This is a genomic window from Paenibacillus sp. FSL H8-0261 (assembly GCF_045040645.1).
GTDB lineage: Bacteria > Bacillota > Bacilli > Paenibacillales > Paenibacillaceae > Paenibacillus_AQ.
In genome coordinates this window covers 5,882,483-5,995,000 of the sequence record NZ_CP150297.1, presented here as the reverse complement: position 1 = coordinate 5,995,000, position 112,518 = coordinate 5,882,483, and the positions used below count along the sequence as shown (strand labels likewise).

85 protein-coding genes and 1 riboswitch (2 of these 86 only partly in view) are annotated in these 112,518 nt (G+C 43.6%); of the genes, 65 read left to right on the top strand and 20 right to left on the bottom strand.

Annotated elements, in window-relative coordinates:
* Positions 1 to 281: the 5' end (the start) of an AraC family transcriptional regulator gene (locus MHI27_RS26585; protein WP_076300397.1), read on the bottom strand. 469 nt of this gene lie to the left of the window's left edge; only the first 281 of its 750 coding nucleotides appear in the window; its start codon is at positions 279 to 281; its stop codon lies beyond the left edge, outside the window.
* A 326-nt stretch (positions 282 to 607) separates the two neighbouring features.
* Between MHI27_RS26585 and MHI27_RS26580 the strand changes: the two genes are divergently transcribed.
* From MHI27_RS26580 to MHI27_RS26480, 21 genes are all read left to right on the top strand, one after another.
* Complete coding sequence (locus MHI27_RS26580; RefSeq protein ID WP_339267182.1) at positions 608 to 1,747, top strand: BMP family ABC transporter substrate-binding protein; 1,140 nt, start codon at positions 608 to 610, stop codon at positions 1,745 to 1,747.
* Between the two features lie 102 nt (positions 1,748 to 1,849).
* Positions 1,850 to 3,412 (top strand): ABC transporter ATP-binding protein, encoded by a 1,563-nt coding sequence (locus MHI27_RS26575; RefSeq protein ID WP_339243487.1) that lies wholly within the window; start codon positions 1,850 to 1,852, stop codon positions 3,410 to 3,412.
* Positions 3,405 to 4,451, top strand: coding sequence for an ABC transporter permease (locus MHI27_RS26570; protein ID WP_042131006.1), 1,047 nt, complete (start codon positions 3,405 to 3,407; stop codon positions 4,449 to 4,451). The genes MHI27_RS26575 and MHI27_RS26570 overlap by 8 nt, the downstream gene beginning before the upstream one ends.
* Positions 4,448 to 5,386, top strand: a complete 939-nt coding sequence (locus MHI27_RS26565; protein ID WP_042131005.1) for an ABC transporter permease — start codon at positions 4,448 to 4,450, stop codon at positions 5,384 to 5,386. Before MHI27_RS26570 ends, MHI27_RS26565 begins: the two co-directional genes overlap by 4 nt.
* A gap of 44 nt (positions 5,387 to 5,430) precedes the next feature.
* Complete coding sequence (locus MHI27_RS26560; protein WP_405175032.1) at positions 5,431 to 6,384, top strand: nucleoside hydrolase; 954 nt, start codon at positions 5,431 to 5,433, stop codon at positions 6,382 to 6,384.
* Positions 6,385 to 6,387: 3 nt separating this feature from the next.
* Positions 6,388 to 7,785 carry an ADP-ribosylglycohydrolase family protein gene (locus MHI27_RS26555; RefSeq protein ID WP_341146438.1) on the top strand — a complete coding sequence of 466 codons (1,398 nt, stop codon included), beginning with the start codon at positions 6,388 to 6,390 and terminating at the stop codon, positions 7,783 to 7,785.
* A gap of 374 nt (positions 7,786 to 8,159) precedes the next feature.
* Positions 8,160 to 8,921, top strand: coding sequence for a methionine ABC transporter ATP-binding protein (locus MHI27_RS26550; RefSeq protein WP_081951211.1), 762 nt, complete (start codon positions 8,160 to 8,162; stop codon positions 8,919 to 8,921).
* The gene (locus MHI27_RS26545; RefSeq protein ID WP_042191779.1) at positions 8,914 to 9,576 is read left to right on the top strand and encodes a methionine ABC transporter permease; all 663 of its coding nucleotides are present in this window, start codon (positions 8,914 to 8,916) and stop codon (positions 9,574 to 9,576) included. The genes MHI27_RS26550 and MHI27_RS26545 overlap by 8 nt, the downstream gene beginning before the upstream one ends.
* A 71-nt stretch (positions 9,577 to 9,647) precedes the next feature.
* The gene (locus MHI27_RS26540) at positions 9,648 to 10,475 is read left to right on the top strand and encodes a MetQ/NlpA family ABC transporter substrate-binding protein (protein ID WP_042191777.1); all 828 of its coding nucleotides are present in this window, start codon (positions 9,648 to 9,650) and stop codon (positions 10,473 to 10,475) included.
* A 184-nt stretch (positions 10,476 to 10,659) separates the two neighbouring features.
* Positions 10,660 to 11,334, top strand: coding sequence for an ABC transporter ATP-binding protein (locus MHI27_RS26535; protein ID WP_042191775.1), 675 nt, complete (start codon positions 10,660 to 10,662; stop codon positions 11,332 to 11,334).
* The gene (locus MHI27_RS26530; protein WP_405175031.1) at positions 11,334 to 13,832 is read left to right on the top strand and encodes an ABC transporter permease; all 2,499 of its coding nucleotides are present in this window, start codon (positions 11,334 to 11,336) and stop codon (positions 13,830 to 13,832) included. The genes MHI27_RS26535 and MHI27_RS26530 overlap by 1 nt, the downstream gene beginning before the upstream one ends.
* Before the next feature lie 65 nt (positions 13,833 to 13,897).
* Positions 13,898 to 14,575 carry a response regulator transcription factor gene (locus tag MHI27_RS26525; RefSeq protein WP_405175030.1) on the top strand — a complete coding sequence of 226 codons (678 nt, stop codon included), beginning with the start codon at positions 13,898 to 13,900 and terminating at the stop codon, positions 14,573 to 14,575.
* Positions 14,576 to 14,577: 2 nt separating this feature from the next.
* On the top strand, positions 14,578 to 15,603 hold the full coding sequence (locus MHI27_RS26520; protein ID WP_405175029.1) for a sensor histidine kinase: 1,026 nt from the start codon (positions 14,578 to 14,580) through the stop codon (positions 15,601 to 15,603).
* A 227-nt stretch (positions 15,604 to 15,830) separates the two neighbouring features.
* Positions 15,831 to 16,133 (top strand): LiaF transmembrane domain-containing protein, encoded by a 303-nt coding sequence (locus tag MHI27_RS26515; protein WP_042191767.1) that lies wholly within the window; start codon positions 15,831 to 15,833, stop codon positions 16,131 to 16,133.
* 44 nt (positions 16,134 to 16,177) lie between these two features.
* Entirely contained in the window at positions 16,178 to 16,855 is a 678-nt protein-coding gene (locus tag MHI27_RS26510) for a PspA/IM30 family protein (RefSeq protein ID WP_042130994.1), read from the top strand.
* A 4-nt stretch (positions 16,856 to 16,859) separates the two neighbouring features.
* On the top strand, positions 16,860 to 17,327 hold the full coding sequence (locus MHI27_RS26505) for a PspC domain-containing protein (protein WP_042194525.1): 468 nt from the start codon (positions 16,860 to 16,862) through the stop codon (positions 17,325 to 17,327).
* A 3-nt stretch (positions 17,328 to 17,330) separates the two neighbouring features.
* Positions 17,331 to 18,035 (top strand): PspA/IM30 family protein, encoded by a 705-nt coding sequence (locus tag MHI27_RS26500; protein WP_042191765.1) that lies wholly within the window; start codon positions 17,331 to 17,333, stop codon positions 18,033 to 18,035.
* A gap of 169 nt (positions 18,036 to 18,204) precedes the next feature.
* Positions 18,205 to 18,852, top strand: a complete 648-nt coding sequence (gene liaF, locus MHI27_RS26495; protein ID WP_042191763.1) for a cell wall-active antibiotics response protein LiaF — start codon at positions 18,205 to 18,207, stop codon at positions 18,850 to 18,852.
* 30 nt (positions 18,853 to 18,882) lie between these two features.
* Positions 18,883 to 19,917, top strand: a complete 1,035-nt coding sequence (locus MHI27_RS26490) for a sensor histidine kinase (RefSeq protein ID WP_042191761.1) — start codon at positions 18,883 to 18,885, stop codon at positions 19,915 to 19,917.
* 18 nt (positions 19,918 to 19,935) lie between these two features.
* A complete protein-coding gene (locus MHI27_RS26485) occupies positions 19,936 to 20,589 on the top strand; it encodes a response regulator transcription factor (protein ID WP_179085807.1) in 654 nt (217 codons plus the stop codon).
* A 162-nt stretch (positions 20,590 to 20,751) separates the two neighbouring features.
* Entirely contained in the window at positions 20,752 to 21,564 is an 813-nt protein-coding gene (locus MHI27_RS26480; protein ID WP_405175028.1) for a YwmB family TATA-box binding protein, read from the top strand.
* 18 nt (positions 21,565 to 21,582) lie between these two features.
* On the opposite strand, the gene MHI27_RS26475 is transcribed toward MHI27_RS26480, so the two are convergent.
* Genes MHI27_RS26475 through MHI27_RS26465 form a run of 3 tightly spaced genes read right to left on the bottom strand, consistent with a single transcriptional unit; the run spans position 21,583 to position 25,261 of the window.
* The gene (locus MHI27_RS26475; protein ID WP_081383017.1) at positions 21,583 to 22,710 is read right to left on the bottom strand and encodes a Ger(x)C family spore germination protein; all 1,128 of its coding nucleotides are present in this window, start codon (positions 22,708 to 22,710) and stop codon (positions 21,583 to 21,585) included.
* Positions 22,707 to 23,801, bottom strand: coding sequence for a GerAB/ArcD/ProY family transporter (locus tag MHI27_RS26470; RefSeq protein ID WP_076285316.1), 1,095 nt, complete (start codon positions 23,799 to 23,801; stop codon positions 22,707 to 22,709). The genes MHI27_RS26475 and MHI27_RS26470 overlap by 4 nt, the downstream gene beginning before the upstream one ends.
* A 32-nt stretch (positions 23,802 to 23,833) precedes the next feature.
* Positions 23,834 to 25,261: a spore germination protein gene (locus tag MHI27_RS26465; RefSeq protein WP_341051697.1), complete on the bottom strand. Its 1,428-nt coding sequence runs from the start codon at positions 25,259 to 25,261 to the stop codon at positions 23,834 to 23,836.
* Between the two features lie 351 nt (positions 25,262 to 25,612).
* On the opposite strand from MHI27_RS26465, the gene zwf reads away from it, so the two are divergent.
* Both zwf and MHI27_RS26455 read left to right on the top strand, forming a co-directional pair.
* Positions 25,613 to 27,163, top strand: coding sequence for a glucose-6-phosphate dehydrogenase (gene zwf / locus MHI27_RS26460; RefSeq protein ID WP_076285314.1), 1,551 nt, complete (start codon positions 25,613 to 25,615; stop codon positions 27,161 to 27,163).
* Between the two features lie 1,347 nt (positions 27,164 to 28,510).
* Positions 28,511 to 30,109: a peptide chain release factor 3 gene (locus MHI27_RS26455; RefSeq protein WP_042191749.1), complete on the top strand. Its 1,599-nt coding sequence runs from the start codon at positions 28,511 to 28,513 to the stop codon at positions 30,107 to 30,109.
* A 98-nt stretch (positions 30,110 to 30,207) separates the two neighbouring features.
* Here the strand turns inward: MHI27_RS26455 and MHI27_RS26450 are convergent, their stop codons facing one another.
* Positions 30,208 to 30,444, bottom strand: coding sequence for a small acid-soluble spore protein SspI (locus tag MHI27_RS26450; RefSeq protein ID WP_042130985.1), 237 nt, complete (start codon positions 30,442 to 30,444; stop codon positions 30,208 to 30,210).
* A 136-nt stretch (positions 30,445 to 30,580) separates the two neighbouring features.
* Here MHI27_RS26450 and MHI27_RS26445 point away from each other — a divergent pair, with 136 nt between their 5' ends.
* Positions 30,581 to 31,240 carry a TrkA family potassium uptake protein gene (locus MHI27_RS26445; RefSeq protein WP_076285312.1) on the top strand — a complete coding sequence of 220 codons (660 nt, stop codon included), beginning with the start codon at positions 30,581 to 30,583 and terminating at the stop codon, positions 31,238 to 31,240.
* 97 nt (positions 31,241 to 31,337) lie between these two features.
* The gene (locus tag MHI27_RS26440; RefSeq protein WP_042194519.1) at positions 31,338 to 32,126 is read left to right on the top strand and encodes an RNA methyltransferase; all 789 of its coding nucleotides are present in this window, start codon (positions 31,338 to 31,340) and stop codon (positions 32,124 to 32,126) included.
* Positions 32,127 to 32,198: 72 nt separating this feature from the next.
* Here MHI27_RS26440 and MHI27_RS26435 read toward each other — a convergent pair whose 3' ends face one another.
* The 10 genes from MHI27_RS26435 to MHI27_RS26390 form a co-directional block, all read right to left on the bottom strand.
* Entirely contained in the window at positions 32,199 to 33,959 is a 1,761-nt protein-coding gene (locus tag MHI27_RS26435) for an ABC transporter ATP-binding protein (RefSeq protein WP_405175027.1), read from the bottom strand.
* Entirely contained in the window at positions 33,959 to 35,716 is a 1,758-nt protein-coding gene (locus MHI27_RS26430) for an ABC transporter ATP-binding protein (RefSeq protein ID WP_405175026.1), read from the bottom strand. Before MHI27_RS26430 ends, MHI27_RS26435 begins: the two co-directional genes overlap by 1 nt.
* A 167-nt stretch (positions 35,717 to 35,883) precedes the next feature.
* Complete coding sequence (locus MHI27_RS26425; protein WP_339798572.1) at positions 35,884 to 36,369, bottom strand: GNAT family N-acetyltransferase; 486 nt, start codon at positions 36,367 to 36,369, stop codon at positions 35,884 to 35,886.
* Positions 36,366 to 37,445: an ATP-binding protein gene (locus tag MHI27_RS26420; RefSeq protein ID WP_405175025.1), complete on the bottom strand. Its 1,080-nt coding sequence runs from the start codon at positions 37,443 to 37,445 to the stop codon at positions 36,366 to 36,368. Before MHI27_RS26420 ends, MHI27_RS26425 begins: the two co-directional genes overlap by 4 nt.
* Positions 37,442 to 38,113 carry a response regulator transcription factor gene (locus tag MHI27_RS26415; RefSeq protein ID WP_076285307.1) on the bottom strand — a complete coding sequence of 224 codons (672 nt, stop codon included), beginning with the start codon at positions 38,111 to 38,113 and terminating at the stop codon, positions 37,442 to 37,444. The genes MHI27_RS26420 and MHI27_RS26415 overlap by 4 nt, the downstream gene beginning before the upstream one ends.
* 161 nt (positions 38,114 to 38,274) lie before the next feature.
* Positions 38,275 to 39,354 (bottom strand): sensor histidine kinase, encoded by a 1,080-nt coding sequence (locus tag MHI27_RS26410; protein ID WP_405176802.1) that lies wholly within the window; start codon positions 39,352 to 39,354, stop codon positions 38,275 to 38,277.
* A gap of 4 nt (positions 39,355 to 39,358) precedes the next feature.
* Positions 39,359 to 40,039 (bottom strand): response regulator transcription factor, encoded by a 681-nt coding sequence (locus MHI27_RS26405; RefSeq protein WP_405175024.1) that lies wholly within the window; start codon positions 40,037 to 40,039, stop codon positions 39,359 to 39,361.
* Between the two features lie 19 nt (positions 40,040 to 40,058).
* On the bottom strand, positions 40,059 to 40,634 hold the full coding sequence (locus MHI27_RS26400) for a class I SAM-dependent methyltransferase (RefSeq protein ID WP_405175023.1): 576 nt from the start codon (positions 40,632 to 40,634) through the stop codon (positions 40,059 to 40,061).
* 36 nt (positions 40,635 to 40,670) lie between these two features.
* Positions 40,671 to 41,168: a DedA family protein gene (locus MHI27_RS26395; RefSeq protein ID WP_405175022.1), complete on the bottom strand. Its 498-nt coding sequence runs from the start codon at positions 41,166 to 41,168 to the stop codon at positions 40,671 to 40,673.
* 332 nt (positions 41,169 to 41,500) lie between these two features.
* Positions 41,501 to 42,469, bottom strand: coding sequence for a LacI family DNA-binding transcriptional regulator (locus tag MHI27_RS26390; protein WP_405175021.1), 969 nt, complete (start codon positions 42,467 to 42,469; stop codon positions 41,501 to 41,503).
* A gap of 113 nt (positions 42,470 to 42,582) precedes the next feature.
* Between MHI27_RS26390 and MHI27_RS26385 the strand changes: the two genes are divergently transcribed.
* The 24 genes from MHI27_RS26385 (at position 42,583) to MHI27_RS26270 (ending at position 76,601) form a co-directional block, all read left to right on the top strand.
* Positions 42,583 to 43,995, top strand: a complete 1,413-nt coding sequence (locus MHI27_RS26385; RefSeq protein WP_076285305.1) for a glycoside hydrolase family 1 protein — start codon at positions 42,583 to 42,585, stop codon at positions 43,993 to 43,995.
* A gap of 208 nt (positions 43,996 to 44,203) precedes the next feature.
* Positions 44,204 to 46,069, top strand: coding sequence for a beta-glucoside-specific PTS transporter subunit IIABC (locus MHI27_RS26380; RefSeq protein WP_405175020.1), 1,866 nt, complete (start codon positions 44,204 to 44,206; stop codon positions 46,067 to 46,069).
* 279 nt (positions 46,070 to 46,348) lie between these two features.
* A complete protein-coding gene (gene licT, locus MHI27_RS26375; RefSeq protein ID WP_341051716.1) occupies positions 46,349 to 47,188 on the top strand; it encodes a BglG family transcription antiterminator LicT in 840 nt (279 codons plus the stop codon).
* Positions 47,189 to 47,393: 205 nt separating this feature from the next.
* Positions 47,394 to 48,416: an ABC transporter substrate-binding protein gene (locus tag MHI27_RS26370; protein ID WP_405175019.1), complete on the top strand. Its 1,023-nt coding sequence runs from the start codon at positions 47,394 to 47,396 to the stop codon at positions 48,414 to 48,416.
* Positions 48,417 to 48,424: 8 nt separating this feature from the next.
* Positions 48,425 to 50,482: an iron ABC transporter permease gene (locus MHI27_RS26365; RefSeq protein ID WP_076285335.1), complete on the top strand. Its 2,058-nt coding sequence runs from the start codon at positions 48,425 to 48,427 to the stop codon at positions 50,480 to 50,482.
* A 488-nt stretch (positions 50,483 to 50,970) separates the two neighbouring features.
* Entirely contained in the window at positions 50,971 to 53,043 is a 2,073-nt protein-coding gene (locus MHI27_RS26360; protein WP_405175018.1) for a peptidoglycan D,D-transpeptidase FtsI family protein, read from the top strand.
* 178 nt (positions 53,044 to 53,221) lie between these two features.
* The gene (locus MHI27_RS26355) at positions 53,222 to 55,879 is read left to right on the top strand and encodes a stalk domain-containing protein (protein WP_405175017.1); all 2,658 of its coding nucleotides are present in this window, start codon (positions 53,222 to 53,224) and stop codon (positions 55,877 to 55,879) included.
* Between the two features lie 243 nt (positions 55,880 to 56,122).
* Positions 56,123 to 57,049 carry a DMT family transporter gene (locus MHI27_RS26350; protein ID WP_339267131.1) on the top strand — a complete coding sequence of 309 codons (927 nt, stop codon included), beginning with the start codon at positions 56,123 to 56,125 and terminating at the stop codon, positions 57,047 to 57,049.
* Positions 57,050 to 57,209: 160 nt separating this feature from the next.
* Entirely contained in the window at positions 57,210 to 57,998 is a 789-nt protein-coding gene (locus MHI27_RS26345; protein ID WP_405175016.1) for an isocitrate lyase/phosphoenolpyruvate mutase family protein, read from the top strand.
* A 7-nt stretch (positions 57,999 to 58,005) separates the two neighbouring features.
* Positions 58,006 to 59,070, top strand: coding sequence for a trifunctional transcriptional activator/DNA repair protein Ada/methylated-DNA--[protein]-cysteine S-methyltransferase (locus MHI27_RS26340; RefSeq protein WP_341059508.1), 1,065 nt, complete (start codon positions 58,006 to 58,008; stop codon positions 59,068 to 59,070).
* A 193-nt stretch (positions 59,071 to 59,263) separates the two neighbouring features.
* Positions 59,264 to 60,793 (top strand): response regulator, encoded by a 1,530-nt coding sequence (locus MHI27_RS26335; RefSeq protein ID WP_405176801.1) that lies wholly within the window; start codon positions 59,264 to 59,266, stop codon positions 60,791 to 60,793.
* A gap of 28 nt (positions 60,794 to 60,821) precedes the next feature.
* A complete protein-coding gene (locus MHI27_RS26330; RefSeq protein ID WP_076285332.1) occupies positions 60,822 to 62,627 on the top strand; it encodes a sensor histidine kinase in 1,806 nt (601 codons plus the stop codon).
* A 15-nt stretch (positions 62,628 to 62,642) separates the two neighbouring features.
* Positions 62,643 to 64,181 (top strand): response regulator, encoded by a 1,539-nt coding sequence (locus tag MHI27_RS26325; protein ID WP_341129159.1) that lies wholly within the window; start codon positions 62,643 to 62,645, stop codon positions 64,179 to 64,181.
* A 115-nt stretch (positions 64,182 to 64,296) separates the two neighbouring features.
* Positions 64,297 to 66,000, top strand: a complete 1,704-nt coding sequence (locus tag MHI27_RS26320) for a sugar ABC transporter substrate-binding protein (protein WP_076285297.1) — start codon at positions 64,297 to 64,299, stop codon at positions 65,998 to 66,000.
* An 84-nt stretch (positions 66,001 to 66,084) separates the two neighbouring features.
* Positions 66,085 to 67,053, top strand: a complete 969-nt coding sequence (locus MHI27_RS26315) for a sugar ABC transporter permease (RefSeq protein ID WP_076285296.1) — start codon at positions 66,085 to 66,087, stop codon at positions 67,051 to 67,053.
* Positions 67,054 to 67,112: 59 nt separating this feature from the next.
* Complete coding sequence (locus tag MHI27_RS26310; RefSeq protein WP_405176800.1) at positions 67,113 to 68,015, top strand: carbohydrate ABC transporter permease; 903 nt, start codon at positions 67,113 to 67,115, stop codon at positions 68,013 to 68,015.
* A gap of 47 nt (positions 68,016 to 68,062) precedes the next feature.
* Positions 68,063 to 69,595: a glycoside hydrolase family 43 protein gene (locus MHI27_RS26305; RefSeq protein ID WP_405175015.1), complete on the top strand. Its 1,533-nt coding sequence runs from the start codon at positions 68,063 to 68,065 to the stop codon at positions 69,593 to 69,595.
* Positions 69,596 to 69,623: 28 nt separating this feature from the next.
* Positions 69,624 to 70,643 carry an endo-1,4-beta-xylanase gene (locus tag MHI27_RS26300; protein ID WP_405175014.1) on the top strand — a complete coding sequence of 340 codons (1,020 nt, stop codon included), beginning with the start codon at positions 69,624 to 69,626 and terminating at the stop codon, positions 70,641 to 70,643.
* Positions 70,644 to 70,754: 111 nt separating this feature from the next.
* Positions 70,755 to 71,549 (top strand): Nif3-like dinuclear metal center hexameric protein, encoded by a 795-nt coding sequence (locus MHI27_RS26295; RefSeq protein ID WP_076300403.1) that lies wholly within the window; start codon positions 70,755 to 70,757, stop codon positions 71,547 to 71,549.
* An 84-nt stretch (positions 71,550 to 71,633) separates the two neighbouring features.
* Positions 71,634 to 71,807, top strand: a complete 174-nt coding sequence (locus MHI27_RS26290; protein ID WP_170880375.1) for a hypothetical protein — start codon at positions 71,634 to 71,636, stop codon at positions 71,805 to 71,807.
* Between the two features lie 221 nt (positions 71,808 to 72,028).
* A riboswitch (cyclic di-AMP (ydaO/yuaA leader) is annotated at positions 72,029 to 72,213 on the top strand.
* Positions 72,214 to 72,319: 106 nt separating this feature from the next.
* The gene (locus MHI27_RS26285; protein ID WP_042191701.1) at positions 72,320 to 73,129 is read left to right on the top strand and encodes an alpha/beta fold hydrolase; all 810 of its coding nucleotides are present in this window, start codon (positions 72,320 to 72,322) and stop codon (positions 73,127 to 73,129) included.
* A gap of 156 nt (positions 73,130 to 73,285) precedes the next feature.
* Complete coding sequence (gene selD, locus MHI27_RS26280; protein ID WP_149645078.1) at positions 73,286 to 74,344, top strand: selenide, water dikinase SelD; 1,059 nt, start codon at positions 73,286 to 73,288, stop codon at positions 74,342 to 74,344.
* 57 nt (positions 74,345 to 74,401) lie between these two features.
* Positions 74,402 to 75,439: a tRNA 2-selenouridine(34) synthase MnmH gene (mnmH, locus tag MHI27_RS26275; protein ID WP_076285291.1), complete on the top strand. Its 1,038-nt coding sequence runs from the start codon at positions 74,402 to 74,404 to the stop codon at positions 75,437 to 75,439.
* A 49-nt stretch (positions 75,440 to 75,488) separates the two neighbouring features.
* Complete coding sequence (locus MHI27_RS26270; RefSeq protein ID WP_405175013.1) at positions 75,489 to 76,601, top strand: cysteine desulfurase family protein; 1,113 nt, start codon at positions 75,489 to 75,491, stop codon at positions 76,599 to 76,601.
* Positions 76,602 to 76,783: 182 nt separating this feature from the next.
* Here MHI27_RS26270 and MHI27_RS26265 read toward each other — a convergent pair whose 3' ends face one another.
* The gene (locus tag MHI27_RS26265; RefSeq protein ID WP_405175012.1) at positions 76,784 to 78,652 is read right to left on the bottom strand and encodes an exosporium glycoprotein BclB-related protein; all 1,869 of its coding nucleotides are present in this window, start codon (positions 78,650 to 78,652) and stop codon (positions 76,784 to 76,786) included.
* Positions 78,653 to 78,891: 239 nt separating this feature from the next.
* Positions 78,892 to 81,126: an AraC family transcriptional regulator gene (locus MHI27_RS26260; RefSeq protein WP_405175011.1), complete on the bottom strand. Its 2,235-nt coding sequence runs from the start codon at positions 81,124 to 81,126 to the stop codon at positions 78,892 to 78,894.
* A gap of 475 nt (positions 81,127 to 81,601) precedes the next feature.
* Here MHI27_RS26260 and MHI27_RS26255 point away from each other — a divergent pair, with 475 nt between their 5' ends.
* The 3 genes from MHI27_RS26255 to MHI27_RS26245 all read left to right on the top strand — a co-directional run bounded on the left by MHI27_RS26255 (position 81,602) and on the right by MHI27_RS26245 (position 85,060).
* Positions 81,602 to 82,477, top strand: coding sequence for a sugar ABC transporter permease (locus MHI27_RS26255; protein WP_256721700.1), 876 nt, complete (start codon positions 81,602 to 81,604; stop codon positions 82,475 to 82,477).
* 11 nt (positions 82,478 to 82,488) lie between these two features.
* Positions 82,489 to 83,382 carry a carbohydrate ABC transporter permease gene (locus MHI27_RS26250; protein WP_405175010.1) on the top strand — a complete coding sequence of 298 codons (894 nt, stop codon included), beginning with the start codon at positions 82,489 to 82,491 and terminating at the stop codon, positions 83,380 to 83,382.
* Positions 83,383 to 83,452: 70 nt separating this feature from the next.
* Positions 83,453 to 85,060, top strand: coding sequence for an extracellular solute-binding protein (locus MHI27_RS26245; RefSeq protein ID WP_405176799.1), 1,608 nt, complete (start codon positions 83,453 to 83,455; stop codon positions 85,058 to 85,060).
* A 71-nt stretch (positions 85,061 to 85,131) separates the two neighbouring features.
* Here the strand turns inward: MHI27_RS26245 and MHI27_RS26240 are convergent, their stop codons facing one another.
* A complete protein-coding gene (locus MHI27_RS26240; protein ID WP_341124068.1) occupies positions 85,132 to 86,013 on the bottom strand; it encodes an AraC family transcriptional regulator in 882 nt (293 codons plus the stop codon).
* A 160-nt stretch (positions 86,014 to 86,173) separates the two neighbouring features.
* Between MHI27_RS26240 and MHI27_RS26235 the strand changes: the two genes are divergently transcribed.
* The 4 genes from MHI27_RS26235 to MHI27_RS26220 all read left to right on the top strand — a co-directional run bounded on the left by MHI27_RS26235 (position 86,174) and on the right by MHI27_RS26220 (position 97,924).
* On the top strand, positions 86,174 to 87,571 hold the full coding sequence (locus MHI27_RS26235) for an MATE family efflux transporter (RefSeq protein WP_405175009.1): 1,398 nt from the start codon (positions 86,174 to 86,176) through the stop codon (positions 87,569 to 87,571).
* A gap of 513 nt (positions 87,572 to 88,084) precedes the next feature.
* Entirely contained in the window at positions 88,085 to 88,798 is a 714-nt protein-coding gene (locus tag MHI27_RS26230; protein ID WP_076285284.1) for a DUF3153 domain-containing protein, read from the top strand.
* 132 nt (positions 88,799 to 88,930) lie between these two features.
* A complete protein-coding gene (locus tag MHI27_RS26225) occupies positions 88,931 to 89,941 on the top strand; it encodes a ketoacyl-ACP synthase III (protein WP_405175008.1) in 1,011 nt (336 codons plus the stop codon).
* A 462-nt stretch (positions 89,942 to 90,403) separates the two neighbouring features.
* A complete protein-coding gene (locus MHI27_RS26220) occupies positions 90,404 to 97,924 on the top strand; it encodes an S-layer homology domain-containing protein (protein WP_405175007.1) in 7,521 nt (2,506 codons plus the stop codon).
* Between the two features lie 114 nt (positions 97,925 to 98,038).
* On the opposite strand, the gene MHI27_RS26215 is transcribed toward MHI27_RS26220, so the two are convergent.
* Positions 98,039 to 99,055, bottom strand: coding sequence for a LacI family DNA-binding transcriptional regulator (locus MHI27_RS26215; protein ID WP_076285281.1), 1,017 nt, complete (start codon positions 99,053 to 99,055; stop codon positions 98,039 to 98,041).
* Between the two features lie 308 nt (positions 99,056 to 99,363).
* Here MHI27_RS26215 and MHI27_RS26210 point away from each other — a divergent pair, with 308 nt between their 5' ends.
* Both MHI27_RS26210 and MHI27_RS26205 read left to right on the top strand, forming a co-directional pair.
* Entirely contained in the window at positions 99,364 to 103,410 is a 4,047-nt protein-coding gene (locus MHI27_RS26210) for an S-layer homology domain-containing protein (RefSeq protein WP_405175006.1), read from the top strand.
* Complete coding sequence (locus tag MHI27_RS26205) at positions 103,341 to 104,402, top strand: carbohydrate binding domain-containing protein (RefSeq protein ID WP_405176798.1); 1,062 nt, start codon at positions 103,341 to 103,343, stop codon at positions 104,400 to 104,402. The genes MHI27_RS26210 and MHI27_RS26205 overlap by 70 nt, the downstream gene beginning before the upstream one ends.
* 59 nt (positions 104,403 to 104,461) lie before the next feature.
* Here the strand turns inward: MHI27_RS26205 and MHI27_RS26200 are convergent, their stop codons facing one another.
* Positions 104,462 to 105,022: a GbsR/MarR family transcriptional regulator gene (locus tag MHI27_RS26200; protein ID WP_042191677.1), complete on the bottom strand. Its 561-nt coding sequence runs from the start codon at positions 105,020 to 105,022 to the stop codon at positions 104,462 to 104,464.
* Positions 105,023 to 105,281: 259 nt separating this feature from the next.
* Here MHI27_RS26200 and MHI27_RS26195 point away from each other — a divergent pair, with 259 nt between their 5' ends.
* The 7 genes from MHI27_RS26195 to MHI27_RS26165 form a co-directional block, all read left to right on the top strand.
* Positions 105,282 to 106,478 (top strand): glycine betaine/L-proline ABC transporter ATP-binding protein, encoded by a 1,197-nt coding sequence (locus MHI27_RS26195; protein ID WP_042191675.1) that lies wholly within the window; start codon positions 105,282 to 105,284, stop codon positions 106,476 to 106,478.
* Complete coding sequence (locus MHI27_RS26190; RefSeq protein WP_042191673.1) at positions 106,478 to 107,311, top strand: proline/glycine betaine ABC transporter permease; 834 nt, start codon at positions 106,478 to 106,480, stop codon at positions 107,309 to 107,311. Before MHI27_RS26195 ends, MHI27_RS26190 begins: the two co-directional genes overlap by 1 nt.
* 15 nt (positions 107,312 to 107,326) lie before the next feature.
* A complete protein-coding gene (locus MHI27_RS26185; protein ID WP_405175005.1) occupies positions 107,327 to 108,196 on the top strand; it encodes a glycine betaine ABC transporter substrate-binding protein in 870 nt (289 codons plus the stop codon).
* A gap of 264 nt (positions 108,197 to 108,460) precedes the next feature.
* A complete protein-coding gene (locus MHI27_RS26180; protein ID WP_076285278.1) occupies positions 108,461 to 109,072 on the top strand; it encodes a TVP38/TMEM64 family protein in 612 nt (203 codons plus the stop codon).
* A 145-nt stretch (positions 109,073 to 109,217) separates the two neighbouring features.
* Positions 109,218 to 110,300: a sporulation protein YunB gene (yunB, locus tag MHI27_RS26175; protein WP_371915736.1), complete on the top strand. Its 1,083-nt coding sequence runs from the start codon at positions 109,218 to 109,220 to the stop codon at positions 110,298 to 110,300.
* Positions 110,301 to 110,369: 69 nt separating this feature from the next.
* On the top strand, positions 110,370 to 111,824 hold the full coding sequence (locus MHI27_RS26170; protein WP_405175004.1) for a glycosyltransferase family 2 protein: 1,455 nt from the start codon (positions 110,370 to 110,372) through the stop codon (positions 111,822 to 111,824).
* Positions 111,821 to 112,518 carry the 5' portion of a hypothetical protein gene (locus MHI27_RS26165; RefSeq protein ID WP_405175003.1) on the top strand. 505 nt of this gene lie beyond the right edge of the window, so 698 of the gene's 1,203 nt are visible here — the first part of the coding sequence; it begins with the start codon at positions 111,821 to 111,823; its stop codon lies off the right edge, out of view. Before MHI27_RS26170 ends, MHI27_RS26165 begins: the two co-directional genes overlap by 4 nt.

Sequence of the window (112,518 nt, the reverse complement as noted above, 5' to 3'; positions counted from 1 at the left end):
TTATCATCTTCATATACGCCCTGCAAATTCTCCATATTTGGGTGATTTGAATGGAAACCTACAAATAGTATAGTAGCATCCTCGCGATGATTCTCATCATGTTTATGATTGGGTGGTATCAGCGCGAATGAAGAAGAACGAAAATGATAACTTCGGGAACCTACATTGGTAGTTCCTAATCCGTTTAAATAATAGACTAGTTCATAACATTCATGCTGGTGTGGTGGAATATAGGTATTAACCTCATGTGCTGCATTTACAATATATAGAACACGATCCATGATGAGCCTCCAATAATTATGTTTTAGCCGAATCGTACAAAATTATGACCGAAATCATATAATTATTTTCATTAATATTTGATATGATCGTATCAAGAAATCCGAAGATTAGCAACCTGACTGGCCATCTCGTTCGGAAATTAGTCGGATTATTCGTAAAAATTATAATTTTCTCTCTTTTTTTGAGTGTATTCGTTAAAATCATTAAAATTTTGACAATGTTACATGAAAAATGAGAGTTTCCATCTAAATCGTGAAATATACAACGGACTAAGAAGGAGAATCTCTCAAATTACTAACCAACTATAAATAGGGGGAATAGAAAAATGAAAAAGAAAGTTCTTTCTTTGTTGTTACTAGTAGTAATGGTAATGGTCACAGCCTGTGGAAATAATACGTCGAGTAATGGATCTTCCGCGAATGCAGGATCTAACGCAGCTGAAGGTGGAGAAACAGGTTCAGGGGATAAACTCAAAGTTGTACTTCTGATTCCAGGAACGCTTGGAGATAAATCTTTCTTTGACTCTGCGAATAGCGGTTTGCAAAAGGTTAAGGATGAGCTGGGTGCAGAAACAAAAGTTGTAGAAATGGGTGTCGATAAAACGAAATGGGAGCCTACGTTTAACGATATCGCCGCTGAGGACTGGGATGTTATTATTTCTGGCGGATCGGAAATTACAGAGATGTTTAATGCAACGGCTGAATTATATCCTGACAAAAAGTTCATTAACTATGATACCGATATAGATGAAGCACCAGAGAATATGTACAACATGTCTTATGCAACAAATGAAGTATCTTTTCTAGCAGGTGCAGTAGCGGCGCTAGCTACACAATCGGATATGGAAAATGCTAATCCTGAGAATGTGATCGGTTTTGTAGGCGGCATGGATATTCCAGGAATTAACGCTTTCTTGGTGGGCTACATTCAGGGCGCTCAATATGTTGATCCTGATGTGAAGGTCGCTGTATCATATGCTGGCGATTTCGTTAACCCGGCTAAGGGCAAGGAGCTTTCGCTGATTCAATATAACTCCGGTGTGGATGTTATTTTTAACGTGGCTGGGGGTACAGGTCTTGGGATCTTTGATGCAGCTAAGGAGAAGAAGAAATATGCTATCGGCGTAGACTCCGATCAGGCGATGTTGCTAAACGATACAGATAGCGAAAAAGCAAACTTGATCGTTACTTCTTCTATTAAAAAGATTGATAGTGCTATTCTGGGTGCCGTGAAGAGATTACAAGACGGTACACTTGAGATGGGTAAACGTGATGTGTTGAGCTTTGTAGATGATGGTGTAGGCATTGCAGAGAATGAGATCTATAAAAATATCTTCCCTGCCGATCTTCAGGCTAAAGTTGAAGAAGTGAAGCAAAAGCTGATCAATAAAGAAATTACAGTAGATAACGCGATGGGAATGGAAACCTCTGAAGTAGAAGCCATTCGTAACGCAGTTAAGCCTTAAGTATAGCTATAAAGTGATAAACCTACAGTTGGAGATTCTTCTTTTAGAAGAATTCCAGCTGTATATTTTTGCAGACCTCCAAGTCGAAAGGCGTTGAGACCTATGAACAAAGCTCTGCTGGAAATGCGGGGAATTACCAAGGTGTATCCCAATGGTGTCGTTGCAAATAAAGACGTGCATTTTTCTTTACGTGAGGGAGAAATTCATGCGATTGCGGGCGAGAACGGCGCTGGTAAATCAACTTTAATGAAGATCATGTTCGGCATGGAAGAGCCTAGTGAAGGTGAAATCTTTATCAAGGGTGAAAAAGTGAAGCTGCAATCTGCTCAGGATGCCATTGATAGAGGGATTGGTATGGTTCACCAGCATTTTATGCTGGTCCCTTCTTTTACGGTAGCAGAGAACATGGTGCTGGGCATGGAACCTCGTAAGGGCGTTGGCATCAATTATGCAGAAGCTGTACGCATGACCGAAGAGACTGCGAAGAAATACAATCTGGCAGTGGATCCAAAAGCAAAAGTGGAGGATCTCACGGTTGGTATGAAGCAAAAGGTTGAAATTCTGAAGGCGCTGCTGCGTGGTGCAAAAATCCTCGTTCTGGATGAGCCGACCGCAGTGTTGACCCCACAGGAAACAGAGGAATTGTTCCGGGAGCTTAAGCAGTTAAGAGAGCAGGGTCATACGATTGTTTTTATTTCACACAAGTTGAAAGAAGTTAAAGCGATCTGTGACAGAATTACGATCATGCGTAGTGGACGTAGTGAAGGTGTCTTCCAAACGAAGGATGTCACGGAGCAAGAAATCTCACGCCTTATGGTGGGCAGAGACGTCGTGTTGAAATATGACAAGGAGATTCTGTCTATTGGGGAGCCGGTACTCACTGTGCAGGGCTTAGGTGTAAATGATGCACACGGCAAAGCGTTGCTAACAGATATCAACTTTGCAGTACGCGGGGGACAAATTATCGGGATTGCTGGTGTAGAAGGGAATGGGCAGACACAGCTCATTGAGGCTCTTACGGGTAGCCTAAGAGGGGTCTCAAGCCAAGGCTCTGTGCTAGTGAAGGGAAAAGATATTCGTGAATCGGATATTTTAGATATTCGTAAGCTAGGCGTTTCCTATATCCCAGAGGATAGGATGCATCAAGGGATAGCCAGTGAAGCGAGCATAGCGGATAATCTGCTGTCCACTCAGTATCGTACAAAAGCTATGAATAAAGGTCCCTTTTTAAATGGATCACGAATTGCCAAGCTTGCAGTATCACTTGTAGAAGAATTTAAAGTCCGCTGTTCGGGACCTTCTCAGCCAATAGGAATGTTATCAGGTGGTAACATGCAGAAGGTTGTCGTAGCTAGAGAGTGTTCTACAGAACCGCAACTGCTTATTGCAGAGCAGCCGACAAGGGGCGTGGATATAGGCGCGGCGCAGTTCATACATCAAAAGCTGTTGGAGCTGCGCTCAGACGATTGCGCTATTTTGCTAGTGTCAGCAGACTTAAATGAGATCTTGGAGATCAGCGATAGTCTACTAGTGATGTATGAAGGAAAGATTGTTGCCTTTTTCGAGGAGCCTTCCAAGGTTAGTGAAGAAGAATTAGGGCTTTATATGCTAGGGATTCATCGACAGGACGAGGAGCAAATCAGGAGGGCCGTAAATCATGTTTAAAGTAAAATATTTTGAATACATTCGAACATCGGCAGTAATCGTAATTGCACTCGCTATTGCTTTTCTGATCATCTCATTGGTCAGCAATCAGCCGGTGAAGACGATTGGGATATTCCTATTTGAGCCGCTATCCAGTAAAGGTCATATCGGTAATGTGATTGAGATGGCCATTCCGCTCATGTTCACTGGGCTAGCAGTTTCCTTGTTGTTCCGGGCAAATATGTTCAATTTGGGAGCTGAAGGGATTTTCTATTTCTCCGGTGTTGTAACTTCCGTGTTGGCTATTCATTTAACGCTGGACGGGTGGCTTCATCCGATCGTAGCTATTGCTGCGGGTTCTATTGTTGGTGCGTTGCTCTCGGCAATACCCGGGATCCTCAAAGCCAAATGGAATGCTAATGAGCTCGTTACATCCTTGATGTTCAATAATATTTTGTTTGGAGTAGGTTTATATCTACTGAACTATCACTTACGTGATGCAAAAGCATTTGCCAATGTATCCTACAAATTCGAGAAAACGGCACTGCTGAGTAAAATGGTACCTGGGACCCGTATTCATACCGGACTTATTATCGTTATCGTGCTTATTATTGCAGCGCATTTATTCCTATACAAGACTAAATGGGGATATGAGCTGCGAATGACAGGCATCAACCGGAACTTTGCACGTTATTCAGGCATGAAGACCGCGAAGGTTATTATACTGGTTCACTTGATTGCTGGTTTTATCGCGGGAATGGGTGGTTCCGTAGAAGTGCTAGGGATGTACAATCGATTCCAATGGACATCGTTACCAGGTTATGGCTTAGATGGTGCTCTAGTAGCGATGTTAGCCAAGAATAATCCGCTATCCGTAATCGGCGCTGCATTGTTCCTTGCATATATCCGGATCGGAGCCGACATGATGGCACGTCTATCGGATGTACCTTCAGAGATGATTTCTATTATACAGGCGATTATCATTCTTCTGATTTCGGCTGAGCAATTTCTGAAGTTCTGGAAAAATCGGATGCTCTTGAAGGAGGCGAAGGAAGCGTGAACAGCTTGTTTGATGTAATTTTTACGACTGACTTTGCGTTTTCTGTTCTTCGAGTGACGACACCGATTCTATTCGCCGCATTGGGAGCGTTAATCTCTAATAGGGCTGGTATTATCAACATTGGTATGGAAGGCATCATGCTTGTTGCGGCGTTAGCCGGTGTCATTGTAAGCAGCTACACGCATAGTGCGTGGGTAGGTTTACTTGGGGCCGTGATGTCCGGAACACTGATCGCTGGAATATTAGCTTTTTTCACACTGAAATTTAAAACACATATCATTCTCGGCGGCGTAGCTATTAATATGTTCGCTTCAGGAGGAACCGTGTTTATTCTTTATCTGCTGAGTGGAGACAAGGGTTCTTCTACTTCTCTGGCGAGTAAAGTGCTACCTAGTGTAGAGATTCCTTTGCTGAAGGACATTCCGGTGCTGGGGCCTATTCTATCGGGACATCACATTTTGACGTATGTATCTATTATTGCTGTGTTTGTTGTCTACTATCTCTTAAACCGTACACCGCTTGGTCTGCGCATTCGTTCAGTGGGTGAAAATCCACATGCGGCTCAATCTGTTGGAGTAAGTGTTGTGAAAATACAGTATATGGCTTTGCTGCTTAGTGGATTTTTCGCTGGTTTGGGTGGAGCTTACATGTCGATGGGTTACCTGTCACTGTTCACTCGCGATATGATCGCTGGTCGGGGCTGGATTGCGATTGCCGCAGAGTCTATGGGGAGAAGTACGACAGTGGGCACGGCGCTGACCTCTCTATTATTTGGTACGGCAGACGCCTTGTCGAATGCGCTACAGGTCCTGAAGATTCCTGCAGAACTGATCGCGACGCTTCCTTATGTAGCAACGGTAATTGGACTAGTGATCTATGCCGTATCTGAGACACGGAAAAAGAATAAAAAACTTAAAAGCCCGCTAGTGAAATAGCGATAGGAGTAACGAGGATTTATACAACTAAGGAGTGAATGACTATGCGAACACCTATTATTATTGACTGCGATCCAGGGCATGATGACGCAATCGCTATCCTGCTTGCAATAGCAAATTCGGAGAAGCTGGATCTGCGCGGGATTACAACGGTTGGTGGAAACCAGATCCTCGATAAAATCACAGAAAACGCACTTAAAGTGATCAGCTTTGTGAATGCTGATATTCCTGTAGCCAAAGGGGCTGCGGGTCCGCTGTTCGGCAAGCTTGTTACAGGTGAGGAAGCACATGGTGAATCAGGCATGGACGGCCCACTGTTGCCACCAAGTAAATTCCGGCCTGTAGAAGAAGGCGCTGTAGAATTTATGCTGAATATTATCCGTTCTTCGGAGGAGAAGATTACGCTCGTACCGATGGCTCCTTTAACAAATATCGCCCTATTAATCACTGCTTATCCAGAGATTAAGGAAAGAATTGAAAAGATTTCACTGATGGGCGGAGGAATTTCTTATGGAAATGTAACCTCTACTGCGGAGTTTAACATCTATGTAGATCCTGAAGCTGCTCGTATCGTGTTTGAGTCGGGTATTCCGATTACGATGAGTGGTCTGGATGTGACCGATAAGGCAGCCATTTTCGAAGATGAGATCGTAGCATTGAAAGAGCGTGGGCCAGTGTCCACTATGGTCGGAGAACTGTTAGATTTCTATTCGATCTTCGGAAAGAAAATGGGCTATGTCGGTAGTGCACTGCATGATCCATGCGCCGTAGCTTGGCTCTTGCACCCAGAACTGTTTGAATCCGAGCATCTATATGTAACGGTAGAGACAGAAGGCAAGCTGACGCGGGGAATGACGGTTGCAGACAAACGAAAGAAGACGGATCGCCCAACGAATGTAGAAGTCCTGGTGGGAGTAGACCGGGAAGCATTTATGAAGTTGATTTTTGATTCACTGGAAAAGCTAGATCAAGAGCTGCTTGCGGCTGAAGGGAACTAACCTATGGCAGGATGGGAGAGACTTCAGGAGACGGTTCAGTTTGAATTGGTTCAGCGTGGAGAAGAAGGCTGCAAGATTGAAGGCTTCGCGGATAAACTAGCCGCTGCAGGTGCCGATGAGATTAAGCTGATGCAAGTATACAACGAGTTGATGGAGCTCACGGTTGCTGAGGACTTTCCTTATGAAGAGCCGTCTTCACTGGAGGAGATTCGTCGTCTTCGTCCAGAAGGTCCACGCAAGCTTGAGGCTGACTGGAGCGAAGCAGAATGGAGAGATAAGTTCTACGGAGCTTGGCTAGGTAGAAGCGTCGGTTGCGCACTTGGCAAACCATTGGAGTATTGGGACTACCTCTACGGTAAAGATGGACGTCCGGGTTGGGAGAATATTGAGCTGTGGTTCCGGGGTGCCGATGCATGGCCTATTAGTGGCTATACGCCTGGGCATTCACGGGCAGAGGCAGAATATGGTCTTGGTTTAAGTGATTGGACGTATGCGAGTACCAGCGAGACTATTAAGTTTATGGAGAGCGATGATGATATTCGTTACACGGTACTGGGCCTTATGCTGCTGGAGCAAAAGGGGCTGAGCTGGGATTCTTGGGATATCGGGAAGCTCTGGCATAAACATCTGACATACGCTCAGGTATGTACGGCAGAGACACAGTCGTATATGAATTTTGCGCAGGAAACGTCTCATCTGCATGGTGAGAAGCCTGCGGATTGGCTGGCGCGGCAGGAAAGAGTGCGGATGCACTTGAACCCCTACCGGGAGTGGATTGGTGCGGCTATACGCGCAGATGGACTGGCTTATGGTGCAGCAGGCCATCCTGAGCTTGCAGCGGAGTTAGGCTGGCGCGATGCTTCTTTTTCACATGTGAAGAACGGAATCTATGGTGAGATGTTTAATGCGGCGATGATTTCGGCTGCTTTTGCTGAAAAAGATAACGAGCGTATTCTTGAGATTGGTCTTAGTGAGATCCCTAGTACTAGTCGCCTGGCAAGTGACGTTCTACGAGGTATAGATATTGCGCAGAAGGCCAAAAGTGAGCGGGAGTTGGTAAGTAAGATTTGGGATACATTCAGCCACTATGATGCGGTGCACACCAATAATAATGCTGCTCTTGTAGCTGCTTCGCTGGTCTATGGCGGGAATGATTTTGAAAAAGCGGTCATTACATCCGTTTACGGAGGAATGGATACAGACTGTAATGGTGCTACAGTGGGTTCTATTATGGGAGCGAAGCTTGGAGCAAGTGTGTTGCCGGCTTCGTGGATTGAACCGCTCCATGATACGCTATATGCGGATCTACCTGGTTTTCATCCGATAACGATTTCGGAATGCGCGGAGCGCAGCTATCAGGTCTTCTTGAAGATTCGAGGAGAGCTTGGCGAAAAGTCTTAGATCAAGGATTACGAAAAGAATGAAAGGATGTCTTAAGCTATCGAGCTTAGACATCCTTTTTTTCGTGGCGATCTAGTTCTTGAAATAGATGTAACAGCGGGTTTAGGAGTTAGGTAACAGGAGAATCCTGATTTGAAGAGGGATTAAGCTCAGTCATTTATTGGGAGATAAGCACGTGAAAATAGTCCGATATAATGGGCTTTTATTCTTTAATCCTTTTAATCTGATATATTACTAAAATAAAAATGATGACACAGAACATAAAATGCCTTATTATTTAAAGAGATTTTTAGTAAAACAGTTTTTAAATAATTATAGTACAAACCTTGGCTTAGAAGGTTTCAGAATAAACGGAAAGGAAGGGGGAGTTTGCAATCCTATCGCTGAGTCGGGTGAGTAAAGGATTCAAGCTGAAGGACGGCACATATCAGGCGGTAGATGATGTATCGCTTGATGTGAAGAAGGGATCGATTCACGGGATTATTGGTGAAAGCGGGGCAGGGAAATCCACGCTGCTACGATTGATTAATCTGCTGGAAAAGCCGGATCAAGGGACAGTTACCGTAGAAGGGCATAATTTAACCGAAATGCCGAGTAAACAGCTACGGAAAGCTAGGGAAAAGATTGGGATGATTTTTCAGCAATTTAATCTGGTCAATAACGTCACGGTAAGCCGCAACATTTCGATCCCTCTGGAACTGGCGGGGGTGCCGAAGCGTGAACGGTTGAAGCGGGTGAAGGAATGTCTCGATTTTGTCGGATTGGCTGATAAGGCAGAGCAATATCCCGCACAGCTAAGTGGAGGACAGCGACAACGTGTGGCGATCGCCCGGGCGCTTTCGAACAGTCCAGGACTATTGCTATGTGACGAACCAACATCCTCACTAGATCCAGGAACAACTGCGGATATTCTAGATGTCCTGAAGCATATTAATGGGGGCCTTGGGGTTACGGTAGTGATTGTTACGCATGAGATGGATGTTGTCAAAAGCATATGCACTCACGTATCGGTGATGGAAAATGGTCGAATCGTAGATTCATTCTCACGCCAAGATGGTGATTTCCGGCCTGCTGCAGTCCGTACTGGCTCTTACCGGGATCAAATTCTGGGTAAAGCGGGGGAAACGCATGTTTGATAGTGTACTTCAATATCAGGCACAAATGTGGGAATCTATCGGAGAAACCTTTATAATGGTCGGTATTTCTGTTGGTGCCGCACTGCTGCTGGGGCTTCCGCTCGGGACGTTATTGTTTTTTTGCCGAAAAGGGCAGCTCTATGAGAACAAAACATTGTCACTGGTACTCAACAGCATCGTAAATATTATCCGTTCATTTCCATTCCTGCTGCTTGTGGTTGCACTCATTCCGGTCACTCGTTTCCTCGTCGGAACTGCGATTGGAACAATGGCTGCCACGGTTCCGTTATCCATTGTTGCCATTGCTTATTACTCTCGTCTGGTGGAGCAGTCTTTGCTGGAGGTTCCTAAAGGAGTCATAGAAGCGGCGTTGTCTATGGGAGCCTCGAAGCTGGGGTTGATCTTTAAGTTTCTGTATGTAGAGGCTCGTTCGGGTCTAGTGCTCGGACTTACTACCTCCACCATTAGTTTTATCTCTTACTCGACCGTAATGGGGGTTGTTGGAGGGGGCGGGGTTGGAGATTTTGCGATCCGTTACGGATATCAGCGTTTTGAGACTGAAGTGATGATCTATGCGATTGTTGTGATGATTGTATTGGTTCAGTTGGTTCAATTCACAGGAGGTACGATCTCACGGCTGTTAGATAAGCGTTAATCGTTCAACCCGTACATCAAATTTTGTAATACAAAATGGTTAAACATATAAACTGGGGGTTAGTTGTAGTAATGAAAAAATCAATGATAGTTGTGCTTATGTTAATGGTATTGGTCGTAGCGGGTTGTGGCTCTAATAAAGCAGCCGAGAACAATTCTGCAAAAGGTAGCGATGAGCTAACGAAATTAAAGATTGCTACATTGATTCCACCAATGACGGAAATTCTGGATATTGTGAAGCCACTTCTGAAGGAAGATGGCATTGATCTTGAAATCGTTGTGCTGTCTGACAATGTGCAGCCTAATGAGGCTTTGGCGAATAAAGAGGTAGACGCTAACTTTTTCCAACATGTTCCTTATATGAAGCAATTTAATGAAAGCAAAGGCTCCAATCTAGTAGAGGTACAGCCTGTCTATGACGCTATTTACGGTGGATACTCGAAACGTTACAAGAATGTTGCGGATCTGCCGGAAGGCGCAACACTAGTAATGGCTAATGACCCTTCAAATATCGGCCGTTCTTTACAAATGTTCGCTGCAGCTGATTTGATTAAGCTAAAAGAAGGTGTAGGCATCAAGGCTACACAAGCAGACATTACTGAGAATCCAAAAAACTTTAAGTTTGAGGAAGTAGATCTATTGATGTTGGCCCGTATGCTGGATGATGGAGATCTAGTGGCAATGACTCCGGCTTATGCCAGCCCGCTTGGATTGACACCAAAGAAAGATGCACTGATTACTGAAGGCGCGGATTCTGAATTCACGATCACCTTGGTTGCGCGTGAAGACAACAAGGACTCTGATGCGATTCAGAAGCTAGCTAAACGGATTAGCGGACCAGAAGTGAAGAAATTCCTTGAAGATAACTATGCGGATATCGCGTTGCCTGCTTTTAAATAAGCTTAAATAGTTAGATTAGTAATTCAACGAGACTTGTCCATTATGGGCAAGTCTTTTTTTACATATCAGAAAGTATGTATTGGGAGGCCCCGCTTTGTGGGGATATTTTGGTGTGTCACTAGAATGTAAGAACTGCTCTATATAATGGGTTGTAGAATAACAAAGCGGAATGGAGATGGGAAATATGTCTGTACTCAGTGCAATTAATCTCACAAAACATTACGGTAAGGGGACTAACCTGGTCAAGGCACTGGATGGTATTAATGTAGAGGTACACAACGGTGAATTTATAGCGATTGTCGGGACTTCAGGAAGTGGCAAATCAACGCTCTTACATATGCTAGGCGGGCTTGATCGGGCGACAGAAGGTCAGGTGATCATAGATGGTAAAAATATTTTTGGGATGAAGGATGATGAGTTGACGGTATTTAGAAGAAGAAAGATCGGATTTGTGTTTCAGAACTATAATCTAGTGCCGATTCTTAATGTATACGAGAATATTGTGTTGCCCATAGAGCTGGATGGAAACAAAATAGACAAGGATTTCGTGGATCATATTGTGAATACGTTAGGTCTTTCGCAAAAATTGGACAACCTCCCTGGTCAGCTTTCAGGCGGTCAGCAGCAAAGGGTAGCCATCGCACGGGCCTTGGCAGCTAAACCTTCCATTATCCTAGCAGATGAACCTACAGGGAACTTGGACAGCATCACTAGCCAGGAGGTCATTGGTTTACTCAAAGTAACAAGCAGACAGTTTAATCAGACGATTCTAATGATTACTCATAATGAAGAGATTGCTCAGCTTGCAGACCGGACCATCCGGATAGAGGACGGTAAAATTACTGGAGGGGCATTGTGATGATGTTTCCAAACAGTAATAAGCCCATTGTTAAAAAGCTGACGAGCAGAAGCCTGAAAGCCAATCGGACCCGAAATCGTTTTGTGATTCTGGCCATCGTGCTTACTACCTGGCTCATTACTTCTTTTTTTAGTATTGGACTGAGCAACTATAAGACCTTCGAAATGCAGCAATTGAAAATAAACGGAACCATGGCTGATGTCTACTTAACCTCCCCGTCAGAACAACAAATGAACAAGTTAAAGGAACTCTCCTATATTAAGACCATCGGACTCCAGTCCAGAGTAGGTAATGTGATCAATATGCCAGAAATAGGAGATCTTAATTTAGCTCTGCTCTGGTATGACTCTACAGAATGGACAGAGATGCGTAAGCCAGTGATCGATGGTCTAAAGGGAACTTATCCAGATAAGGAAAATGAAATCGCCGTTCCTTTATGGATATTACAGTCAATGGGGATGGATGATCCACAGATTGGTATGAGCTTGCCGTTAACTTACTCTTTTACCCGTGATGGGGTGAAATCTCAGCAAAGTAGCAATTTCGTACTAAGTGGATGGTTTACCGATTACAGTCATGTTCGTACCGGAAATTCTGGAGCTATGCTGGTATCGGGGGCTTTTGCTACAGCTCATGGCGTAGATCTTAAGAATCCCAAAAATGCCACTATTCTATTTAATGAGAAAAATACGGATGGACTTATCTCACGTTTGCAACAGGATATTCCTTTGGGAAAAAATCAAAAGCTTGAACCTGTCTCTAACCAATCGTCTACCTCTTCGGATAGAACAGCAACTTTGATTGGTTACGCTGGAATTATATTATTTGTTATGTTGAGCGGATATTTATTGATTTATAATGTGCTTTATATTTCTGTCTCACGGGATACAAGGTTCTACGGACTGCTTAGAACGCTAGGAACTACACAACGGCAGATTAAAAAAATAGTTAGGGCACAGGCTTCACGGTTAGCACTTATCGCTATCCCACTGGGACTTGCCGCAGGAGCTGTGACTTCCTTCGTAATGGTGCCGCTTGCTATGAGTACAATGGATTTGGATACGGGCGTGGTGATTTCTTTTCACCCGTTAATCTTTATTGGAGCTGCGTTGTTTGCTTGGTTGACCACCATGTTTAGCGCTATCAAACCTGCCTCTATCGCTGGCAAAGTTTCTCCAATAGAAGCGGTGAGATATACAGGGACGATGGTTAAAGCTAAGACGAAGCGGGGAACTGGCGGATCTAAGCTGCACCGACTGGCTTGGCGTAATATTTTTAGAGTGAAAAAACGGGCGATGGTTGTGTTTCTCTCTTTATTTCTGGGACTGACAACTTTTCTGGTGATCAATACACTTGTGCTTAGTATGAGTACAGATCATTTTATTGCTGAATACATGGATAACGATTTCACGCTGTCTAATCAAACGATGTCCTTTGGATTTGAGGGGGAAGAGAAAGCCAAGATTACAGGGGATATGATCAAGGAAATTCAGGATATAAAGGGAGTAAAAGAGGTCTTTAAAGCTTATACTGGGATAGGTCAGATCAAGTATGATCCTGAGGTGTTCAGTAAGTATGTGGATGAATTCGCAAAATCATATCACACAGATCGCCCTACCGATGATCAATTGGCTGAGCCTCAAAGCATGTTCTCAATGACCCATGTTATTGGGGTAGATGCAGATCAGGTTAAGAAGATGGAAGAAAAATTAGGAATCACTGTGGATATGGAACGTTTTGAAAAGGGTGAGATTGCCTTGCTGGACAATTTTAATCTCGGAGGTATTAAGATTGGAGATAACTTTCAAATTAGTCCTATAAATAGCGATGCAGCACAATCTTTCGAAATTGGAGGGCTTGCTGATTTCAGCTCTCTAGAGTCGTCACACTTTGTAGCTCCGAATGTATACATTAGCCATACTGCTATGGAGAAACTCATGAATGACCCACTTATAAGTAAAGTATATATTAATGCAGACCCAAAAGACTGGAAGCCGATTACCGATCAATTGGAAGGACTCATCGGCGGAGATGGTGAGCTGAAGCTGGAGTCGAAGCTGTATATGGAAAAGTTCATGGAATCGGCTAAGCTAACCTTTTACATTATGGGTGGCGGAATTGCGCTCATTCTAGCGCTGATTGGAATTTTGAATTACGTTAATATTATGTATACAGGGGTTGTAGCTCGGAAGCTGGAGTTCGCAGTGATGGAGAGTATCGGGATGACCTCTAAGCAGATGAGAAAGCTGTTGCTGTTTGAAGGGGCAGGTTATGCGATCATATCGACACTGCTAATCTCAACAATAGGCACATTAATCAGTTACGGTGCTTATAGCCTGTTCAGCCAAGAGGCTACTTATGCAGTATTTAGCTTCCCAACCCTTCCGCTTTCTATTGCGATTGTACTCGTTTTTGCGGTTTGCCTGAGTGTTCCGCTTATTGCTTATAAGCAAATCAAAAAGGACAGCATTGTGGAACGTCTGCGGCAAATGGAATAGAGCTAATTAATTAACAGCGTAGCCTTCCTATGCTTGTTAGAATGATAAGTATAGAGGTGAGTTTAATGACAACCATTCTAATTGTAGAGGATGACCGTCTCTTAAACGAGGGGCTGAAGTTCATGCTTGCAAAAGAAAACTATAATATTATTCAGGCCTATTCTTTTCAGGAGGCGGCTTCTAGAATTCAGGATCAGACCATCAGTCTGGTCCTTTTGGACATTAACCTCCCAGATGGGAGTGGTCTTGCACTGTGCCAGGAAATTCGGCGAACGAGTTCCATTCCGGTTATATTTCTAACTGCCAACGATACTGAGCAGGATATGGTAGCTGGATTTGGGCTAGGAGCTGATGATTATATTGCGAAGCCATTTAGCATGGTCGTACTTTTGCAGCGTGTTAAGGCTGTTCTTCGACGAACAGGCACTGATGAGGGCTTAGAGCTGTTTCAATACAAGGATATTACAATTAACTCAGCCAAAATGAAGGTTTACAAATATGGACAAGAGATAAAACTAACCACCAATGAGTATCGTCTCCTTGCTATCTTAACCGAGAATAGCGGCCAGGTTCTTACTCGGAGGTTAATGCTGGAGAAGCTATGGGATATAGAAGGTAATTTCGTGGATGAGAATACGCTAAGCGTAAATATTCGTAGGCTACGGGCCAAAATTGAGGATGATCCTAAAGATTGTCAATACATTAAAACCGTATTCGGCATTGGCTACACATGGGGAGAGTAAGGATGAAGAACCCTTTTAGAAAAATTATTTGGAGCTCGTTCACCCTTTTGGCAGTAGTCGTTGTGTTGTTTGTATCTATGCTTATCTATTATATGCCTGAGAAGCATGTAGTTATTGGATGCGTGGTGTTTATTAGCGTGATGGCTCTGCTGTTTATAAGCTTTGTGCTCGCGCTTCGTAAAGAAATGCTAAACACGCTATCTTCATTGTCGGGATTGATTCAAGATCTTATTAATGGACAAATGACTCAGATGTTCCCGGTGCAGGAGGATACACTCCTCTCTAAATTACAGCATCAGGTAATTCAATTATCTGAGCTGTTGTCTTCGCAGAAGCAGCGCTACCGTGAAGAGAGTCATGAAGTCAAAACATTGATCTCTGATATCTCTCATCAACTGAAGACCCCTTTAGCCAATTTAGGGATGTATAACAGTCTTCTTATGGATGAAGGGCTCCCCGCTGAAACACGCAGTGAATTTACCCGCCATATGGGTAGTCAGATTGAGAAGCTGTCTTGGCTTATGGAGAATCTGATCAAGTTATCACGGCTCGAATCCGGTATTATAGAGCTTCATGCTGCGGAGAAGCATAATCTTGAGAATACTGTGCTGTCAGCCATCAAACAGGCATTTCCAGCAGCCGAGCAAAAGAATATAGAGATCTTACTGGAAATGGATCAGGAGATTACGCTGCAACATGATCCCAAGTGGACGGGAGAAGCTATCTATAACATCATCGATAATGCTCTGAAATATACGCTCGGGTCCTGCAGTGTTAGAATTACGATTCGCAGATATGATCTTTTTGCAAGGATTGATATTGCTGATGGTGGAATAGGAATTCCTGTCACTGAGATTAATGACATCTTTAAACGATTTTACCGGGGAGCGGGTTGTAATGGAACAGAAGGTGTTGGTATAGGCCTTTATTTAGCCCGTAAAATTGTGACCGAGCAGGGTGGATATATAAAAGTGAGATCGGAGTTAAGTAAAGGCAGTGTTTTTTCTATATTTTTGCCGTTACGCTGATTCTGAATGTACTCGAAGCTTAGCCCCCTAAATTGGGGGTTTTTCTCATTAAAGTCGCTATTTCATTGAGGAAAAGTGCTTTGCTAGCCCTATAGTGGTCTGCAGTCGCACAGCTACCTCGACTAAGGTCCAGTACCAAAAACCGTCGTTGGTCTGTTTTGAAAGTCTGCGAATTGCTCTAGAATAAGGCTATAAGGTTAAGGACAACGAAAGGCGGTGAGAAAATAATGCAAAGAAGACAAGGAAACGGATTGGCGGTTGTGCTGATTGTGATTGGTGCGGTAATGCTACTCGGTTTAGCGCTTCCTCTGATTCACGGTATTTTCAGACTACTGTTCCCAGTATTGCTGGTTGTTCTCGGGTACTATGGGATTAAGAGTGGACGCAAGGTTATCGGTTGGGTACTAATGTTCATTGGTGTTATGACCTTGATCGCGAAGCTTTCCTGGATCATCGGACCACTGCTAGGTGTGGCGTTGATCGTATGGGGAGTGTCAGCTTTAAAGGGTAGAAGAAATGGTACTTATTAAGAAGAATTGTACTTAAACAAGAAGCAGGGAGGGAGCAGGAGATTATGAGTGTTTTTCGTCGCATGAGGGATATTACAGTAGCTAATCTAAATGAACGTCTAGAGCAAAGTCAAGATCCTGTGAAGCTAATTGATCAATTTCTACATTCAACTCGCGAGGAAATCAGTGAAGCTGAAAGACTGTATCAGCAATACGCTTCCCATACGAAGCAATTGCAGCAGCAAGTGAATCAAGCGACTGCCATGAGAAATAAACGTGAGGAACAGGCGTTACTCGCATTAAAAGCGGGCGAAGATCATCTGGCAAAGCTGGCTTTGCAAGAAAAGATCATTCACGAGGAAAAGTTGGAGCAGTACAGCGGGCTACTTGAACAAAGTAAGCAATCCTTGTTTGAACTTGAAGGACAGCTGAATGAGCTGAAAATAGAGTATCAGACAGTGTACAGCAAACGTCAGTATTACGCGGCACGGATGGAGTCGCTGAGACTACAGCAACGTATGAACCAAAGAGCAAGTGCTTATGGTAACGGCGGTGATGTTCCCAAAATGTTCGGACGTCTGGAAGATCGGATGTCAGATTGGGAATTAGAAGCGAAGAGCTTGCGCGATGTGCGTCGCATGGGACAGGAATATGCGGTGCAAGCAGGTGAGACTGTAGCAACCGTACTCGAAAGAGAAATGGCTCGCTTAAAGGAGAAACTGAACAATGGTGGAAAGGAGTAGCGCTATGAGTCGATTATATCGTTCAACTAGAGATAAAGTGATGACGGGTCTTGCAGGTGGATTATCTGAGACACTCGGTATTGATTCCACGCTATTCCGGATTCTGTTACTGGTCAGCATTCCGTTTACAGGAGGTGCCGTGATTCCAGTGTACTTCATTGCAGCGCTGGTCATTCCGAAGGAGCCTACGCATTATAATCCTTTCGGACCAGGCCCTGGTGCACCGGGTGGCCCATTCGATGGTCCTTACTCAGGTAGACCGGAACATGGACACGGACCGCATGCTAATGGCGGACATGGACCTTATGGACGCCAACCTAACTACAATCCTAATTTTGAGAAGAACAACGCATATTCAGCTCCGGATTCCGGTTTGGATGCGATGATGAAGGATATCGAGAAGAAGGCTTTGCAAAAAGAAGTAGAAGAACTCAAACAAAAACTGTCTAAATATGAGAAAGGGGAATTGTAAATCATGGGAGTATTTCAAAGAATTAAAGATATGACTAAGGCGTCGGTAAATGACTTGTTGGATAAGGTAGAGGACCCAATCGTAATGCTTAACCAATATCTGCGCGATATGGAGGCTGAAATCCACGAAGCAGAAGTTACAGTTGCCAAGCAAATGGCGAACGAACGCCGCATGAAACAACGCGTGGAAGAAGCAGCAAAAATGTCCGCACAACGTGGAGCACAAGCTGAATTGGCACTGAAAAACGGCCAAGAAGAAGTGACTCGCAAGCTGTTGGAAGAAAAAATCTACTTCGATCAAAAACAAGCGGAATACAGCGATCTTCATGCTCAAGCTGAAGTGCAAGCGAAGGAATTGGTTGGGCAGCTGCATGATATGAAGGATGAATTCTACAAGTTGCGCAACAAGCGTAACGAGCTCGTATCCCGTGCTCAAATGGCTAAAGCGAAGAAACAAATGACGCAAATCAGCAGCGTACATTCCATCGAAAGTGGCAGTGCGTCACTCGGATTCCACCGGATGGAAGAGAAGATTATGCAGCTTGAAGCAGAAGCAGATGTAATGCGTGCACCTTACAGCCCATCCGCTGCCTACACTAAACCAGTCGATGTTGAGAAGCAACTGAAAGTGGATGAGCAACTGGCTGCACTGAGAAGCAAGCTGAATGATACACCGGCTGCTCCTTCTTTAAACAAAAAAGAAGAATAAATCCTGTTCCTAAAACTTAAGTAGATATGATATGCTGGACAAGAAGAAGCCATACGGTATGGATCTCCATACCGATATGGCTTTTGTAGCGGCTGGCTATAATATATTGATGGTTGTAGTTTTGCTTACAAAGTTAGTTTTGCTACGCAAAACTTTTGGGAGGTGCGAAATGGATAAACGAAACCGTTTGATTGCCATCGGACTGATCGGTGTTGGCTGCATGATGATTTTTGGTAGATGGCTCGGCTTTTTCTCCATTGTCGCGCTTCTATTCCTGTTCCTAGGGGTCTACCGCACGACGTCAGGAAAAGTGAAGCAGGGTTATAAGCTGCTCGGGATTGGCGCTATATTACTTTTGCTGGATCATTTGGTGCTCGTGCTGGGGATTTGTTTGATTTCATTGGGGATGTTTTTTACTAAATCCAAAAGAGTTCAGCGTAAGGAAGGGTTTATGCAGAAGCAAAACTTTTCGTCTAGATTTGACTGGGATCGCTCACCCTGGGTGATGCATAGCCTCAGCTCATGGCATATCCTTGGAGAGGCCGATCTTGATCTTTCACTGGCTATGGCGGAGCAAAAGGAAACGGTTATGCTGTTTCAAGGAATCTTTGGTGATATGGACATTCAATTGTCAGATGATTATGGTGTAGAAATAGAAGCCTTTGTGCTTTTTGGATCGATTGAATTCGGTAATGGGCGCGATACTGGTATGCTAAACCGTCTGAATTGGAAGTCCCCTAACTATGAGAGCAGTGAATATAAGGTAAAGTTTAGTGTGTCTTATTTGATGGGAGATTTGGATGTGCGATTATCCTGATTAGTTTGATACAGAAGGGAGGGTCCCCGTATGGATAAAAAGAACAAAAATATGATGTCACGCAGTATGGGTGAGGGGGCTCTGTTCTCTTTTGTCATGCTGCTTGTGATATTGTACACCATGTATACATATGGCTATTTAAAGCCTTTTGAAAGCTGGATGATTGGATTACGCACGGCATTTACTCTAATTCTGCTGCCCATGGGGTTCGGGGTTGGCTTTGGTTTCTATCAGAGCTTCCGAGTAAAGCGAAAGTTGGAACGCCTGAGAGAAACTCTCGTATTGTGGGAGAAGGGAAACTTAACGCTATCTATGCCTGACTTGGGTGACGATGAGCTGGGAAGGCTCGGAGAACAATTAGGCCGAATTAGTGGAAAATGGGAAAACCAAGTGACAACACTGCAGCGATTGTCTACAAATAACGCGAAGCTCGCGGAGCAAGCACGAGTATCTGCTATTATGGAAGAGCGCCAGCGGCTTGCGCGTGAATTGCATGATGCAGTCTCACAGCAGTTGTTCGCGATCTCTATGACCGCCACGGCTGTAGGCCGGACGCTGGAGAAGGATTTTGACAAGGCGCAACGGCAAATTGCACTTATCGAAGAAATGTCTGCTGTAGCCCAATCAGAGATGAGAGCACTATTGCTTCATTTAAGACCTGTTTATTTGGAAGGTAAGGGATTAGAGCAGGGGCTGCAGGAGTTGATCAAGGAACTTAAGGTTAAGGTTCCGATTGAAATCGTGTTTGAGATGGACCCTGATGTACAATTGCTAAAAGGGGTAGAGAATCACTTATTCCGTATTGTGCAGGAGGCAATCTCCAATACGCTTCGTCATGCGAAAGCAGAAAAGATGGAAATCAGGCTGCATCGGCGAGGAGATACAGTTCGTTTGACGCTCCGTGATGATGGGATTGGTTTTGAATTGGATGATAGTAAACAAACTTCCTACGGTTTGTCGAATATGCAGGAGCGGATGAATGAAATCGGAGGTTCCATTCAGTTTATTACCGCTCCGGGTAAAGGAATGCGGATTGAAATTACCGTTCCGTTAGTCAATGAATAATAGGAGGAAAGAGTGACCATGGAGATGGAGGAAGCCATTAAGGTATTGCTTGTAGATGATCATGAAATGGTACGGATCGGACTAGCTGCTGTTCTAGGTACTGAAGACGGAATTGAAGTCGTAGGGGAAGCTGGAAGTGGTGAGGAAGGTATCCGCCTGGCACAAGAGTACAATCCGGATGTAGTCCTGATGGATCTCGTAATGGATGGGATGGATGGGATTGAAACGACCAAACACTTAATGAAGCAGTATCCCGAAATCAAAGTTATTGTGTTGACAAGTTATCTGGATGATGAAAAAATGTATCCGGTGATTGAAGCAGGTGCGTTCAGTTATCTACTAAAGACCTCACGAGCTAGTGAAGTGGCAGATGCCATACGCGCTGCGGCAAGAGGCCAGTCTGTACTGGAGTCACAGGTCGCCTCTAAAATGATGAATCGTTTTCGAAACAATGCAAAGGGTGAATCCCCTGCTTATAAAGAGCTTACGGAGCGCGAGATGGAAGTATTACGTCTGCTGGCGCAAGGTAAATCAAATCAGGATATCGCGGACCAACTAATTATTGGGATCAAGACTGTGAAATTTCATGTAACGAATATTCTCGCGAAGCTAGGTGTGGAAGACCGGACCCAAGCAGCAATTTATGCATATAAAAATGGACTAGCTGAATAATTGGATATCCCAATTGGTGTGAGTACAAGAACTGGCCAGAGTAAGAAGGGCTGGTTTTTTTGTGTGCACGAGTATATGAAAATACTTGTCTCCGTATAAAATCTTGTAAAGCGGACATCCTGTTTAGTAGATTAATAGACCGGATTGAGAGGGTGTTGGATTGTGGGGTATGTGGAAGAAAGTAAGGGGAAGAGACACGGTGCAGGCCGAAAAAGTGGTATTAAAGGAATGTTGCTGGTATTGATTCTATGCTGTACTGCGTTACTTTTGGCAGGTTTTCGGGGCGAAGGTGAAAAAGAGAGCAGTCAGATCGCCCAATTGAAAAAGTCACTTCCTCTCCTGACCTCCCTTGGTAAAAGTGTTACAGTACCCGGCTCCCCTCTTCGATTAGTTTTAAAATGGCAGGGAGAATTCAATGGTGATGGTCTAGAGGCTGGTGTCACTGCAACTAACCTATCCGATGATCTTGGGTTGGGAGAAACAAGCCGGGAAGACGGGGGGGAACATCTTACTTACCGTTCGGCTGCCGACAGAGCCGGTTTGCAAACCACTATGTTCTGGAGTGAGCTGGGAAACGGACGTAGTTATGTGATTGTAACCCTGGAGACACCTGATTTGTTAAATACTCCGGATCTGCAAGCTGAAGCAGAAGAAGCTGGCGCGAAACTTCGGAAGATCGGAATCGCAGCGGAATGGAACACCTCACTTCAGGGTGCTGCGAAGGAGCAGGAGGACCCTCAGAAGGCTCTATTGTTAACGGAGCAGAATATGTACGCACAGCTGCCCGATCTTAAAGTACAGGAAAGCTACGAAGACGAAACAACAGCCAGCCATACTTATAGTACATCAGCATTGTTGCATTCCGTAATCAGCGGAAACCACGAGGTAGTTCTACAGACAGCTATTCATCAGGATGCAAAAGAGGGCAGCAGCCGCGTTACGATTGGATTACCATTAATAACAATAGAATATTGAAAAAGACCAATCAAGGATCTATTGTAGAATGCCCGTACTTACAATTTTAACATCAACCTTGGTATGGAATTTTACTTTCCGGTAATCCTCAGACCAATTTTTGTTGCTCCAGACATTGTGATGATAAGCAATAAGTTTTCTTCCTACACCAAAGATATCACAGTTTGCCTTTTGGATTTCATTAACAACTGTCTTGGCTTCCTTTGTAAGCAAATCCGAAAGATCTTGATTGACTTTTTTAAGTTCTTTTTCGTCGAGTACATCCGTAAACTCTTCTACGACGGCTTGCAGCTCTAAGCCCAAATTCACATCAATGCTTTCATCAGCAGAAACGGATACCTTGAATTTTCGCTTTATTTTTTTTGAACCGACATTAATGGTAATGAAATTCCGAATATCATCGGAATGTCCCAAATCAAGTTTCTTAGTGAAGCGGGCATTTTTTCCCTGTTGTCCCATCAGCAGAACCATCATGATTGACTGATCGGGGTTCAACATTCCGCTGTAATTCTGGTCATGAAAGAGAGCCACCCCTTTCGTGATTATATCGCCCTCATCTCTGCCTAGATATGGAAGAGCAAAGTCATGCCCTGGATCCATCAGGGAGCGGAACACGGTATCTGCCGTCTCTTTTGGAAAAATACTCATTTCTTCCAGACTATCGATCTTTTGCTTAATGAATTCCCCGATCTTTAATTCCCCAACCTTTTTTTGCTCAAGAATTTGGGCAGCTTCTCCTTCCGTAATAATTAGCCGAACGTTGGATGTTGGATTGCTTGGATCCCTGTAATTCACATCCAGAATAGGGTACAGGCCACGCTCAGCCGTAGTCCTTCCCATAAGCTCAAAACCATATTTAATAAATCTAATGTTTCCCCTAACTTTATTTCGCAATTGATTGCTCGCATTGCGCACAGTCGGTCCGAAACTCGAATGGATTTCATTCTTGGTAGCTTTCTGCTCAATATCGGGGGGGATGATTAATTCGATGGTTTCTTTGATTTCTCCGTTCTCTGTATAATCAATTGCTGCACAATAAGCCAGATGCAGGTCTTTCAAATATTCCCGGTCCCAACATCCAGTGAGACAGATGGAAACAAGGGCAATTAAAAGTAAATGCGACTTGAATTTCATGTCAAACTTCATGCAAGACCACCTGGCTTTCTCTTCATAAATAGGGAAATCATCAGCAATACCATCGATAATCCGGCAATAAACACATAGGTCGCATAGTTAGCAGCTGTATCAAAAAGATGTACATCAGCAGGAGTTACAGGTGCAAGTGCGATCATAAAAGTAATGATTTTTACAAACGGGGCAAAATGTTTATGGCTTTTTCGACTAAATAAAACACTGAGTCCAATGGATGCTGCGTAACAGTAGCTAACAATAGAACAAACAAGCGTGATGGCCCAAATCGGCAGAAATAGGATATCTGCACGGTCCACGATATAAAAGTTAAGAGATTTTACTAAGTAGATGACGGGTTCGGGCATGATTTTGATTTGCTCGGAGTTAAATACCATTAGACAGGTAGAGACCACAAAGACATAGAGCAGGGTTACGAACCCACTGGCTAGACTAATGGTCATTAATTTTTGTTTATTTGTACCTTCGGAAAGCGGATAGACGATCATCATCATTTCGAAACCATACATAGATTTAGTTGATTCCTGTGCTCCCTTCACGACATTCCAGAATCCGTTCTCCAAAAGGGGGAGCATAAATTCAAAATGAGCTTGAGTTAAACCATAGCTGACAAATAGGATAAGCGGGACAAAAAGAACTGTTGCCAATGTATAGAATCTGGCCAACACTGTAAGCTTTTCCCTTGCCAAATAGAGAGTCATGATCGAAAAGAGGGTTAATATAGCCCATCTTGGTGTGGATTGCAGAATCCACCTCTGCAGCACCTCTACCGCACTGAACATAATATTGGAGCCAAGCAGAACAAAGTAACTGATGTAAGCGATTATAAGTATTCTACCGATAATTGGACCTCCGAGCTTTAAACATATAGTAAATAAGTTGAGTCCGGGGAAATTTTTCAGCAGAACCCATAGAAGAATGATAACAATTTGGGTAATGATGCCCGCAATCAAAACAGAGAGCGCTCCTCCACCCTTGGCCGCTTCGTTAAGCTTGAAGGGAAGAGACAGAATGCCAACCCCGATTTGAGCTTGAATCATAAAGCAGAAAAGTTGCCCCCTCGTTATCATTTTTTCTTTTTGAGTCATTCTTATAACTCCTGTCAGTTCAGATTAAATGATTATTCTTCTTCTGCCTCTGATTTGCTTGTATTCTTGCGGATGGACCATATCGGAAGGCGCAAAAAGGTGTCTTTCAAGCTTTGAATATTTACCGGGCTTAGAGGCGTAAGGTAAGGTTGTCCAAAAGATTCAAGCTTACACAAATGTACAAAAATAAGTGTCAACCCAAATGATATGCCAATATATCCAAACAAAGAGGCAGCAACCATAAGTGGAAACCGCATAAATCGGATTGCGGAGCTCATCTCGTTAGAAGGGATAAGAAAGGATGATATGGCAGTCAATGCTACTACGATGATCATTGCGTAGGAGACCAATCCAGCCTTAACAATGGCATCCCCGATGACCAAACCACCTACAATCCCAATGGTTTGACCTACACGGCTGGGCAGACGGAGCCCTGCCTCCCGCAGCAGTTCAAATATGAGTTCAAGCAGCATCGCTTCTACCAATGGGGGGAATGGGATCCGGGTCAGTGAACCTTGAATTGTGAAGAACAATTGCAAGGGAAGGACGCTGGAGTGAAAAGAAACGGTGGCAATATAGAGCGCGGGCAGTTGGAATGCTGTTACAAAACCAATCAGACGGATAAAACGGACAAAGGAAGCAATCAGCCATCGATTGCTATAATCATCCGGCGTCTGATAGAAGGTGAAGAAGCTGGCAGGTACAATCAGAGCTGTGGGATCTCCATCCAGCAGGATTGTGACGTATCCTTTCAGCAAGTAGAAGGAGGTATGGTCTGGGCGCTCAGTATTGATATGTTGTGGAAATATAGAGTACGAATTATCCTCCGTTAATTCCTGAATAAAGCCGGTGGAGAGCACCGAATCAAGAGTGATTTTTTTTATTCTAGATTCTACTTTTTTTACTAATTCAGGTTTGGCAAGGTTCTCCATATAGATTAAAGCTACCTTTTTGGGAGCGATTTTCCCAAGGGTGAAGTAGCGAACAGTAAGGTTTGGAGTGGTGATTTGTTTACGGATCAGGTATAAGTTAACCGTCATATCTTCAATAAAACCGTTATGCGGCCCCCGAATAACTGCTTCATTCAGAGGTTCGGTTATAGTTCGTTCGTGTTTGGCAGGAGTAGAGAGGATATAAAATTCAGATATTCCTTCAACAAAGTAGAGGCAGCCTCCGTTAATAAGTCCCTGAATGCCTTTATTTAGTTCTGTTTCCACACCGAAGCTGAGCGTTGTAAATAGTTTGGAAAGCTCTTTGTTTTTGCTATTGTGAAAAGGAGCAATCACATTCTGCTCAACCAGTTCCATGTCTGCCATGGACTCTAGATAAAAGAGAATTCCTTCAGTTCCGTTAAAGGATATTCTTCTTTTTTTGAGATCATTTGAATAGAACAAGGCTGCTTCGATGAAATCGGCGTTTTGATCTACAGTAGTGAATGAGATCTGTGTTTGGTCAGTCATTAAGGGCGCTCGACTTTCGAGTTATTTTCCTTTAACGTTCCCGAATGATTTGCAGAATATTCCTGAATGAAAGTAACTAATTGGTATAGGCGTTTGTCTGCACAGCTTGGGAAACAAAACGATTCACTTATATTAATGGATAAAGTACAAACACTTCGTCAATATAGATAGTTTTATAAGGTGAAGTATAATTAGTAATAAGAAATTTTAATTGAAATTTGCGAAATCCCGAGAGTATTTGTCAGTAATCTGATAGCATCCTTTTTAGGAATATGCTAAAATGACATAACGTCGTTTTCTCGACGCTGAGAATGTCAATAAACTATATTACATACAGAAAGATGAGGAGCCATGGCTGAAAATCAAACCCTTGATGCACTGCACACACCCGGTGCTGTCTTTTTTATCTTTGGGGCAACCGGAGATTTAGCCCGGCGTAAGCTTTTCCCGGCGATTTACAGCTTGTACCGTGAAGGTAAGCTGGCACATGATTTTGCGGTAATTGGCGTGGCGCGGCGCCCGCGTACTCAGGAACAATTTAGAAGTGATGTGAAGGAATCCATCCTTGAATTCTGCCGTTATAAAGCGGGAGAAGAGAATGAATGGAATGAGTTTGTACAGCATTTTGAATACAAATCTCTGGACATCAACGATATTGATGGCTTCCGTGAATTAAGAGCTCAAACAGAAGCTCTTGAAGAGAAGTTCAGAATTCCGGGCAATCGGATGTTCTATCTTGCGCTGGCACCTGAATTATTCGGCAGTGTCTCGTTCAACCTTAAGGCTGGCGGCATGCTGGATAGCACAGGTTGGAATCGCCTCGTCATCGAGAAGCCTTTTGGATATAATCTGGAATCAGCTGAGCAGCTGAACGAGCAGATCCGTGAGGTGTTCAAGGAAGAGGAGATCTACCGGATCGATCATTATCTTGGTAAAGAAATGGTTCAAAATATTGAAGTCATTCGTTTTGCAAATGCTTTTTTCGAGCCGCTTTGGAATAATAAGCATATTGCCAATATTCAAATTACACTTGGCGAAACCGTAGGTGTTGAAGAGCGTGGTGGTTATTATGACCATGCTGGAGCGTTACGGGATATGGGCCAGAATCATATATTGCAACTGCTGACTATGATTGCAATGGAACCACCAAGCCGTCTGCTTGCAGAAGATATTCGTGACGAGAAGGTGAAGGTACTTCGTTCACTTCGTCCTTATGGTACATCTGACGAGGTTCGTGAGAACGTCGTGAGAGCACAGTATATTCAAGGCTTGCATAATGGAAAGACCCTTCCTGCTTATCGTCAGGAAGATAAGGTTGATCCTGAATCGAGTACTGAGACGTATTTTGCTGCCCGTGTGTTTGTAGATAACTTCCGCTGGGCTGGAGTTCCTTTCTATATTCGTACAGGTAAACGTCTACCGGTGAAGACAACGGAAGTGGTAGTTGAGTTCAAGGGAATGCCAACCAATGTTTATTTGGGACAAAAGCATACGCTGGAGCCTAACCTGCTTGTTATCCGTGTGAACCCAATGGAAGGCATTTATGTAAAGATTAATGCCAAGAAGCCGGGTTCCGAGTCTGAAATTCAACCACTAGCTATGGACTTCTGTCAGAGCTGCTTGGTTGGAATCAATTCCCCGGAAGCTTACGAGCGTTTGCTTCATGACGCGGCACGTGGAGATTCCACTTATTTCACTCGTTGGGATGAGGTATCGTCGGCATGGTCGTTCGTGGATCGTATTGCGAAGGCTTGGAAGGAAGAGTCGAGTGATCTATCTGCTTATCCTGCTGGCACTTGGGGTCCGGTTGAAGCGGATCAATTGCTTGCTCAGGATGGCTTCCATTGGTGGCCGGTAAACGGTCAGGAAGAAGATAATGTAGTATGGCTGAAGAATAACTAAACTTTGCTTTAATGCTATCTCCCTGCAGAGGATGCAGGGAGATTTTTGTAATGCTGAGATTAGAGAACACTCAGCCTCCCCAGGCCACTCTGGCTCCAAATGCCGCTCGGGCGACAGGAGCATTTTTTAAATAACTGCACTTTGTACAATTAAAATCACATATTGGGTGGAAATTAGTCTTTTAAGTGTATTCTCTGCAACTATTTTCTCCGCATAAGGCCGAAAAGCTAGCACTTTGAATTTTTAATTGCATTAAATACAACTAAAGGCGATTGGAAATGCTAATACTTCTTTTAAGTGTAGGAAATACAACTATTTTACTATAAGAGACTGTGGAGAAATGTGAAACGAAATCAAGGGAGGGGCCTATATTCAACGGGGGGCCATGGGGAGCCCTGTTTTCAATTAACACACACCTCTTTGGGATGACCGAACGTACATTATCCTCCAAAATGCATGTTTTAGTCGAGCTTACGGACAAATGTATGCGAAAAACCTAATACAATGTGCCGCCAGTAACGTAAACGAGCCGAATGTATGCGAAAAACCTAATACAATGTGCCGCCGGTAACGTAAACGAGCCGAATATATGCGAAAAACCGAATACAATGTGCCGCCAGTAAGGTAAACGAGCCAAATGTATGCGAAAAGCCGAATATAGTGTGCCTCCGGTAACGTAAACGAGCCAAATGTATGCGAAAAACCGAATACAATGTGCTGCCGGTAACGTAAACGAGCCGATTGTATGCGAAAAACCGAATATAATGTGCCGCCAGTAACGTAAACGAGCCGAATGTATGCGAAAAACCGAATATAATGTGCCGCCGGTAACGTAAACGAGCCGATTGTATGCGAAAAACCGAATACAATGTGCCGCCAGTAACGTAAACGAGCCAAATGTATGCGGAAAACCGAGTACAATGTGCCACCAGTAACGTAAACGAGCCAAATGTATGCGAAAAACCGAATATAGTGTGCCTCCGGTAACGTAAACGAGCTAGCGCTGTTATCTGCCCTGAATCACATGGGAATGGGCTTGTTATAAGGGAATAAGTGCAATAAGGACGCAGTCAGGCGTTTTTCTTCTTGAACTATGGGAACTGGTGAACATAATATAGACTTGATTTGGGAGATATTTTACTGCAAAAGCTTTTTAGTAGATAATGTCTGCCGGATTTTGATATACTTTAGAGGATGCTTTCACTTGAAGCGGACTGGAGCTAGACCTAAGAGAGCTATTCATTCAGAAATGAAGGGGTATGAACGATGAGCAGAGCACCGATTTGAAGATAACCCCAGTGTAATTGAAGCAGAAGCAGGAATTTTATATATGAAGGGATATGTGTAATGAACAAAGCAATAGATCAGAAGCTGCAAAAGGAAGTGGACAGACGCAGAACCTTTGCGATCATTTCCCACCCAGATGCGGGTAAAACAACTTTAACGGAAAAACTACTGTTATTCGGTGGTGCTATCCGTCTGGCGGGAACGGTTAAGGCCCGTAAGGCGAACAAGCATGCAACGAGTGACTGGATGGAAATTGAAAAGCAACGGGGGATTTCTGTTACTTCCTCTGTGATGCAGTTTGATTATTTGAATCACCGCGTGAATATTTTGGATACACCAGGTCACCAAGACTTTAGTGAGGACACCTACCGTACACTAACGGCAGCGGATAGTGCGGTCATGCTTATCGACGTGGCAAAAGGTGTGGAAACCCAAACGACCAAGCTGTTTCAGGTATGTGCTAAACGTGGGATTCCGATCTTTACTTTTATCAATAAGCTGGACCGTGAAGGACGCAGTCCGTTTGATCTAATGGAAGAGCTGGAGCAGGTACTGGGTATTCGCTCTGTGCCTATGAACTGGCCGATTGGTAGTGGACGTGAGCTATGCGGCGTATATGACCGGATGAAGAATCAGGTGGAGCTGTTCCAAGGTGACGATCACTCCGTAATCAAGGTACAAAAGGTTGACGGATATCGTGATCCAATCATTCGTGAAATGGCTGGGGAATATCTGCATGATCAACTGTGTCAGGATCTGGAGCTGCTGGATGTAGCAGGCGATGCTTTTGACTATGAAAAAGTACTAAGTGGTGAACTCACACCTGTGTTCTTTGGTAGTGCGATCAACAATTTCGGCGTACAGACTTTCCTCGATAATTTCTTGGATCTGGCACCGAAGCCTGAACCACGCCGTAGTACTACAGGTTTGGTAGAACCAATGAACGAGAAGTTTACTGGCTATGTGTTCAAAATCCAAGCCAATATGAACCCGGCTCACCGTGACCGGATTGCTTTCCTGCGTATTGTGTCCGGGAAGTTCGAACGAGGTATGAGCGTGAAGCATGTACGTGCGGGTAAGGACATTAAGCTGGCCCAGCCGCAACAATTCTTAGCGCAAGACCGTGATATCGTAGAGGAAGCTTATCCGGGAGATATTATCGGGTTGTTTGATCCAGGTATTTTTAGAATTGGAGATACACTGAGTCAGGCCGGAGATTTGGAATTCGATGAGCTGCCAACATTCTCACCAGAGATTTTTGCTAAAGTGAGTATTAAAAATGCTTTGAAATCGAAGCAGTTCCAGAAGGGTGTCGACCAGCTGACTGAAGAGGGTATGATTCAAGTATTCCGTACGGTTAACTTTGACGATATTCTGCTCGGTGTAGTTGGACAACTGCAGTTTGAAGTGTTCGAGTACCGCATGAAGGGTGAATATGGTGTGGATGTTCAGTTGCAGCGTATGCCATACCAGTTCGCGCGTTGGATCGTAGATGAGGCTAAACCGGATGCGAGTAAGTTCCGTATTAACTCTACGCTCGTTACAGATAAGAAGGGCAATTTTGTCGTATTGTTCGAGAATGAATATGCTATGCGGACAGCGATGGATAAGAACCCGACAGCTACATTCCTAGAGATGGCTCCAAAAGCATTGCTATAGTAAGGAAGCTACAACTTTCTGATTGTTAATAAAAACCTCCGCCTTCAGCGTGCAACTGCACAATGGGAAAGCGGAGGTTTTTGACTAGTTGCGGCTACCTATGACGTGATATTCCCGGGAGTAATCGTCTCCAGGTGATCATGCAGCATAGAAACCAAATTGTCTTGCTTAGCGGTGTCTAAGTCCTTCCATATCATTTCAAACACGGCGCCAAGTCCCGGGAGTGCTGCTTCCGGTCCGTCTACCGAGCCTTCAATCATATGCCGCAAATCTTCTTCAGATTGACCATGCACTTTATGAATAATCGCCTGGCGTAAGTCAATAGTAACCGGCATAAAGTACCTCCTTTTTGAAATATAGTGATATTCACTTCGTTTTAATGTACCCTGTATAGGTGCTGGAAATTCAAGTTTTTGTTCGTGTATGCTATACTGTTTTAGATATAGAAATGCTACGGGAGGTACATAAGACATGGCCAAAAAACAATATGCCATCATTGGCATGGGGCGTTTCGGATCCAGTGTTGCGAGAGCACTCAGCGGTATGGGGTTTGACGTACTTGCGATTGATGCGGACGAGCAGCGGACACAGGAGATTTCAAATATAGTAACACACGCCGTATCTGCAGATTCAACGGATGAAGAAGCGCTACGCGCACTTGGTATTCGCAATTTTGATGTGGTGGTTGTGGCTATTGGTGAGGACATTCAAGCAAGTATTCTTACAACTTTAATCCTGAAGGACCTTGGTGTACCAGCAATTATCGCAAAAGCAAAAAGTGAGCTGCACGGAAAAGTATTAGGAAAAATTGGTGCAGACAAGGTGATTTATCCTGAACGGGATATGGGAATGCGGGTTGCGCATCATTTGGCTTCGCCTAATATATTAGATTATATCGAGCTGTCGCCTGATTATAGTATTTTGGACATGAAGGTATCCGGATCGATGCTCGGGAAAAATCTACAGGAACTCGATATCCGCGCAAAATATGGCTGTAACGTAATGGCTATTCGCCAAGGTGAAGAGATGAACATCTCCCCTCGCGCGGAGGATCGCTTGATCGATGGGGATATCCTTGTAATCGTTGGGCATAAAGATAACCTGACGAAGCTGGAGATCGCGTATCAGTAGGTGGTAACGTAATCATCAGGTTTATATGGGATTAGAAATGAAGAAGAATAAAGATAAGAGCAAGAATAACTGGCAAGGCATAAGAAAGGAAGACTTTATGGAAATCATGTCTCCGCAAAATACGCGGGTTAAAGAGTGGGCCGGGCTGCAGGAGAAAAAGCACCGTGACAAGGCTCGTAAATATATCGTAGAAGGCGTTCATCTGGTACAGGAAGCGCTGCTGGCTGAAGCAGATGTGGAATGCCTTGCTTATGACCTGGACAAGGGAATGCCCGCTGAACTCAAGGGGCTTCTTCAGTCCGTTCAGGGCATGGATGTGATCGGCGTAACAGCGGCGATCATCTCGAAATGCAGCAGCACTAATACACCGCAGCCGGTGTTCGCCATCGTGCGGAAGGAACAGCAGGCGGTAGAGGCTATCCTAGCGAAGAAGGATAGTCTGGTGGTTGTCCTGGACGGTGTCCAGGACCCCGGTAATGTCGGCACCATCATCCGCAGCGCGGATGCAGCGGGAGCAGACGGAGTGATCCTCGGCCAAGGCTGTGCCGACCTCTACAATCCGAAGACCATTCGTTCCACGATGGGCTCGATGTTTCATCTCCCGGTGGTGGAGGGAGATTTAAGTGAGATTTTGCCACAGGCCCGGGAACGCGGGGCATTGCTGGTAAGTACTTCGCTGCAGGGAGAAGAATCGTGCTATCAGCATGATTTTCACGGCAGTCAGTGGCTGTTGATTGGCAGTGAGGGCAAAGGCATTTCGCCGGAAACTGCGCGACTCGTGGACAAGAGTATCATCATCCCGATGGCAGGCCGCGCTGAATCACTAAATGCGGCGATGGCCGCGACGATTTTGCTGTTTGAGGGAATGAGACAGCGAGAGGCATAAGCTGCTTATAAAAAAGGAATGGACGATAAAAAACTGCAAGCTCATGATTGAGTTGCAGTTTTTTTGTCGTTTTTAAGAAGCCTGCTCAAACTGGCTATTGTAGAGCTCTGCATAGAATCCGTTCTGAGCCAGCAATTCTTCGTGGCTGCCGCTTTCCAAGATATCGCCGTCCTTCAGGACCAGAATCACATCGGCATTCTTGATCGTTGAGAGTCGGTGTGCGATAACGAAAGAGGTTCTGCCTTCCATAAGCTTATCCATCGCCTGTTGAATCAGCAGTTCTGTACGGGTATCCACCGAGCTTGTAGCTTCATCAAGAATGAGCATCGGCGCATCTTTCAGCATCGCGCGAGCGATGGTGAGCTGCTGCTTTTGTCCGGCGGACAGATTAACTTTATCGTTCAGTACGGTGTTGTATCCGTCACTTAAGGATTTAATGAAGCGGTGCAGGCCAACGGACTTGCAAGCCTCTATAAGTTTCTCGTCTGTTATGTTCTGCTGATTATAAATCAGGTTCTCTTTGATGGTACCCTCAAACAGCCAGGTATCTTGCAGGACCATACAGAACAAATCATGAATGTTCTCTCTCGTCAGGCTGCTGATCGGCGTGTCATCGATGTAGATTTCTCCGCCCGTCACTTCGTTGAACCGGATGAGCAGATTGACCAGCGTAGTTTTGCCTGCGCCGGTAGGACCAACGATCGCCACTTTTTGCCCAGGTTTTACATCTGTCGAGAAGTTATTGATAATCAGTTTTTCTGAAGTCTCATACGCAAATTGTACTTGGTCAAATTTTACTTTACCTTTAGCAGTTGGCAGTGTGTTCTCTTTATGGCTCTCGTCTTCCATTTCCTCAGCCTCCAGAAATTCGAACACGCGTCCGCCGGCTGCAGATGCAGCTTGCAGGCTCTGCGCGGCCTGGGCAATCTGGGACAACGGCTGGGTAAAGTAACGTACATACATAATGAAGGCGACGATAACCCCAAATGAAATCGTACCGTTCATGGCGAGTACACCTCCAACGATACAGACGGCAACGAATCCTAGATTACCAATAAAGCCCATCAGGGGTGGCATCAGCCCAGAGAGGAATTGCGCTTTGAAGGCGCTGTTCTTCAGTCCCTGATTTAATTCCTGGAAGGTAGTGCGCATCTGCGCTTCGCCATTATATGCTTTAACTACATTATGTCCTGTGTACACTTCTTCGACATGACCGTTGATTTTACCTAAATACTCCTGCTGGCTAGCAAAATATTTCTGCGATTTCTTCATAATGACCACCATAAGGCCAAAGCCGATGATCGTTGCCACGATAGCGGTAAGGGTCATAATTACATTGGTCTTCAGCATCATGACGATCGAACCGACGAACATAGCTAAGGCGGTTACGACATTACCAATACTCTGATTCATCGATTGCCCGATGGTATCTACATCATTCGTTACCCGGGATAAAATATCACCTGTGGCCGATTTATTATAGTAGGAGATTGGAAGTTTGTTCATTTTATGAGCAAGATCAGTTCTTAATTTCTTCGAGACCTTCTGGGTAATAATCGACATGATCAAGCCTTGCGAGAGTGACAACAACGCACCGACGCCGTAAATTACGACGAGGGTAATGCCAATGGTAGTAATGCCGTCCATATCGATGCTGCCGGCAAGACCAGCTGTAATTTTGTCGGTGATCTCGGAGAGTTTGTCCGGACCGAATAACGTGAGCACCGTTCCAGCTGCCGCGCAGATTAGCGCAATCACAATAACCGGAACATATTTACGGCAGTAGCGGAGCAGCTTGCTCCATGTATTCTGGCCTTTATTTTTGGTTTTCATTATGCAAGCTCCTCCTTTGTAAGCTGAGAATAAGCAATTTCCTGATAGACGTCGCAGGACTGAATTAGTTCGTCATGGGTTCCCATGCCTGCGATTCGTCCGGCTTCCAGCACAATGATCTTGTCGGCATCTTTAATCGTACCAATACGCTGCGCAACGATCAGCATCGTTGAATCATGCGCGTCTTTCTTAAGCTCACTGCGCAGTTTACGGTCAGTCTTATAGTCAAGCGCGGAGAAAGAATCGTCAAAGATTAATATTTCTGGACGCCGGGCAATCGCTCTGGCAATCGACAGCCGCTGTTTTTGCCCGCCAGACAGATTCGTACCGCCTTGGGCGATATGGGCATCATAGTTCCCCTCTAGCTTTTCTACAAATTCAGAGGATTGGGAAGTGTACACCGCATCTACAATATCTGAACTGAGGACCTGACCGGATCCGTTCTCACCAAATGCAATATTGGAGGACACTGTTCCGCCAAATAGAACAGCCTTCTGAGAGACATAGCCCATTTTATTCCGCAGCGCTTGCTGGTCGTATTCTCTGACATTGATACCATTTACCAGCACTTCGCCTTCTGTAGCATCATAGAAACGGGGAATGAGGTTAACAAGTGTACTTTTCCCGCAGCCTGTAGATCCGATAAAAGCAACCGTCTCCCCCTGCTTCGCCGTGAAGCTGATGTTCTCCAACACATATTCCTCTGCATCTGGATATTTGAAGCTAACCCCCTTGAATTCAATCTCATCTTCTCGCTTCACAGGGAATTGAGTTACTGATCCATTCTTCAAGCTAGGTACTGTTTCTAGCACTTCATTGATACGTTTAGCCGATACTTGAGCACGGGGCAGTAGAATAAAGATCATAATCAGCATCATAAAGGCCATAACCACTTGCATGGCATAAGATGAGAATACGATCATATCTGAGAACAAGCCCATCTTGGCAGTACCCTCGGCTGCTTGAATGAGCACTGCACCCACCCAATAGATGGAGAGACTGAGTCCACTCATAATCAAAGTAATACTCGGCATCAATAGGGTCATTACATTGTTGGCAAATAGGTTGGTACTGGTAAGCTCGTTGTTAGCTACAGCGAACTTCTGTTCTTGATATTCCTCGGCATTATACGCCCGGATGACACGAAGACCGTTAAGATTCTCTCTGGATACACGATTCAGATTATCTGTAAGCAGCTGCAGCTTTTTAAATTTAGGCAGGACGAGCACGATACAGACTGCGACAATAACTACTAGCAATGCGACCGCGGCACCTGTCGTAAGAGTCCATTCCCAGCTTTTGCCGGAAATCTTGAGTATCGCCCACACTGCGAGGATGGGTGCTTTCACAAGTAGCTGTAAGCCGATCACAATCAGCATTTGTACTTGCGTGATGTCATTCGTGGAACGGGTAATTAGACTGGCCGTTGAGAAGTTGCTGATCTCCTCCATGGAGAAGGACTGCACCTTATCGAACAATTTGGAACGCAGTCTTGCAGACAAATCGGCCGCTATTCTCGCAGCAATGCCCGCTACAACAACCGAGGTCGCCAGACTGCCAAGAGCACAGAGCAGCATCCAACCGCCTGCGACAAGGATTTCATTCATTTCGCTTCCTGGTGTCTGGATCAGCCGGGTAATATCACTCATGTAGTCAGGCAGTTCTAAATCCAGCCAGACTTGAGCGATAATGAACATGAGACTGATACCGAATAAGAACCATTCTTTGGGTTCCAGATTCTTGAGTAATTTCAACATAAGAATGACTCCTTTGCATTATCGTTGCTATGATCTTAACGGAGAATGATAAACTGAAAGTTAACTTTTGCTATGAAAAGAAAGAAGAGACCGTCCCTTAAGCCATAGAATGACTGCTTGGGGTGGTCTCTTCTGTTTGAGCAGATATACGTGAAGACATTAGCATTTTATAAAAAATACACATAATCTATGAATTCTTCAATAAAGTCTGCGCCAGTTTCACTTTTCCTTTTTTGATACATTGTGAATCCAACACTTTCGTACATCCGTTGAGCAGGGTTTAAATCGTCATTCGTGGTTACAATAATTTTTGTTACATCATTCTGGGTGATTCTATTAATTGCCTCTTGAAGCTGGATTTTACCATAGCCATTGCCTTTATGTTTTGAAGCAATGCAATTATGCCCAATTTCTGCATACTCAGGCATGTTTCTCGGGTCCCACACCACAAATCCGATGGGTTCATCATTTACAGTTGTGATAAAAGCATATTTATCTGCAATTTGTAAATGGTCAAAGAAAAAGTTGTCAAAATCCTGCCAATCAGAAATAGAGCTTTGTTCATATCTGCGATCAAATGAATACGCATCTGTCAATAATTCAAGGAGAATTCCCCGGTTAAAGCCGCTCAGTTTTTTGAATTGTACACTCATTTACTGGTAACCCCCAATTCTTTAGTTACCTTTTTAAAATCGGGGAGCAGCACGGTGAAAGTGGTTCCTTGCATTGGAACACTGTCGCAGGTGACGGTTCCGCCGTGCAGCTCAATGATTTTTCGGACAATCGTAAGCCCCAGGCCATTACCGGCAGTAGAGTGAGAGGTATCTTGCTGATAGAACTTGTCGAAGACCTTGGGAAGTGCACTTGGACTGATGCCTGCTCCATTATCACGGAACGTAATTTCAACCTGATCTTTCATCTGCCTCATAGTAACTTCGATTTCGCCGTGCTCGGGAGTGAATTTAATCGCATTGTCCAATAAATTCAGCCAGACCTGGTTCAGCATCTCTTTATTCCCAGGTACCATATAGTCCTGTACGTTGGCTTTGAAGGAAATATGCTTTTTCGTAAGTTTAGTATGAAGTAGCAGGACACATTGGCGAATTTGTTCTCCGACATTGAAGGGCTGTCGATCAGTTAATATTGCCTGTGCTTCCACTTTGGAGAGGTTCAATACATTGGAGGCCAGTGTAGCCAGACGGGTAGATTCCTCGATAACAATATCCAGATATTCATTCCGTTCATCCTTACTCAGCTCGTCATCCTTCAGGATTTCAGCGAACCCTTTAATCGACACAATCGGAGTACGGAATTCATGGGAGAAATTGTTTACAAAGTCTGTTCGCAGAATTTCAATGCCACCCAGTTCCTCGGCCATCCGGTTAATATTCTCGGAAAGAATCTTGAACTCCGGAGGGTGCTTGAGCTGCAGCCGCATGGAGAAATCACCTCCGGCCAGTTGGTCAATAGCATCAATAAATGTGCGGATTGATTTCAGCATTCTGCGACTGGTAATTACTGATGTGACGGTGCCGATAATAATGCAGGCAATCAATATAATCAAGGTGAGAATTTTTTTGTCCTGAAGAATCCGCTCATCAAGTAGGCCGAAGGCCAAGGACAAGTAGGTCAGAATTCCGGTGATTAACACTGTAATGAGGAAAATAATGAATACAGCAAGCGAGAAGTAGATTGGCAGACTGATTTTGCTGCTTAGCTTTTTGATCATTTTCTCACCGCCTTGTATCCGAGACCGCGGACGGACACAAGTTCGAATTCCGGATAGTTTTCAAACCGTTTCCGCAATCGGTTGATATGTACATTAACCGTAGTGTCCGTAGTCTCGCTGTCCATCCCCCAGATTTCGTCCATCAGCTGGATTCGAGTGAAAATGCGCTCCGGATAGGATAAAAGCTTATAAAGGAGATGGAATTCCTTCTGGGGAAGCATCTGTTTTTCATTGTCTCGAGTTACTGTTAACGTATCAAAATCAAGAATAATTTTACCGACTACAAGCTTACGGGCGCTTACAATCTGCGAGCGGCGCAGTAGGGCTTGTATTCTCAACAGCATTTCTTCTGTATCTACAGGTTTGGTCATATAATCGTCGGTTCCGAGGCGAAAGCCTTTTTTCTTATCTTCTGGAAGCTGTTTGGCCGTGGCCATGAGGATCGGGATCATGTTGTTCGCATTCCTTAGCTCCTCGGCAAATTCATAACCATCCATCCCCGGCATCATGATATCGAGGATAATCAGATCAATGTGCTGGATTTCAAGAACTTCCAGTGCCTGGATTCCATTTTCGGCTGTTAACACTTCATAACCTTCCCGTTTCAGGACAGCGTTCATCAACTTTCTGACATGCTTATCGTCTTCCACAACGAGGATCTTAATCATGGTTTCACTCCAATAGGTTTCGGATTTGACCCTTTTCCCCATAATTCTAATTGATAAAAGTGCTAAAGACAAAGTCTTTAGCGGTTCTTTAGATTCCATTGCGTTCTTCCTAAACTCCCTCGGCGTAAGTATCCGATCGGGCACTTTTTTGCTTAGTGGTATTAATCTTCTTTAAGGGGCAATCTCAGTTGAAATGTGAAGACATCATTAGTATGTTTAAGTGTTAAGGTTCCTTCGTGCAACTCAGCAATATTTCTGGCAATGGAAAGACCGAGTCCAGCTCCTGTTTGAATTCCTTCGCTATTTCTTGAATGGTCAACCTTATAAAATCGGTCAAATAGTCTTTTCTCTTGATCTCGTGTAAGAGGAGTCCCTTTATTTTCAATTTCTATGGAAATGTCACTATTGGTTGTCATCCGTATGTAAATGCTTCCTGGCTTGAAGGAATATTTTAATGCATTCATAAGAAGATTATCGATAGCCCTGGCAATTTTTTCGCTGTCAATTAAAGTAAATAGTGGTAAGTCAGAGAAATCTTTCACGAGATTCATGCTATTTTCTTGAGCGATCGGTTCGAATTCAAATAACAACTGATTCAAAAGCTGAGATAAATCGATTTTTTCTAGTTTTATCTGGGATTCAACTGAAGTAAGCCGGGTATATTCGAATAAATCATCAAGTAGCTTCTTCATATGAATCGCTTTGTTGTAGGTGTTTTGAATGAAACGCGTGTATTCTTCTTTATCTTTAAACGAACCTGTTCGTAAAAGCTCAATGTATCCAATAATGCTTGTAAGTGGTGTACGTAAGTCATGTGAAATACCTGTGATCATCTCCATCTTTGATTTTTCAGTTTCACGTTCCTTGATGATCTGTTTCTCTAGATGTTCGGCCATCCGATTGATGTTTAACGCCACCGATCCCAGTTCATCTTGTCGTTCGATAGTTACCCGGTAACTTAAATTACCTTCAGAAATAATTTGAAGTCCGTGCTCCAATGCAATTAAATCTTTGACAATCCCTCGGGTCAATGTAAAAAATGTAATAACAAAAATAACTAAAAACATGGGTGTAAGAAGATAGGCCAGAGATTTGAATAGCCATCCCCATTTTGTTACATTTCCTAAGTGAAAGAATAAGAGGCTAACTGAGATGTTTATTGTAATGGCAATTATTAAGCTCAATACCATCTTGATTAAAATATTGGTCTGAATTCGTTTGTTTTTTTCTGAATTTCGCATAATTTTAGTCAATTTTATAGCCAACTTCCCAAACTGTCTTAATGTACAGAGGCTCTCTTGGGTTTTCCTCTAATTTTTCTCTTAAGTTACGAATATGGACCATTACGGTATTTTCAGAATACCCATACGGTTCTTTCCATACATTCTCGTAAATTTTTTCCGAACTAAAAACTTGCCCAGGTCGGCTTGCAAGCAGCGTTAAAATCGAAAATTCTAGTGGAGTCAATGAAACATTAGCTCCCTTTAACTTCACGGAATGTTTATTTTTATCTATTATCAGGTCTTTAATTATAAGTATTGAATTGAATTCTTCCTTCCCAATTAAGGACTGGCGACGTAACTGGGCTTTTACACGAGCCAGTAGTTCCAGTGGATTAAATGGTTTGATCATGTAATCATCTGCCCCAGTAGTTAAACCTGTGATTTTATCAATGTCTTCTTGTTTGGCTGACAGCATAATAATAGGAATATTAGATATCTCTCTTATTTTGAGACAGGCTATGATACCATCCATTCGCGGCATCATGACATCCAGGATAACCAATTGAATGGATGTTGTTTGTATTGCAATCAGTGCCTCCTGACCATCTGCTGCTTCACGCACTTGGTAACCTTCATTCCGTAAATAAACATGAATAACATCTCGAATTTCAGAATCATCATCTACAATAAGGATTGTATTCATTAATTACAACGCCCCTTCTTCATTCATTTCTAATAGTTCCCTTTTTACGACAGACATAGACTATAGCAGGGGGGAGATTAAAAGGCACGAGCTCTATTTTTTCAATACTAAAATATTCGGATAATTGATTCTTCATCTGAAGTGAATATTGAAATGCAACAAATAATCCTCCTGGTTTTAGCGCTTGATAAATCTGTTCCACTAAGGTTTCTCTCAGTTCAAGCTCAAAATTAAAAAAGGGCAAACCACTAAAAATACAGTCTAGCTGATGAACATGTAAATCCTTCATTGTTTCTACTAATTGAGAAGCATCTGGATAACATGAGAAGTCAGGGTATTCTGTTTTTATTTTATTTCTCATTGTCTCATCCATTTCAAACAATAATACTTTTGTTGTTTTATTTACCTTAGTGCTAATTGCACGAGTGATTGCACCTGTCCCTGATCCAAGTTCAGCAACGGCCTTAACCTCGGGCCATTTCGCTTGTTTAACCATGGAATCTACGAGAAACCGTGAACTTGGTATAACACTACCAACCCGTTTTGGATGTTGAATAAAACTTCGTAAAAATAAAATATTTTCATTGAAGCTCACTTAGTTTTCCTCCATTAATTTAAGATTTAATTGAAATTAGGGATTGAATAAATTTGATAGAATGTGATCCCCGAAGTACGTACCTGCCGAGAAAAACATTAAGGTCCAACCTAAAGCACTGGTATAAGAAATAAGAGCAAATCGTCTATAACTTGTACTGCTTAGTCCGATTAATAGAGGGATGATATATCGTACAACTGGGATAAACATGCCAATGTACATAGCCATATTTCCGTATTTTTTCAAGATCTGCTCTGCTTTTTGAAAATGTCTATTCTGCTGGAATCTGTTCTTCAGTTTTTGACCGGAGAATTTACCTGCAAAATAAGCAAGTGTAAAGGCTGTTATTAGCCCTGACAAAATGCAGAAGTAAGTCATCCATGAATTAATTACCTCCATGTGACTCAGGGTTGCTCCGGTGAGGATTGTAATTTCGTTAGGGATTGGAATTCCAAAAGGTCCTAGAGTGAAAGCAAGATAAAAAATCAGATATCCATACTGATTGATTAGCTCTAAGATCGTATTACTGGCCAATATGACACCTCTTTCGCTCAGTTCAATACAGAAATCTTAACGAAAAATTCTGAGGATTTAGTGGTGAGAATTCTAAAGAAATCCTGAAGAGGTGTATGGGAATCCTATGAAGATGATGTTTTTATCCGGGATAAGCAAAGCGAAGTGTTCCTAGATCATAAAAATGTCTCGTCTGGATTATCAAGGTGAATAACTCTCAGTAGCTGGATGGTGAGAGTAGATATTCAAAATATTAGTATTTATACAAAAAAGTCCTGATGATCAAGAAACCTTTGATCAATCAGGACTTTTTTATTTTCATACACCGGGGTAATACTATATTAATGGGCAAACTAGGTTGTCTCCCGTTGGATTAGTTGAAACGACAGCGGCTGCAGCTCCATGTCCCGACCAAGCAGCGCTAGAGCCAGCAGAAGAAACGCATTCTCCGCCTGCCCCGCAATCGGATTCCGTACAGTGGTAATTCCGAGCGTCTGCGACAGCTCAGAATTGTCAAACCCAACGATGGCCAGATCGCCGGGCACATTTAACTGCTGCCTGCGTGCTTCGCTAAGGACGCCTACGGCAACCAAATCATTGGAGCACAGAATCGCATCTGGCCGGTCTGTTTCATCCATAAGGGAGCGCAGCAACTGCTCTCCGTCGCGGATACTGTAAATCGTAGAGTAATACCATTTCTCCATAACGGGAAGATTATATTTGGTCATGATTTGCTCATAGGCCAGGCGTCTACTGTGGGTATTAATGCTGCTGGGACGGCCAAAAGCATTAGCGATGCGCTTATACCCCCGCTCTATCAAATGCTCCAAAGCGAGTGTGTATCCATCATATTGGTTCATGGCAACGGACGGTATTTCAGGATGGTCCATACGCTGCCAGGATACGATGGGTCCGTATTTGCAGTAGGAAGAGATAACATTCTGTTCGTTGACGGAGGTTAGGATGAGTAGGGCGTCGACCCGTTTCATTTTGAGATCTTCAAAAGCCTGAAGCTCCTTCTGCTTATCCCCGCCGGTAGTATAAATAATCGTCTGGTATCCGTAACGACCTGAAATTTCGACGAAGCTGTTCATAAAACTCAGAATAAGCTCGTTTAGGTCCATGGTGATCATGCCGATTTGTTGTGTTTGACCTTTGGATAAAGAAATGGCATTTCGGTTAGGAACATAGTCCGTTTCTTTCATGATGGCGAGAATTTTCGCACGAGTCTCCTTGCTAACATGAGGCGATTGGTTCAGGACGCGGGACACCGTGGCTTTGGAAAAGCCCGACAGCTTAGCGATTTCGTCAAGAGTGGACATCGGTTTGTTCTCCTTCACATGATTAGTACTTGACATGTAACGCGTTCCAAGGTTTAGGATTCGAATTAGAGCAGTAATCCTATACTATCACAATAGCAAAGGCGGGAAAAAATATGGAATTGCAATTTCCAAAAGGATTCTTATGGGGCGGTGCTGTAGCAGCGAACCAGCTTGAAGGAGCATATCAGGAAGATGGTAAAGGGTGGTCCACCCAAGATGTTATGCCGAAGGGAATTAAGTCTGCGCCTACAGAGGTACCTACCGAAGATAATATGAAGTTAATAGGTATCGATTTCTATCACCGATATAAAGAAGATATTAAGCTGTTCGCGGAAATGGGCTTTAAAGTATTCCGGACGTCCATTGCCTGGTCCCGGATTTTTCCAAAAGGGGACGAGCTGGAGCCCAATGAAAAAGGTCTGCAGTTTTACGACGACCTATTCGATGAGTGTCATAAATACGGCATCGAGCCACTGGTGACTATCTCCCATTATGAAACTCCGCTACATCTGGCAAGAGAATATGATGGATGGGTTAACCGTAAGATGGTGGATTTTTACGAGCGCTACGTGAGAACGATATATAATCGTTACAAGAACAAGGTTAAATATTGGCTGACCTTTAACGAGATTAACTCCATTCTTGAGTTCCCATTTATGAGTGGCGGGATCAATACGCCGTTAGAGAAATTGAGTAAGCAGGATCTGTATCAAGCTATTCATCATGAGTTCATAGCAAGTGCTCTGGCTGTGAAAATCGGCCATGAAATCAATCCTGATTTCCAAATCGGGTGTATGGTGCTCAGTATGCCGATTTATCCGCTCACTCCGCATCCGGACGATTTGATCAAGGCAATGCAAAGTGATCACAAAAATATGTTCTTTGCGGATGTTCATGCTAGAGGGTATTACCCTGGCTATATGAAGCGGTTCTTCAAAGAAAATGGGATTCACATTCATTTTGAACCAGGGGACGAAGAGATTCTGAAGCATACTGTGGATTTCATATCGTTCAGTTACTATATGAGCACTTGTGAAACGGCTGATCCAGAGAAACAGATCAGAGGAGAAGGGAACCTGCTGGGTGGGGTGCCTAATCCGTATCTGGAAGCGAGCGAATGGGGCTGGCAGATCGACCCACAAGGCTTGCGTTATGTTATGAATATGTTCTACGACCGATATCAGAAACCGCTGTTTATCGTGGAAAATGGTCTTGGCGCTGTCGATCAGCTGGTATTAGATGGGAACGGCGAAAAGGTAATAAACGACGACTATCGGATCAATTATTTACGAGATCATCTGGTTCAGGTCGCGGAGGCTATTGCCGACGGAGTGGAAGTCATGGGCTATACAAGCTGGGGCTGCATCGATTTGGTTAGCGCAACGAGCGCCGAACTAAAGAAACGTTATGGCTTCATTTATGTGGACCGTCATGATGATGGTTCAGGTACTCTTGAACGATACCGGAAGAAGTCCTTCCACTGGTACAAAGAAGTGATTGAATCAAATGGACAGAACCTGTTCTAGGATGTCGGTTGACATCATGAATTGAACATGTTAATTTGTAAATAACAATTAATCGGATATCAGGATTGCTACTGCATAGCAGGCAAAACCTAAGTTTCATTTATGTTTACGGGAGATTTCTCTCTCGTGCATGAATGTGATTTAGGTTTTTTTGCGTTCATTCCTTCTCGATTGATTAATATATCGGTTACCAAAGGGGTGTAGGATAATGAGTTATGAACAGCTAGGTAAAGACATCATTCAATCTGTCGGTGGAGAGAAAAATATTAACAACGTAATTCACTGTGCTACTCGACTAAGATTCACGCTTAATGATGAACAGAAAGTTGATAAAGAAAAGCTGGATAAAATGGAAGGGATTATTGGTGCGGTTAGCAAAGGGGGACAATTCCAAGTTATTGTGGGTACCCATGTTGCTGATGTCTATAAAGAGATAAGCAAATCCATATCCCCTAGTAATAATTCTGGCGATAATACGGTTAAGAAATCTATAGGAACCCTGATTTTTGATGTGATTTCTAGAAGCTTCTCGCCTTTAATTGGTGCCTTAGCGGGTGCGGGTATGTTGAAAGCGCTATTAACTGTACTGACTTCGTTACATGTTTTAGCGGCGGATGGAGAGACTTACAAAGTACTAGCCGGCGCTAGTAATGCTGTGTTTTACTTTCTGCCAATTTTCCTAGGCATTACGTTATCGATTAGACTTGGTGTAAATGCTTATGTAGGGGGCGCTATCGGTGCGGCCTTACTCGAACCTAATATTACGGGATTAGCCAGTGTTGAATCTCCACATTTTCTAGGTATTCCTTTAGTAATGTCGGATTATTCATCGAGCGTTTTTCCGATTTTCATCGCCATCTGTATATATGCTTTACTAGATAAGCAACTAAGAAAATTTATACACAAGGATTTACAATTGTTCTTGGTACCTATGTTATGTTTGATGTTAATTGTTCCTTTAACCATTTTGGTTTTCGGACCGTTTGGAGTGAATGTAGGGAACTTAATCGGAGACGCTATTGTGTTCCTCAGCAGTAAGAGTGGTATTATTACGGGTGCAATTGTGGGGATTTCCTGGACGTACCTGACCGTGCTCGGTTTGCACTGGGGACTCGTTCCGATTATTCTTGAAAACATTGCTAAGGGTGGAGATCCGATCTATGCAATGGCAGGTATGGCTATTTTCGCCCAACTTGGTGTAGCCTTAGGGATTTTCTTGAAAACAAAAGACAAAAAGTTGAAAACATTGGCCGGAAGTACCTTTTTACCTGGCGCGCTCTCAGGCGTAACTGAACCTATTATTTACGGATTGCTGACACGTTACAAACGGACTTTTATTTATGTATCTATTGCCGGTGGTCTAGGTGGAGCGATGTCGGGTCTTGCTGGTGTAAAAATGGAAGTATTCGCATTTGTTAGCGTATTAAGTCTTCCTGCATTCTCACCTTTGGCTATTCAAGCGATCATAGCTCTTGGGACGATTATATTGGCTACGGTGATTACGATGTTCTTTGGTTTTGAAGACAAAAAGAAAGCGAATGCTGTAGAAGAAACATCAAATGGTGTAGAAGAAAAGACGAATACTGAAGAGAGCGAAGTTATTCTCCCACACGCTGTGAAAAGTACGACTGTTGTAAGCCCTCTAGCTGGTAAAGTAATCCCTTTATCCTCAGTAGATGATGCTGCATTTGCTTCTGAAGCAATGGGCAAGGGGATGGCAATCGAACCTTCAGAAGGTAAGCTGTACTCCCCGGTAAGTGGGGTTGTATCCACTATTTTCAGAACAGGTCATTGTATTGCAGTCGTATCGGATGATGGCGTTGAAGTCCTGATCCATATCGGTATAGAAACTGTGAAGTTAAAAGGGAAATACTTTGATGTGAAAGTGGAAGAAGGAGCAACGGTTAAACAGGGTGACCTACTGATTGAATTTGATCTCGAACAAATAAAAAATGAAGGCTATCAAAGCACGACGCCAATCATTATTACCAATACAGCTAACTATAGTGATGTCATTGGCACCAAGAAAGCGGCCATCAAACCGGGCGAAGATCTGATGACGGTTGTAGTTTGATTTAGTGGCTGGCCATAAGAATTAAAATGAAATCGATCTCTTAGTATGGATGCTGAGAGGTCGATTTTTTATGAAAAACATAATAAAAATATAGCTAGTTGCGCATAATGGATAGGATTGCTAGATGCTTGTCGATTAAATAAGTCCATGGTATGATTTTTATAAATTAATAATTGTGGATTGTTACTGGTCGTGCAGGCAAAACCCGAAGTTAAGCCATTTGTTTAATGGTTACTTTTGGGTTTGCCTTTTTTAATTTTTGGTACAAGGGGTTGCCGTATGCGGATCGAAAAAGTGTTAAACAACAATGTTGTTACTGTCATAGATGATCAAAATTTTGAACTGGTAGTCATGGGAAGAGGACTTGCCTTTAAGAAAAAACAAGGGGACTATTTAGAAGAAGACAAAATTGAAAAGATCTTCACTTTAAGCAATCAAAAGCTTTCTGATAAGCTAAAAACACTGCTTTCTGAGATTCCAATAGAGCATATGGAGCTTTCAGAAGAGATCATCAATTTCGCCAAGCTGCAACTAGGTAAAATGCTGGATGATAGTATCTACATCAGTCTGACCGATCATATCAGCTTTGCGTTAGAGCGATTCTCAAAAGGGATGAAGATTAAAAACGCCATGCTTTGGGAGATCAAAAAGTTCTATAAGGAAGAATATGAGGTTGGGAAAGCTGCACTTCAAATTATTCATTCAAAGTTTGGCATTATGCTTCCCGAGGATGAGGCTGGACATATTGCTCTCCATCTGGTGAATGCTGAACTGAATGAAGAGATGCCGAATATGGTCAATATTACGAAGATTATGAATGACATCTTAAATATCGTGAAGCATCATTTTAGACTAGAGTATGATGAGGAGTCACTCGCTTATTATCGGTTTATCACTCACTTGAAATTTTTTGCCCAACGTCTCATCAACGGCACTCCACCGCCAGATAATGAGAACGGCTTATTTAATTTAGTGAAGGAGCAATACAAAGAAGCTTTCGCCAGCGTTGAAAAAATAAAAATCTATATTGATAAAACATACAATCGTGAATTAACAAATGATGAAATGCTGTATCTCACCATACACATTGAAAGAATTACAAACCAAAAAATGGAGTAGCAAACATCCTAATGATCAAGGAAGCCCTTGATTTATTAGGATTTTTTTTAGAAAAAAGTCCAGCTATATTAAATTTTAACTTTGACTTTCGGTGGAATCACGTATAAGATAACTATTATGTTATCTATGATAATCATTATCAATAGAATGATAACAATTATCATAGAATATAACTTCGAGCGTTATATACAGGGGGATAAAGAGAATGCACAAAAGGTTAATTAGTTTATTTATGGTTATTGCTATCATATTGGTAGTATCGGGCTGTGGTACTAACCAAAAGAATAATTCAACATCAAACACGGGAGCAAATGACAAACCAGCTTCTGAAAACGCAAGTAGTGAATCTACAAGCGGTCCGATCGTATTAAAAGATTCTAAAGGCGAGGTTAAGCTGGATAAACCTGCGCAAAAGGTTGTAGTTCTGGAGTGGACATTTACGGAAGATATTATTGCGCTCGGAATGCAGCCGGTGGGGAATGCTGATAACGAAAATTACAAGTTATATGTAACTTCTGAAGTGCCACTCGATGCAAGCGTAACGGATGTTGGTTCACGTGATGAGCCGGATCTAGAGACCATTGCTTCATTAAAGCCAGATTTGATTATTGCGAATACGGGCGGACACGAAGGAATTTATGATCAATTAAAAGGCATCGCTCCAACACTGATTTTCGGTCTGTATCCGGAAGAAGGACAAGGCAATCAGTATACGTTGATGGAAGATACTTTCAAAACAATTGCAGCGGCTGTAGGTAAAACCGCGGAAGGCGATAAGGTTCTTGCTGACCTGGATGTACATTATGCGGAAGCGAAGGCAAAGCTGGCTGAAGCAGGTAAAGAAGGCTTGAATTACGTGCTGACGCAAGCTTACAGCTATCAGAATGCGGCAACATTGCGTCTTTTTACAGATAACTCACTTGCTGTACAAACATTGGAACGGATTGGTTTGAAGAACGACTGGAAACCCGAAAAATTCGAAGCTTACGGATTCACTACATCAACGGTTGAAGCATTGCCGGCTGTTCAGGATACTAACCTGATGTATATCGTTCAGAAGGATGATAATATTTTCACGAAAGAGCTGAAGGATAATTCCGTGTGGAACGGCCTTAACTTTGTGAAAGAAAATCGTACCTTCGGATTGAGCAGTACTACTTGGGTGTTTGGCGGTCCGATTTCCTCCAAAGTTATCGTGGATGAAGTTATAAATACATTAACGAAATGAGTGCTTTTATGAACGGGAAGAGCAGCAAAGAAGCCTCAAGTGGAATGACTTGGCGAATCATTGGAATATTTGGGGGCGGCCTTGCCGTCCTCTTTGTTCTGTCCATTCTAAGCCTAGGCTTCGGCGAAGCCAAAATTCCTGCAGCTACGGTATTGGAGGGATTGCTAAATCGCCAGGATGTGATGGAACATAATCTGCTCTGGGATATCCGGATGCCGCGTACGGTAATTGGCCTACTGGCTGGGGCTGCTCTAGCTGCGGCTGGAGCATTATTGCAAACGATAACGAAGAATCCGCTTGCTTCTTCAGATACATTGGGGATTAATGCCGGAGCTTATTTTATGGTTGTTCTAGGTATGGTTACTTTTCCAGCTTTGCAGCATGAGTTCCCATTTTTGCTTGCAGTAGCAGGGGGGCTGCTTGCTGCACTGGCTGCTTATTTGTTGAGTGGTGGTAAGGGGGCCACGCCTGTCCGATTAGCTTTATCAGGTATGATCGTGTCTATGGTTCTCGGCGCGTTTACATCGGCCCTACATATTTTTAACAAGAACGAAACGCAAAACCTATTTTTATGGGGCTCAGGCTCACTGATTCAGCTAGATTGGGACGGTGTTAAATATGCCTGGCCTTTTGTTATTCCATTGCTAATAGCAGCTATGCTGGCAGGTAGGCAGTTTGACGCGTTGGAGCTTGATGAGTCCACTGCTCGTTCACTCGGGCAACGTGTTGGATTGGCACGGGGGTTAGGTCTAGGTTTATCTGTATTGTTGGCTGCGGTCGTGGTCAGCGTGGTCGGTCCGATCGGATTTGTTGGTCTGGTGGCTCCTCATCTGGTTCGGCTTAGCGGTATTCGAAAGCATCACCTGCTCATTCCTGCGAGTGCGCTGTGGGGAGCACTGCTCATTACGGCAGCGGATACGCTTGCGCGTATGGTTCGTAGCAGTGTAGGTGAGATGCCAGTTGGGGCGGTTATGGCGATTATTGGAGCACCTTGGCTCATATGGCTGGTGCTCACCAAGATGAAGAATATATCGGGTTCAGGCTCAGGTCAGTCATCTATGAATATAGGTGGAACTGCGCTTCGGATGCGCTTTGTTCCGGCGGTGATAACCATGACCGTACTGCTCGTTGCGGTTATCCTTGTGAGTTTGTCACTTGGGGGAACGAGAATACCGATTAGTGAGCTACTGAGCAGTCTTATCCACAGCGGAGATGGATCTTATTCCGTCCTGCTGAATTTACGGCTTCCGCGTACACTCGTTGCGGCTGGAGGCGGTATCGCGCTTGCCATTAGCGGTGTCTTGATTCAAAGCGCTGTCCGAAATCCGCTGGCTGACGCCTCCATTATTGGTGTGACCTCGGGTGCTGGATTGGGGGCGTTAACCGTAATGGTTGCTTTTCCGGCATTGACGGTATTAGCAGTCCCTATTGCAGCAATTGCGGGTGGTGCTTTGGCTGCAGCCTTTGTGTTTGTTATGGCATGGCGTAGAGCCTTGAATCCATCTGTCCTTATCCTGCTTGGAATTGCAGTATCAGCAATTGCTTCTGCGGGAATACAGGTCATGATCGTCAAGGGCAGTTTATGGAGCAGCAGCTCCTTAATTTGGTTAACGGGTTCGACTTACGGACGAAGCTGGAATCAATTTAATAGCTTGTTTATCTTCCTGATTGTACTCGTTCCTTTTGCTTATTATTTAGGACGTAGATTCGATTTACTAGCATTTGGCGATGAGAGTTCAACAGGTCTGGGCCTGCCCGTTCGCGGAACTCGGCTTTGGGCGATGATTATCGGTGTGATGCTTGCAGCGGGAGCCGTTGCAAGTGTAGGAACCATTGGGTTCCTCGGACTTATGGCGCCGCATGCGGTACGGATGATGATTGGGCATCACACAAGACGATCTATTGTTTTGTCAGGATTACTTGGCGGATTGATGCTCGTGATTGCGGATACGCTGGGAAGAACCATAATGGCACCGAAAGAAATCCCATCAGGCCTTATTATTATGTTGATCGGAGCTCCGTATTTCCTATTTTTAATGTATCGGTCGCAAGTCAGAAAGGTGTAAGGTTTTGCTATAAGAAAAAAATCAGGGGTGCCCCATCGGCCATTTTTATGGCTTATGGGGCACCCCTGATTAGTTAGAGCTTACTCGATCTAGAACTCCTCCAACTTCGGTTCATTCGATTAAGACTTTCGCTTACGCTAGCTATCGGACACAGCTGACCTTAAATACCGCTTTATTTCGCATTTGAAGTGATAACGGACTAGCCGCTATGAGCATGAAGAGTACTCAATTTGCCCCTCTTCCAAGGGAATAACGTCATCTGGGTCCGTAAGCTTCAGCAAATGATGACAATTCATAGGTGCAGGCTACCACCGCCCAAAAACACAGAGCAGCGATTCTCCCATACCGGGGATCGCTGCTTTTTTAATTGGATATCATCGATTTGTGAACAATTATTTAACTATTATTCTTAATTTTGTATATTTTAGTTTGCTAGTTTATACTTGATTCTTATGTTGTATTATTTTGGAAATAAGGAGTGGGATTATGTGAGACTCTTCGACGGAAAAGGTATACGAGGCGGCAGCAAAACTATAAATAACTCTGGTGAATTAAGAATCAATATTTTTTTCTTTAGCACTTTTATTATTTTTTGTGTGATTATCCTTCGTCTTGCAGTCTTGCAATTTGTCGAAGGATCTACGCTAACTGAAGCTGAGGCTAATCGGGATACAAAAATAGTGCCATTATCGGCTATCCGAGGGAGTATTCTCGCGGCTGAAGGTGAGGAATTGGCGTATTCTACGCCTGTTCAATCTTTATATCTAACTTTGCAAAAGGAATATACTGCTACAAAAACAGATAAAACGACCAAAAAAACTACATTAACTGCTGAGGCAAATAATAATTCTAAGGCACTGGCTGGCAAGTTAGCAGAAGCCTTCGAAACCTATGGTGATCCTAATGATAAAAAAATAACAACAGAAGAGATCCTTGAGGCCATGGATTTATATTCTAAAAAATCATCTGGATATGTGGCTCGAAGAATTAAATCAGGCTTATCCAAGAAAGAAATTGCTTATTTTTTGGAGCATAAAAACGAATATCCTAATCTTGAAGTGTTAGAGGAAAGCTCTAGGCATTATGATACCGATACAGTGGCTGTACAAGCTGTTGGCTATGTGAAGTTTTTTAAATCCTCTACAAGTTTAGATCTTTATAAGGATGTACTTCAGGCGATGAAAAATAATCAGGATCCTGGACTTAACTATAAAGAGGATGAGCTCGTAGGCTTTGATGGCTTGGAGCTGCAATACCAGAAGGAGCTTCGGGGGCAGAATGGTTATAAGGAAGTTTCAGTAGATCCGCAGAACATGGCGGAAAAAATCGTTAATATTGAACCCCCGGTTAAAGGGAGCAATATCTGGACCACGATAAATAAAAAAATTCAGCTGAAGACCGAAGAGGCCATTAAAGACCAGATTCAGTGGTTGCATTCGCATACAGTTCAGGGGGAAACACATCCTGATGCTTTAACAGGTTATGCTGTAGCCATGGAGGTCGATACAGGCAATATTATTACGATGGCGAGTATGCCTGATTATGATACTAATTATTGGGCTACGGGTTCGATATTACCGGAGAAGTACGGACAAATCGAAAAGCATTACCAAAACGGAACGATCACTCCCTATTCATCAGGAAGATCAGGGCATAATTTCGAATCCACGGTGCTGCTCGGCTCGACAATAAAACCATTAAGTGTACTGATTGGATTAAAAGAGGGGTTTATAAATACATCTTCTACTTATCAAGATAAAGGAATCACTTCGTTTGGTAGAGAGGGACATGAGACCTTTGTAAGGAATTCATCGAATCATGTATACGGCTCTTTGTATCCTCACACAGCAATTGAAAAATCATCAAATGTATACATGGTTGATATGATCGGGAAAAAATTGTACGACAAATACAAGTCTAAGGCTATCGGTGTATGGGACACATATATGAAAGAATTCGGTCTTGGTGTTACAACAGGAATAGGTTTACCCAGAGAATACTTGGGTGATTTGAATTATAAGGCTGAAGCGAAAGCTGGGTCAGTTCAGTCTGCACTTGTGTATGCTTCTTTTGGACAGCAGGGGCGTTACACAGTTCTTCAGTTAGCGCAATATGCAGCTACTTTAGCCAATGAAGGGCAACGAATCAAACCACAGTTAGTAAGCAAAATCACTGATTCAAATGGGAAGGTTATCAAAGCGTTCAAACGGGAAGTGCTTGATGAAGTGACCCATTTCGATAAATCCTTTTGGCGGGAAATCAAGAAAGGGATGAACAGTGACGTTAAAAGTGCCTTCGGTGATTTCCCCTATGATTTTGCTCGTAAAACAGGGACTTCACAACAAACGGATAGTAAAAAAATTAACCGGGATAACGGAGTGTTCATAGCCTTTGCACCACGTGATAATCCAAAACTTGCTGTGGCTGTAGTCATTCCTGAAGGTGGGTTCGGATCAAATAGCGCCGCACCTGTAGCTAGAAAAATTTTTGATGCTTATGATTGGGAGTATGGTTTGGATGGAATTCCGAAAAAAAATATTGTTAAAAATATGAACGAATAATCGAAAGGAGAGAGCACACCGCTCTTTCCTTTTTCTTTTTCCAAGAGGGGGTGTGGAGGATGGAGGGGGAGAGTCTAGATTATTTTTTTGTAACCTATAAATCATGAAACTTTTATATACTTAGAAGCGTCAGATGAGTAGGTAAAAAATGTATTCGTCATTCCAGGAGGGTGGATCTGTGAAGAAGTTATGGATTTCAATTTTAGTAGTTTTAGTAGTCTTTCCGATGATGTTTCAATCCTCTGTAAAGGCTGCTACTCCGATCAGTATTATTATTGACGGGGTTCGATTGTCTACAGATCAAGCACCGGTGATGGTGAATGGGCGGACGATGGTGCCGTTGCGGGCTATTTTTGAAGCCTTTAATGCCACCATCAAGTGGAATCAAAAAGCACAAACTGTAACTGCAACTAAAGATGATACAACGATTATGTTAAAGATTGGCTCAAAGACCGCCACCATTAACAATAAGGCTGTAACTCTAGACGTGCCTGGTTTGAATCTGAAGGGGAGAACGATGGTCCCAACAAGGTTCGTCAGTGAAGCACTGGGCCATGAAGTGGGATGGAACCCCAAGACGCAAGTTGTAACTATAACGACTTCAGCCTCTAACGTTGGAAATGCAGGCCCAGTATCCAATGTAGTAGCGCAGGATGTGAGTGATTTCGGTGATGGTCGTGATCTTCAGGTTAGTTTCACTCGAGCGGCAAATGAGTCACTAGTGGATCATTACCGTGTTTTGATTGTGAAATCAGGGAATATTCTCAACTTGTCGTCCGCACAAACGATAACCTCTTACAATTATTCTACGGTATTACCAACAGGTACTAATCCTTCGATTCAATTGACTTCTGCTTCGAGGACTGTTGATGGTGATTCAATTAAGAGTAATCAAGCGTATGTGGCTTATGTCTTGACGGTTGGCAAAGGAAGTAATGCCAGTGCACTTTCTAGTGGATCCTCCACTATGACACTAGTGAATAAGACTGTAGCGGCAATAAATAATGTACAAGTAAATGATATAAGCGATTATGGGGATGGAAGAGATTTATCGGTAAGCTTCAATAAGCTGTCAGATGAGTCGAAGGTAAGTTCTTATCGGATATTTGTTGTCAAAGCTACTAATTATTCGAATTTTAATTTAGCTACAGCAAATAATGTGACCAGTGCTAATTACACGTTAGTCAGCAAGACGGGTAATAATATCACGCAAATTTTATCTTCAGGAGCCAGAGATGTGGACGGAGCTCTTGTTAAAACTGGCGTGAGCTACAGAGTGTTTGTCATGGCAATTGATAGCAGTAATGCAGCAAATAATGTGTTGTCTTCTGTTTCATCTGCAATTACGCTGTCCAACATAGGGGTTTCTAACTTAATTGTTAGCGACGTTAACAACTATAATGATGGCCGAGATTTGAGGGTGTCATTTACTCATGCGACGGACGAAACCTATATTAGCCAGTATCGTATCCTGGTAGTTCCGACGTCATATTACAGTAGCTTTAGTTTAGCTGAAGCCAATAATATATCGAGTGCCTACTATACAGCAGTGAGTACAACAGGTACTACAACCAATCAAGTATTGACTTCATCAACCAGAGATGTACGTGGAGCTTTGATAAAGAATGGAGTCAACTATAAAGTATATATTTTATCTATTGGAAGCAGTAATACTGGCAATGTGCTTTCGTCACCTTCATCGGTCATTACGTTGTTGAATGATTCTAGTGTGAGTATCGTCTCAAACTTGAGTGTCAGTGACGTTAACGACTATGGTGATGGCCGAGATTTGAGAGTGTCCTTCACTCATCCGACGGACGAAACCTATATTAGCCAGTATCGGATTATGGTAGTACCCACATCCTATTATAGTAGCTTTAGTTTAGCTGAAGCGAATAATGTATCAAGTAGCAACTATACATCGGTGAGTACATCTGGATCTTCTACCAGTCAAGTATTGAATTCGTCAACTAGAGACGTTCTCGGAGCTTCGATAAAGAATGGAACTAGCTATAGAGTATATGTGTTATCCATCGGAAGCGGGATTTATTGGGATTCGAATGTGCTCTCTTCCGCTTCATCGGTCATTACTTTGTTGAATGATTCTAGCGTAAAAGCCGTTACAAACTTGAGTGTCAGCGATGTAAATGACTATGGTGATGGCCGGGATTTGAAGGTGAGCTTTAGTCACGCCACAGATGAAACTTACATCAACCAATACCGGATTATGGTGGTACCTACGTCAGATTACAGTAGCTTTAGCCTGTCTGATGCTAATAATGTATCGAGTGCTAATTACACCTCGGTAAGTACATCAGGCAACAGTACCAGTCAAGTATTAGATTCTTCCGCCAGAGACGTACGTGGTAATTTAATAAAGCCTGGAATTAGTTATAAAGTGTACGTGTTAGCTGTGGGTGGTAGTAATTATTCAGGTCCCAATGCGTTATCCGGGGAGTCTTCGGTCATTACGTTGTCAACAACCAAGAGCCCAGTCATTTCTGTAACGAATGTAACGTATAAAGAGGACAATGGCAGAATCCTAATTAGTTTCGTCAAATCAGCCAATGAATCCAACATTTCAGAATACCGAGTCTTGGTTGTTCCGTCTAAACAAGGGTTTGGATCAGCGGATGCTATTGAGGTAAGATCTTCATATTATACGTCGGTAACCCCTAACGGGACGAATCCTTCAACATTCACTGCGACAAGGGATGTAAACGGAGATTCAATTGTTAAAGGTGTCAAATATAAGGTGTATGTTCTTGCTGTAGCGAATAATAGTGGTGTACAGAATGGTGGTCTTTCAAATTCAACAGAAGAATTTGAAATATAACCGAAATAAAGTTATTGTAAACATTTCAAGTTGACACCCTGTGTGATTTATCATATTATAATTCGTATTGTTATAAGTAAATAAACCAAACTCTATCCAGTGGATGGAGTGGCGGAATTTTGTCAAAGATGTATTCTTTGGTTTCAGTCGCCCCTTGTCATTTCGATGACAAGGGGCTTTATTATGTGATTTGGACGGTTCAATAGGACGGTTCAACAGAAAGGAAAGAAGATTACGATGAATATGAAGTTACTCAAATATGCTTTACTAGTATTTATAGGAGCATGTAGTTATGGATCGCTGTCAACGATCGTCAAGCTTGGAATGAACGATGGATTTAGAATGCAGCAACTGGTCGGGGCGCAATACTTTTTTGGATGGTGCATGCTGCTCTTGTTAGTTGTATTATTTTCCCGGAAAAAACTTGGATTAAAGGTAGGTGCTTCGTTATTAGGCGCGGGGATTACCATTAGTATGACGGGTATTTTCTATGGGTTTGCCGTTGAACAATTACCTGCTTCGATTGCGATCGTTCTCTTATTCCAATTTACTTGGATTGGTGTGATTCTGGAGGCTGTTGTAGATAGAAAATGGCCCAGTCGAGAGAAAATAATTTCAATGGTTATCCTTCTGATAGGAACCATATTAGCTGGGGGGATTCTAGAACCTAGTGTAGGCGAAATGACTACGAGTGGTATTGTTTTCGGTTTGATGTCTGCGGTGTCGTTTGCCTTTTATATTTTTGTCAGTGGGAGAGTGGCTACGCAGGTACCTGCTGTGAATAAAAGCTTGTATATGACTACAAGTGCAATGATTATTATTATGGTTGTTTTTTCCCCTTCCTTTATTTATGACGGAGCACTTACAGATGGACTTTGGAAGTATGGTCTTCCTTTAGGGTTGCTTGGTATAGTTATTCCTGTGCTTTTCTTTTCTATTGGTGTTCCGAAACTGGGATCAGGTCTGGGAACGATTCTTGGTGCGGCGGAGTTGCCGGCAGCTGTTGTAGCCTCCGTGTTAGTCCTGCAAGAAGAAGTATCCCTACTTCGCTGGGTTGGAATTTTCGTTGTTCTGATCGGAATTGCTGCACCACAAATCATACCGATGCGAACAGGGAAAAAGTCACCTAAACCTTCCTCCAAACCATCACTCCGTAAGGTAGAACTTTAAACTGTATACTAACATCGATGGTATGATCAGGTCCTTATAGGATGAGATCATCAATCGGTGTTTTTTTTTTGCGAAAAAAGATTGGTGTTAATTTTTCTGGTATGGCGAATCATTGTCTATTATATAGTGGTGCTATTCTATTTAATGGAGATGACCACTGATGAACCGAAATGACTATGACTATTTTAAGTCTTTGCACGATCAAGAAAATCCGCTAATGCTGTATAACTGCTGGAATGTAGCTTCGGCTAAAGCGATAGAAAAAGCGGGTTCACAGGCTATTGCCACAAGTAGCTTCGCTATGGCGGACGCATGGGGATATTCGGACGGTGAACAGCTCTCATTTGAGCAGCTGCTGTGGTCTGTTTTGAGAATAGCAGAACATGTATCGGTGCCATTGACGGTAGATATTGAGGGTGGGTATGCTGTAGATGTAGAGTCCTTAGCCAATAACATGGAACAATTATTCCAGCTAGACATCTGTGGGATTAATTTTGAGGATCAAAAGGTGAATCATCCGGGCGATGAATTATGGGCGATCGAGGAACAAAGTCATCGTATTCGAACTATACAGCAAGTGGCAGCCAAACTTCAGAAGAAGGTGTTTATTAACGCCAGAACCGATCTCTTTTTCAAAAATGGGAAGCATTCTTTGGATTTAGTGAATGAAGCAATAGAGCGTACCTGTGCATACGCTGCTGCTGGAGCGGATGGGATTTTTATACCGGGACTCACCGATCGAAACTTGATTGAATATTTTGTGCAGCAGTCACCACTGCCTGTAAATGTTATGGTAATGGATGGTATGATTTCAAATGTTGAATTGCAAGAGCTTGGCGTAAAAAGAATTAGCTATGGACCGTATAGTTACTTTCAAGCACAGCATAATCTTCAAGAAGATGCTCGAGCTATTCTGCAGATACCTGCACATTATTCAGAAATGAGCTAACAACACTATGATTACTAATAAACAGCAAATCGATAAATATTATGAGATGTTAGTCGAAAAAAACTCTAATTATGAAGGTGTATTTTTTGTCGGCGTAAAAACAACAGGTATTATGTGCAGGCCAACTTGCCCCGCTAAAAAGCCTTATAAAGAAAATTGTGAGTTTTTCGCAACAGCCAAAGAAGCTTTGTTAGCGTCTTATAGACCTTGTAAAAGATGCCAGCCTTTGTCTAATCCCACGAAAATGTCCTTAGAAGTAAAGCTTCTTGTCGAAGCTATTGAGCGTAATCCGGAAAGAAAATGGACCGATAAAGATTTTGATGAGCTGTCGATAAGTGCAAATACAGCACGCCGGCAATTTAAGAAGCAATTTGGGATGACCTTTATTGAATATGCACGTTCCAGACGTTTAGGGCTGGCATTCAAACATATCAGGAATGGGGATTCTATCATAAACGTACAACTGGACAGCGGGTATGATTCGAGTAATGGGTTTAGGGATGCTTTTTCAAGAACGATGGGAACGGTCCCGAATCACTCTAAGCAGATTAAAGTGCTGTACTGTACCTGGATAGAAACGATATTAGGGTCTATGCTTGCGATCTCAGATGAAGAGTGCCTTTTACTGCTGGAATTTGTGGATCGAAAGGGACTTGAAAACGAAATTAAGAAATTACGTACTCGCTTGAATGCAACTGTTTTGCCTGAAAAAGTACCGGTGCTAGAGCAAATTGAAGAGGAATTAACTCTTTATTTCGCAGGGCAACTTACGGTGTTTAAATCACCGATTCGTTATTTAGGCTCTGATTTTCAGCAAAAGGTATGGAATGAACTTCGAAGAATTCCTGTAGGCCAGACGGTCTCTTACAAGGAGCTTGCAGAGAACATAAACAACCCTTCGGCTTGTCGAGCTGTAGCCAGAGCTAATGGAGCGAATCAATTATCGATCTTGGTTCCGTGTCATCGCGTGATCAATAGTAATGGTGAATTAGGGGGCTACGGCGGCGGCATTGCAAGAAAAGAATGGTTAATCAATCACGAGAACAACCTTAGTTCGAAGGTAGCTTATTAACTAAAAACATACTGAACTCGATGTGTCTGAAAGTCTGGATACGTCGTTTTTTTATGCTTTTACCAGATTTAAAAGTACTGTTTTAAGCAAAAGAAGGAAAAATTATGAATTCACAACAATATCCAATTGTGTTAGCATAATATATATTTTCATAAGAAAGCGAGCCTTATCTTAGGAGATTGGAGTGAACATCATGCTGAAGGTTCTGATCGTGGATGATGAGCCCTGGGTACTTGAAGGGCTGAGAACGATGATTGACTGGGAAAAATATGGCTTTGAAGTGTGCGCGGAAGCCCATAATGGCTCAGAAGCATTGAGACTTATACAAGAATATAAACCGGAATTGGTCCTAACGGACATTAATATGCCGGTTATTAACGGTCTCGAGCTTATCGCAAAATTGAATGAAGTGATGACAAAGCCTCCGAAATTTGTGGTATTGACTGGGTATGATGACTTTAAATATGCACGTACGGCATTGCAGCAACGAGTGAATGACTATTTATTAAAACCTATTGATGATGAAGAAATAGAGTCCTTATTAAGCAGGATTACGCCTATGATCCAAAATGAAATCGCTTCCAATGAGGAGCTTGATAAGAAGCAATTCTTTGTCGTAAATAATATCGTCAACCGCCTAATACAAGGCGAGTATAACGAAAATTTAGAGCTTCTAACCCAGAGCACGTTGAAGCTTCAAGCGAATGCAGAGATAATGTGTATTCTTATCGAACCAGCCATGTCCATCAATCCATTGCATTCACGGATCGTCGACTATTTTCCCAAGGAATGTACCCGTTTCTTTCAGGATCGGTCGGGAAGAACAGGGATCATTCTTGAGTCTGCTTCTATTGGGAATGAGAGTCTGGACGCTATCGTCAACCAGATTCGTTCGGATATCGCTGAACATTTACATGAACCGGTACTCCTGGCGATTAGCACTAGAATGGTAGGCATATGTTCGATTCGAGAAATCTATATGCAGGCGCTTGATGTATGGAAACGCAAGACACATCAGCAGAAGAAGGGGGTTTTTCATTATTGTGAGCTTAGGGCTCTAAAGAAGAATGAACACCATGAGGATCACTTCAAACAGCTGCTGGATAAGGTTCTGGCAAACGATATAGAACAGATACAGCCATGTGTAAAAGAAGCGTTCGCCTCTTTCGTAGAGAATCTGTTGACGATTGAAATCGTGCAAGCCCAAGTGGCTCATTTGGAGCTTACAATTTGTACACTTATAGCTCAAATGAATGGTACTCCAGATACGATGATGATAAAGATTCAGCAAGAATATGGAAATTTAGGGGAATTAAATGATTATTTTGCATTAAGCCGCTATGTTCAAAGTCTATGTATGCTGGCGACGGTCTATCTATCTGAATTAGAGCAGCAGAATGAACAAAATACGATTTACAAGGTGATTCAGTGTGTGGATCGTGAATTTCGGAATAAATTGAAGCTTCAGGATTTAGCACGGCAATTTCATATCAATTCTACCTATTTGGGACAGCTATTCAGGAAACAAACGGGGCAGGGCTTTAGTGAATATTTAAATGCCAAAAGGATTGAGGAAGCCAAAAGTCTGCTTAAGCGAACGCAGCTGAAAATATCGGATATTGCGGTGCAGGTGGGATTCTCAAACACAGACTATTTTATTGATAAGTTCAAGCTGATTGTAGGGGTAGTCCCATCGGTTTATAAAAATGAAAATAAAAACTAATAGCTCTAGGGGAAGCAAGGTGTTTCGTATGGAGAGAAAAAAATTTAGATTTAGAAAAGTAGTGAATGACATTCCACTGAACTATAAATTTTCCCTCATTTACGTTATAGGCGTTCTACTCCCTATTATTATTATTAACCTTGTTTTCTTGGATCGGATTTCCGATTTGATCAAATCCAGAGAACAGCAAAACTTAGAAATCTCTTTAGAGAGGGCCAGAAAGGATATTCAAGATTTCATTGAGGGTGGAGTAGCAGTTAGTTATACGCTGTCCTCGGATAAGAATCTGTATGAATTGCTAGAGCGGAGGTATGGGAACTTGATTGAATTTTATGACACCTTCGACGAACAGCTTCGAGATCGGATGAACAGTTATATGCCAGTTAACAATCAACTTGAACGAATTACTGTATTTACGAATAATGACTCCATTGTTTCCGGTAGTAACTATCAGGTCATCACGGACAAGGTAAGGGAGAGTGAGTGGTATAAGCAGTTCAGTGCTGCGAATAAACATATGTTTCTTGCTGCTTATCAAATGAGCGCAGCGCCTAATGTGGCTTCTAATGCCCCGTATTTAAGTGTAATTGAGCGAATGGATGTATACAGCTCACTGAATACCTATGAGAAACTGCTTAGAATTGACCTGGATCTCAGTAAAATATATGACATTATAATTAGAGAAAAGGATTATTTGAGTCTTTACCTGGTTAACGGGCAGGATGAAATCATTATGTCTGCTCAGAGCGGGTATCAGAGGGGTACGAAGGATCCTTATCCTGTGTTCGAGCTTCAGGATGATGAGCACAAGGAAGACATACATATTGTACCCGTTGGCGGGGCTAGTTATATAAAAAGCTGGCGAATTATAGGGGTTACGCAAGGGGAGCGTATTGCTCAGGCGATTATGGAGATTCGAATTTATGCGGGTATTTTGGCGTCCATTGTCACCTTGCTCACAACCGCCTTTTTATATGTGATGTTAAGATCGTACAATTATCGGGTGAAACGGTTGTCTAGGCATATGCAGAAAGTAACGAATGAGAAATTCGATCTTATTCAAATCGATGAAGGACAAGATGAGATTGGTGACTTGATTCACAACTTTAATAGAATGACCACTAAAATTAATTCTCTAATTAACGATGTATACAAACTAGAGATTCAAAAGAATAACCTGGAGATGGAAAGAGTAAGGGCTGAACTGAATTTTTTGCAAAGTCAGATGAATCCCCATTTTCTCTTCAATACTTTAAATGCCATTTTAGTGGTCTGTACCAAAAATAATTATTCGGACGTTACAGACATCATTAAGAGTTTATCCAAGTTGCTCAGAAGACTACTTAGCTGGAAAGAAGATCTCGTTACATTGGAAGAAGAAATGACGTTCATTGAGATGTATCTGAAAATAGAAAAATTCCGGTTCAGAGATAAATTTGACTATCAATTTGAGATCGATGAGCAGTCGCTGCAATATAAAATTCCAAAGCTAAGCATGCAGCCGTTAGTAGAAAATTCCTGTAAGCATGGTCTGCAGGCCATAGAAGGACTCGGTATCATTAAAGTAAAGACGGAAATCGAGGATGGTCGTTTGCAAGTTACGATTTCAGATAACGGCAAAGGGATCGAACCAAGCCAGCTTAAAGAAATTTTATTTAATGTTCAAAATGAAGAAGCCTCCTCAGGAACGAATATCGGAATCCGCAACGTGTATCGCAGACTGGAACTATATTATGAAGATCAGGTTCGCTTTGAAATCAGCAGTGTCCCGAATGAAGGGACTGTTGTCACGTTTGGCATTCCGCTAAAGCTCCTGGAACGAAAAAATAGCTAGAAGGTGAGGGAGCCTATGAAATACAAAGTATTGTTGATCGATGATGAGCCTAGTGCTCTTGAGGGGATGCAGCTATGGATAGACTGGCAGGCGCTTGGCTTTGAAGTATGTGGAACCTCCAGTAATGGCAAAGAGGGCTTACAGTTAATAAAGCAGCTACTGCCGGATCTTGTCATTACAGATGTAAATATGCCGCTAATGAATGGTCTGGAAATGGTTTCCGCCTGGCAGCAAGAGGAGACTAAACCAATTAAGTTTGCCATACTAAGCGGTTATAGTGAGTTTGAATATGCTAAGACAGCTATACGTTATGGCATTAACCATTATCTGATGAAACCGCTTTTCGAAGAAGAGGCGTCAGAAGAATTGAAGGAGATATATCGGGAATTAGAACAGGAAACTCAGAAGCGAAGCTTAAATCAAATGGCAAACTCAGAGGAAGTTGTCTCTCTTCTTAAGAGCATTCTGAATGAGAAGGCAGAAGATAAGTCAGACTTTACAGTACTTACACGTCTATCGGAAGGCAAAAGCCTTTGGAATATTTGTTTACTACAGACAGACCCGACGATGTATACGGAAATCAGAGAGAAAGCAGTAGCTCTCCTAACGAATACGGAATCGATGTTTCTGATCGATCTGGAGGCTTTTTGCTTTGGAATCGTATACGGCTATCCTTCGGAGTCTGATGAGGGTGCCGCAATATATCCTGCAGTAGCTCCCTTGCTGAATGAACACCCTAAGCAAGCCATGTATATTGCAGTAGGGGATAGCGAGGGCTCTTTGCTTCAAATTGCGAATAGCTACCGAACGGCGAAAGAAGCGTTAATGTATTATTTTTATAATTCGGATCATTCGGGGTTCTTGACCTATCAGGGAACCAAGGATAGTCCCTTCAGCTACCACTATGATCAAATTCAACTGATGGATGACTTAATGAGGCCTATTAACACACTGGACATAAAAGGCTTTAAACAAGCTGTGGGCTTGGCCTCTCGCAGTTTTCGTGAGATGCGCATCGCTCCAGAGGTTGTGAAGAAGATCGTTATTCATATTATGTATAAGATCGTTGAGTTTACTTCGAAAGCTAGTGAAGTTCAGGTATCCTCCTTGTTAACCCAAATAACAATCCCCGAAATACGGGACTCGATGATGAAGTTGAACGATTTAATGCGTAATCTTTTATCATGTGGTGAGGCGAGTATTGATATTCTTCTAAAAGAACAAATCCAAAAATCACAGGGGATTGTACAGGAAATCAACAACTATATTGAAGCGCATTATCACGAAAATCTTACAATTAAAAAGCTGTCGGAGGTATTCTTCCTGCATCCAGTGTATCTGGGACAATTATTGATCAAGAAGAATGGCATTCATTTTAATGAGCAGCTGCATGACCTCCGGATTAAGGAATCTGCGCGTTTACTTCAACACAATAAGCTGAAAAACTGTGAGATCGCCGAGAAAGTAGGGTATTCCAATTATAGTCAGTTTCTCAAACAATTTGAAAAGAAGATGAAGATGAGCCCTAATGAATTTAAACATACGAATACCTAAACTTTTTGGGGGTACACCTTTAGTTCTGGTGTATTATCAATGGCATCATCACCTCTATAATTTAACTTGTAAGGGCTTACAATATGGTTACACCAACAAAATATGGAGGTGCTTTATGGGGGGCAAGTCAATATCAAAGTTCAAACTTAGTCTGATTGCTGTATTATCCCTAAGTTTTGCTCTAGCAGGGTGTGGTGGAAATAACAGCGGTAATACTGCTAAGGGGGAAAACAAACCGGCAGAAACAACAGCTGCAACTGCAGCTGGAACCGATGACAAGAAGGTAGAGCCTTTTGAAGTTAGTATCTTTCTTGGAGAAGCAGGTCAGCAACCCACACCAGATAACAAAATTTACAAGATGATCAAAGAAAAAACAGGCGCATCATTCAATTTTGAATTCTTGGCTGGAGACCTTAAACAGAAGCTTGGCGTTATGATTGCCGGTTCGGATTATCCAGATCTGATGAGTTCCAATACCCAACTGACGGCAGCAGGTGCATTTATTCCTCTCGAGGACTTAATTGAAGAACACGCTCCGAATTTGAAAGCGCATTACGCAGCTTACTGGAACATGATGAAGGATCCCAATGATGGACACATTTATACACTTCCAAACTATGGTGCGTACAATGGTGAGATGAATACAACCTATTACTCTGGCCCAGCTTTCTGGATTCAGAAAGCTGTACTTAAAGATGCCGGTTATCCAACGGTTAAAACTTTGGACGAGTATTTCGATCTTATCGTGAAATATAAAGAGAAAAATCCAACCATTGATGGTCAACCAACAATTGGGTTTGAGATTCATAACAAAGACTGGAGAAACTGGGGATTGTTTAACGCTCCTCAGCATCTGATCGGTCATCCTAATGATGGCGGAGTAGTAGTTAAGGATAACGTAGCAGAAATCTTTGCGGATAAAGACTATGCAAAGCAGTACTATAAAAAACTTAATGATATGAATGCATTGGGTATTATTGACAAAGAAGCATTTGTAATGGATTATGACCAATATTTAGCTAAATTGTCCAGCGGTTCCGTACTGGGAATGTTTGATCAGCACTGGAACTTTGGTAAAGCAGAAGATTCACTCAAGACACAAGGGAAAGATATGAGCACTTATGTAGGTCTGCCTCTTGTGTATGATACTAACACCAAAGATTATTATCTGGATCGTCCTGCTCTTAACTTGAATAATGGATTCGGGATTACTGTCAATGCTAAGGATCCAGTGAGAATCCTTAAACTTATGGACACATTGATTCAAGAAGATTGGCAAAGAACCCTCACTTGGGGGATTGAAGGCGAAGATTATCAAGTGGTAGACGGTCGCTTTATAAGAAACCAGGAGCAACGGGATAACGCAGTTGATGCTACATGGAAGCTAAGTAACAAAGCAGAAGCTTGGTATGCTACCGCTCCGAAAATGCAAGGGTACTTTGCAGACGGTAACTCAACGGATGCGGCAGCCCAACCAGAAGAATATAAAGCAGGGTTGGAAGCGTATGACAAGGAAGTTCTTGACGCATATGGATTCAACAGTTATGTAGATTTCTTCAGTAAGCCTGGACCGAACCCAGTGGCTTATCCTGCTTGGTCGATAGATCTTGTTGAAAATTCTCCAGCAAAAATCGCCGATACGAAGATGGGAGAAGTTAAAACCAAGTACCTGCCAAAAGCAATCTTGGCTAGCCCTTCCGATTTCGATAAAGTTTGGACTGAATTTGTTGGAGAACTTCATAAAGCGGATATTAAAGCTTACGAAGACAGAATCAATGAACAGCTTAAATGGAGATTTGATACTTGGAGTGTTAAATAGTTAGAGCTTGCTTAAAAATCAGAAAGTGGTGGCTTATTAGCCAACCACTTTCTGAAATATATGGATGATGTGGGGAGAAAATATATGGATGAGATTTTAACGGGAAAAAAAGTTAACCGGCATCCTAAAAGAAAAAAGAAGCAACCGATTACTATGACCTTGATTAAGAATCAGAAACAGCTGATTTGGATGTCAGTTCCATTGCTGCTGTATATTGTACTATTTGCGTACGTACCTGTTTGGGGATGGACAATGGCTTTTCAGGATTATAAACCAGCTAAGGCATTTGGCGAACAGACATGGGTCGGCTTGAAACACTTCAAGTTTCTATTTACGGATGATACCTTTTTAAGGGTACTACGAAACACACTGGCTATGGGATTAATTAATTTCTTTCTAGGATTTATAACCGCGATAACATTGGCCTTACTTCTTAATGAAATCAAAAATGTATTTTGGAAAAGAACCGTGCAGACCATATCCTACCTACCTCACTTTCTTTCCTGGATTATTGTAACAGGGATTGTAGGTGTCTCCCTCTCGGTTAACGACGGGATTATCAACATCGTGCTCATGAAATTACATCTTATCGATTCACCAATCCTTTGGTTGAGTGAAGGGAAGTATTTCTGGGGTATTGTGGGTGCTTCAACCGTCTGGAAAGAGGTTGGATGGAGTACAATCATCTACTTGGCTGCTATGGCTTCTATAGATCCAGCTTTATATGAGGCTGCTGAGATTGATGGGGCTAACCGGTACAAAAAAATGTTCAATGTAACATTGCCGGGAATTAAACCAACCATTGTAATCCTGATGATAATGTCCATAGGACATGTATTGGATGTCGGATTTGAGGTTCCGTACTTGTTAGGGAACGGGCTTACTGTAGACTGGTCGGATACGATTGATATATTTGTATTGAAATACGGGATTGGGCAAGGGAATTACTCCTTAGCCACTGCGGGAGGCATATTTAAAACAGTCGTAAGTGTAACGTTACTGCTTTTAGCTAACTGGACGTCGAAGCGGCTAGGGGAAGAGAGGCTGTTATAATCATGGAAAAAACTCAATTAATACCTCAGAAATCTCCAAAAAGTAATAGTAGAAAACGTATGAGAATTATAGGGATCGAACCAGTAGTGTTCGGTACCTTCAATACTATCTTTATGATATGTCTAGTCATTGTTACCTTGTATCCATTCTTGAATACTATAGCAGTTTCCTTAAATGAGGGGAATGATACCATCCGCGGCGGCATTTATCTATTGCCTAGGGAGTGGACTATACAGAACTACAAAGCTGTTTTTGCCTCTGGTACAATTATTCCTGCTTTTTGGATTTCGGTAGCACGAACAGTGATATCTACGATCCTGAATCTATTTTTAACCACAATGCTTGCTTATACTTTAAGCCGGAAAGAATATGTTTTCCGCAAGCAGATTACCTTTGTTTTCGTCCTAACCATGTATTTTAATGCGGGTCTGATTCCAAACTATTTCCTAATTAAGGATCTTCATATGCTTAATACATTTTGGGTATATGTAATACCGACTATGATAAGTGCATTTAATATGATCGTCATCCGTACTTATATTGGTAGCATACATGAAAGTCTTATGGAATCCGCGAGAATCGACGGTGCCGGGGAATTTAAGATTTTCATGAAAGTAGTCTTCCCTTTATGTAAACCTGTTCTTGCTACCATTGCCCTTTTTGTCGCGGTAGGTGCATGGAACTCATGGTTTGATGCTTTTATCTACACCTCTTCCCGCCAGCACTTGAGTACATTGCAGTATGAATTAATGAAACTAATACAATCTAGTATGAATGCGAACAGTAGCGCAAGTGTAGCTAACGGGGCAGGGGTAACTGCGGAGTCAGCGGGGTCAATGGTAACTCCAAAGTCCATTCGTGCAGCCGTTACTATCGTTGCTTCGGTTCCGATTCTGCTAGTCTATCCATTCATGCAAAAGTACTTTGTAGTTGGAATGAACGTAGGAAGCGTGAAGGAATAAGTAGCTTGCACCCACTATTAAATAATAGGAAGGTTGTTTGTTGAATTATGACTCCATCTCCAATCACATACACGAACCCAATACTTCCAGGTTTTTATCCAGATCCTAGCATCACTCGAGCAGGGGATGATTTCTACTTGGTGTGTAGCTCCTTTGAATATTTTCCTGGGGTGCCTATCTTTCACAGCCAGGACTTGATTCACTGGACACAAATTGGTCATGTATTAGATCGTGTAAGTCAGCTAGATACACGTAAGAGCAAAAGCTCTGGAGGTATATTTGCTCCAACCATCCGGTATCATGAAGGAACGTTTTACATGATAACGACCGAAATACACGGGAAGGGGAATTTCTATGTTACGGCTACGGACCCAGCGGGTCCGTGGTCAGACCCGATTAGTATTCCTTATGGAGGAATTGACCCTTCCCTAATGTTTGATGAGGATGGAAAGGTATATGTAACCACCCAGCAGGGAGCAGATTATGATTCCCACGCTATTCAATATGAGATAGACATTGCTACAGGAGCAGCATTAACAGAACCTGTTGTCATCTGGACTGGGGATGGTGGACCTTGGACGGAAGGACCACATTTGTACAAAATTAACGGAATGTATTATATCATGTCTGCTTCAGGCGGCACGGCAAAGGAACACCGAGAAATTATCGGTCGTTCTTCCTCCCCTTACGGTCCTTTTGAAAGATTAGAGCAACCGATATTGACCCATCGCGGGACTGATAGTCCCATTCAGTATCTAGGACATGCTGATCTGATCGAAGATCGTAACGGGGATTGGTGGGCCGTATTCCTTGGAGTACGTCTAGTAGATTCCAAGTATACAGTGCTAGGAAGAGAGACCTTTCTTGCCCCTGTAACGTGGAATGAAGACGGATGGCCGATGATTGATAATAACGAAGATATCGTAGGAGTGGATATGAAGGTTCCGCGTGTAACGGGTCAATCACCAAAGCCTGCGCTAAGCGGAAGGTATGACTTTGAAGACGATGTATTACCGTTCGCAATGACCTTTCTTCGTAATCCCGCTGAGGCAAGCTGGTCTCTAAATGAACGCCCGGGATGGTTATCTCTTCGGGGTCAATCTAAGGGTCTCAGTGATATAGGACAGGTGGCCTTTATAGGAAGAAGACAGCAGCATACTTCAGCAGAATGGAGTACATTACTGGACTTTAACCCTACCGTGGACGGTGAAGAGGCTGGACTTTGTGCTAGATTGGATGAGCATGCACATTATGAGGTTGGCTTGGTGCAAAAAGATGGCCACAGAGTCATTGCAGCACAATTAACTATTGATGGAATAACCCGTGTAGAAGCAGAAGTACCAATTACAGCTGAGCGAATTTATCTGAAAATACAGGCGGAGCTTACCGAATACACCTTATTGTTCTCCTTGGATGGGCAGGAATGGAATAAGCTATCTACAGCGGCAGCATACCCATTATCCCCACAGGCCGTAAAAGGAAATGGATTTACAGGTGTTCTTATCGGTTTATATGCGACAGGTCATGGTAAAGTAGCTGAGGTACCTGCCCACTTTGATTGGTTCGATTATCGGTCATAATGAATAGCGTTTGTTAGGAGGGAACTTGTTGAGACAAGCTAGTGATTTTACAGAGCCTGCACTAAAGACAGTGTTCGCAGAGGATTTCAAGATTGGCGCAGCCGTCAACCCATTAACTATCCAATCACAGGAGCATTTGCTTGCTTATCATTTCAACAGTATTACCGCTGAGAACGAGATGAAATTTGAAAGTCTGCATCCACTTGAGGACACTTATAACTTTAGGGCAGCAGACCAGCTGGTTGCCTTCGCCAGGGAACATCATATGGCGATGCGCGGACATACCTTGATTTGGCACAACCAGACAACGGACTGGCTGTTTGAGGATAAGGGCGGAGGACCTGTAAGCAAAGAGATTCTGCTTGCACGAGTTAAATCACATATTCAGACCGTTGTAGGACGTTATAAGGAAGAAATTTATGCTTGGGATGTTGTAAACGAGGTAATCGCTGATGAGGGAGAAGAACTTCTTCGCCAGTCGAAGTTGCTCGACATTGTTGGCCCGGACTTTATCGCCAAAGCGTTTGAATTCGCGCATGAAGCCGATCCAAAGGCTTTGTTGTTCTACAATGACTATAACGAATCCCATCCATTAAAGCGTGACAAAATCTATAAACTGGTGAAGTCGCTATTGGAACAAGGCGTGCCGATCCATGGCGTCGGATTGCAGGCACACTGGAATTTATACGATCCTAGTCTGGATGATATTCGTACAGCGATCGAAAAATATGCATCCTTAGGACTTCAGCTCCAACTGACAGAGCTGGATGTATCCATGTTCCGTTTCGATGACAAACGGATGGACTTAAAGGCAGTACCTGCTGAGCTGCTCGAGCTTCAAGCAGATCGATATGAAGCGATGTTCGCACTGCTGAGAGAATACCGGGACGTGATTAGTTCGGTCACGTTCTGGGGAGCAGCGGATGACTATACCTGGCTGGATGATTTCCCTGTTCGTGGGCGGAAGAACTGGCCGTTCCTATTCGATGAAGGGCATAAGCCGAAGCCAGCTTTCCATCGAATTATCACCTCTGCCACGAAATCATAGAGTGGGCAAGCTGCTCAAATAATGAACTGTGAACCCGTCCTTTTATCGATTAAGGGCGGGTTATTTATAAGTTGATAGATTAGTAGTATGGATCTCAAAGGGCGGATTAAAGTGAGCGTGACAATTAGAACGATTCTGGAAGATTTAATAGGAGCCATGGAACAGATAGATGGGACTGTGGATACTCTTAAGCCGGGGAATCCGGAAATGGTGATTACAGGTATGGTTACGGCATTTTGCGCTACGCAATATGTTGTGGAACGAGCGGTTGCTATGAACGCCAATTTGTTGATCACACATGAAGGTGTGTTTTACAGTCATCATGAGACGAGCAAGTGGTTAGAGGCTGACCCTGTGTCTCGCGCGAAACGGAGTTTGATTGAGCGTTCTGAACTGGCTATTTTTCGTTATCATGATTATTGGCATCGGCATCAACCGGATGGAATCATGGTGGGCTTGCTACGAGAGCTTGAATGGTCAGCCTATGTGGTTGAGCAGCAATCCACTGCTACAATCCTATCGATTCCAGCTATGACGGTAAGTGAAGCGGCTCTGTATATAAAAAGAAAGCTAGGCATCTCCTATGTACGTGCTGCCGGAGACCTATCCCAGACATGCAGACAAGTGGGGATATTAGTAGGTTACAGAGGAGGTGGGACGATGGCTATTCCTCTTTTTAATCAGCATAATCTTGATTTAATTATTGCTGGCGAGGGCCCCGAATGGGAAACTCCAGAATATGTGAGGGATGCTGTCCACCAAGGCAGATCAAAAGCGCTGATTATGTTAGGTCATGCGGAAAGTGAAGCTCCAGGAATGAAATATTTAGCTGAAGTTCTGGCACAGAAATACCCAATGATTCCCACTTATTTTATTGCTGAACAACCGGTCTATCAGCTGGTTTAATTCGTATAAACCGAAATGAAGAATAAATTTGCATATTATGGAGAAAATGATTGGAAACCAGGTCACTGAGAAAGGAGTGTTTCAATGGAAATTCCTTTGGAGGCTGATGAAGTGTTAAGTCGTATCAAAAAGCTTCAAACCGATGGAAGCTCGATCAGCAAAAAACAAGTGAAGCAAAGCGATCCTGATCTTATGAGAAGTGCGCTGTTCTTTTTTCCGAGCTGGGAGCATGCATTGAAAAACGCCGATCTGTTGTAGCCATATGATTGTATAACGAAGCCGAGTGGTTCAGGGATTGATCTCTGATGGCCGCTCGGCTTTTTTTAGATATATTGAGTAAACAAGAGCAAAAGAAAGAGAAAACGAAGTGTATGCTCAATATGAAATGAAAAGCATGGCTTTCAACATTATTTTGCCCACGGCTCAACTTTACAAGAAACCTTACACGGAGTATGATTCATCACATAACTGACAATTACATAAGAAGTCCGCTTAATTTCCGTTAAGGAAAGCGGGGGAACCAACAACTGGGAACCAGTGTAACAATCGGTACTAGTTATGGGGTGAATCCTGTTCCAGGTGCATAAATGCATCCATGCAGGTAGGGCAACTCTCACTGCCCGAATCCGACAGCTAACCTCGTAAGCGTATGGAGAGAGGATGAATGGCGTATTTGATGATGAATAGCCACAGAGAATCCCTCTGTGGTTTTTTGCTGCGTTAAAAAGCAGATATAGTTGTAGAACCTATCTATGAAAGAGGTGTTAACTTTGCCTATTGCTAAACTGAATGGAACTTCGCTCTATTACGAAATCAATGGAACAGGGGCTCCGGTTGTGTTTATCCATGGACATGGATTAACACATAGTATGTTCAAGCCACAATTGGAGTATTTTTCTGATAAATATAAAGTGATTCTGTGTGATTTACGGGGGAATGGCAAATCAGGTGAATTACTGCAGGCCCCAAACGAGATTATTGAAACCCAATGTCTAGATATAATTATGCTATTAAATGATTTGGGTATTCGTGAGGCTGTTTTTGTTGGGAGTGCCTATGGGGGGCTCGTCGTTCAGCATATTGCGAAACAATATCCAGAACGAGTAAAAGCGATTGTTGTCGCGGATAGCTTTTGTAGAAGTCAGGCGTCAACGATAATCGGTAAAATCCAGCTTATGGCTGCTTATTGTAGCTGGTTAATGTATTACGCTCCAAGTGAGCTTGTACTGCCTTCGATTCGTATGATGTACCGGGAACGCTGGAATCTGGCTTATAACGAGATTAGAAGAGGACTTCTCGATAAACGTCCACGGGAATTGTATCGGCAAAGGCTGGCTACGAGCCATGTGGATTACACTAGATGCTTAAAGTCTTTTAAGCGTCCCGCCTTATGTATTGTAGGTGACTTTAGTGAATTTGGAGTTAATTGTATGAAGGATATGGTGTCTCAGCTGCCACATGCTCAGTTAGTGATCATCCCTAACGCATTAGATCCTAGTAATCTGTGTCAGCCGGAGAAATTTAATGCTATACTTCAGCGGTTTTTGGAGAAACAGCAGGAAACTCAGCAGATTAGTTGAACTTAGTGGTAAGTGAGAAATGAGGGGCGTCCCATAGCCGGGGAGTATGTACTGGCTACGGGGCGTTCTTCTGTATGTCTGTATTTTGTACAATGCTGTCTACTGATGTAAGATTAAAGTTATTCGATACTAACTATCTAAAGGAGCTGAGTCATGATGTCTCAAGCCGAAACCATAAAATTGACCTCATTATCTTCAAAAGGGGGCTGCGGCTGCAAAATCGGTCCCGCCGATCTCATGCAGGTTATTCGCAGTCTACCACCAACCGTTCCTAATCCGGATCTACTTGTGGGTCTTGATACCAGTGATGACGCTGGGGTATATCGATTAAGTGATGATCTGGCGTTAGTGCAAACTGTTGATTTTTTCACGCCGATCGTGGACGACCCTTATTCCTTTGGGCAAATTGCAGCAGCTAATGCGTTAAGTGATATTTATGCTATGGGCGGTAAGCCGCTTACGGTGCTTAATATTGTGGCCTTCCCTATTTCTGTTCTGGACAAAAGCATTCTCGGTGACATTTTGCGCGGTGCAGCAGATAAAGTGCAGGAAGCAGGAGCAACGCTTGTGGGCGGACATTCCATCGACGATAAAGAGCCTAAATTTGGATTGGCCGTTACGGGCCTTGTGCATCCGGACAAAGTAAGAACGAATGCAGGTGCGCAGGCAGGAGATAAGCTGATTTTGACTAAACCTATCGGTGTGGGCATCTTAACGACTTCTATTAAAAAGGATCAGCTATCCCCAGAAGAAACTACACGCCTTACGACAGTCATGTCTACACTGAATAAAAAAGCGGCAGAAATCATGGAGCCCTATGATGTACATGCTTGTACAGATGTTACCGGATTTGGGTTGCTTGGACATGCCTCGGAAATGGCAAAAGGGAGCAATCACGGACTGATTATTCGTCAAGGCGATGTACCGATGCTGCCAAGAGTAAGAGAGCTCGCGGAGCAGGGCTTTGTTCCAGGCGGCACTAAGAATAACTTTGCTCATTTGGAGGGCAGTATTCTTTATCCGGAAGAGATGGACCAATTAAGCCGCTATATTCTGTGTGATGCTGTGACTTCCGGTGGATTGCTGATCTCTGTTGCTCCTGAACAAAGTGAGGATTTGCTAAAAGAGTTAGTAGATGCAGGTGTAGAAGCAGCATTGATCGGAGAGGTAACGGAAGAACATCCGGGTCAGATTGCAGTTATAGCTGCGCAATAAAGTTGGAGTTCAGCTTAGAGGCGACCTAAGAAGTTAGCCACCAGAGGAGAGAGCGCATTGTTTCAGGATATTACACTGGAAGAACTAAGAGTGTTAAAGAATAAGAAGCAGATCACCGTTATCGACGTTCGATCTCCTTCTGAATATAAAGATGCAACGCTGCCGGATAGCTTGAATATTCCCTTTTTTGATGATGAGGAACGGGCTGAAGTAGGTACGTTGTATAAACAGACAAGTGTGCAGGCTGCGAAAGAACGCGGTTTGGAGATTGCTGCTGCGAAGCTACCTTCCTTTGTCAAAGAATTTGCTGCGATTCAAGGGGACAAGGCTGTATTCTGCTGGAGGGGAGGTATGCGCAGCCGTACAACTGCGACCGTACTTTCTTTAATGGATATTCACGCTTACCGATTGATTGGCGGCTATAAAGCTTACCGTAAATGGGTACTCGATGAACTGGAGTCCTATGAATTCAAGGCGAAGCCTTATGTCATTCATGGAAATACGGGTACAGGTAAAACAAACCTGCTGCACCGCCTGAAGGCACAGAGCTATCCTGTTTTGGATTTGGAAGGAATGGCAGGTCACCGCGGTTCTATCTTTGGCGAGATCGGACTTCATGCAAACAATCAAAAAACGTTCGATAGTCTTCTTATGGAGGAATTAATTAAGCTTGGGGATGCTCCTTATGTACTGTTTGAAGCGGAGAGCAAAAAGATTGGGAAGGTCGTAATGCCCCCATTCATGGCCGAGCAGAAGGAGATTGGAACACAAATTTGGATTGAGATGCCACTACAAGCCAGAGTGCAGCAAATCCTTGAGGATTATCGACCAGAAGAATATAAAGAACAGTGCATTTCAGCATTTCGAAGTATCAAATCGCGAATTCATATCCCCATTGCGGCGGAAATCGAGCGTTGCTTGCAAGCTGATATGTTCGGAGAGGCTGTTGCGCTGCTGTTAGAATACTACTATGATCCTAAATACGATTATACGTCTACTCAGTATGAAGGCATTGAGAGAGTTACCTTTAAGGTGAACAATTTGGATGAAGCTGAGGCTGCGGTAATCTCTTTTTTAAGTAATCAGAAGGTATAAGCTTTATGTATCGTAGTATGAGGGGTTTAGAGGAGGCTCGGCTTAACAAATGATCTATTTAGACTATAACGCTACAACACCTGTAGATAAGGAAGTAGCAGAGGTTATGATTCCTTATCTTTATGGTCATTTTGGCAATCCTTCAAGCAGTCATTCTTTGGGACAAGAAGCTAAAGTCGGAATCGAGCGAGCAAGAACACAGATGGCTAATTTCCTGAATTGTACGCCGGGTGAGGTGCTTTTTACAAGCGGGGGCAGCGAGTCGAATAATACCGTCATCAAGGGCGTCGCCCAAACGTATCGACATAAAGGCAATCACATTATTGTGTCTGCAGTGGAGCATCCTGCGGTAATTAAACCGTGTCAGTATCTGGAGCAGTTGGGCTACACGATTACTTATGTACCTGTTGACACGTATGGAATGGTGCAGGTAGATGATGTGAAAAATCAGCTTACAGACCAAACTATACTAGTTTCCATTATGCACTCTAACAACGAAACGGGCACGATTCAGCCGCTCAAAGAAATAGCCGAGGTCTGCCATGAACGGGGTGTCCTTGTACATACCGATGCTTCGCAGTCCGCTGGAAAAGTAGAGCTTGATGTGGCTGAGTTAGGGGTGGATTTTCTAACGCTGGCAGGCCATAAATTATATGCGCCAAAAGGGATTGGAGCATTGTACATCCGAGAGGGCATTCACATCGAGCCATTAATTCACGGAGCGGGTCATGAGCAGGGGAGACGTGCCGGAACGGAAAACACCCCTTATATTATTGGATTAGGAAAAGCCTGTGAGCTTGCTTCGGACTCTGCATCCAGAGAGCGTGTGAAAGAAGTAGCGGATTATTTCTACGATAGATTGCAGAAGGCATTTGGTGACAGAATTCACCTGAATGGTCATAGGCATAAGCGATTGCCCAACACGCTTAACGTTAGTTTTCTTGGAGCGGTGGGTCACGAAGTGATTGCTTCGCTGGAAGATGTGGCTGCCTCAACAGGCTCAGCTTGTCATTCTGGAGAAACATTGATTTCACCTGTTCTAAAGGCAATGAATGTCTCAGCAAGTATTGGGCAGGGAGCGGTTCGTTTTAGTGTGGGACGGTATACGACTAAAGCGGAGATCGATGAGGTTATCGGTAAGCTAAAAGAGTATTTGTTGTGAGTAGGCTGCCCCATTTTTGCTCAATAGCGTCTTTCCGGTCCGAAGATCCCCCTTTGAGGCGATAAATGAACCAATAGCGGCATCTGAGTCCGGAAGATCAAGAAATTTTAATCGAATATTATAACAAAAGCATCTGTCACTCCTTTAGTAGGGAGGGCAGATGCTTTTGTTTGTGTTAGTGATTATACGATAGTAAAGCCTGCACTTGCATAACCAGTGACTGTATTTACAAGGTTTAAACCTGTAGCAGTAGCTGAAAATACCATAAGAAGGCGAGTCTGTGGTGTTACAGTAAAATTGATGCCATTTGTAATTCCGCTGACAAAAGTTCCAAGATTAATTGTTCCTGTGATAGTTGGCAGAGGTACTAATGCCCCAGGAACAGGTGTGAATGTATTATTTGGTAAAGTAGATTGGAATAATTGTGCCGTCACATTTACGGAAGTACCAAGAAGTGATAAAGCTACTGTATTACTGAAGTATGCAGCAATAGATGTTATCACTCCTGAACGAGGAACGGACATTGCAAAGTTGATAAGAGGTCCAAGAACAGTACCTGTCAAATCTATATTTCCACCAACAAGAGAAATGCCTGTGGCTGAACTTCCGAAGCCTATAAGGCTTGTTGTTCCCACCAAACCACCTAAAATCGTGGTCATAATAATTGGTCCACCAGATGCCAGTGGAATGATTGCGCCATCACCGGTTGCCCCAGTAACTCCGGTAACCCCCGTAGCTCCAGCAAGCCCGGCAGTACCTGTAGCCCCTGTCGGGCCCGCAAGCCCGGCAGTACCCGTAGCCCCCGTCGGTCCAATAAGTCCGGCAGTACCCGTAGCCCCTGTCGGTCCAATAAGTCCGGCAGTACCCGTAGCCCCTGTCGGTCCAACAAGCCCGGCAGTACCCGTAGCCCCTGTCGGACCAGCAAGCCCGGCAGTACCCGTAGCCCCTGTCGGCCCCGCAAGCCCGGCGGTACCTGTAGCCCCTGTCGGCCCCGCAAGCCCGGCGGTGCCTGTAACCCCTGTCGGACCAGCAAGCCCGGCAGTACCCGTAGCCCCTGTCGGACCAGCAAGCCCAGCAGTACCCGTAGCCCCTGTCGGCCCCGCAAGCCCGGCGGTGCCTGTAGCCCCTGTTGGACCAGCAAGCCCGGCGGTGCCTGTAGCCCCTGTCGGTCCAGCAAGCCCGGCGGTGCCTGTAGCGCCCGTCGGTCCAGTTGCCCCTGCTCCAGGACCTGTCGGTCCCTGTATTCCTTGCGCGCCTTGAGGACCCTGAGGTCCTTGGAGTCCTTGAAGCCCTTGAGGTCCTTGAGGTCCTGGTGCTCCTTGAGGTCCTTGCGCTCCAGTCGCGCCCGTCGCTCCACCAGCAATTAGTAAATAATCTGACGAACTACCTGGTGTTCCTTTGGGTCCGGCAACAGTAGCTATATAAGTGCTGCCATTAAAGGTTACTACTTGACCCGCTGGATACAATGGGCTTTGTGCCGGATTAAAGACTACAATACCTTGCAGCCCAGCACCAGTGGCTCCTTGTGGACCCTGAGGTCCTTGAGACCCCTGAGGCCCTTGGGGTCCCTGAGGACCTTGTGGCCCCGTCGCACACTTAATAGGTAAGCCGAGTGCTTGTGAAATAGAAGCTTGAATATGTCTGATTTGAATTACCAACTGATCTTTGCAATGAGGGTCAATCTTCGTGGCGAGAATAAAAGATAATAACTCGGCTAACAGCTGTTGAAGATTGGTGCCAACGCTTACGACTGAGAAGGGACTGACTTCAGTAGAAACAATGGTTATTTCTACTACAGAAAGAAGCTCCGTTCTAAAAGGGCTGCATATCCTAGCCTCATGCAAGAATTCCATGAGCTCTCTTAACACTCTTTGAAGATTGGAAATATGAAGTGTAGTGGGATTCGTAAGTGCGGGAGGTACCACTGTAGCAAGCTCTGTGACTATTTTTAATAGTGCAGCACACTCTCTTTTTCTAACAGGACTGCTTATTCTTCCTTGTTTGTTTAGGATAGCGTCACCTTTAAATGGTCTATGATAATGATCTGACATGCTTCTGTATCTCCTCCTTGAGCTTCTCCTTTTCATACCTTTAAAAATTGGGAACCTGCCCAATCAGCATATTCAGAGAAGCTGAAGTTGTTACAGTAATCGCTCTGGAAGTCGATACACATGAACCTACATTAAAAAGGCAAGCCACCGCTAATACAGTAGCCTGCCTTTTTTTGATAGAGTAGTTTAGTAGTGTTATTGATCTGTACTCCGTTCGCATTCTCACTCAGCCTTCAGTTTTATGAACGAGTATTAGAACGCCTGTATTCCATCGGCGTGATGCTGAAGTTGCGTTTGAACATCCGATGGAGATAAGAACTGCTCGTGAAACCGGTCATTTCAGCAATATCCGATACGGACAGATCGCTCTCTTTCAAGAGGCGACATACTTCCTGCATTCGTACATCCATGATGACATCCACAATAGCTGTCATTGTTTGCTGCTTATAAAGACGGCTGACATATATAGGTGACAGGTTAAGCTCATCAGCAATCTGGTTCAGGCCCAGGCTGGGGTCCGTGTAAGATTGATTGATTTTTTGGTTAATTTGACGGATCAGATCACTTTGCTTAGAGCTACGTTTATCGGCCTGTAATTCCTGAATATCATCGAAGAGTTGGTAAAAAGCTTCTTCAAGCTCCTTCATCGTCTCGTAATTCTCAAGTGAAGGTATCTTGAGGATATCTTCCACAGATGTAGAGCTGAGCTTTTTGATATTATCGATGATTCTCTTAATCGATAGCGTCACCCTGGATAGCGTTAGTTCTAGTACATGGTAGGGGTATTGGTCCAATTCGCGCACGATGTCAGAGAAATGGCTACGGGCTTCGTCTGTTCTACCACTGGTGAGGGCATCGACCAGCTTTTTCTCGTTATCCGCAGGGTAAGAGTATAGGTTATTCTGCAATTCGTTAATCTTCTCCGCGTTGATTAGGCAGCCATGCCCATAAAAAAGTCTATGTTTAGAAGCTTCTTTGGCCTGGTTATATAGGCGGTTCAATCGATCTGGATTATCACTAATGGGACTGTACACTAGCGATAATCCTATTTTCAGATAATCGCAGCAAGCCACACGGATTTGTCGCAGCAGTACTTCGATCAATTCTGTATCGAGAGATTCAGCGGACGTCATACTGCTAAGTAACATAACTACGCTGTCATCGTTCATATCTACGCTTTCAACTTGATAAGTCTGACCGCAAATTTCCGAAGCAATATTCATGATCGCGAACTTGTATGCAAGTAGATAAGCACCTCGCTCTTGTCGCAGGGTATTGTATTCATCAATACGCAGCAATACAAGCCGATAACCTTCGTTTAAGTTGAAAGCAATACTTAGTTGCTCGAAATCACTAGGCTGGCTGCTGTGGGGGGCTTTTATACCGAGAACAAGATTACGTAATGAATTCTGTCTAATCGTAAACATGCTGTTGCGCTTGTCAGCTTCAAGGCTATTCATTCGGCTTACAATGGAATCAATAGGAAGATAGAGGCGTTTGGACAGCATTCTAGAAATGATAAGTCCGAATATTAAAATAATCAAAGAAATCAGTAGTGTTGTATTACGGATTTGGTTGGTCTGTTCTGTGATCACATTATATGGAGTAATGCGAACATACTGCCAACCAAGAGAATCTGGTGAAGTATAGGACACTAGCGATTTCTGGCCTTTAAAAGGAGCTGTGAAATAACCTGCGGAGCGGGATTTAACTTTATGCTCTATCCAACTGCTTTCATCCTCCGAGAGCTTCTCCAATGTCAGCTTGTTCCCCGATAGAAATCGATCTTGGTCATCTAGAAGGTAAGTCTTACCACTATCGGAAGTATTACTATTACCTAACTCCTTATTTATCCAAGCCGCTGAAATATTAACAATAACAGCAGAATTGATGGAGCGGTCCCAATTGATCGCATCATAACAGAGATAAGTATATACAGAGATAGCCTCTGATTTGGGTTCACCGATGGAGTAGGTACGCGGGATGGGAGTAAATGTTTTGTAATCCTGATAATGATTCAACATTTGAATGATTTCAGTGTCCTCTAATTCTCCTGTGGTGTACACACCGTTCTGCCCTTGCGCAGCCGAGATATATACCGTGTCATTATTCGGATTATATACATAGATGGATTCAATGTACGGCATAGAATTCAGATAGTTGTGGAGATCTGACATCGCAGCCGTAACCTCATAAACGGAGGGCTTGTTATAGAACAACAGGTGGGAAATAGTGCTAGTTCGATATAGTTGAAATGAAAGCGTTTGTGCCACTTCGGCCATATTGACTACCTTCTTGCCAGTCTGAGTCAGATCTCTTAGATCCGAGCGGAAGGTCTGTGTCTTCTCGACCCCGATATAGTATGTATAGTAGACAAAAGTAGAGACAAGAAGGGTTAACGATATGCAAAGGGTTATGGTGGTGAGCAGCTTGCCGTACAGTAGTCTTTTTCTTCGTAGACCATTATTCTTCATACCGTCCCCCCTGATCATCATATGAACTTCTTTTATTATAAATCGCCAAGAGTGAACAGAACAGTGAAGCAACCTTAGAATGTTGCATTTTTCTATCTGCAGGGAGTGAACAAACTAAATATTTGTGTACATAACAGCATTTTCTACAAGAATTATAAGTGTTAATCGGAAATAGACAAGCTTTGAAGTCTATCGAAGGCCCTTGAGTGATTTTACATAAATATCACAATTGTCCAATCCTTGTTTTGCAAGTTTGTGCAATAAGGCTTGTAAGCTTCACTTCTATGTTCAGGAGAATCTCCCTATAGTGGAATTATGCAGTTTCAATATTAAAGGGGAGTGAGAGATCTTGAGCCAAACCTCATCCAAAGGTATCTCAACCGTCGAACTTGGCATCCAGGCTGATGGTAGAGCACGCTTACGAACGAGAAGAAAGAAGAAAGGATTTCTGTATGAGCTGGTGCACAATCGGGTAATGTTTCTGATGCTGCTGCCCACCTTGATATTTTTTCTGGTGAATTCCTATTTTCCAATGGTAGGCATCTATTATGCGTTCACACAATTCGACTTCAACAGCAGCATGTTCAATTCCAAGTTTGTCGGGTTGCAGAATTTCGAGTTTCTCTGGAGATCCGGTACGCTAGTGAAGCTGACGATGAACACGATCGGTTATAACATCGCTTTTATTGTACTTGGGAATGTACTGGCGATTGTTTGCGCGATTCTGCTAAGTGAATTGAGTGGGAAGTGGTTTAAAAAAATCAGTCAATCGGTGATGTTTCTACCGTACTTCGTATCCTTTGTAATTCTCAGCGTGATTGTCTACAACCTATTTAATTATGACAGCGGTTTCTTGAATACGATGCTTACACAGTTCGGGCTCGATCCGGTCGATGTCTACAGTAAACCTTGGGCTTGGATCTTTCTGATTATCGTTTTCTATCTATGGAAGAATCTTGGCTACAGCATGGTTATCTATCTAGCGGCGATTACTGGCATCAGTGACGAATATTATGAAGCGGCTACAATTGATGGAGCTAATATTTTTCAGCGGATCTGGTATATTACGGTGCCGATGTTGAAATCGACCTTTGTAGTTCTTCTGCTATTCGCACTTGGCAGTATTATGAAGGGACAGTTCGACCTGTTCTATCAACTAATAGGTAATAACGGGCTACTCTACAATGCGACGGATATTCTCGATACTTACGTCTATCGTTCGCTCAAAGTAACGTTTGATGTGGGCATGGCGACAGCAGCTGGGGTCTATCAATCCTTATTCGGCTTTGTCCTCATTATGACGGTCAACTATATTATCCGCAAAATTAACGACGACTATGCCCTGTTCTAGGAGGACAAGAAATGCGAATTTATAAGGATAAATATACTAAGTTGCTTCATGCAATCGCCTATTTGGTCATCATTGGATTGTCGGTTGCTTGCTTGCTGCCCTTTCTTCTAATTATTTCTGCATCATTAACCAGTAATGAATCCATTATCCGCGATGGCTATCATCTGATTCCGGCACAGTTCTCACTTGAAGGCTACAAGACGGTATTTATCTTTCCGGATGAGGTGTTGCGTGCATATGCCGTTACAGCTACCACTACTGTAATTGGAACGATACTAGGACTCTTCTTCATGACTATGGCAGGTTATGTGCTTGCCCGGAAGGATTTTAAATATCGTAATACCGTTTCCTTTTATATCTACTTTACGACTTTGTTTGGAGGCGGGCTTGTCCCATGGTACATCATGATCACCAAGTACCTCGGTTTGCTGGACTCCTATGCTGTATTGGTGCTACCTGGTCTGATGACGCCATTCTTGATCATTCTAATGAAAAACTTCATTAAATCAGCAGTCCCCGAGGAGCTGTTCGATTCCGGAAAAATTGACGGGGCCGGTGATTTCAGAATCTACTGGCAGATTGTACTCAAGCTCTCCATGCCGGGAATCGCTACAGTAGGCTTGTTCCTTGCTTTGTATTACTGGAATGACTGGTTCACATCTTCTCTGTTCATTAATGATACTCATAAATACCAACTACAGTTCTATCTGTACAATGTTATCAATTCAGCACAATTTATTGCGCAGATGGGGGTTGGAACTGGGGTAACACTTGCAACGGAAGTCCCTACTGAGTCTACTAAAATGGCGATGGCGATTGTTGTGACCGGTCCGATTCTATTTCTGTATCCGTTCGTTCAACGTTTCTTCGTGAAAGGATTGACCATCGGAGCTGTAAAAGGTTAGAACCGTTAACCTACACCCTACCCGGGCTTAGGTACAATTGGCTAACATAGAAGCATAGTGAAAAGGGAGGATTCAGATGATCAAACTACGGGGTAAAAGTATGTCTATTCTGCTCACATCAGTACTGAGTTTGGCTCTACTGGCAGGTTGTGGAGGGAATTCGAGTTCCACGAATGGGGATAATACGGCAGTAAAAGAGAGCAACAAAGGCGGGAATACGTCTCAGGGTACCAACGCCGGGACAGAGGAGAAAACGGGGCTGGATACATCTAAGAAGGTTGAACTGCAATTTTATATGCTGGGCGATGCGCCTAAGGATCTTTCGAGCATTGAAGCGCAAATCAACAAGATGGCTAAAGAGGATTTGAATGCTACCGTTAAATTCATCTATACAACTTGGACAGATTGGGATCAGAAGTATAAATTGCTGCTTTCCTCTGGTCAATCGATTGATTTGATCTTCACTGCGGACTGGACACAGTATCAAGCTTATGCTAAAAAAGGAGCTTTTTTGGCTATTGATGATTTGCTACCGACGGCTGCCCCAGCCCTTCAGCAATTTGTACCGCAGGATATGTGGGATGCAGTTAAGATTAATGATAAGATTTACACTGTACCTGCGACTTATAAGGAATATGTAACTAACGGTTTCGTATGGCGTGAGGATCTTCGTAAGAAATACAATCTACCTGAGCCAACAGATCTGGCCAGCTATGAGGCTTATATGGATGGCATCAAGAAAAATGAACCGAAGATGATGCCGTTATCCCCTAACGGTAATGTGAGAGAGAATCTGCATGATCTTTACGCTGCACTTCACGGGATTGTCGGAAGTCCGTTACCTTATGGTGTCGGAATCAAGTATAGTGAACCTTCGAAAGCTTATCTATATTGGGGCTCGGAGGAACATAAAGAAGAACTATTGACCATGAGACGCTGGCAGGAAAAGGGATTTATTTCCAAAAATATATTAAACACGAAGGACACCCTTCAGGCTCCGATTATTGTGGGTAAAGCGGCAACTATCTTCGGAGATAACCCGACTCGCTTCAACGATACACTGATGAAAATGAAAGCAGCCCATCCTGATTGGGAGCTGGGTTACCATCCTTATGGTAATACGATTGGTTACGCCACGCCGGTTCATCCGATCCATAATGGATTCGCCATTCCGAAGAGCAGTAAGAACCCTGAGCGTGCATTAGCCTTCTATGAGAAAATGGTTATGGATAAACGTTATAATCAGTTGACGCAATACGGTATTGAAGGGAAAAATTATAAGGTTGATGCAGAAGGTTATTATGAGCTTATTGGAGACGCTTCTACGAACGGTTTCACTCGTGAAGGGATGAATGGCTGGGCTTGGCGGAACCCGGAATTTATGTTATTCGACAAATCCTATGATGGCGTCAAAGAGATTTTCGATGAGCTTGATAAGATTCAGAAGCCGGATATCTTCACAGGTTTCGCTGAAGATTACACTTCCTATCAGGCTGAAAAAGCGGCGCTGGAACAGGTAGAAAAGCAATACCTGTATCCGCTGCAAGCCGGATTGGTAGAGGATGTTGATGCGGGTCTAGCTACCTTCATGGAGAAGGCTAAGCAAGCCGGCCTTGAGAAAATTCAGGCGGAATATATCAAGCAATGGAATGCTTACGTACAGGAGAAGGGTCTGTAATAAATAAGAGCAAGGGATGTTCCTTAAGCCAAAAAGGCGAGGGAACATCCCTTTTTTTGTATTTTAGGAGACTACGAGAAGCGCTGGCGGAATTCCCGCGGAGTGGTTCCCTCAATGCGGACGAAGCTGGAGCTGAAGTAAGGCGCTTGATTGAAGCCGACCTCCTCGGCGATCCGGGCAATCGTGTAACTGGTCTGCATCAGCAATAGCTTACTCTGCTGAATTCGGTAGTGCAGCAGGTAATCCATAGGTGCACAGCCGTATTCCTTTTTCATGCAACGAGCGATATATACAGGATGAAAGTTCAGGTTCTCCCCTAGCTGCTGTGCTGTAATGCGCTCACGGAAATGACTACGCAAGTAGGAGGCAGCTTGCTCTGCACATATTTTGGAGGGAGAGGGACGCTCATGGCGCAGAGAGGCAGATAATTGCTGGAGAACCTCTTGGAATAGCAGCTGCTGCTGAAATGGAGTATCGCTCAAATGGGAATTAGGCGCTAGTTGATTCAGCTGCGAGAGCAGTTCTTCCATCTTGGACGGTTGCAGCAAAGAGGTATATTGGGGCAGCTGTAAGGTAAAAGTGCGTATATTAAATTCGTCTGAATGAAGAGGATGCTCCACTCTGTTGTGTTCTGTCTCTGGTGCTGTAGCCGTAGCCTCGGAGATATTCCAATCGCCCACTGTCTGAAAATGCAGCCAATAATAAGAGGTGTGTTCCTTGCAGCTGTCCGTACTGAAATGATGGCTATCTGGACGAAGAAGCAGTGCCTGACCTGCACGTACCTGAAAGGTGAGACCTCCTTCATTCATATATAGGCAGCCCTGCTTGACTACAAGTAAGTCAAATACCTTGATATTGTGGCGGCTCATGTGGTAATGCCCTGGTGAGAAGGTGTGCAATCCACTTACGATATAATAGGGCATTGGCGGGACGGTAAAATTAATAATGTTCATGGAGAGATCTCCTTTTATGAGGTTGAAATAATGAAATTATTGGTTTGAAATCTGTACCATCACCAAAAGTATATCATCTATAATTTAGTCTGACCTAAAGAAAAAATATGCTGTTTCTTAGGTCCAGTATGCATGTTTGGTTTAAGGGGAGGTTTATTTAGTGAAAAAAGAAAGACAGGGCTTTGGACTATGGGTATTGGCTTGGCCTATATTTATAGAGGTGTTTCTTCAGACCCTGCTAGGTACGGTGGATACACTCATGGTTAGCCGTATTTCAGACGATGCAGTCGCCGTAGTCGGCATTTCCAATCAATTGTTCGGTGCGTTGACCACACTTTTTACCACCTTTGCGGGCGGGGCGGGGATCCTGATCGCGCAAAGAATGGGTTCAAAACGTTTCAGCGAAGCGCGTACGATTGCAATCATGGGCGTATCGGTTAGTCTCATTCTTGGTATTGTCGTGAGTATCATCCTGTTCTTCTATGCGGGTCCAATAGCGGGGATTCTAAATATATCGCCTGAGCTATTATCACTATCCAATATCTATATCTCGTATGTCGGTGGCGGTCTGTTTTTGGTGGGAATGATTGCTTCCCTTGGAACAGCGATTCGTAATACAGGGAACACTAGAGGACCAATGTACACAGGGGTCATCATAAATGTCATTCACATTATTCTGAACTATACTTTTATATTCGGGATGTTCGGTCTGCCACAGCTAGGGCTTGCGGGAATCGCAATCTCAAGTATTATCAGTAGACTGGTCGGTGTGATCATGCTGTATACCATGTTTAGAGGTTCCTTCGAGATTAAGATTAGACTTAGGGATTTCCGTATATTTAACGGCAAGCTATTCAAGGAAATTATAAGGATTGCTTGGCCTCTAGGGATTAATTCTTCCTGCTGGGTGTTCTCTCAGTTGATTGTCTATTCCTTTCTAGCCGCACTGGGCGCAGAAGCGTTAGCCGCACGGACTTATCTCAATACCTTAGAGTCCTTTTGCTTTACGTTAGGGTATGCAATCGCGCTGGCTGGACAGATACAGATCGCGCATTTGTTCGGGGCAGGGAAGCTGAAAGAGGCTTATCGTAGTGCATATCGCACGCTGTATATCGGCTTGGCTATTGTATCAGCGAACATGTTACTGCTATTTCTTTTCGGCAGGAATCTACTAGGTTATTTCACTTCCGACCCGCGGATTATTGCGATTGGGATTTCCCTACTGGCCCTAAATCTCCTACTACAACCTTGCAAAATGCTGAATATGGGCATGGGTAATGCGCTGAACGCCATCGGCGATACCCGTTATACGATGTATACTTCCATCGTGTCTATGTCCATTATTGGAGTGGGATGTTCTTACTGGTTTGGAATCAGCTTAGGCTGGGGGCTCACAGGGATCTACTGCTGTATGATTGCTGATGAATTTGTGCGGGGGATGCTTGTTCTAATGCGCTGGAGAGGGAGGAAAGTTATCCGTCAGGCGGATATCGGTTTGAGTGAAGGGAATGCCTCACTACATGGAGCCGGGAAAAAGAGTACTTCGTTAACTATATGAGCGGGACTCTATAAGCCGACCCTGGTGGGCAATGGAATGCTTTCGGACTGGAGAGGCGCTATTCCTCGGAAAATTGCCCATAATGATGTCTTTTTGCCCAATAGTGTCTCTGGGGTTCGATAGTTGCCCAAAAGAGCCGTTTTTTCGAAAATAGCGACTCTGGAGTCCAATAGAAAGTTTGAGAACTGCAAGTAACATCGAGCGACAACAAACATCAAGCATTTCAAGCACCACTAAGCCCCCTAAGTGCGCCAAGCACCAATCCCCACATCTGTTGCGCAATCGCCCACCGAGCTGTGGGTGTTGGGTGATGTTTTTGGAGAGAGGCTACCCATGAGTAAATAATTACTTAGGGGTTAGCCTCTTTTTTGTGCGAGTATAAAATTTAAGTTTGATGGTTCTGAAATTTGATTATTCATTCATATAGAATTTGATTCTATGATATAAATGAGTTAGCCTTTAGAGCATGGGTACCTGTTTTATGAATACATACTACTGAAGGGTTTGAGGAAAATGCCGTTAAAATGGAGAGGCTTGACGATCCTAACACTGCTCTTAATGATGATACTAATATCGGGATGTTCTAATGGTACCGTTCACGTCACGGTGAATAAGAATCAAAGCGTAGATTTAGCAATGAATGTGAAATTGGATTCCCGAACAGAAGCATTGATCAACGATAAAATGGAGAAGAGTCTGACAGACAAATTGAAGGAGGAAGGGATTCAGCTAGAAAAACGACAAGAAGGTAAGTCTACAGTCTATGAAATCCAGAAAAATTACGCTTCATTTGAGGATATAGGTTCAACCTCTATGGGGCTGGATATTGTGGATCTACAGCTCGTTACTAAAAAGAATTTGTTATATACCACATATGATGTTGAGGCACAGCCTCAATTTAATAGTTATATGGATACCATCATGGATAACATGGGGACATTGAGTTTATCAAAGCCGATTATTCGGGCGGTGCTGAAAAACTTGGCATTTGATTTTAAATTAACGTTGCCAATAGACCTAATTGGTGATAATAATGCAGCCGTTGATGAAGGCAGAACACTTACCTGGAATGTTACCCTGGGGGATACGGAGCCGATCAAAATGCAGCTTTATGTGCCAAATGTATGGAATATAGTGATCGTGTTAATCATCCTAGTGGTGGTAATCATTGCTGCGATTCTATTTTTCGTCAGAAAAAGAAAACACCGCAAAGTAAATCGTGCTTAAGTAGTTCGAGATATGTATTGAAAGTGCCGGGAAGCCATGCTGCTTTACCGGCATTCTTTACTTTATAGCAGGTGTAGAGTTATAATTAGTACCAAGTACTAATATCAGATACTAAATGAAGAGGTGATTGGAATGACAGGTGCAAAAATTACAGCTATCGGAACTTATGTCCCGGCTAAAAGACTGACCAATGCCGATCTTGAGCAGATGGTGGATACTGATAATGAGTGGATTGTGGGGCGTACTGGAATTCGTGAACGCAGAATTAGTCGGCAGGATGAATACACAAGCGATTTATGTGTATCGGCAGTACAGGATCTAATGAAACGTTATGGAAAAAACGTTGAGGATGTGGATATGGTCCTTGTAGCTACTAGTACACCTGATTTTTCCTTTCCCTCAGTAGCTTCTTTGATTCAAGACCGCTTAAATATTCCGCAGACTGCAGGAGCTATAGATTTGAGCGCAGCTTGTGCAGGTTTTGTATATGCGCTTCATACAGCTCATAGCTATGTTGCTTCAGGGATGCACCGTAAGGTTCTAGTGATTGGTGCGGATACGATCTCCAAGATTACAGATTATACTGATCGCAGTACATGTATCCTTTTTGGTGATGGGGCCGGTGCAGTGCTTGTGGAGAGTGATAAGCAATCGACGGGATTTTTAGGCTTTCAGCTAGCTAGTGATGGCAGCGGCGCGCATCATGTGTATCGCACGGGTCTAGCCCATACGGTGAATAATATTGAACTGGTAGATACACAGATGCTCGTACAGAACGGACGCGAGGTATTTCGTTGGGCGGTCAGAACCGTTCCTCTCGGTGTACAGCAGCTTCTTGAAAAAGCAGAAGTGGGTTTGGAGCAAGTCGATTGGTTTATTCCACACAGCGCAAATATGAGAATGATTGAGCCGATTTGCGAGCGTATGAACTATCCGATGGAGCAAGTGCTGCATAGTCTTGTGAATTTTGGCAATACTTCTGCCGCAACAATTCCCTTAGCTCTTGATTTGGGCATTCGTGAAGGCAAAGTAAAGAACGGGCACAAGATTCTGATGTATGGCTTTGGTGCGGGGCTGACGCAGGCCGGTCAACTGGTAGAGCTGAACTTGGATGAGCAAGCAGGGGAGCCGACTTTATTGTGAGTTGTTCAGGTAAACATAAATAATAAAACATTGTTAAAGCAACGACCGTTTCTCGGTATTTTTTCGAGGAACGGTCGTTTTTGTTTCATTACTAAAAGTATTTCTGGGCATATATTATGCATGTATTAGGCTACTGTTGTGATCATATTCGGCTAATGATATGCAAATGTTATTCATTTATTAGGCATCTTTTGGGATTGAGTTAGGCGTTTTGACCCATATCACAGTCTTTGGATGCATCTTTTGAATTTTACAGATATTTAATGCTAGGCAAATAAACCATACCTACAATAAACACAGCAGACCCCAGTCTACCAAAAAAATAGTATGGGATGTACTTTGAATAAGATGAAAAAAGGAGGAGTTATCGAATATATCCGAGATAAGGGTAGTTAGCTCTTTTGTCGATGGAGAGTTCTCATGGGATTCAAAACTATAAAATAATGCTTGGGAGAGATGATTTTGTTCAGAAAAGGTAGGAAATTTGTTGCATTATTACTGGCACTCACAGTGATTGGTTCCACGATGCCGAATATCACCCCTGTGTTTGCAGCTGAAGAATCTGAGATTCTATCTGTAGATCAACCAACGACTTCTGTACCCACCGGCCGATATGAAGAAGCGCAGACGATCCACCTCACAACTGCAACGCAGAATGCTGACATTTACTATACACTCGACGGCACGCTTCCGGATGTTCATAGTTTGAAATATAACGGGCCGATCTCGATCTCCAAAACAACGAATTTGTCAGCCATTGCGATCAAAAATGGTGTGGCAAGTAAAGGAGTAACCTTCTCTTATATCATCAAGACCAAAGAAAAGCCATTACTCCAGTTTGTAGCGATGTCAGACGTACATGTGGGCTCGCATGCTTCAGCAGATGCACGTTATACCCAATTCTTTGATACGATAGGGTCGATTTTCCCGAACCCGGATGCGATACTCGTCGTTGGCGATATGATTAATGATAATGGGAACGACAAGCCTAATGACCATGTGATGGTTCGGGAAATTTTTGAGCAAAATTTAGCTAGAAAGCAGTGGAATAACACCCAGATCCGAATGGCTATAGGTAACCACGATTCCACCGTTGCTAAAGTCAACGAACATTATCCCACGGACTGGTTCACAAGCCAGCCGAATGGCTATTATGAATCTGAAATCGGTGGCTATCATTTCTTATTTTTAAACGGGAACAACTACAACTCAGATACAGGTCAGCGTAATTGGCTAAAGGGTAGACTTGCAGAGCTCACAGCTGAGCCGAAGAATCAGAATACCCCCATCTTCGTGAATGTGCACCAACCTATATCGAATACGGTAATGGATGGGCAACAGGCATCGAATCCTAATCTTTATACGGATCTCAAAGACTATCCTCAAGTGATTACCTTCTCCGGACATTCCCATCTGAATATTAGTGATGATCGCTCCATTTACCAGAAGGATTTCACTTCAGTTAACCTTGGCTCCATGTCTTACATTGAATCCGATCGTGGTTACTCCCAAGTGACTAAGAAGGGACTTGAAGGACGTTTTGAATTTCCTGTCAGTCAGGCCGACTTCGTTGAGGTATATGCGGATCGGGTTGAAGTGGATCGGATTGCGTTTAACGCAGATCCTGGAGATATCTACACAGACGGTAAGTGGACGGCTGAGCCGCAGCCTCCATTCAACAGTGCGGGTACAGTTGCTGGAGATAAGTGGGTCATTCAGCTAAAAGGCTCGACGAATGAAGCTATTAAGAGCAATTTCAAGTACACGACGGCTAACCGTAATAAGGTTGCTCCTGTATTCAATAGTGAGCTCGACATAACGAATCAGGATACGGTACCTTTACTTTCCTTTAAGCAAGCGAAAGATGATCAATCTATGCATCATTATGAAATCAATGTCATCGATAAAAGATCCGGAGTTAGCAGCAAATCTGTGAATGTATTCTCTGACTATTACTTTTCCCCGATTCCGAATGCAATGAATATTCCACTCGAAGGACTTGCGCCTCAAACTTCATACATTGTTCAAGTGACAGCTGTTGATGCCTACGGGAATCGCTCTGCAACTCTTGAGCAATCGTTCACAGCCGGCAATGAAGCACCTGAACTGACGCCAATTGATCCATCGACCATGTGGAAGGATCTAGTGGTCGATATGAAATTGGATGGAAACCTATCCGATGAAGCTAAAGACGTGACAGGGCTTGCAAGTCTAGCAGGCAATGTAACGTATGTCGATGGTAAATCCAATAAAGCTGCGCTCATTGCAGCGGGCAATAGTAATTATATTGATTTGGGCAAGCGTGATGATTTGAAATTCGGAGCAGGAAGCTTCACCGTGTCTTTCTGGCACAAAGGCAATCTTTCCGGGGATCAGACTCTCCTCTCCAATAAAAACTGGAATAGTGGCGGTAACCTAGGCTGGTATATTGGACCTGCCTCCACCAATGGTATGACCTTAAATATCAGTGATGGAACGAAAAGAGCGGATATTACAGCATCAAGTGTAGGAACGGAGTGGCATCTCTTTACCATTACAGCGGACAGAACAAACAACTTAGCAAAAGTTTATGTAGATGGGACGGAGAAAGCATCGGGGAGTATTGCCTCGCTTGGTACTCAAAGTGTAGATACAACCTTTAACACGCTGATTGGTGTGGATGGCAACAAAGGAAATGGCGGAGCAACGATTACCATAGATGATCTGAGAATCTGGAAGAGATCGCTCACAGCCACGGAAAACAAAGCATTGTCGGATTTCTATAAGGGTGTTCAGCTCTTTACCTTTGAACAGCTCACCACATTAATTCATGATGCTGCTTCCTTCCAAAAGAACAGCGATAAAGTCAGTGGTGTATCTTACCCGAAAGACCAGCTGGACGAGCTTGCGAACCAACTTCAGAAAGCCAGACAACTGACGGCAAGTAATAGCCCAACCGAAATTGACCTTGCTTATGTCGAGCTTCAGTGGGTCTATAAAAAAATACAACAGGCAGCAATATATTCCTTTATTCCTAAGAACGCATTCACTATCAACTCCTTTAGTTCTTATGCGGACAATGAAAATGCCAATGCTGCGAACATCCTAGATAACGATACCGCTACGATTTGGCATTCCAAATGGCAGGAGCCTGCAGCCTCATTTCCACATTGGGTGATTATCGACATGAAAGGTAGTAAGAACTTAACTGGTATTGGGCGCACTAGCCGCTTAAGTCAGACGGCTCTGGAATTTCCAAAGGATTTTGAACTCTACGCCTCGGATCAATTATCGGATTTGACCGATCCGGCGTACTTGAGCAATCCGGCGAATAAAGCGATCGGCACATTCCAGAAAACCTGGAAAGGCACGAGCTATCAAGACTTCAATATGCTGGATAAAGCGATACAAGGTAGATATGTGAAATTTGTTGTCACGAGCACCTATAACCCAACCGCTTTATTCACCAGTATGAGTGAAATCGATTTTACTGGTAGCTCAGTGCTCTCTGCGGATACACTTCTACAGATGTCCTTCGAGAATAATTTGGAGGATCAATCTGTAAATGCTATATCGGCAACACCGGTTAAAGATCCACAGTTCGTGAAAGGTCGCGTCGGACAAGCCTTGAGTATCGATTCCAAGAGCTCAGCGCTGCAATATGTTGATCTTGGCAAGCCAACAAGTCTGCAATTCGGTAAGGACAAGAACTTCTCGTTCGCATTTTGGGTTAAATCGCCTTCTGTCTCAGGAGACCCTGCGATTCTATCCAACAAAAATTGGGATTCCGGTGCAAATGTAGGTTATGCCTTAGCGCTGAAGGGAAGTGCACTCCAATGGAACTTTAATACATCCGGCGAATCGCGTGCAGATGCCCAAATTCCAAATGTTGTAGATGGCACCTGGCATCATATCGCCATATCGCATGATCGTGCTTCAGGGCGAGTTGATTTTTATAAAGATGGTGTTCCTGTAAATGTGACCAAAGTTAATGGCACGAACTATCAGGGTATAGCAAGCACCATGACCATTGCAGGTCGAACGGGTACGCTGGATACAGGATTGTCAACCATGATCGGAAATGATGGTACAGGCAATTACAGCAATGCGTTGCAAGTACAGCTTGATGAGCTTCATATGTATGGAAGAACATTAACCGCGCAGGAAGTTTCTAATATGTATAACAGTGCTCCGCCGCTTGCTTCCATTGAGGATTTTTCAGGTTCATTAAATCTGATTGGAGCTAAGCACACGGTTCAAGGTACGCAATTCCGATATAATCTAGATCTGCGTACACCTGATATGACGACTAAAGTGGACAAAGCTGTCGTTGAGATAGCTTATGATCCAGAACAGTTCGAATTTGTCAGCGCATCTCGCGCAACGAAGACAGACGCTTCGACCCCTGGTATCGTTAGACTAGAACTTCCAGGAGGTAATGTCTATAACATCGAGAATCCGCTGGAGTATGCAAAGTCCAGAATCTCGGAGCTCAAATTCAATACGCTTGGTGCTTCCGGCCAAGGCATCATTGAAGTTAAGCATGCGGATTTCTATACTGGATCAACAAAACTAACGATTAAGGCATTTGATTCGGCGCCTGCCGTTATTCAGATCCATGCTAAAGCTTCCGAAGATCTTAATGCAGATGGTTATGTTACGATAGGTGACCTTGCACTTGCGAAAGGCATTTCGGATGAAGAGCTGGCAGATATGGCAGCCCAAGCCCAATACCAGCCCTATAAACGTGTAGTTGTCATCGGGATTGATGGTGGGGGTGTAGCGGTCTCCAAGGATGCTCCTTATTGGGAGACGCCTAGCTCCAAGAAAGAAAAGGTAGGCGATCGCCTGCAAATTCCAGCCATTCGGAACATTATCGAGCATGGAGCTATTAGCTATACGGCTAAAACTACTTTACCTTCCAGCTCATCCCCAAACTGGGGTTCGATGATTAATGGTGTTGGTTATGAGAAGCATGGTCTATATAATGACGATACCGCAGCCTACACATACAGTGAATCATGGGACTACCCAACGGTATTCAAAAAAATTAGGGAGGCATTGCCTGCTACTAAACAAACGGTATTCTCCACCTGGAGCAACATCGTTCAGGGGCATATTGAACCTTCTGTTGGTGTCGAAGGGTATTCCCTAGGAGATGAAGCTGATGTAGCGGCGTTCACGCAATACGCAGCTAGCGGCAAAGCGAAAGATACCTCGTTAATCTTCTTCCAATTGGATGATATGGATGGAGCGGGCCACGGTGATGGATTCTATACGAAGTCGTATTATGAGCAAATAAAGAAGACGGATAAGAACATCCAGACCATTTATGATGCTTTAAAGAACAATCATTTGTTGGAAGACACGCTCATCCTCATGCTACCTGACCATGGTGGGGGTAAAGAGAATGCAGACGGAACTTTGGGCATGGCAACAAGTCATGGGCAAGATGAGCCCCTTGCCACCACAATCTTCTTCGCGGCGAATGGTAGAACTGTAGCCACTGAAGCAGGGAAGGAAAAATTGTTGCAAGGTGGGAATACGAGAGATTTGGCTGCAACGGTTCTAACTGCACTTGGCTTGAATCCAACGATTGGAGATTCTCATGTCATTGACGGTATGTTCATACCGCAGACTGAACAGAAACAACCAGGTGCTGCAGACTTGCAATTCACGAAATTAGTTGATGCTGCTACGCAAAAGGTTAACGGTTATGAAGTATCGATCAACAATGCGACTTCAGATGTGACAGCCATTGATTTGAATGTAGACTCCAGCAGTCTCATCTTCTCATCGATTGAACCGGCTCAACCTGGCGTTAAGATTGTGCGCAAAGAGACGGTTAATGGAATGACAAGAATCATTCTAACCTCAACGAATGGCATTCAAGCAGATGGTCCGATTCTTAAGCTAGGAGTATCACCGCAAGAACAGACTGCTGCTGTACAAATTACGCAAGCGATGATTGCCGATGCGCAAGGGCATGAAACGATGCCGAATTTGACCACTGCAACTAAAGAAGTGCAGATCTCTCAGGCAACACTAGTAGATCTTCAGGTGAACGGTCAATCGTTGAGCGGTTTCGCACCGGATCAAATGAATTATTCGGTTCGTGTACCTAATAATGTTTCGGTCGCAGAGGTCACTTATAAGGTGGCAGATCCATTACTAAGTGTTCGTGTCATGGGTGGTAAATCTCTGCAAGTAGGCGAGAATCTTGTGGAAGTTCACGTCCAAGCTCCAGACGGCAGCTCGAATGTGTATACCATTATCGTCATCCGTGAGTCAGAATCCTTACCTAACCAAATTCTGCTGTCCGATCTACGAATGAATGGGGAAACTCTACCAGCTTTTGCACCTAGTACGTTGAACTATAACGTAACGGTTCCCTATAGTACGTCGGTAACGGATATTACCTATACGGCATACGATCCGACTAGCGTAGTTAAGATTACGGGTAGTGGAGCCCTTGAGGTTGGTAGGAACGTCGTGAAGGTTACCGTGACAGCTCAAGACGGATTACAAAATATTTATACGATCATCATTACGCGTCAGCCTGAAGCGGAGTCTTCAAGCAATGCAGATCTGGTAGATCTTCGCGTTAATGGAACTACGATTCGTGGATTTGCCTCTGGGCAATACAACTACGAACTGACTGTACCTTACTCAACAACCGTTACGCGAGTAACCTATACAGCAGCGGATCCTATGGCTACTGTATCGATAACAGGCAGTGGAGATTTACATGTCGGCACTAATATGATCACCGTAACTGTGACAGCTCAAGATGGAACCAAACAGATTTACACTATTGCTGTTATGCGCGAAAATGATACCTCGACAACACCACCAACGGGTGGGGGGAACCCAGGATCAAGCGTTACGCCGCCAGTGGTGGTGAAGCCGGAGCTGCCTGCAGGGGTGGTTGTTATCCCAGATGAACTCTTAACGAAGAGTGCTGAAGGAAACATCATTTTGCAGCTTCAAGCGGATAAGAATCAAGTTATGATTCCGATCGATAAACTCGATCAGATCGGCAATAGGGATCTAGAGATTCAAGTGAATGGGGTTCGTGCCGTTATGTCCTCCAAAGTATTGAATGAGCTTCGTAAGCTTCTGCCATCAACTGCGAAGACAGCAACAATACTTTTGAAGATGGAAGCCACTCAATCGAATCAACTTACAATAACTCCACCGTATTCACGGGTTAGTGACATCATGGACTTCTCATTACTCATGTCAGATGAGTCCGGTAATAAATATTCACTGAAGCAATTCCCTGTACCCGTGAAGATAACACTACCGATTCTGAATGGAACCAATCCAGCTCTAGCGGGTATTTATCGTATTGAGGAAAATGGTAGCTTTACCTATCTAGGGGGGACGATGAATCCGTCCAAAACCAGTCTTACCGTAGATTTGAATCATTTTAGCCAATACGTTGTTCTTTCGTTCCAAAGCAGCTATCGAGATGTACCTGAAAGTCACTGGGCATACAAGACTATTCAGGAATTATCTGCTAAACAAATTGTGAAGGGACAATCTGACTCTATGTTTAACCCATCGGGTTCCATCACAAGAGCAGAATATGCAGCTCTCCTCAGCAGAGCGCTTTCCTTAACTGCGAGTCGTCCGACTTCATTCCAAGATGTAGTCGCTGGATCGTGGTACGAAGAGGCGGTCAATGCAACCTTTGAAGCAGGTATTATTCAAGGCGTATCCGAGGATCGTTTTAACCCGAATCAACAGATTACCCGCGAGGAAATGGCAGCTATGCTGGTAAGAGCCTATGCATATCGTACGGGCGTTAAGCCGGAAGCAAGCTCATTCCATGCGACTAATGACAGCTCTAAAGTTAGTTCTTGGGCAGTAACCTATGTACAAGGTGCGCTAGAAGCTAAACTTCTGACGGGTCATCAGGACGGTAACTTCCTTCCGCAATCGATGACAACCCGTGCCGAGGCAGCTCAGAGTATTTCAAATCTACTTGCGAAATTCTAAAATGAAATTGTAAGTTCCCTACATGAAAAATCCCCTCAAGTTAGACAATGCCTTAGACATCTTATCGAGGTCTGAGACGTTGTAAACTTTGAGGGGATTTATTCATGTTATACCTTAAAATTTCAATTGGCTTCCGCAGGACTCGCGCACAACAAGCACTGGCTCCACAACAAATGAACCGCCACCTGACTGATTGTTAATCAAGTCATAGAGCATATGGGCAGCGAGGATACCAAGTCGTTGTTTGTTCTGACGGATGGTAGACAGTCTTGGTGTAGTATATTTACAGGCTTCGATGTCATCACAGCCGATGATGGCGATATCCTCAGGGACCCGGAGGTCATGTTCTTTTAATGCACGGATGGCTCCTAAAGCCAGCAAATCAGAGGCAGCAAAAATGGCCTTTGGTAAACTGCCGCTTTGAATTAATTGTTGCATAGCCGTATACCCGCTGGACTCAAAGAAATCGTCGCCATGTACAAACCAACGCCGGTTCAAAGGGAGACCGAAACTTTCGATAGCTTTGGTATATCCTGCTTCCCGTAGATTGGATATTTCTGAATCCGCGGCACTTCCTATAAAACCAAGCTCCCTATAACCAAGAAGGTAAAAATGCTCTACGACCTTAGAGGATATTTGGAAGTTATCTGACATAACAAAGCCTGACTTCTTCCCTTTTAGTTCGAGATCTACCCCGATACAAGGGATACTGCTCATGTCCAGATCGTGGATCGTTGGCTCCATCTTCTGTCCAGATATAATGACACAGCCATCCACATTAAAATGAACAGCGCGCGCGAAGTAATCTCCGCTGCTAATAAATTTTTCGTTCGAAAAGAAGATGAGATCGTATCCCAGTACACCCATTTGTTTCTTGAAGGAGTTTAATACCTCAACGAAAAAAGGGTGCGTAAATTCTACATTAAGCTCACCCGCAAAAATCACACCGATCAGATTCGATTTTTTGGTTGCAAGTGTCTTGGCGGAGTTGGATGGTGAATATCCAGTTTGCTCGATGATCTCCAGGACTCTTTTCTTGGTCTTTTCCGAAACATCGCTGTAATTATTCATAATTTTCGAAACGGTCGAGACAGAAACGCCTGCCATTTCGGCAATCATTTTGATATTCATATGTAGTATAAGCCACCCTCCGCTTAATAGTTGGAATATGGGGGAAAGACTGTAGTAGAGCGGTTATTTATGAGTTTTTTTGAATGGAGTGAAGAGTAAAACAGTTGTTTTAAGTCTATTCTTATTGCCGAAACAAGTCAAACGGATATTTTAATACTGAGATATATTCCGAAAAAAAATAATGTAAAAAAATTCAAAATTATATCTTTACAAATATGGAAATCTAAGCAACAATAACATTGTCGAAACCGATTTCGATTCTTCGCTTGAATTACGAATATTACGAAATTCGAGGAGTGATGTTTAGGATGAAGAGGAATTTCACGGCAGCAATAGCTGCTATGCTCCTTGTCACCGGGCTGCTATCACCGGTTGGGAGCATGAATGCTTCAACGGCAGAGCCATTAAAGGGAAACTCACCTGATTCAGCGGCAACGAAAGTGGAAAATGAAACAATCGATGTATTGAAAGCGTTTACGGATGTATCTCCAAGCCATTGGGCTGCAGGTCCATTACAGCGTTGGAGCGCAAATGGGATTATAAGTGGATATGACGATGGGTCGTTTCGACCGGGTAAGGAAGTCACAAAGGCAGAGTTCGCGGCTATTATGAATCGTATATTTAATTATCAGGAGCAATCGGATAAGCTTCCAGCGGATGTGCTGGCTACAGACTGGTATAAGAGTGATATTGCCAAAGGGATTACAGCTGGATATTTAAGCAGTGATAAGAATAACAATATTTATCCTTCACATGCGCTTTCGCGTGCTGAGGCGGCACTATCCTTGGAGAAAGTGTTTCGTTTCAATACGGACAAAAGTAGCACAGCAGCATTCACTGATTTGAACGGAGTCAGTGATGAAACTGCGAAAGCGATAGCAGCCCTATCGAGTGCTGGCTTTATTAAAGGTTATCCTGGAGGTTTGTTTAAGCCTGAGGGCGGAATTACACGTGCAGAGCTTGCTCAGCTTGCTGATCGAATGGTTTCGGGACTCATCTTAAAATCTGGAGAGACTTCGCTTGGAACAGTAAAGGGCAATGTAATCATTAATCATGCCGATGTGGTTCTTAAAGATACTGTCATCCAAGGCAATCTTTATTTAACGGAGGGGATTGCCGAAGGGAATGCGAAGCTTGAAGGTGTAAAGGTAACAGGGACTACGTTTGTACGAGGTGGCGGTGAGCAGAGTATTGGCTTACACAATACTTCTCTTGGGCCGCTTCAAGTAGCCAAACCTAACGGCAAGGTTCGAATTTATGCCAGCGGTTCAACAGCTGTGGGTACTGTGCAGCTGCAGTCCGGAGCAATCTTGGAAGAGAGTAGCGATCTTACGGGAGCAGGCTTTGGGGATGTTGAGATGAACGTCGTTCCTCATATTATCTCACTTCGAGGGATATTTGCAGCGGTTCGCTCGGCAGACTCAGCAGTCAGCGGTTCTTTGCTAAGAATCTCAGGAACTGTTGCCAGTCTTACGGTGGGCAGCTCAACGCAATTGACTCTGGAGAACAATGCACAGGTGGCTGCGTTAATCCTGACTGCGAGCGCTGGAGGCACAGCGATTCAAGGCAGCGGAAGCGTAACCTCAATAGATAACAAAGCCGATGGAGTAACGATTGGCGGCTCGCCATTAAAGAAAGGAAACACTAGTAAAACGACACTGCCAGTAGCAACTTCAGCCTCAAGCAGTTCTGGTAATGTTGGTCCAATATCAACGCCAACCTCTACACCTGAAGCAACAGCTACAGCAACTACTACACCAACCGAAACAGCAACACCTACACCGAAACCAACGGCAACACCGACACCGACACCGACACCAACACCAACACCAACACCAACACCAACACCAACACCAACCAACGATCCATGGACGCTGGTTTGGGGAGATGAATTCAATGAAGGGACCATTGATCCTACGAAATGGACCTATGACCTTGGAGATGGTTCGCAATTTAACAATCCAGGTTGGGGCAACAACGAGAAGCAATGGTATACAAGTGATGAGAAGAACGCAAAGGTACAGGATGGTAATCTAGTGATTACCGCGCGTAAAGAAGCAGTAAGTGGCAAGGAGTACACTTCTTCGCGACTTAAAACGAAAGGTCTGTTTAGCAAGAAATATGGGAAATTCGAGATTCGGGCTAAAGCGCCTACCGGAAAAGGGTACTGGCCAGCGATCTGGATGCTGCCGGAGAACTACGAGTACGGAAATTGGGCTTCCTCTGGTGAGCTTGATATTATGGAGGGCTGGGGCAGCCGTCCTAATACGGTAGCGGGTACCATTCATTACGGCGGCGAATGGCCTAACAATGTATACTCTGGCAAAGAGTACGTGTTCCCGGAAGGCTCCACGATAGAACAATTCCATACGTACTCCATTGAGTGGGAACCGGGAGAAATTCGCTGGTATGTAGATGGTGAGCTGTTCTTGACCAAAAATGACTGGTACAGCATCAGCAATGGCCAGCCTGCGAATAATGCTTATCCAGCACCGTTCAATCAGGAGTTCCACCTGCTGTTAAATCTGGCTGTCGGCGGCAACTTCGATGGTGATCCAACACCAGAAACCGTGTTTCCAAAATCGATGCAGGTTGATTATGTCAGAGTCTATGAACTGACAGGCCGAGAGTATCGTGAGCCGGTACCAGTTACGCTGGATAAGGAGCCTTACTTGGAAGGCTCAAAGCTAGCACTTCCTGACGGAAACCTTGTCTATAACAACAACTTCACGGAGCAGGTTCCGGGAGATGATGGAATGGGCATACCGAATACTTCACATTGGGTTTTGTTTAAAGAACCAGGAGCTGATGCTACAGTTTCCACTGTACCGATTGGAGGACACAACTTCCTAAAGGTAAATATCAGTAATGCTGGAGGCAATGCCTATTCCGTTCAACCTCAAGCGATTGTATCCGTTGCTAAAGGTAGATTCTATAAGCTCAGCTTCGATGCCAAAACAGATGTGTCACGTAATATTAGTGTTAAATTAACGGGGGGAGAATCACGTGGCTTTGCGGCTTATTCTCCAGCGCTTAAGGCAGAGCTGACTTCCGAGATGTCCCATTACGAAACGATGTTTCAAATGAAGGACAACTCTGACATTGCAGCACGGATAGAGTTCAATATGGGAACTAACGCTTCACCAGCTTGGTTAGGTAATGTCCGTCTGGAAGAGGTAGATAGTATTCCTTTTGATCATGATGGAATAAAAACACCGCTCGGTAGCGGTAATCATCTGTACAATGGCACTTTCGATCTTGGTGAGCCCAATCGGATGAGCTATTGGCACGTAGAAATAGCCAATGGTACAACGTCCACTGCCAATGTAGATGATACAGGAAAGCTGAATCTGCAGATTGGCGGCAGCGAAAGTGGCGAAGTTCGATTGCTTCAGAAGGGAATTCAGCTCATACAGGGCCAAGATTATGAGCTTACCTTTAATGCTGCAGTATCCTCTGCACGTACTGCCACAGTTCAGCTTCTTGGAAAAGACGGCAACGTACATGCGCAGCAGTCAGTTAATTTAGCCCAAGGTGAACAACAAATAAAAGCAGTCTTCACCAACCTTGCAGGTACAACGGATCATGAGGGACAATTTGTGTTACTTCTGAACGGTGCTACCGATACAGTCATCTTGGATAACTTCAAGTTGCTGCGCACGAGCTTTTATTATGATCCATCACTTGTCTACTACCCGCTTGTGAATGGTGAATTCAACACTGAATTTCATGCCTGGGATCGGCTGTTGACGGAGCAGGGCGGACAGAGCACTGCTACTGCTACAGGTGGAACAGCGAAGTTTAACATTACGAATACGGGTAGCCAGCCATATTCCGTGATGTTGTTTCAAAATAACTTGAAAGCTGCAAGCGGAATAGATTATGTGCTAGAGTTTGATGCCAGTTCAACCATTGCCCGAAATATCGGTGTGAATGTTGAAAATGCGTCTTATCAGGCTTCGTTTACAAAAATTGTAGAGCTCACACCAGCAACGAATCATTACACATTCGAATTCCGTCAAGGCAGTAAGGACACATTGTCACTTAAATTCCTGCTTGGAAAGGTTGAGGGAATTAGTATTCCTCAAAGCCATGATATTATCATCGATAATGTGAAATTTGAAATCAAAAATGCACCGGCCAAACCGCAGGAATTACTAAGCGATAGCAACAATAACAGAGTTTCGCAGCCGATTGAGCTAACCTTCATAGACCATGAGGATTGGAGAAAGAAAATCATTGCAGTGAAGGTTAATGGTATAACACTTGAAACCAACAGTACACCATTGAGCCTGGAAAAATCACAATCGATGCAGCAGTATTTCCATCCGAGGGCAGCTATACAATCACTGTAGAAGCTGACCATTACGCAAATGGATCTGTGCTTCAGACGATACTTGCTAACGATAACAATCTAGTCATAAATGGCTCGTTCGGCAGTGGTAAGACGGGTTGGTCTACATGGTCTGGAGAAGGTGGTGTTTCTGCGTTTGAGGTAAAGGATGGCGTGGCAGAAATCTTGATTACGTCAGCAGGATGGGAGGCGTGGCATACACAATTTTACCAAGAGGGTATCCCACTGGAAGGCGGAAAAACGTATGAGGTGAGCTTTAAGGCGAAATCAACGGTTCCGCGGCAGATCATCCTAGAATACTCCAATACCTCTGCAGCTTCCGCTCAAGTTAAGTTTGATATTACTGCCGATTGGGCAACGTATGGCGCAAAATTTATGGTGTCCAATAGCAATCCGCTGAAGCTGAATTATCTGATCGGCAAATCGCTGGGCACTGATCCTACGGCTAACAGTACGCCACATACGATTTCTTTTGACGATATTGTGGTCCGGGAGGTACAAGGTGGTCCGCCAGTGAACCCACCAAGCGGTACGCTGGATAATGGAACCTTTGATGTGGATTCTAAAGGGTGGAGCCAGTATTTTGATGGAACTGGATCTGCTGCTGTAAAAGATGGGGAATTTGCGATAGATCTGACGGGCACAGGGCAAGCTGCTTACAGCGCACAAGTGGATTATGAAAACCTGAAGCTTATTCAGGGAAAGACGTATACCTTGAAGTTTAAGGCCCGTTCTACGGTAAACCGTAATATTCAGGTAGCTGTGGAGCATAAAGGCGGGGACTACAACAAATATATGGAAGCTGAGCTTATAGCTTTGACCCAGAGTATGAAAGAATTCAGCTACACATTTACCATGAACGGTGCGACAGACGCAGGGGCTCATTTGGTATTTTTACTAGGGCTTATTGATGGAAACAGTACGGAGACGAATAATGAAATTAGTGCGGGCAGCACGATTTATTTGGATGATGTAAGCTTAATCGAAAGTTAAACGAAAAAAACGGCAGTGTTTTCCTTTTTACAGGAGCACTGTCGTTTTTTGTTTTGGAATTAAGATTCTTCTTTAGGGATAAATTCGAAGATCTTACCATTCTCAAAGGATTCTATTAATTTTAGCAACCAGCGGTAGTAATTAATGGATTCGGTAATCTTCTCTTCATCTGTATTTAAGAGCTGCATAAGTTTACTATCGTCACTATACTCTTTTTTCATATCGTTAATTTCTGCAAGTGATTTCGCTAGTGAAATCATATTTCCTTCGACGGCTTTTCTCCATTTAATAGAGAAGTAATCACTGAAGTTCTGATGCCAGTCAGGCACAGTGGTAAACAGGTCTTTGCGAGTCCCTCTCCCCCAAACTTTATCGATCATTTTCAGATCTAGGAGGGTACGGACTCCCGTACTCATGGACGTTTTGCTCATTCCCATTGTTTTGCTAAGCTCGTCCAGTGTCACTGGACCTTGATTGAAATACATATAACCGTATAAATGCCCAATGGATAAAGTGATGCCGTATAGGTCCATATTTTTACCGATAGAGTCTATCACGCGTTCACGGGCCTTACTAATCTTCTCTATTTGTTCGGGTGTTAACCCTTCTAAATCGTTCATGATGTCCCTCCTGAGGAATAGGTCGATAGACTGCTGCAACCTTATACAATGTATTGTAATCAAATCCCCCTCCATAAGTAAAGAAATCATGAAGAAAGGAATTTGGTGTAAAACAGAGTATTCTATACATAAAGTACGTAAAGTTAAAACTGTACACTAAATTTTATCCGTATATGGTGTTTGCATGAATTTTCAATAGTCCGGTACACTACTATAAGTGAACTAAACCCGGATATATTTTCGGGAGAAGGAGGACGGCATGGCTATTATAGAGGTGAAAAAGCTAACCAAAGTATTCGGTCATGATGCGGGAAAGGCGATTCCATTATTAGAGCAAGGGTGGTCGAAGGAAAAGATCGCTCAGGAATTAAAGTTGACGGTCGGAGTCAACAAAGCCGAATTCAGCATTGAAGAAGGAGAAATATTCGTCATTATGGGATTGTCCGGCAGCGGTAAGTCAACGTTGGTTCGTTTGTTGAACCGTTTGATTGAGCCTACAGGGGGACAAGTCCTTTTTAAAGGAAAAGACGTCGTGAAAATGAACCCGGAGGAGCTTCGGCAATTTCGGCGCAAGAACATCGGCATGGTGTTTCAGAAGTTCGCATTGTTTCCACACCGGACGGTATTGGAGAATGCGGAATACGGACTTGAGGTTCAGGGCGTAGATAAAAAGAAGAGAACTGAACGGGCCATGGAGGCATTGCATCTAGTGGGTCTAAAGGGATGGGAGAATCATCGCCCGGATCAACTCAGCGGAGGGATGCAGCAGCGTGTGGGACTAGCAAGAGGACTTGCTAATGACCCAGATATCCTGCTCATGGACGAAGCCTTTAGTGCACTAGATCCGCTGATCCGTAAAGACATGCAGCAGGAGCTGCTGGAATTGCAGTCCAGAGTGAAGAAGACGATTGTGTTCATCACTCATGATCTAGACGAAGCCCTGCGGATTGGTGATCGGATTGCATTGATGAAAGACGGTGTTATCGTGCAGATTGGTACGCCGGAAGAGATTCTCATTCAACCTGCCAATAAATATGTAGAGCGGTTCGTGGAGGATGTGGACTTGTCCAAGGTGCTAACAGCAGCTCATGTGATGCGGCAACCGGAAACGGTTAGACCTGAGCGTGGACCTCGGGTAGCACTTCAATTAATGCGTGATAGCGGCATATTCAGCTTGTATGTGGTAGACAAAGAAAACAAGCTCTTGGGTGTTATTACAGCTGAGGACGCAGCACAGGCACTAAAGGATAATAAATCCATCCTAGAGGTTACACGGCGGGAGATCCCTCGTGTATATCCTGAAACGCTGCTCAATGATTTCTTTGAACTAATATCTGAGACACATTTGCCTGTAGCCGTCGTAGATGAAGCGGATAAATTAAAGGGCATTGTGATTAAGGGAGCCGTTCTTTCCGCACTCGCGGGTAACGCGGTACCGGAAGGAGAAGGATCTTAATGGACATTCCAAAACTGCCTTTAGGAAAGGCCCTCGAGTGGTTGGAAAACTGGCTAACTACGTATTGTGGCCCCTTGTTTGACTTTATCGCTACAATAATCGGTGGAATGGTTTCTGCAATTGAAGGTGCGCTGACCTTCCTGCCTGCATTAGTGCTTATCGTACTTATTGCAGCTTTGTCTTATTGGATTGGGAAATGGCGCATGGCTTTATTTGCGGTAATCGGACTGCTCTTAATCGATAATCTCGGATTATGGGGACCTTCGATGCAATCTTTAGCCCTTGTTCTAACCGCCTCGATATTGGCTGTAGTAATCGGCGTACCGATTGGTATTTTGTGTGCGCAGAGAAATGCGGTTAGAAATACAGTTACGCCTATTTTGGACTTTATGCAGACGATGCCGGCATTTGTGTATTTATTGCCAGCGGTATCTTTTTTCTCACTTGGGGTAGTTCCAGGTGTAATTGCATCGATCATCTTTGCGATTCCACCGACAATTCGTTTGACCAATCTCGGTATTCGTCAGGTTTCAGAGGAGTTAGTTGAAGCAGCCGATGCTTTCGGTTCAACACCAACTCAGAAGCTGGTTAAATTGCAGCTGCCGATCGCACTGCCAACGATTATGGCAGGCGTCAATCAGACGATTATGTTATCACTCTCGATGGTTGTCATCTCATCTATGATCGGTGCGCAAGGTGTAGGTGCCTATGTATACCGCGCGGTATCGCAGGCTAAGACAGGAGATGGGTTCGAGGCGGGGATTGCTATCGTTATTATAGCTATTCTACTCGACCGTTTAACGCAGAACGCACTAAAACCAAAACAGAGATAGGGGTTTTAAATAGATATGAAGAAAAAAAATATAGGTTTATTCCTGTTAGTGATTATGATGATTACTGTTATTGCCGGATGTTCATCCACTAGTAAAGAAAAAGTGAAATTGGCTTATGTGGCATGGGATTCCGAAATTGCGAGTACTTATGTTGTTAAAGAAGTACTTGAAACTAAGCTTGGAGCTACCGTTGAAATGCTGCAGGTAGATGCAGGCCCAATGTGGGCAGGGGTTGCTGATGGTAGTGCGGATGCTATGGTCGCAGCTTGGCTACCAAGCACGCATGCAGCTTATTTAGAGAAGTATGGTTCGAAAATCGAAGATTTAGGTGCTAATTTGAACGGAACTAAAGTTGGTTTAGCAGTTCCAGCGTACATGGATATTAATTCTATTGAAGACTTGAAGAACAGTGACCTGGCAGGTAAATTGAGCAATCGAATTATCGGAATTGAGCCTGGTGCTGGTATTATGACGACGACTGAAAAGGCTATTGCGGAATATGGTCTTAGTGAATATACGCTTCTAGAAAGTTCATCGGCAGCGATGGCTCAGGAGCTGCAAAAAGCCTATGACAACAACGAGCCTATCGTTGTAACGGGTTGGACACCACACTGGATGTTCGCCAATATGGACCTGAAATATCTGGAAGATCCAAAAGGTGTATATGGTGCGGATGAGCAAATCCATACGATGGTTCGTCAAGGTCTGAAAGAAGACATGCCGAATGTCTATAAGTTCTTGGATCAATTCGAGTGGACAGCAGAAGACATGGCGAAAGTAATGGTTGAGGTTCAAGGTGGGAAGTCACCAGAAGAAACTGCTAAAACTTGGGTAGAAAACAACCCGGATAAAGTGAATGCGTGGATTCAAGGTGTAGAATTGTAAGTAGATAGAATTCTGTGGTATGATGTGAAGAATCAATGGATTACAAAAGTGTAACTTGTACGCTAACCACTGTTCTTTACAAATGCACTTCATAAGCAAAATCATTCAATAAAACACCCCGGAAGGGGTGTTTTTCTTGGGAATATAAGCAAAGTATTCAAAGGAAAATATATACTTTGCATATATTTTAATGCTCACACTTATGCTTTAGCGAAGTAAATCAGGAGGCAGCTGCTGCAAGGAGTCAAGAGAGGAGACTGCTTCATGACAGAGACCATAAATACCTGGATAGATTGGCTGCTGCAAACGCTTGGCCTTAGTGGACCCTCTATTTTATTTGTGACGATTCCATTGGCGCTGTTGCAGAGTATATTAGGATTTTTTCCGTTCGTAATTTTGATTGTCCTCCATGTGTCTGTATTTAACGTTATTGGAGGTATGATAATTAGTTGGCTGGCTTGTAATCTGGGTGGAATACTGATGTACTTCCTCATTCGACGATACCTTTACAATTGGTTTGATCGAAAATGGAGGTCTAAGCTGAAAAGGTATGACAAATGGCAGCGTTACTTGGACCGATATGGAATTTGGACGCTGGTCCTTCTACGTACGATTCCCATTATTCCGAACAATGTAATCAATTTTATGTCCGCTGTTTCACCGATAAAAGCATCATCTTTTATTTGGGGAACCGTGCTTGGGAATCTGTCTTACATTTGGCTATTCGGTACGATCGGCTCAAGTCTAATTGTCCCTAGGGAAGAATGGAATGGATATATTACTTGGTATGCCGTGTTTATCGCTATTCTAATCGGTATCTTTATACGGCGGCACTGGGACCATCTACAGGAAGATAAACGGAGTAGAATGCACTAATATTAATTGATCATCAAATAAATGAAGAACGTTTCTTTGGCATTATCCGCCGGAGGGAACGTTCTTCTTTTTTGTCTTCTTTCCGAATACCTTAAACTAAGTGGAGGTGGCTTGACCTCTACGTAAGGTGGGAGGGACTATCGCAATGGGGAGATTAAGAAAATGGGGGAACCGAGGGCTAAGATTACCTGATCTAGGTCAGCTTCGGCTGCCAAAAATAAATGGGGGCGGGACGCCGAGGTTCTCTGGAAGAAGCTCCGCGTTCAAGTCAAAACCTAGTAGGGCAGCGGCAAGACCACAGAGTGCACGCTTTGAAGCTAAGCGAAGTAGAAGTCATATGAGATCATCCAGTAGGGCAGAGAGAAAGATGACCGTTTCCGGCGGAAACACGCGTAAGCCAAGAAGCCGGCGCAAATTTTGGTTGATTGCATCCTTGGTATTGATTGTGCTTGTACTACAAGCACTGCGATACGTGGAGCTGCACATGAAGCCACCTATCTTGCATTTAGCGCAAATTCGTGTGAAGCAGATCGCAACAGAGTCGATAAATAAAGCGATCACATCACAAGTTGCGAACGGAGGAAATGCGGAGGAACTAATTGATTGGAAGACCGATAAGAACGGGAAAATATCAGGCTTTATGTTGAACTATGCGGAGCATATGCGTATTACTTCGCAAGCAGCAGAGGTAATCCAGACCACGTTGCAGGATTTGCATAATCAGACAGAATATATTCCGCTCGGTCAGGCACTAGGTAGTCCTCTCATCGCCTCTTATGGACCTGATATCCCGATCAAGATTGAACCGCAAGGTGCTGTTAAGGTTGAACTCAGCACTCGCCAGCAAAATGCCGGAATCAATATGATTTTAGTTGAGGTCTATATCCATATTGTTACGGAGGTAGCGGTGGTTATTCCTTTTGACATGGAACCCCAAGTAGTGGATACGGAAATTCCTGTGTCATATTTGATGGTCGTCGGAGACGTGCCTATGTATTACTACGATAATCAGGGTCAGCCTGTCGGAGCTAATGGCAGCAGTGCCCCTGGAATTGCTATTCCTGCACCATCTGTAAGTGGAGATAAAAATGGAGTATCAGATCAGAGCAAGGATACCCCTGGGAATAGCCAAGAGGATAGCAATTCATCACCAGCTGCACCCAATTCTTCGAATACAGGCGCAGCTCATACAGAAGAAGGCGGCAAAGGTGTAAATGGAGGGAATTAAGGGATATCGTGCTTAACCGCTCATAGACTATAGGTAGAGTTGCTTTAAATAAATGGAGCGTGAGTCCAAATGTCACATGAATCGCTGAATATGGAACGCTTGGCAGGGAGATATGGTTTCCTTGAACGTGCCGGACTTTTACCCTTGCCAAGTGAAGATGGGATTTCTATTGTAGTTGAGCTTAGCCGTATGGAATGTGCCAGGGTCTGTTTACCCCTGTTGCTGCGCTACTCAGGAGTGGCTGTGCGCATTATTGCTGTTTCAATGACGCCCGATTTCCCCATGGAGGTATTAGCAAGACAGTTCTCGCCAGAGGAACCAGTGCTCTTCCTACCCTATGAGAAGGAGGAGTATATGCCCAACCTAGCTCTGGCCCATATCGAGACCACCTTTGCTGTTCTGCTTGAAGATTCGATTATGGTATCGCCTGGCTGGTTATGCGAGTTAATGTGGGCTTCCTTTGATGATGCTTCCGTTAGAGTCATTGCTCCGCGTTCTTCTACCGAGAGGGGGGAAGGGAAGAAACGGCTTCACTTTGGTACTCATCATGAATTAGCTGAGCATGTAAGCTACAGTCTTGGGCGGTATCAAGGCGAATGGCGCGAGGTGGAAGTGCTAACCGGATCTTGTCTTCTATTCACTAAGGAATTGATTCAGCGAATTGGCGGCTTTGACACCTCGCTTCAAGCGCGGCATCTCATGATAGCTGACTGGTGTCTCCGAGCGCGGCAGATTGGAGCGAAACTGGCACTGAGTGAAGCTGTGTATGTTCATGCTATTCAGTCACTGGATAGATACCTGAGAACGAAGGACGAATCCAAACAGACGAATGGCTGGCAGACATACTACAAGAAATGGGCACTTGAAAGCGGGATAGAGAACGAAGGACTTTTAGTACCGCCTACTGAATCCTTAAAATTTCCACAGCCGGTTATACCATTGGGCAGGATACCCTTAGCTTCTCCGTTGGTAACGGCCATAGTGTATTGTGATGAAGCTTGGGATTGTGATGAGCTGAAGGAGCAATGGATAGCTGCACGGGAGCAGCAGAGCTACAAGTATATTCGCTGGATTTGGATCAGAGATACTTTGCTGGACGCTGCTCCTGAGTTTCCAGTTAGCGAACATGATGTAGTGATAACGGTTCATGGTGAGGATGGATGGTTACGGGCGTTAAAGAACGCATCTGCATTATATGAGAGTGAGATCATTCTGTATTTGTCCACTTCTATCCAATATGAGAAACGTTATATTGAGCGGGTGGTGAAGGCCATAACCCAAGGCTCCGCTGATCTGATCGTAAGTTTATCGACTGAAATGGAGGAAGCGGGGGTTCATTTGCTTGCAGGGGGAGATTCAGCGCTCACTCTACCTCTTGAACGTGTTGCTTACAAAGGAGGGATCGTGCCTGGGATGATTAGCAATAGGAAGTTTACTTCCCGTCAATTGCTGCTTCACCCTAATGCCTCTCTGGTAATAGGCTATATTGGGGATTTGTCCGATTCCAAGGAGGCACACCCATGAAATATTTAATTCTAAGCGGAGGTTCTTGGGAGGACTACGAATATAAAAGATTGCTAGAACTTCTTCCCGACCGGGAAGGGGTCTGCTTTGCTGGACGAATGACCAATGAGCAGCAGACTAACAATCAGATTAGGGCAGTTGCGGCTGCAGATATTTATTCTTTGAACATGAAGCAATACACGATTCTTGTCTCTTCTCCTTATTGGCTCTCAGAGGTTCTCTCCTTGCAGGCAGCTTATGTAGTGGCTCTACTAGAACGTTGTCCGGAAGAAGAAAAGAAGTGTTTATGGGATAAATACAGCGGTTTGCTTGGCGCAAAAGCTGACCTTGTAGCCACCCGATCTGAACGGATATATCTAGAGCAGAGCTTACGCAGGGAAGGTGTGCTCTATCTCGGCGGGGATCAGCAGGAATCCTATGGAGCTACCTTTCAGGGAGATCGGCTGTATTTTCTTACGGATTATGAGGTGCTGTGGAGGAAGGCCATAGTGAACTTGTGGCAGGATTCAACGATATCACCTGCTGATTGGGTTATTATACAGCTTGAGTTGCGGGCGGACTATTACATTTCCATGTGTGCTAAGCTGCCCAGTCAACCTGTTGTACATTACTTGGCAGCTTCCTATCTGTACTTGTTGGGGGATTCCGTAGCAAACCGCTATCTGACGCAATCTTTTGAGCTCATGGTGCTGTA

Excerpts from the sequence above, each read along its gene's own strand:
- MHI27_RS26580 (WP_339267182.1), top strand. The coding sequence starts at position 608 with ATGAAAAAGAAAGTTCTTTCTTTGTTGTTACTAGTAGTAATGGTAATG.
- MHI27_RS26575 (WP_339243487.1), top strand. The coding sequence starts at position 1,850 with ATGAACAAAGCTCTGCTGGAAATGCGGGGAATTACCAAGGTGTATCCC.
- MHI27_RS26570 (WP_042131006.1), top strand. The coding sequence starts at position 3,405 with ATGTTTAAAGTAAAATATTTTGAATACATTCGAACATCGGCAGTAATC.
- MHI27_RS26560 (WP_405175032.1), top strand. The coding sequence starts at position 5,431 with ATGCGAACACCTATTATTATTGACTGCGATCCAGGGCATGATGACGCA.
- MHI27_RS26555 (WP_341146438.1), top strand. The coding sequence starts at position 6,388 with ATGGCAGGATGGGAGAGACTTCAGGAGACGGTTCAGTTTGAATTGGTT.
- MHI27_RS26545 (WP_042191779.1), top strand. The coding sequence starts at position 8,914 with ATGTTTGATAGTGTACTTCAATATCAGGCACAAATGTGGGAATCTATC.
- MHI27_RS26540 (WP_042191777.1), top strand. The coding sequence starts at position 9,648 with ATGAAAAAATCAATGATAGTTGTGCTTATGTTAATGGTATTGGTCGTA.
- MHI27_RS26535 (WP_042191775.1), top strand. The coding sequence starts at position 10,660 with ATGTCTGTACTCAGTGCAATTAATCTCACAAAACATTACGGTAAGGGG.
- MHI27_RS26530 (WP_405175031.1), top strand. The coding sequence starts at position 11,334 with ATGATGTTTCCAAACAGTAATAAGCCCATTGTTAAAAAGCTGACGAGC.
- MHI27_RS26525 (WP_405175030.1), top strand. The coding sequence starts at position 13,898 with ATGACAACCATTCTAATTGTAGAGGATGACCGTCTCTTAAACGAGGGG.
- MHI27_RS26520 (WP_405175029.1), top strand. The coding sequence starts at position 14,578 with ATGAAGAACCCTTTTAGAAAAATTATTTGGAGCTCGTTCACCCTTTTG.
- MHI27_RS26515 (WP_042191767.1), top strand. The coding sequence starts at position 15,831 with ATGCAAAGAAGACAAGGAAACGGATTGGCGGTTGTGCTGATTGTGATT.
- MHI27_RS26510 (WP_042130994.1), top strand. The coding sequence starts at position 16,178 with ATGAGTGTTTTTCGTCGCATGAGGGATATTACAGTAGCTAATCTAAAT.
- MHI27_RS26505 (WP_042194525.1), top strand. The coding sequence starts at position 16,860 with ATGAGTCGATTATATCGTTCAACTAGAGATAAAGTGATGACGGGTCTT.
- MHI27_RS26500 (WP_042191765.1), top strand. The coding sequence starts at position 17,331 with ATGGGAGTATTTCAAAGAATTAAAGATATGACTAAGGCGTCGGTAAAT.
- liaF (WP_042191763.1), top strand. The coding sequence starts at position 18,205 with ATGGATAAACGAAACCGTTTGATTGCCATCGGACTGATCGGTGTTGGC.
- MHI27_RS26490 (WP_042191761.1), top strand. The coding sequence starts at position 18,883 with ATGGATAAAAAGAACAAAAATATGATGTCACGCAGTATGGGTGAGGGG.
- MHI27_RS26485 (WP_179085807.1), top strand. The coding sequence starts at position 19,936 with ATGGAGATGGAGGAAGCCATTAAGGTATTGCTTGTAGATGATCATGAA.
- MHI27_RS26475 (WP_081383017.1), bottom strand. The coding sequence starts at position 22,710 with ATGAAGTTTGACATGAAATTCAAGTCGCATTTACTTTTAATTGCCCTT.
- MHI27_RS26470 (WP_076285316.1), bottom strand. The coding sequence starts at position 23,801 with ATGACTCAAAAAGAAAAAATGATAACGAGGGGGCAACTTTTCTGCTTT.
- MHI27_RS26465 (WP_341051697.1), bottom strand. The coding sequence starts at position 25,261 with ATGACTGACCAAACACAGATCTCATTCACTACTGTAGATCAAAACGCC.
- zwf (WP_076285314.1), top strand. The coding sequence starts at position 25,613 with ATGGCTGAAAATCAAACCCTTGATGCACTGCACACACCCGGTGCTGTC.
- MHI27_RS26455 (WP_042191749.1), top strand. The coding sequence starts at position 28,511 with ATGAACAAAGCAATAGATCAGAAGCTGCAAAAGGAAGTGGACAGACGC.
- MHI27_RS26450 (WP_042130985.1), bottom strand. The coding sequence starts at position 30,444 with ATGCCGGTTACTATTGACTTACGCCAGGCGATTATTCATAAAGTGCAT.
- MHI27_RS26445 (WP_076285312.1), top strand. The coding sequence starts at position 30,581 with ATGGCCAAAAAACAATATGCCATCATTGGCATGGGGCGTTTCGGATCC.
- MHI27_RS26440 (WP_042194519.1), top strand. The coding sequence starts at position 31,338 with ATGGAAATCATGTCTCCGCAAAATACGCGGGTTAAAGAGTGGGCCGGG.
- MHI27_RS26435 (WP_405175027.1), bottom strand. The coding sequence starts at position 33,959 with ATGAAAACCAAAAATAAAGGCCAGAATACATGGAGCAAGCTGCTCCGC.
- MHI27_RS26430 (WP_405175026.1), bottom strand. The coding sequence starts at position 35,716 with ATGTTGAAATTACTCAAGAATCTGGAACCCAAAGAATGGTTCTTATTC.
- MHI27_RS26425 (WP_339798572.1), bottom strand. The coding sequence starts at position 36,369 with ATGAGTGTACAATTCAAAAAACTGAGCGGCTTTAACCGGGGAATTCTC.
- MHI27_RS26420 (WP_405175025.1), bottom strand. The coding sequence starts at position 37,445 with ATGATCAAAAAGCTAAGCAGCAAAATCAGTCTGCCAATCTACTTCTCG.
- MHI27_RS26415 (WP_076285307.1), bottom strand. The coding sequence starts at position 38,113 with ATGATTAAGATCCTCGTTGTGGAAGACGATAAGCATGTCAGAAAGTTG.
- MHI27_RS26410 (WP_405176802.1), bottom strand. The coding sequence starts at position 39,354 with ATGCGAAATTCAGAAAAAAACAAACGAATTCAGACCAATATTTTAATC.
- MHI27_RS26405 (WP_405175024.1), bottom strand. The coding sequence starts at position 40,039 with ATGAATACAATCCTTATTGTAGATGATGATTCTGAAATTCGAGATGTT.
- MHI27_RS26390 (WP_405175021.1), bottom strand. The coding sequence starts at position 42,469 with ATGTCCACTCTTGACGAAATCGCTAAGCTGTCGGGCTTTTCCAAAGCC.
- MHI27_RS26385 (WP_076285305.1), top strand. The coding sequence starts at position 42,583 with ATGGAATTGCAATTTCCAAAAGGATTCTTATGGGGCGGTGCTGTAGCA.
- MHI27_RS26380 (WP_405175020.1), top strand. The coding sequence starts at position 44,204 with ATGAGTTATGAACAGCTAGGTAAAGACATCATTCAATCTGTCGGTGGA.
- licT (WP_341051716.1), top strand. The coding sequence starts at position 46,349 with ATGCGGATCGAAAAAGTGTTAAACAACAATGTTGTTACTGTCATAGAT.
- MHI27_RS26370 (WP_405175019.1), top strand. The coding sequence starts at position 47,394 with ATGCACAAAAGGTTAATTAGTTTATTTATGGTTATTGCTATCATATTG.
- MHI27_RS26365 (WP_076285335.1), top strand. The coding sequence starts at position 48,425 with ATGAACGGGAAGAGCAGCAAAGAAGCCTCAAGTGGAATGACTTGGCGA.
- MHI27_RS26350 (WP_339267131.1), top strand. The coding sequence starts at position 56,123 with ATGAAGTTACTCAAATATGCTTTACTAGTATTTATAGGAGCATGTAGT.
- MHI27_RS26345 (WP_405175016.1), top strand. The coding sequence starts at position 57,210 with ATGAACCGAAATGACTATGACTATTTTAAGTCTTTGCACGATCAAGAA.
- MHI27_RS26340 (WP_341059508.1), top strand. The coding sequence starts at position 58,006 with ATGATTACTAATAAACAGCAAATCGATAAATATTATGAGATGTTAGTC.
- MHI27_RS26335 (WP_405176801.1), top strand. The coding sequence starts at position 59,264 with ATGCTGAAGGTTCTGATCGTGGATGATGAGCCCTGGGTACTTGAAGGG.
- MHI27_RS26330 (WP_076285332.1), top strand. The coding sequence starts at position 60,822 with ATGGAGAGAAAAAAATTTAGATTTAGAAAAGTAGTGAATGACATTCCA.
- MHI27_RS26325 (WP_341129159.1), top strand. The coding sequence starts at position 62,643 with ATGAAATACAAAGTATTGTTGATCGATGATGAGCCTAGTGCTCTTGAG.
- MHI27_RS26320 (WP_076285297.1), top strand. The coding sequence starts at position 64,297 with ATGGGGGGCAAGTCAATATCAAAGTTCAAACTTAGTCTGATTGCTGTA.
- MHI27_RS26315 (WP_076285296.1), top strand. The coding sequence starts at position 66,085 with ATGGATGAGATTTTAACGGGAAAAAAAGTTAACCGGCATCCTAAAAGA.
- MHI27_RS26310 (WP_405176800.1), top strand. The coding sequence starts at position 67,113 with ATGAGAATTATAGGGATCGAACCAGTAGTGTTCGGTACCTTCAATACT.
- MHI27_RS26305 (WP_405175015.1), top strand. The coding sequence starts at position 68,063 with ATGACTCCATCTCCAATCACATACACGAACCCAATACTTCCAGGTTTT.
- MHI27_RS26290 (WP_170880375.1), top strand. The coding sequence starts at position 71,634 with ATGGAAATTCCTTTGGAGGCTGATGAAGTGTTAAGTCGTATCAAAAAG.
- selD (WP_149645078.1), top strand. The coding sequence starts at position 73,286 with ATGTCTCAAGCCGAAACCATAAAATTGACCTCATTATCTTCAAAAGGG.
- MHI27_RS26270 (WP_405175013.1), top strand. The coding sequence starts at position 75,489 with ATGATCTATTTAGACTATAACGCTACAACACCTGTAGATAAGGAAGTA.
- MHI27_RS26265 (WP_405175012.1), bottom strand. The coding sequence starts at position 78,652 with ATGTCAGATCATTATCATAGACCATTTAAAGGTGACGCTATCCTAAAC.
- MHI27_RS26260 (WP_405175011.1), bottom strand. The coding sequence starts at position 81,126 with ATGAAGAATAATGGTCTACGAAGAAAAAGACTACTGTACGGCAAGCTG.
- MHI27_RS26255 (WP_256721700.1), top strand. The coding sequence starts at position 81,602 with ATGTTTCTGATGCTGCTGCCCACCTTGATATTTTTTCTGGTGAATTCC.
- MHI27_RS26250 (WP_405175010.1), top strand. The coding sequence starts at position 82,489 with ATGCGAATTTATAAGGATAAATATACTAAGTTGCTTCATGCAATCGCC.
- MHI27_RS26240 (WP_341124068.1), bottom strand. The coding sequence starts at position 86,013 with ATGAACATTATTAATTTTACCGTCCCGCCAATGCCCTATTATATCGTA.
- MHI27_RS26230 (WP_076285284.1), top strand. The coding sequence starts at position 88,085 with ATGCCGTTAAAATGGAGAGGCTTGACGATCCTAACACTGCTCTTAATG.
- MHI27_RS26225 (WP_405175008.1), top strand. The coding sequence starts at position 88,931 with ATGACAGGTGCAAAAATTACAGCTATCGGAACTTATGTCCCGGCTAAA.
- MHI27_RS26215 (WP_076285281.1), bottom strand. The coding sequence starts at position 99,055 with ATGAATATCAAAATGATTGCCGAAATGGCAGGCGTTTCTGTCTCGACC.
- MHI27_RS26210 (WP_405175006.1), top strand. The coding sequence starts at position 99,364 with ATGAAGAGGAATTTCACGGCAGCAATAGCTGCTATGCTCCTTGTCACC.
- MHI27_RS26200 (WP_042191677.1), bottom strand. The coding sequence starts at position 105,022 with ATGAACGATTTAGAAGGGTTAACACCCGAACAAATAGAGAAGATTAGT.
- MHI27_RS26195 (WP_042191675.1), top strand. The coding sequence starts at position 105,282 with ATGGCTATTATAGAGGTGAAAAAGCTAACCAAAGTATTCGGTCATGAT.
- MHI27_RS26190 (WP_042191673.1), top strand. The coding sequence starts at position 106,478 with ATGGACATTCCAAAACTGCCTTTAGGAAAGGCCCTCGAGTGGTTGGAA.
- MHI27_RS26185 (WP_405175005.1), top strand. The coding sequence starts at position 107,327 with ATGAAGAAAAAAAATATAGGTTTATTCCTGTTAGTGATTATGATGATT.
- MHI27_RS26180 (WP_076285278.1), top strand. The coding sequence starts at position 108,461 with ATGACAGAGACCATAAATACCTGGATAGATTGGCTGCTGCAAACGCTT.
- yunB (WP_371915736.1), top strand. The coding sequence starts at position 109,218 with ATGGGGAGATTAAGAAAATGGGGGAACCGAGGGCTAAGATTACCTGAT.
- MHI27_RS26170 (WP_405175004.1), top strand. The coding sequence starts at position 110,370 with ATGTCACATGAATCGCTGAATATGGAACGCTTGGCAGGGAGATATGGT.